General features: G+C 61.3%; 102 protein-coding genes and 2 pseudogenes. 46 read left to right on the top strand and 58 right to left on the bottom strand.

Annotated elements, in window-relative coordinates:
* On the top strand, window positions 1–515 hold a 515-nt coding region (locus D0T11_RS02190; RefSeq protein ID WP_119654149.1), incomplete at its 5' end, for an IS630 family transposase.
* A gap of 39 nt (window positions 516–554) precedes the next feature.
* Here D0T11_RS02190 and D0T11_RS02195 read toward each other — a convergent pair.
* From D0T11_RS02195 to pfkA, 19 genes are all read right to left on the bottom strand, one after another.
* On the bottom strand, window positions 555–857 hold the full coding sequence (locus D0T11_RS02195; protein WP_119654150.1) for a hypothetical protein: 303 nt from the start codon (window positions 855–857) through the stop codon (window positions 555–557).
* Window positions 858–1737: 880 nt separating this feature from the next.
* The gene (locus tag D0T11_RS02205) at window positions 1738–2154 is read right to left on the bottom strand and encodes a hypothetical protein (RefSeq protein WP_119654152.1); all 417 of its coding nucleotides are present in this window, start codon (window positions 2152–2154) and stop codon (window positions 1738–1740) included.
* A gap of 326 nt (window positions 2155–2480) precedes the next feature.
* Entirely contained in the window at window positions 2481–3059 is a 579-nt protein-coding gene (locus tag D0T11_RS02210; RefSeq protein ID WP_147374484.1) for a hypothetical protein, read from the bottom strand.
* 1424 nt (window positions 3060–4483) lie between these two features.
* Entirely contained in the window at window positions 4484–5002 is a 519-nt protein-coding gene (locus D0T11_RS21955) for a hypothetical protein (protein WP_147374485.1), read from the bottom strand.
* Window positions 5003–5549: 547 nt separating this feature from the next.
* Entirely contained in the window at window positions 5550–5981 is a 432-nt protein-coding gene (locus D0T11_RS21960) for a hypothetical protein (protein ID WP_147374486.1), read from the bottom strand.
* Between the two features lie 296 nt (window positions 5982–6277).
* Window positions 6278–6760 carry a hypothetical protein gene (locus D0T11_RS21965; RefSeq protein ID WP_147374487.1) on the bottom strand — a complete coding sequence of 161 codons (483 nt, stop codon included), beginning with the start codon at window positions 6758–6760 and terminating at the stop codon, window positions 6278–6280.
* On the bottom strand, window positions 6757–7617 hold the full coding sequence (locus tag D0T11_RS21970) for a hypothetical protein (protein ID WP_147374488.1): 861 nt from the start codon (window positions 7615–7617) through the stop codon (window positions 6757–6759). Before D0T11_RS21970 ends, D0T11_RS21965 begins: the two co-directional genes overlap by 4 nt.
* A gap of 288 nt (window positions 7618–7905) precedes the next feature.
* A complete protein-coding gene (locus D0T11_RS21975) occupies window positions 7906–8457 on the bottom strand; it encodes a hypothetical protein (RefSeq protein WP_147374489.1) in 552 nt (183 codons plus the stop codon).
* Window positions 8458–9368: 911 nt separating this feature from the next.
* Complete coding sequence (locus tag D0T11_RS02225) at window positions 9369–9893, bottom strand: XrtX-associated membrane protein (protein ID WP_245990578.1); 525 nt, start codon at window positions 9891–9893, stop codon at window positions 9369–9371.
* Between the two features lie 3 nt (window positions 9894–9896).
* Window positions 9897–10439, bottom strand: coding sequence for an exosortase X (gene xrtX, locus D0T11_RS02230; protein WP_119654156.1), 543 nt, complete (start codon window positions 10437–10439; stop codon window positions 9897–9899).
* A 95-nt stretch (window positions 10440–10534) separates the two neighbouring features.
* Complete coding sequence (locus tag D0T11_RS02235) at window positions 10535–10750, bottom strand: PID-CTERM protein-sorting domain-containing protein (protein ID WP_119654157.1); 216 nt, start codon at window positions 10748–10750, stop codon at window positions 10535–10537.
* 88 nt (window positions 10751–10838) lie between these two features.
* Complete coding sequence (locus D0T11_RS02240; protein WP_119654158.1) at window positions 10839–17285, bottom strand: Ig-like domain-containing protein; 6447 nt, start codon at window positions 17283–17285, stop codon at window positions 10839–10841.
* Between the two features lie 61 nt (window positions 17286–17346).
* On the bottom strand, window positions 17347–18306 hold the full coding sequence (locus D0T11_RS02245) for a methionyl-tRNA formyltransferase (protein ID WP_119654159.1): 960 nt from the start codon (window positions 18304–18306) through the stop codon (window positions 17347–17349).
* Window positions 18307–18381: 75 nt separating this feature from the next.
* On the bottom strand, window positions 18382–18921 hold the full coding sequence (locus tag D0T11_RS02250) for a phage tail protein (protein ID WP_119654160.1): 540 nt from the start codon (window positions 18919–18921) through the stop codon (window positions 18382–18384).
* Between the two features lie 46 nt (window positions 18922–18967).
* Window positions 18968–19504 carry a phage tail protein gene (locus D0T11_RS02255; protein ID WP_182888209.1) on the bottom strand — a complete coding sequence of 179 codons (537 nt, stop codon included), beginning with the start codon at window positions 19502–19504 and terminating at the stop codon, window positions 18968–18970.
* Window positions 19505–19528: 24 nt separating this feature from the next.
* A complete protein-coding gene (locus D0T11_RS02260) occupies window positions 19529–20071 on the bottom strand; it encodes a phage tail protein (protein ID WP_119654162.1) in 543 nt (180 codons plus the stop codon).
* A 68-nt stretch (window positions 20072–20139) separates the two neighbouring features.
* Window positions 20140–20625, bottom strand: coding sequence for a phage tail protein (locus tag D0T11_RS23435; protein WP_317127243.1), 486 nt, complete (start codon window positions 20623–20625; stop codon window positions 20140–20142).
* Window positions 20626–21193: 568 nt separating this feature from the next.
* On the bottom strand, window positions 21194–25588 hold the full coding sequence (locus D0T11_RS02270; protein ID WP_119654164.1) for an Ig-like domain-containing protein: 4395 nt from the start codon (window positions 25586–25588) through the stop codon (window positions 21194–21196).
* 296 nt (window positions 25589–25884) lie between these two features.
* A complete protein-coding gene (gene pfkA / locus D0T11_RS02275; protein WP_119654165.1) occupies window positions 25885–26856 on the bottom strand; it encodes a 6-phosphofructokinase in 972 nt (323 codons plus the stop codon).
* Window positions 26857–27121: 265 nt separating this feature from the next.
* On the opposite strand from pfkA, the gene D0T11_RS02280 reads away from it, so the two are divergent.
* Complete coding sequence (locus D0T11_RS02280) at window positions 27122–27550, top strand: tellurite resistance TerB family protein (RefSeq protein WP_119654166.1); 429 nt, start codon at window positions 27122–27124, stop codon at window positions 27548–27550.
* Between the two features lie 89 nt (window positions 27551–27639).
* On the opposite strand, the gene D0T11_RS02285 is transcribed toward D0T11_RS02280, so the two are convergent.
* The 4 genes from D0T11_RS02285 to D0T11_RS02300 form a co-directional block, all read right to left on the bottom strand.
* Window positions 27640–28824, bottom strand: a complete 1185-nt coding sequence (locus D0T11_RS02285) for an aspartate aminotransferase family protein (protein WP_119654167.1) — start codon at window positions 28822–28824, stop codon at window positions 27640–27642.
* A gap of 179 nt (window positions 28825–29003) precedes the next feature.
* Window positions 29004–29489, bottom strand: coding sequence for a hypothetical protein (locus tag D0T11_RS02290; RefSeq protein ID WP_119654168.1), 486 nt, complete (start codon window positions 29487–29489; stop codon window positions 29004–29006).
* 59 nt (window positions 29490–29548) lie between these two features.
* Entirely contained in the window at window positions 29549–30007 is a 459-nt protein-coding gene (locus D0T11_RS02295) for a hypothetical protein (protein WP_119654169.1), read from the bottom strand.
* Between the two features lie 141 nt (window positions 30008–30148).
* Window positions 30149–30685: an RNA polymerase sigma factor gene (locus D0T11_RS02300; protein WP_119654170.1), complete on the bottom strand. Its 537-nt coding sequence runs from the start codon at window positions 30683–30685 to the stop codon at window positions 30149–30151.
* Between the two features lie 266 nt (window positions 30686–30951).
* Here D0T11_RS02300 and D0T11_RS02305 point away from each other — a divergent pair, with 266 nt between their 5' ends.
* Window positions 30952–31602: a zinc ribbon domain-containing protein gene (locus tag D0T11_RS02305; protein ID WP_119654171.1), complete on the top strand. Its 651-nt coding sequence runs from the start codon at window positions 30952–30954 to the stop codon at window positions 31600–31602.
* A gap of 7 nt (window positions 31603–31609) precedes the next feature.
* Here the strand turns inward: D0T11_RS02305 and D0T11_RS02310 are convergent, their stop codons facing one another.
* Window positions 31610–32362, bottom strand: coding sequence for a DUF481 domain-containing protein (locus D0T11_RS02310; protein WP_119654172.1), 753 nt, complete (start codon window positions 32360–32362; stop codon window positions 31610–31612).
* Between the two features lie 251 nt (window positions 32363–32613).
* Between D0T11_RS02310 and D0T11_RS02315 the strand changes: the two genes are divergently transcribed.
* The 8 genes from D0T11_RS02315 to D0T11_RS02340 all read left to right on the top strand — a co-directional run bounded on the left by D0T11_RS02315 (window position 32614) and on the right by D0T11_RS02340 (window position 40519).
* Window positions 32614–34548 carry a mechanosensitive ion channel family protein gene (locus D0T11_RS02315; RefSeq protein ID WP_119654173.1) on the top strand — a complete coding sequence of 645 codons (1935 nt, stop codon included), beginning with the start codon at window positions 32614–32616 and terminating at the stop codon, window positions 34546–34548.
* A 250-nt stretch (window positions 34549–34798) separates the two neighbouring features.
* Window positions 34799–36208 (top strand): chloride channel protein, encoded by a 1410-nt coding sequence (locus tag D0T11_RS02320; protein ID WP_119654174.1) that lies wholly within the window; start codon window positions 34799–34801, stop codon window positions 36206–36208.
* A gap of 58 nt (window positions 36209–36266) precedes the next feature.
* Entirely contained in the window at window positions 36267–36623 is a 357-nt protein-coding gene (locus D0T11_RS02325; RefSeq protein ID WP_119654175.1) for a single-stranded DNA-binding protein, read from the top strand.
* The gene (locus D0T11_RS02330; protein WP_119654176.1) at window positions 36620–37705 is read left to right on the top strand and encodes a tyrosine-type recombinase/integrase; all 1086 of its coding nucleotides are present in this window, start codon (window positions 36620–36622) and stop codon (window positions 37703–37705) included. Before D0T11_RS02325 ends, D0T11_RS02330 begins: the two co-directional genes overlap by 4 nt.
* 138 nt (window positions 37706–37843) lie before the next feature.
* Complete coding sequence (locus D0T11_RS02335; RefSeq protein ID WP_245990579.1) at window positions 37844–38677, top strand: hypothetical protein; 834 nt, start codon at window positions 37844–37846, stop codon at window positions 38675–38677.
* A 241-nt stretch (window positions 38678–38918) separates the two neighbouring features.
* On the top strand, window positions 38919–39383 hold the full coding sequence (locus D0T11_RS21980; RefSeq protein WP_147374490.1) for a DUF6367 family protein: 465 nt from the start codon (window positions 38919–38921) through the stop codon (window positions 39381–39383).
* Window positions 39383–39730 (top strand): hypothetical protein, encoded by a 348-nt coding sequence (locus D0T11_RS21985; RefSeq protein WP_147374491.1) that lies wholly within the window; start codon window positions 39383–39385, stop codon window positions 39728–39730. Before D0T11_RS21980 ends, D0T11_RS21985 begins: the two co-directional genes overlap by 1 nt.
* A 351-nt stretch (window positions 39731–40081) precedes the next feature.
* Window positions 40082–40519: an ankyrin repeat domain-containing protein gene (locus tag D0T11_RS02340; RefSeq protein ID WP_119654178.1), complete on the top strand. Its 438-nt coding sequence runs from the start codon at window positions 40082–40084 to the stop codon at window positions 40517–40519.
* Between the two features lie 293 nt (window positions 40520–40812).
* Here D0T11_RS02340 and D0T11_RS23510 read toward each other — a convergent pair.
* The 8 genes and pseudogenes from D0T11_RS23510 to D0T11_RS23005 form a co-directional block, all read right to left on the bottom strand.
* Window positions 40813–41010, bottom strand: a pseudogene (locus tag D0T11_RS23510) (transketolase family protein); the annotation flags it as partial.
* A gap of 4 nt (window positions 41011–41014) precedes the next feature.
* Window positions 41015–41296: a type II toxin-antitoxin system RelE/ParE family toxin gene (locus tag D0T11_RS02350; protein WP_317127245.1), complete on the bottom strand. Its 282-nt coding sequence runs from the start codon at window positions 41294–41296 to the stop codon at window positions 41015–41017.
* Between the two features lie 40 nt (window positions 41297–41336).
* Window positions 41337–41579 (bottom strand): hypothetical protein, encoded by a 243-nt coding sequence (locus D0T11_RS02355; protein WP_119654180.1) that lies wholly within the window; start codon window positions 41577–41579, stop codon window positions 41337–41339.
* 68 nt (window positions 41580–41647) lie between these two features.
* Entirely contained in the window at window positions 41648–42607 is a 960-nt protein-coding gene (locus tag D0T11_RS02360; protein WP_119654181.1) for a transketolase family protein, read from the bottom strand.
* Between the two features lie 248 nt (window positions 42608–42855).
* Window positions 42856–44292 carry a vWA domain-containing protein gene (locus tag D0T11_RS02365; RefSeq protein ID WP_119654182.1) on the bottom strand — a complete coding sequence of 479 codons (1437 nt, stop codon included), beginning with the start codon at window positions 44290–44292 and terminating at the stop codon, window positions 42856–42858.
* Window positions 44293–44406: 114 nt separating this feature from the next.
* Window positions 44407–45297 carry a transketolase gene (locus D0T11_RS02370; protein ID WP_119654183.1) on the bottom strand — a complete coding sequence of 297 codons (891 nt, stop codon included), beginning with the start codon at window positions 45295–45297 and terminating at the stop codon, window positions 44407–44409.
* A 255-nt stretch (window positions 45298–45552) separates the two neighbouring features.
* Window positions 45553–46002, bottom strand: coding sequence for a thioredoxin-dependent thiol peroxidase (gene bcp, locus D0T11_RS23000; RefSeq protein WP_245990588.1), 450 nt, complete (start codon window positions 46000–46002; stop codon window positions 45553–45555).
* A gap of 171 nt (window positions 46003–46173) precedes the next feature.
* Window positions 46174–46719 (bottom strand): annotated as a pseudogene (locus D0T11_RS23005) (lipocalin family protein); the annotation flags it as partial.
* 395 nt (window positions 46720–47114) lie between these two features.
* Between D0T11_RS23005 and D0T11_RS02380 the strand changes: the two are divergent.
* From D0T11_RS02380 to D0T11_RS02395, 4 genes are all read left to right on the top strand, one after another.
* Window positions 47115–47840, top strand: coding sequence for a hypothetical protein (locus D0T11_RS02380; RefSeq protein WP_147374492.1), 726 nt, complete (start codon window positions 47115–47117; stop codon window positions 47838–47840).
* Between the two features lie 156 nt (window positions 47841–47996).
* Window positions 47997–48659, top strand: a complete 663-nt coding sequence (locus D0T11_RS02385) for a hypothetical protein (RefSeq protein WP_119654186.1) — start codon at window positions 47997–47999, stop codon at window positions 48657–48659.
* A complete protein-coding gene (locus D0T11_RS02390) occupies window positions 48638–49483 on the top strand; it encodes a sensor histidine kinase (protein ID WP_119654187.1) in 846 nt (281 codons plus the stop codon). Before D0T11_RS02385 ends, D0T11_RS02390 begins: the two co-directional genes overlap by 22 nt.
* Window positions 49484–49487: 4 nt before the next feature.
* A complete protein-coding gene (locus tag D0T11_RS02395) occupies window positions 49488–50159 on the top strand; it encodes a response regulator transcription factor (RefSeq protein WP_119654188.1) in 672 nt (223 codons plus the stop codon).
* Between the two features lie 114 nt (window positions 50160–50273).
* On the opposite strand, the gene D0T11_RS02400 is transcribed toward D0T11_RS02395, so the two are convergent.
* Both D0T11_RS02400 and D0T11_RS02405 read right to left on the bottom strand, forming a co-directional pair.
* Entirely contained in the window at window positions 50274–52304 is a 2031-nt protein-coding gene (locus D0T11_RS02400) for a M23 family metallopeptidase (RefSeq protein WP_119654189.1), read from the bottom strand.
* Window positions 52305–52380: 76 nt separating this feature from the next.
* Window positions 52381–52995 (bottom strand): fumarylacetoacetate hydrolase family protein, encoded by a 615-nt coding sequence (locus tag D0T11_RS02405; protein ID WP_119654190.1) that lies wholly within the window; start codon window positions 52993–52995, stop codon window positions 52381–52383.
* A 354-nt stretch (window positions 52996–53349) separates the two neighbouring features.
* Between D0T11_RS02405 and D0T11_RS02410 the strand changes: the two genes are divergently transcribed.
* Window positions 53350–54144 carry a M48 family metallopeptidase gene (locus D0T11_RS02410; RefSeq protein WP_119654191.1) on the top strand — a complete coding sequence of 265 codons (795 nt, stop codon included), beginning with the start codon at window positions 53350–53352 and terminating at the stop codon, window positions 54142–54144.
* Between the two features lie 51 nt (window positions 54145–54195).
* A complete protein-coding gene (locus D0T11_RS02415) occupies window positions 54196–54741 on the top strand; it encodes a hypothetical protein (RefSeq protein WP_147374493.1) in 546 nt (181 codons plus the stop codon).
* Window positions 54742–55170: 429 nt separating this feature from the next.
* Here the strand turns inward: D0T11_RS02415 and D0T11_RS02420 are convergent, their stop codons facing one another.
* The 3 genes from D0T11_RS02420 to topA form a co-directional block, all read right to left on the bottom strand.
* A complete protein-coding gene (locus D0T11_RS02420; RefSeq protein WP_119654193.1) occupies window positions 55171–55866 on the bottom strand; it encodes an SIR2 family NAD-dependent protein deacylase in 696 nt (231 codons plus the stop codon).
* A 156-nt stretch (window positions 55867–56022) separates the two neighbouring features.
* Window positions 56023–56928, bottom strand: coding sequence for a DUF4846 domain-containing protein (locus D0T11_RS02425; protein ID WP_220473693.1), 906 nt, complete (start codon window positions 56926–56928; stop codon window positions 56023–56025).
* A gap of 130 nt (window positions 56929–57058) precedes the next feature.
* The gene (gene topA, locus D0T11_RS02430) at window positions 57059–59563 is read right to left on the bottom strand and encodes a type I DNA topoisomerase (RefSeq protein ID WP_119654194.1); all 2505 of its coding nucleotides are present in this window, start codon (window positions 59561–59563) and stop codon (window positions 57059–57061) included.
* A gap of 332 nt (window positions 59564–59895) precedes the next feature.
* On the opposite strand from topA, the gene D0T11_RS02435 reads away from it, so the two are divergent.
* From D0T11_RS02435 to D0T11_RS02470, 8 genes are all read left to right on the top strand, one after another.
* Window positions 59896–64242: a HAMP domain-containing protein gene (locus tag D0T11_RS02435; protein ID WP_182888210.1), complete on the top strand. Its 4347-nt coding sequence runs from the start codon at window positions 59896–59898 to the stop codon at window positions 64240–64242.
* 67 nt (window positions 64243–64309) lie between these two features.
* On the top strand, window positions 64310–64837 hold the full coding sequence (locus D0T11_RS02440; RefSeq protein WP_119654195.1) for a chemotaxis protein CheW: 528 nt from the start codon (window positions 64310–64312) through the stop codon (window positions 64835–64837).
* 51 nt (window positions 64838–64888) lie between these two features.
* Window positions 64889–65272: a response regulator gene (locus D0T11_RS02445; RefSeq protein ID WP_119654196.1), complete on the top strand. Its 384-nt coding sequence runs from the start codon at window positions 64889–64891 to the stop codon at window positions 65270–65272.
* Window positions 65273–65326: 54 nt separating this feature from the next.
* Window positions 65327–66397, top strand: a complete 1071-nt coding sequence (locus D0T11_RS02450; RefSeq protein ID WP_147374494.1) for a chemotaxis protein CheB — start codon at window positions 65327–65329, stop codon at window positions 66395–66397.
* Window positions 66394–68028: a chemotaxis protein CheA gene (locus D0T11_RS02455; protein WP_119654198.1), complete on the top strand. Its 1635-nt coding sequence runs from the start codon at window positions 66394–66396 to the stop codon at window positions 68026–68028. Before D0T11_RS02450 ends, D0T11_RS02455 begins: the two co-directional genes overlap by 4 nt.
* A gap of 58 nt (window positions 68029–68086) precedes the next feature.
* Window positions 68087–68725 carry a chemotaxis protein CheC gene (locus D0T11_RS02460; protein WP_245990581.1) on the top strand — a complete coding sequence of 213 codons (639 nt, stop codon included), beginning with the start codon at window positions 68087–68089 and terminating at the stop codon, window positions 68723–68725.
* 141 nt (window positions 68726–68866) lie between these two features.
* On the top strand, window positions 68867–69958 hold the full coding sequence (locus D0T11_RS02465) for an agmatinase family protein (protein ID WP_119654199.1): 1092 nt from the start codon (window positions 68867–68869) through the stop codon (window positions 69956–69958).
* Window positions 69959–70192: 234 nt separating this feature from the next.
* Window positions 70193–70528 carry a phage holin family protein gene (locus D0T11_RS02470; protein ID WP_119654200.1) on the top strand — a complete coding sequence of 112 codons (336 nt, stop codon included), beginning with the start codon at window positions 70193–70195 and terminating at the stop codon, window positions 70526–70528.
* Window positions 70529–70793: 265 nt separating this feature from the next.
* Here D0T11_RS02470 and D0T11_RS02475 read toward each other — a convergent pair whose 3' ends face one another.
* The 4 genes from D0T11_RS02475 to D0T11_RS02490 all read right to left on the bottom strand — a co-directional run bounded on the left by D0T11_RS02475 (window position 70794) and on the right by D0T11_RS02490 (window position 76654).
* On the bottom strand, window positions 70794–71708 hold the full coding sequence (locus D0T11_RS02475) for a DUF4349 domain-containing protein (protein WP_119654201.1): 915 nt from the start codon (window positions 71706–71708) through the stop codon (window positions 70794–70796).
* A gap of 238 nt (window positions 71709–71946) precedes the next feature.
* Complete coding sequence (gene murA, locus D0T11_RS02480) at window positions 71947–73251, bottom strand: UDP-N-acetylglucosamine 1-carboxyvinyltransferase (RefSeq protein WP_119654202.1); 1305 nt, start codon at window positions 73249–73251, stop codon at window positions 71947–71949.
* Between the two features lie 229 nt (window positions 73252–73480).
* Entirely contained in the window at window positions 73481–74224 is a 744-nt protein-coding gene (locus D0T11_RS02485; protein ID WP_119654203.1) for a DUF4290 domain-containing protein, read from the bottom strand.
* A 168-nt stretch (window positions 74225–74392) separates the two neighbouring features.
* The gene (locus tag D0T11_RS02490) at window positions 74393–76654 is read right to left on the bottom strand and encodes an ATP-dependent helicase (protein WP_119654204.1); all 2262 of its coding nucleotides are present in this window, start codon (window positions 76652–76654) and stop codon (window positions 74393–74395) included.
* A gap of 200 nt (window positions 76655–76854) precedes the next feature.
* Here D0T11_RS02490 and D0T11_RS02495 point away from each other — a divergent pair, with 200 nt between their 5' ends.
* Entirely contained in the window at window positions 76855–77994 is a 1140-nt protein-coding gene (locus D0T11_RS02495) for a glycosyltransferase family 4 protein (RefSeq protein ID WP_182888211.1), read from the top strand.
* Between the two features lie 124 nt (window positions 77995–78118).
* A complete protein-coding gene (locus D0T11_RS02500) occupies window positions 78119–78691 on the top strand; it encodes a DUF3109 family protein (protein ID WP_119654206.1) in 573 nt (190 codons plus the stop codon).
* On the opposite strand, the gene D0T11_RS02505 is transcribed toward D0T11_RS02500, so the two are convergent.
* The 13 genes from D0T11_RS02505 to D0T11_RS02565 form a co-directional block, all read right to left on the bottom strand.
* A complete protein-coding gene (locus D0T11_RS02505; RefSeq protein ID WP_119654207.1) occupies window positions 78688–79311 on the bottom strand; it encodes a Uma2 family endonuclease in 624 nt (207 codons plus the stop codon). The genes D0T11_RS02500 and D0T11_RS02505 overlap by 4 nt on opposite strands.
* 168 nt (window positions 79312–79479) lie before the next feature.
* Window positions 79480–81300, bottom strand: a complete 1821-nt coding sequence (locus tag D0T11_RS02510) for an alpha-amylase domain-containing protein (protein ID WP_119654208.1) — start codon at window positions 81298–81300, stop codon at window positions 79480–79482.
* A 128-nt stretch (window positions 81301–81428) separates the two neighbouring features.
* Window positions 81429–82922 carry an alpha-amylase gene (locus D0T11_RS02515; protein ID WP_119654209.1) on the bottom strand — a complete coding sequence of 498 codons (1494 nt, stop codon included), beginning with the start codon at window positions 82920–82922 and terminating at the stop codon, window positions 81429–81431.
* 319 nt (window positions 82923–83241) lie between these two features.
* Window positions 83242–84588 (bottom strand): acetyl-CoA carboxylase biotin carboxylase subunit, encoded by a 1347-nt coding sequence (accC, locus tag D0T11_RS02520; RefSeq protein ID WP_119654210.1) that lies wholly within the window; start codon window positions 84586–84588, stop codon window positions 83242–83244.
* 108 nt (window positions 84589–84696) lie between these two features.
* Window positions 84697–85173 carry an acetyl-CoA carboxylase biotin carboxyl carrier protein gene (gene accB / locus D0T11_RS02525; protein ID WP_119654211.1) on the bottom strand — a complete coding sequence of 159 codons (477 nt, stop codon included), beginning with the start codon at window positions 85171–85173 and terminating at the stop codon, window positions 84697–84699.
* Window positions 85174–85200: 27 nt separating this feature from the next.
* A complete protein-coding gene (gene efp, locus D0T11_RS02530; RefSeq protein WP_119654212.1) occupies window positions 85201–85764 on the bottom strand; it encodes an elongation factor P in 564 nt (187 codons plus the stop codon).
* A gap of 130 nt (window positions 85765–85894) precedes the next feature.
* Window positions 85895–86908, bottom strand: coding sequence for a beta-ketoacyl-ACP synthase III (locus tag D0T11_RS02535; protein WP_119654213.1), 1014 nt, complete (start codon window positions 86906–86908; stop codon window positions 85895–85897).
* A gap of 73 nt (window positions 86909–86981) precedes the next feature.
* Window positions 86982–87923 (bottom strand): phosphate acyltransferase PlsX, encoded by a 942-nt coding sequence (gene plsX, locus D0T11_RS02540; RefSeq protein ID WP_119654214.1) that lies wholly within the window; start codon window positions 87921–87923, stop codon window positions 86982–86984.
* 121 nt (window positions 87924–88044) lie between these two features.
* Entirely contained in the window at window positions 88045–88269 is a 225-nt protein-coding gene (gene rpmF, locus D0T11_RS02545) for a 50S ribosomal protein L32 (protein WP_119654215.1), read from the bottom strand.
* A gap of 55 nt (window positions 88270–88324) precedes the next feature.
* Window positions 88325–88870 (bottom strand): YceD family protein, encoded by a 546-nt coding sequence (locus D0T11_RS02550; RefSeq protein WP_245990582.1) that lies wholly within the window; start codon window positions 88868–88870, stop codon window positions 88325–88327.
* Window positions 88871–88924: 54 nt separating this feature from the next.
* Window positions 88925–89293 (bottom strand): helix-turn-helix domain-containing protein, encoded by a 369-nt coding sequence (locus D0T11_RS02555; protein WP_119654217.1) that lies wholly within the window; start codon window positions 89291–89293, stop codon window positions 88925–88927.
* Window positions 89294–89522: 229 nt separating this feature from the next.
* On the bottom strand, window positions 89523–90584 hold the full coding sequence (gene pdxA, locus D0T11_RS02560; protein WP_119654218.1) for a 4-hydroxythreonine-4-phosphate dehydrogenase PdxA: 1062 nt from the start codon (window positions 90582–90584) through the stop codon (window positions 89523–89525).
* Between the two features lie 186 nt (window positions 90585–90770).
* Window positions 90771–92222 carry a leucyl aminopeptidase family protein gene (locus D0T11_RS02565; protein ID WP_119654219.1) on the bottom strand — a complete coding sequence of 484 codons (1452 nt, stop codon included), beginning with the start codon at window positions 92220–92222 and terminating at the stop codon, window positions 90771–90773.
* Between the two features lie 408 nt (window positions 92223–92630).
* On the opposite strand from D0T11_RS02565, the gene rsmA reads away from it, so the two are divergent.
* The 5 genes from rsmA to D0T11_RS22415 all read left to right on the top strand — a co-directional run bounded on the left by rsmA (window position 92631) and on the right by D0T11_RS22415 (window position 96497).
* Window positions 92631–93419: a 16S rRNA (adenine(1518)-N(6)/adenine(1519)-N(6))-dimethyltransferase RsmA gene (gene rsmA, locus D0T11_RS02575; RefSeq protein WP_119654221.1), complete on the top strand. Its 789-nt coding sequence runs from the start codon at window positions 92631–92633 to the stop codon at window positions 93417–93419.
* 134 nt (window positions 93420–93553) lie between these two features.
* Window positions 93554–94495: an NAD(P)-dependent oxidoreductase gene (locus D0T11_RS02580; protein WP_119654222.1), complete on the top strand. Its 942-nt coding sequence runs from the start codon at window positions 93554–93556 to the stop codon at window positions 94493–94495.
* Between the two features lie 236 nt (window positions 94496–94731).
* A complete protein-coding gene (greA, locus tag D0T11_RS02585; protein WP_119654223.1) occupies window positions 94732–95205 on the top strand; it encodes a transcription elongation factor GreA in 474 nt (157 codons plus the stop codon).
* A gap of 149 nt (window positions 95206–95354) precedes the next feature.
* Window positions 95355–96263 carry a nuclease A inhibitor family protein gene (locus D0T11_RS23440; protein ID WP_182888212.1) on the top strand — a complete coding sequence of 303 codons (909 nt, stop codon included), beginning with the start codon at window positions 95355–95357 and terminating at the stop codon, window positions 96261–96263.
* Window positions 96264–96338: 75 nt separating this feature from the next.
* Entirely contained in the window at window positions 96339–96497 is a 159-nt protein-coding gene (locus D0T11_RS22415; protein WP_182888213.1) for a hypothetical protein, read from the top strand.
* A gap of 48 nt (window positions 96498–96545) precedes the next feature.
* Here the strand turns inward: D0T11_RS22415 and D0T11_RS02595 are convergent, their stop codons facing one another.
* Window positions 96546–97634 carry an AI-2E family transporter gene (locus tag D0T11_RS02595; RefSeq protein ID WP_119654224.1) on the bottom strand — a complete coding sequence of 363 codons (1089 nt, stop codon included), beginning with the start codon at window positions 97632–97634 and terminating at the stop codon, window positions 96546–96548.
* A gap of 146 nt (window positions 97635–97780) precedes the next feature.
* Window positions 97781–99223, bottom strand: a complete 1443-nt coding sequence (locus D0T11_RS02600) for a DNA/RNA non-specific endonuclease (protein WP_119654225.1) — start codon at window positions 99221–99223, stop codon at window positions 97781–97783.
* A 174-nt stretch (window positions 99224–99397) separates the two neighbouring features.
* Here D0T11_RS02600 and D0T11_RS02605 point away from each other — a divergent pair, with 174 nt between their 5' ends.
* From D0T11_RS02605 to D0T11_RS02630, 6 genes are all read left to right on the top strand, one after another.
* The gene (locus tag D0T11_RS02605; protein ID WP_119654226.1) at window positions 99398–99826 is read left to right on the top strand and encodes a hypothetical protein; all 429 of its coding nucleotides are present in this window, start codon (window positions 99398–99400) and stop codon (window positions 99824–99826) included.
* Window positions 99827–99870: 44 nt separating this feature from the next.
* On the top strand, window positions 99871–100884 hold the full coding sequence (locus tag D0T11_RS02610; RefSeq protein ID WP_119654227.1) for an endonuclease/exonuclease/phosphatase family protein: 1014 nt from the start codon (window positions 99871–99873) through the stop codon (window positions 100882–100884).
* A 176-nt stretch (window positions 100885–101060) separates the two neighbouring features.
* Window positions 101061–101510 (top strand): hypothetical protein, encoded by a 450-nt coding sequence (locus tag D0T11_RS02615; RefSeq protein ID WP_119654228.1) that lies wholly within the window; start codon window positions 101061–101063, stop codon window positions 101508–101510.
* Between the two features lie 121 nt (window positions 101511–101631).
* On the top strand, window positions 101632–103419 hold the full coding sequence (locus D0T11_RS02620; RefSeq protein ID WP_119654229.1) for a DUF885 domain-containing protein: 1788 nt from the start codon (window positions 101632–101634) through the stop codon (window positions 103417–103419).
* Between the two features lie 123 nt (window positions 103420–103542).
* The gene (locus D0T11_RS02625) at window positions 103543–103884 is read left to right on the top strand and encodes a thioredoxin family protein (protein ID WP_119654230.1); all 342 of its coding nucleotides are present in this window, start codon (window positions 103543–103545) and stop codon (window positions 103882–103884) included.
* A 69-nt stretch (window positions 103885–103953) separates the two neighbouring features.
* Entirely contained in the window at window positions 103954–104727 is a 774-nt protein-coding gene (locus D0T11_RS02630; protein WP_119654231.1) for a YdcF family protein, read from the top strand.
* A 112-nt stretch (window positions 104728–104839) separates the two neighbouring features.
* Here the strand turns inward: D0T11_RS02630 and D0T11_RS02635 are convergent, their stop codons facing one another.
* Entirely contained in the window at window positions 104840–106204 is a 1365-nt protein-coding gene (locus tag D0T11_RS02635; protein WP_119654232.1) for an NAD-dependent succinate-semialdehyde dehydrogenase, read from the bottom strand.
* A 313-nt stretch (window positions 106205–106517) separates the two neighbouring features.
* Here D0T11_RS02635 and D0T11_RS02640 point away from each other — a divergent pair, with 313 nt between their 5' ends.
* The 8 genes from D0T11_RS02640 (at window position 106518) to D0T11_RS02675 (ending at window position 112470) form a co-directional block, all read left to right on the top strand.
* The gene (locus D0T11_RS02640; protein ID WP_245990583.1) at window positions 106518–107075 is read left to right on the top strand and encodes an RNA polymerase sigma factor; all 558 of its coding nucleotides are present in this window, start codon (window positions 106518–106520) and stop codon (window positions 107073–107075) included.
* A gap of 2 nt (window positions 107076–107077) precedes the next feature.
* The gene (locus D0T11_RS02645; RefSeq protein ID WP_182888214.1) at window positions 107078–107965 is read left to right on the top strand and encodes an anti-sigma factor; all 888 of its coding nucleotides are present in this window, start codon (window positions 107078–107080) and stop codon (window positions 107963–107965) included.
* A gap of 127 nt (window positions 107966–108092) precedes the next feature.
* Window positions 108093–108635 carry a heme NO-binding domain-containing protein gene (locus D0T11_RS02650; protein ID WP_119654235.1) on the top strand — a complete coding sequence of 181 codons (543 nt, stop codon included), beginning with the start codon at window positions 108093–108095 and terminating at the stop codon, window positions 108633–108635.
* Between the two features lie 56 nt (window positions 108636–108691).
* Window positions 108692–109024 carry an arsenosugar biosynthesis-associated peroxidase-like protein gene (locus D0T11_RS02655; protein ID WP_119654236.1) on the top strand — a complete coding sequence of 111 codons (333 nt, stop codon included), beginning with the start codon at window positions 108692–108694 and terminating at the stop codon, window positions 109022–109024.
* Window positions 109025–109148: 124 nt separating this feature from the next.
* The gene (arsS, locus tag D0T11_RS02660; protein WP_119654357.1) at window positions 109149–110198 is read left to right on the top strand and encodes an arsenosugar biosynthesis radical SAM (seleno)protein ArsS; all 1050 of its coding nucleotides are present in this window, start codon (window positions 109149–109151) and stop codon (window positions 110196–110198) included.
* A 26-nt stretch (window positions 110199–110224) separates the two neighbouring features.
* Window positions 110225–110800 (top strand): rhodanese-like domain-containing protein, encoded by a 576-nt coding sequence (locus D0T11_RS02665; RefSeq protein ID WP_119654237.1) that lies wholly within the window; start codon window positions 110225–110227, stop codon window positions 110798–110800.
* A gap of 139 nt (window positions 110801–110939) precedes the next feature.
* Entirely contained in the window at window positions 110940–111545 is a 606-nt protein-coding gene (locus D0T11_RS02670) for a TIGR04282 family arsenosugar biosynthesis glycosyltransferase (protein WP_262681672.1), read from the top strand.
* Between the two features lie 28 nt (window positions 111546–111573).
* Entirely contained in the window at window positions 111574–112470 is an 897-nt protein-coding gene (locus tag D0T11_RS02675) for a hypothetical protein (RefSeq protein ID WP_119654239.1), read from the top strand.
* A 13-nt stretch (window positions 112471–112483) separates the two neighbouring features.
* On the opposite strand, the gene D0T11_RS02680 is transcribed toward D0T11_RS02675, so the two are convergent.
* On the bottom strand, window positions 112484–113854 hold the full coding sequence (locus D0T11_RS02680; RefSeq protein ID WP_119654240.1) for a glycosyltransferase 87 family protein: 1371 nt from the start codon (window positions 113852–113854) through the stop codon (window positions 112484–112486).
* Between the last annotated feature and the right edge of the window lie 131 nt (window positions 113855–113985).

Consider the following 113985-nt stretch of genomic DNA (forward strand, 5'->3'; position numbering starts at 1 on the left):
GACCCCGGCGCGAGAGCAGCACCTATGTGCGCCAGGGCACGGCCTGCCTGCTGGCCGCTTTCGAGCCCGGCACGGGCCAGCGCCTGGTCGAGGTCTCGGCCCGGCGCACCGGGGCCGACTACTGCCGCTTTCTGCAACGCCTGGCGGCGGCCTACCCCCAGGCCGCGAAAATCGTGCTGGTGCAGGACAACCTCAACACCCATACGGATGCCGTGTTTTACCAGCACCTGCCCGCTCAAGAGGCCCGCGCCCTGGCCGCGCGCTTCGAACTGCATTACACGCCCAAAAATGCCTCCTGGCTCAACATGGTCGAACTCGAACTCTCGGCCATCGCCCGCCAGTGCCTGCGCCAGCGCATTCCTACCCAAGAAGAACTCACCGCCCACGTCGCCGCTTGCGTGGCCGAACGCAATGCGGCCCGGGCCACGGTCAAATGGCAATTCACGCTGGAAAAAGCCCGCGTCAAACTCGACCGCCACTACCAGAAGATTAGGGCAACTAACTTGCCTGACTAAGCACTAGCTCACTTATTAGTCCGCTGTGTTAATTCGCGCTCATCCGAGGTAAAACACTTGCTCGCTTCCCATTACCCTGCGAACCTCGTGCGCGGTGGCCGCATTGCCGTTCTCGCGAGCGATTTGAAGGGCGAACGGAACATACCCCGCCTTGACGTTTCCAACGGTCGCATTCACGACCATCATGTATTCTTCCCCTTGCGGGTCCACCAGCAGGTAATCGTAGTAATCGTCTTCGGGGGTAACGTTGCTCATGCCCACGTTATAGCACCGGAAAGCCGATCCGAACCAGAACAGATGGTCGTCTGGGAAGTCAAGTAGCTTTGTTAGGGAGGTGGCCATAATCGAAGGGCTAAGGTAATTAGGGCGAGGACTTGAAAACGCTCCTTTCAGCAAACGAAGCGCGTTTATCTTGCCACCGTTTTTATGAGCTAACCGTCACCGAGCGATTATGGGTTTGTACTATCCATTGACCAACTTGCCGTTAACAGACGTGCTAAAAAAGAGCAAGCAGAAACCAAATACTATTGTCAGGTAAATGGCACCCAACTTACGCTCTCCCCGCACCAGGTAGAAGATGCCTAGTACAATATTGAGCAGAAAGCCGATCGTAATCACAATGAAGATGGCCCCTAAGACAGCGAGGCCCGACCCCGATTGAGCTCCGATGAAAGGATAAGTAAAGAGTAGCAATCCTCCATTCAGCAGAAAGGGAATATAGTATTTCATCAACAGGGACTTGAATGGGGATTGCTAAGGGAAGTACGTTATAACTGTTAACAATATTGCTCCTTTCACTAAACGATCAGTAGCAGCTCGTCACTAAGTGCTAGGTGCCTACTGCATGGTCGGGAAAGTTTAAGAAACCCGTCTACGATTCAAAGTTTACGAAACTCGAAAATGAGATGAGTTTCGTAAACTCAAACCCAAGTGCTTTCCTGGGCCTGGGCGAACAGGATTTTGGGAGCCGCATGACCTCAAAGGCTGGGAATGCTTAAAGTAATTTTATCCCCCCGCTGCTATAAGAAGGCCCACCTGCCCCTGGTGACGGCTCTCGTGTTGCCCGGGGCCGCCATATACCACGCTTGCGCTCCTAGCGGCCGGGCCGGAGCCTGCCCGGTGCGGGCCGGTGCGGGGCTCGGCGCAGGGGCGCCGCCAAAAAAAGGCCCCCTCCGCCCCCGGCACTGGGAGCGAAGGGGGCACCGGATACCTAAAGCGGGGCTTAGGCGGGCAGCGTGGCCCGGTGGGCGGCTACCCCGGCCCTGGCAGCCGTGAGCGTGGCTACCTGGTCGGCCACCTGCTGGGCATCAACCGCGGCCAGGAAGCGCCGCACGCCGCCCTGCTGGCGGGTGCGCTTGTCGAGTTTGGTGCGCTGGGCTCGCAGCAGGGCCAAATCATCGGTGGTGGCTTCGCGCAGCTCGGCGGCAATGCCGGTGGCGGCGAGCAGGTTTTCGGCGGCGGCAATGCGGCCGTCGAGGCTGGCGAGCTGGGCACTGGCACTGGCCTGGGCCCGGTCGCCGCGCTCGTCGGCCAGGTCCAGGGTAGCATCGCGGGTACTGAAGGTTTTGAGCTCGAAGTCGAGTTCGGCCGTGGCCGTGTCGCAGTCGGCCCGGGTGATAAGGATGGTGTAATCGATCATAGCGAAAAGAAAATAAGAAAGGAAAGATGAGCCGGCACCCCGCAGGCCAGGAGGAGAGGGCCCTCCCCGCGCCGGTTACCTGCTTCAACGTAGCGGGTGGGCGGTTTAGTATCTGCTGCTATGCAGTAGCCGTTGAAGTATTCGTTTTTCGTTGCTCGTTTTTCGTTTTTCGGGGCTGCTTCACTTTCAGCAACCAATCAGCCCCGAAAAACGAGTAACGAGCAACGAAAAACGACCTGCCACCGCAGATACCAGAAGCGACCTGCGTAACAGCAGGTAGGATGTGGAGCAAACGTGAGCGGGGGAGGGCAGGAACTGCCGCCGCCTCACGCTGGCCCCAGCGCCGCCGCCTCGGTGGCCAGGCCCGCGAGGCGGGCGCGGAGCAAGGCGGCGCGGGTGGCCTCGGCGGGCGGGCGGGGGCGGGCGCGGCGGCTCAGCCAGTCCTGCCGCCAGGTTTCGCGGGCGGCGGCTTCGGCCGGGGTGCTGCCGGGCAGCGGGGGCGGGCTGGTGGCACGTAGGGCCGGCAGGGCCGCGGCCCAATGGGTAGCGGCCCGGCCGTTGGCTTCCAGCGAAGCCAGCTCGGCGGCCAGGCGCTGGGCCTGGACCAAGCATTGGCGGCGGCGAAAAGCCAGTGCGGCAGCATCGGCCAGCGCCGGATCGGGGGCTGGAGCCGGGGCGTCGGCCAGTGCTGGGTCGGGAGCTGGAGCCGGGGCGATGGGCAAGTGGTGGGTGAGGGGCAGCAAGGTGGGCACCAGGGCCAGCGGAAAGCGGCGGCGGCCCGCCTCCACGGCCTGCACCAGTGCCGCACTAACGCCCAGGTAAAGGGCCAGCTCGGCCTGCCCGAGGCCAAACCAGGCGCGCACGGCGGCCACTATATGCGAAGAAGGAGCAGCACGACGGGGCATGGGCAGCGGGTAAAATAGGTGTCAGGTATTACGCAAAATGCAGAAATACCTGACACTTTTTTGCCCGGCACTGTCAGGTATTTTTAGTTTCCGGGAAATACCTGACACACCAACCGCCACTCAGGGCGGTTCGGGCTCTAAGGCCTTGACTAGGACCAGTTCTGCCGTAGTTTATTTCATCCCATCACTCCGCTGGCCGGTTGGTAAGAGCATCAGGCCGCCGTCGCTATCCATCGGCTATGGCTACGCAGGTGGATGGCGACAACGCTTCTTCCAGGTAGCGGGCCGTTTGGAACCCAAATACTCCCGTGCGTCTGCGTCTGCGCCAACCCCGACCAGATTTAACGGGCGAATTATGCGTGAACGTGAGTCGGTACCGCTGACCGCTACCAAGTCGTCGGGCTGGCCTTGTTGGTTACCAAATTTGAACGCCACCACACTGCTGGGCTCGGCCCCTACGGCATAGGAGGCACCGGGAACCCGGAAGGCAATCGGCCCGGTAGGTTGCTGCCGGTATACCTGCACCGTGTTCAGCCCCCGCTCACTGACGGCGAAGTCCGGGCGGTTATCGCGGTCAAAATCGGCGATGGTCAGGTTGCTGTGGTTTGCGCCGGGTGGCAACTAGACCACAGTACCCGCCGCAAAACGGGAGAGAAGGCTTACTGGGCCAGCGTGATACCAGTAAGCAAGAGCAGGCAGAAGAAGTAAGCGTGGTGTTTCATGGGGTAGAGGTGTTAGTTTGTATAGCCAGCAAGTTAGAAAAAGTGATCGGCTCTTGAAAATAAGCTGTAATTGAGCAAGCAGTGGGAACGTGAGTTGCGAAAATAATCAGAATAACTACGAGCCTACAGTAAACCACTATCATTTATAACCCCTTAATAATACTTAAAATAAATTTTAAGTATTATTAAGGGGTTATTCAATATTTTAATATACCAATAAGCCAAAAAAATAAAAGGCAATAAGTAAAAAAAACAAAAAAACTATAGAATAATTTGTCGCACTATTCCTGTTATTCCATTCTTCTGTAATATCAATTATTTTATTATCATTATAATAAATTCCGTTTAAATATCCAATTATACCAATTGCAAATAATATAAATATATTAAAGTATGTTTTATAATTGTTATTAAAATAACATATAGATAAAAAAATGCAAATAGTTTTTATACAGAGTGAAGAGAGCAGTAGGCCTTGCATTACAGTTAATAAACTATGAGCGTGCCTTCTAGTTCCTTTATTGGTTTTTCCTATTAGAAAAACATACACAGTATTGAAAATGATCATCATCAGAGCTTTAAATTTGTTGTTATTTGGGAATCGATGCCACTTTTAATTCGACTTGTAAGACTAGTTCCAAAAATCAGAGACGTTTTTAAATCAGCGGCACCGTACAATAATCCGAATACCGGAAAGGTAATCTACGCGCGCAATATACCTGCCTCATATATATTGCCTGCTGTTATTTTTCTATCATTAAATATATTTAAAAAAGTATATAATTTAAAAAGAGGTGCGGCAATCGTAGTAAATTTTTCGAACCCGAATGCTGTACTGGGCTTAATCTGAATTTGCCCTAATGCGGCAGTATACGTTCTGATAAAAGGGACTAATGCTGTGTTTAGTCTACCCGAAGATTTACCTAATGCTGCTGCCCTTTCTATTTCGTGTGCGAAGTAACCAGTAAAGAGGCCGTGGCTTCCAACAGCATCCCCTGTCCTATCTAGTATGCTTTTATCCGGAGTGTTCATGAATGCAGCTAAGAAAGTCCTTCGATCGAAGGATATACTGCCCATCTCAAAACCAAATCCGTTAGCAGAAGCGCTTTTACGGCTGACACTTTTTTGCTCGACTGAGGTAGTTTGTGAGTAGTAGGCCCAGTCATAACTGGGACTATATGCCACTTGCCAATGCGATACCTGCACGGATGTCATCATCATGCGCCCCCCCAATGTAGGCACCGCCACCACCTAAGCCATTACCTCCGCCACCGTAAAAGCCAGACCCCCAGTCGTTGACGGGTGAGCCCCCGTAGCCCCGCTTTGCGCCGCCCATGCCCCCAAAGCCGCCGCCGCTGCTATTGTCATAGTTTCCCATGCCGCCGCCGTTGTTCGGGGCCTCGTAACGGTCCCCGTTGGGGTCGTTGAAGCTGACCGGGTCGCCGATGGCAAACTGATGCGCGGTCAAAATCGGCGATGGTCAGGTCGCTGGGGTTTGCGCCGGGGGGCAACTGGACCACGGTACCCGCCGCAAAGCGGGGGGTAAAGGACCGTTGGGCCAGCGTGGCACCGGGAAGCAAGAACAGGCAGAAGAAGTAAGCGTGTTTCATGGGGCAGGGATGTTAGTTGATATAGCCAGCAATTTAGGGTAATTACAGCTGCTTCGGGAATGATGACACCACACCACACCACAGCGGCGCGGACGACAAGACGCGAATATGCGTCTCTATATACCTCTCGCGAAACTGCTGTATTACAAGTCGTACTGTCAATTTTTGCCAATTTTTTCTTTCTTGTATCTATTTAAATACAGAGCAGAATCTAAATCTGCAACAATTTTATTAAATTCTCTGCTGTTATAGTGTCTCATGCATGCTGCAAACATGAATTTTCTGTCATTTTCATTTGCATTTGAAATATAATTTCTTGTATATGTTAAAAAAAAGTCTAAGGCATCTTGAGAATAATTACTCAGCAAATCAAAATATAATGCCGAACTATAATCGTCATATTGTGATTTACTTCCTGCACAATTGCATAGAAACAAAGATCTAAGAACATTCCTGTTTGCATGTTTTGAAGTGATCAATACTTCAGGACTCAAAGAATGTTTGCGATCTACTTTTATTCTTTCTATGTTCTGTGCGTGACTGTTAGTGAAAACAATCGATGCCATTAGGAATACAAACTTCTTTTTCATTTTAAAATCCAAATTCCCGCTTTTGATGCACTTTCAATGTAGTTGTGTATTTGACCATCAAGGAAACCACAAGATGACGATGAATCACCTTTCATAATGTAATTACTTATTTTAATTGTTGCATGCCCTGTAAATGTAGGCTTTTCATCAGAATCAGTGATCATTATGTATAATTCTTTAGAGATGCATATTTCTGATAGGTATCCCCTGTCGTCTATGCCTTTAAAAAAACGGATTTTTCAACAACTATATTTTGTCTTGCTCAAATTACCTAAATGAACATGATTCCCAAGAACCTATTTACATCTAAAGCAGTCAGAATTCGAAAATATGTATCCCTTATTAACACTCATTGATTTATCGCAAATGACTACTTTCCAGACCAAAGGGTCATACAATCTGGTGTAATCATTTGAATTTTTCAAATATTTTAATGAATAATCATTCACCGCTTTTATTTCTGGTTTACCTATATAAGGACTTGCCTCATTGTAAAAAAGAACCATGTAATTACCTATCAGAGCATACTCAGACGGATATTTCTTGTTAATATAGGGGTTTTCAGTTGTGTTTTCGATATAAAATACTTTTCGATTGGAGCAACCGCTATACTTGATTGTCACCGCTATTTTGTCTTTATTTGGCTCGCATGCCTTTATGTAGTCGGTGATTATCGCAGCAAGTTGAGTGTCTATACGAACAGCTGATTCATGCCCTTGCTCAGTGCAAGAGTTTGAAATAAAGAGCAAAATAAAAAATAAAATGTTCGAGTGTTTCATTTCTTTTCCAAAAGTGAAGTATGGCCATCAGGTTTTATCAAATCGAAAGTATATCCTGTAACTTCAAAACGTTGGCTTCTATCAGGAATTAGAAGGTATTCAAATTGCGTCATAGTATAACTTGGAAGCCCGAGCCATTCTGAAAAATTATAATCTGCATCGGAAGGGCGAATAGAGTTGTCATGAGTATGTATATAGCCTAACGCTGTATACTGATTTCCATGCAAAGTAGTAATGCTTCTTCTGTCGCGTACACTCAATGCACTTCCTATAAAGGTTTCAGAACTTCTATTGTCATTACCAGCCCATGGCATAATTAATACCCCTTTTACGTTGGTTCTATTATTGACGGCTAAATAAGCTGCGATTTCTGCGTTTCTATCTCTTTTTGATAAATATAACATGACTTCATATGCTTCACTTTCTCTGCTGGCAGGAAAGAAATAAAACTGAGTATTCTGAAATCCCTTCTTTTTATTAACCTCCCATTCCACCCACGATAATTCTACCGTGTATGGATCACCATCTATTCCCTTGACTTTATTAACAACTGTCCAAATTTTCGTGACTAATACAAGGTTCCAAGATTTAGAAAGCTGACTTCCAATATTGCTGCCACCACCCGCATTCATCACAGTACCTAAGAGCCCTGGTCCCCCACCATAAAAGCCAGAACCCCAGTCGTTGACGGGCGAGCCCCCGTAGCCCCGGTTTGCGCCGCCCATGCCCCCGAAGCCGCCGCCGCTGCTATTGTCATAGTTCCCCATGCCGCCGCCGTTGTTCGGAGCCTCGTAACGGTCCCCGTTGGGGTCGTTGAAGTTGACCGGGTCGCCGATGGCAAACTGATGCGCGGTCAAAATCGGCGATGGTCAGGTTGCTGTGGTTTGCGCCGGGGGGCAACTAGACCACGGTACCCATCGCAAAGCGGGGAGAGAAGGCTTGCTGGGCCAGCGTGACACCGGGAAGCAATAGCAGGCAGCAGAGGTAAGCGTGTTTCATGGGGTAGGGATGTTAGTTGATATAGCCAGCAGAGCGGCTTCGGGAACGATAACATAACAGCAGCGCGGGTGACAAGATGTGGATATACGTCTCTACATCGGACTGTACAAATCGCTCGCGAAACTGCTATATTACAATTCGTATTGTCAGGGTTTCCCCCAACTTGATTTTTGTCTATTTAAATGCAAAGCAGAATCTAAATTCGCAACAATTTTATTGAATTCTCTGCTGTTGTAGTGTCTCATGCACTCAGCAAACGTAAATTCTTTATTGGTTTCGTTTATTTTTAAAGCATAACTGTGTGAATAATTTTCAAAAAAATCCAAAGCGTATTGAGAATAATTGCTTAACGATTCGAAGTATAATGCAGAACTACTATCATCACTTTCTGAATTTACTTTTACACAATTGCATAGAAAATACGATTTAAGAACGTTTCTATTTGCGCGTTTTGAAGTGTCTAATATTCTAGGATTGAAAGAATATCTGCGATCTACTTTCAATTTTTCTGTCTTCTGTACTTGACAAGCAGTGAAAATAATCAATGCCGTTAGCAGTGATAAAATATTTTTCATTTTAAAATTCGGCGATGGTACCATGAGGAATAATTTAAGCCTTGGCGCAAAAGTAACCGTAGTATCTGGCTGCTTCAGCCCGACCGCTTTTTGCGGTCCGATCGGTTCGGCAATCAGCAGCACCGGGCCAACGACACGCGAAAAGCGCTCTGACCCGAACAGGCGCTTTCTGATGCACTACTGCTTCGGTTGGCGTTAGCCGGCGGTTGTGCTCGTCCATGATGAGTTGAATGCGGATCTGATGCATCTTCTCGCACCAACTGAACGAGCAGGACTTGCCCACCAATATAGCGAACCCCTGGCGCAACGTACAGTTGATGGCCGCCATGCTACTCATCTGGCCTCTGCCTTTGGGGCTGGGCCGGTGGGCGGTGGGTGCCAACACGCCCCGGTAGGCCTGCCACTTATCTATGTAGTACCACGTGCCCGTGGGGTAGTGCGTGGGGTAGTGCGTGCCGCAGGCGCTGGGCCGTAGCCCGGCTTCGGTCGGCCAGCACCCAGGCCACGATGCGGCGGCTGGCCCGCTCGACGGCCAGCCACCGCCACCCTTTGCTTGCGCAACTCGGCACTGGCGCACTTGCCGCTCGCCAACGTTGGCCGAAGCATCGCACCAGGCTTACGACTCACCTGACCTCTACGCCCCCGCTGGCAGCGGGTGAAATTAGTGTCAGGTATTACGCAAAATGCAAAAATACCTGACACTTTTTTGCCCGCCAGTGTCAGATATTTTTAGTTTCCGGGAAATACCTGACACGTCAACCGCCACTCAGGGCGGTTCGGGTTCCCCTGCTCCGGCAAGTGCCAGAGGTGCCCCCACTGTTGTAGCTGGCTGGCCCGGCCGGCTTCTGTTACCCGACGCGTCTTTGCTGTTCCGCTTAACCTTCACGAAATACCACTATCAAGTCCTGACAGCTGACAGGGGAAATGCAAGAGCGGTGTCGCGGGTTGCGGCGGCTCAAGCCGAAACAACCCGCGACACCGCTCCTCATCCAACCCTATGGATTTTCAGGCCCTAGCGGTTTGGTGGCTGGCGCTCAAACCGGCCCGCGTAAATTACTGGCTGCCCCCGATTTCGGGTAGCGGACGGTTGCTGCGGAGCGCCGCAGCCGCAGCAGCCCGTAGAACAGCACCCAGGCCAAGGGGGAGCTGAGCAGGTCCAGCAACCGATGGCCCTGCTCGGTGGCCAGCGGCAGACCGGCCCGCTGGCCCAGCAGCAGTAGCCCCACACTCAGCCCCAGGCCCCCGGCGTAGCCCAAAGCCACAAACCGGGTACCCTGGCCCCGCAGCACCAAGTGCAGCAGCAGGATACTCAGCAGCACGTACAGCAGGCGGTAGGCAAGGCCCACAACCAGCCCGTGGGTGCTGAGCGAACCGCTCGCGGGTCCGGCGGCGGAAACCCCAAAGGCGTGCTGCACCGCCTGCCAGCCGGTGGTCAGGCCCGCGAAAGCCAGTTCCTGAAACTGGCCCAGGCAGAATAAGAACAGAGCCAGGCTGACCAACAACAGCCATTGCAGCCAGGACCGGTGGGCAGTGCGCTGCCGCTCGGAATGATCCAGCATGTGCTAGGCGCTGACGGCGGGGCGTACCCAGCGGGCCCACAGTACCAGAATGGCCCCGTAGGCCACGAAGGTGAAGGTGTAGTGGTGGTTGAACTCCACGGTGTGGTACCAGTACGTGTGGTTGAGGGCCAGCACGGCGATACGCAGCACGTTGAGCAGGTAAATGGTGGCAATGCCCAGGGGAATGAACCACAGCCGGCGGCGGCCGTTGCCCGGGTACGAGAGCACGAAGCCGGCAAACAGGGCGTAGAGCACCAGCCCGTTGCAGGGGTTGCCCACAATCACGGCCGCCTGGTCGTACATGGTTACGATGGTGGGAACGTCGGCCTGGGTGCCGGCCGCAAAGCCCGTCAGGCGCAGCAAGCCGGCCGAGGTGGCGGCCAGGTTCACCGAGAGGGCATCATCAAGCCGGCCGTCAAGCGCCAGCCCGTGCTCGTAGCCCAGCACCCAGGCGACGTACATCAGGGCCGCCAGCAGCAAAAACCGCTGCTGGGGATGGGCGTGCAGCCAGGCCCAGCCGGAACGAATAAGAGAAGTAGCGGACATAAGGAAGCGAAATAGAGAACCCCGGTAACGCACCGGGCCGCTGTAGTTAGCAGCGGCCCGGGCAAGTTAAGAAAAGTAGCTGGGACCCGCGTCTTTTAAGAACGGGCACTGCGCCGGGCGCGCAGGCGCCTGAGGCCGTACGCCACGCCCCCGGCCAGCAGCAGCGAAGCGCCCCCATCCAGGGGGACGGCCGTGGGGTCGGTGGGGTCCGGAACCGGCCCGCCCGAGCCGGGACCCTGGGCCAGGGCGGCGGAAGCGGGCAGGAGCAGCGTCAGGGCCAGTAACAGAAAGGGTTTCAGGAGTTGTTTCATGGTCAGATTAAGTCAGAAATCAAGTGAGGGCAATAGCCGCGCAGCAGGCAGGCGGGCCGGGGTGGCCCGCCTACCTGCTGCGTTAGGCTTACTCCACCACTACCCGCTTGGTAATTGTGGTGGCCCCGGCGCGCACGCGCAACACGTACACGCCCGTGGGCAGGTCCTGCACATTGAGCGTGGCCTGGGCACCGGTGGCGGGCAGCGCCAGCGTGAAGTCACGCAGGGACTGGCCCAGCACCGAGTAGAGCGTTACCCGGGCCTGGGAAGTGCCACTGATGGCCGGCAGCTTCAGCGTGAAGCTGGCGTGGGCCGGGTTGGGGTACACGCTCACGTCGGCGGCCGTCAGGCCCGTTTTGGTGGCAAGCGGCCCCAGCGGAGCGAAGCGCAGGCTGAAGCGGTTGGTGAGCAGGGCCGCGTTGCTGGCCGTGAACGAGTAGCTGGCCTGCTGTCCGAGGTTGACTTGCTGACCGGTTACGGCATCGTGCAGGTACACGCCCGTGGCGGCCAGGTTGAGCAGGGCGGCGGCCTGCAACGTGTAGGTGCCCGTGGTGGGCACGCCTACCGCCAGCGCGACCACGGTAGCCGTGGTGGTGGGCGGCAGGCCGTTCACGGCCAGCTGAAGCCCGGCGGCTTCACTACTCAGGTTCAGGCCCGTGGAGTTGGGCAGCTTCTCGGCGTCAAACCTGGCATCGAAACCGGCCGTGGCGCCTTGCTCAAAATACACGAACGTGGGCTCGTGGGTGCCCCGGGCATCCACCAGGTCCAGCTGCACCATCGGCCGCGAGTCGGCCGCAGCGCGGTTGAAGCTCGGGTTCTGGTAAGTGGTCGAGCGCCAGGCATTCTGGAAGCTGAAGCTGGGCACGTTCTGGCTCACGCGCAGGAAGAAGCCCTGCATCGAGCCGATGAGGCCGCCGGGCAGCGTGCCGAACCCGTTCTGGTAGAACTGGTAGGTGCCGGTGTACTGGTCGGCCGACTGGTAGACGTAGATGGCATCCTGCACGCCCGTGGGCAGGCCGGTGCGGGCCACGTTCCAGTCGAGCGGGGCGGGGTAGGGGTTGCCCAGCAGCTGCCAGCCGGCGTTTTGCTCGGGGCCGCGCGAGAGCGCGCCCACGGGCACGGTGCCGGTGTTGAGCGTGCCGGTGAGGGCGACTTTCTCGCTGGCGGCGATGTTGACGGTGTAGCCCCGGCCGGGGTTGAGCGCGTCACTCAGCGTAGCGGGGGAGAAGTAGCCCTGCTCGAAGGCGCGGGTGGTGGCGCTGGCGCCGGTCAGGCGGGCCTCGTCGTAGCCGAACACGGTGGGGAAGGGCACTACGGCCCCCGGGTTGGGCGCGTTGTTGTAGGCGGGGTTAACGACGGGCGCGAAGCCGCTGGTGGCCAGGTCGCTGACGCGGGTGGCCTGCACGGGCGAGGCGTAGTGGCGGTAGCCCAGGCCGTTGTTCAGGCTCGGGTCGATATAGCGCTGCACGGTGGCATTGCCCACGACGATTCCGCCGCTGTTGACGAGCAGGGCCGTTGTGGCCGCGTTCGATTCGAGGGTGAGCGGGTTGCCGTTGGTGGTCAGGTTGCCGGTGAGCGTGAGCAGGCGCTGCACGGAAGAGCCGGCGGCGGTGCTCAGCTGCGCGCCGTTGGCCTGAGCGGTCAGGTTCCAGAAGCGGGTGCTGCTGCTGCCCAGCAGGCGGGCCTGGGCGCTGGTGCCCAGCACCACGGTGCCACCGGTGGGCTGGAAGGAGCCGTTGTTGGTCAGGTCGGCGCGCACGTCGAGCGTGCCGCCGGTCTGGGTCAGGGTCGTGCCGCTGTTCAGGGTCAGGCTGCGCACCTGGGCCGTACCGGCGCTAACCTGTGGGTAGCGGGGCGTGCCGTTGGCAATGGTGGCATCGAGCGTGGTCGTGGGCACGCCGGCCGTCCAGTTGCCGGCCGTGAACCAGTCGGTGCTAACCGCGCCCGTCCAGGTCGTGACCGTAACAACGACAGGGGCGTTGTACTGAATGCTGAACTGGGGGGCGGCGGTGTTGCCGTTGCCGGCCGCGTCCTGGGCCACGTTGGCGGCCACATCCACCGTCACCGCGCCGTTGGCGGCGGGCGTCACGGTGAAGTTGTAGGTCGTGCCACTCCCGCTAAAGCTGCTCAGCGTACCATTACTCACCGTTACGTCGCCGGCCACGAAGCCCGTCACAGATTCCGAGAACACCACCTGTACCGGAATGGGGGAGGTGCTGGTCGGGCTGGATGCCGTGGAGCTGAGCGCTACCGAAGGCGGGATCGAGTCGATGCTGAAGGTCACAATGGCCGAGTTGGCACTCACGGGTTGACTGCCCGCCTGGGCCGTGGCGTACACCGTGTGGCTGCCCTGCGAAAGGGCCGAGGGCTGGATCAGGGTAAAAGTGCCGCTGCTCGTGGTGGCGGTAGAGCCAATGCTCGTGCCATCTACATACACGGTTACCGTGGTGCCGGGCACCGCCGAACCCCGGTAAGTGGGGGTAGTGGTTACAAGCCGGCTGTTGTTGCTTGGTACGGTTACCGACGGCGTGGCCGTTGCGGGCTGACTCGAAATGGTCACCGAGTAGGCGCGCGCGCCGGAGTAGGGGCCGGGAGCCGGGCTGGCATCGGTAGCCGTGAGGGTGAAGTTGAACGCGTTGTTGGCCGAGGGCGTGCCCGAAAGCGTGCCGTTGGCTGCCAGCGTCAGGCCCGTGGGCAGCGCGCCGGCCGTAACGGCGAAGCTGTAAGGAGCCGTGCCGCCCGAGGCCGTGATAGTCTGGCTGTAGGCCGTGCCCACAGTGCCGTTGGGCAGCGTGGCCGGGGCCAGGGCAAGGGCCGGAGCCGAGTAGGTGATCGAGAAGGTTGGGGAAGCCACGTTATCGTTGCCGGCCGCGTCCAGGGCCACGCTGGAGGCTACGCTCACCGTCACTGTGCCGGCGGCGGTCGGCGTCACGTTAAACGTGTAGATCGTGCCCGAGCCTGCAAAGGCGGAAAGTGTCCCGTTGCCCACCGTCACGTCGGCGGCCACGAAGCCGGTTACGCTCTCCGAGAAGGTTACCGTTATGGGGATGGGTGAGCTGCTGGTGGGGCTGCCGGCCGAGCTGGTGATGGCTACCGTAGGGCGCACCGTATCAACCAGGAAGTTAACCGAACCCGAGCTAGCACTCACGGCTGAGCCGTTGGTCTGGGCCGTGGCCCGCACCGTGTGGGAGCCCTGGCTCAGGGCCGTGGGCTGGCTCAGGGCCCAGTTGCCGCTGGCCGTGGCCGTAGTCGTGCCGATGGCTGTGTCGTCCACGTACACCGTTACGGTGCTGGCGGCCGGGGCCGTGCCCACGTACGTAGGCGTGGTCGTGGCCCGATAACTACCGTTGGTTGGGTCCGTTATCACCGGGGCGGCCGTGACGGCCTGGCTGTAGGTGATGGCGTACTGAGTGGCGGCGGTGTTGCCGTTGCCGGCTCCGTCCTGGGCCACGTTGGCGGCCACGTTCACCGTCACCGCGCCGTTGGCGGCGGGCGTCACGTTAAACGTGTAGGCCGTGCCCGAGCCCGCAAAGCCGGAAAGCGTGCCATTGCCCACCGTTACATCACCGGATACAAAGCCGGTCACGGTTTCGGAGAAGGTCACGGTATACGCGAACGTAGCGTTGCTGCTGCCGCTGCCGTTGGCGGCCGTGGTCGAGCTGATGGCCACCGTGGGCGGCACCGAGTCTACGGTGAACGTGTTGGTATTGGAGCTGGCGCTCTGGGCGGAACCGCTGGTCTGGGCCGTGGCCCGCACCGTGTGGCTACCCTGGCTTAGGGCCGTGGGCTGGCTCAGGCTGAAGGTGCCGGCACCGGTGGCCGTGGTTGTGCCAATGCTGGAGCCATCGATGAGTACCGTCACGGTGCTGCCGGCCACGGCCGTGCCTTGGTAGGTGGGCGTAGTCGTGGTGCTGAAGCTGCCGTTGGCCGGCGTGGTTACTACCGGGGCGGCGGTTACCGCCTGGGCGTTAATGAGCACCGTGTAAGCACGCGCACCGCTGTAAGGACCCGCGCCCGTCGAGGCATCGGTGGCCGTGATGATGAAGTTGAAGGTGCCGCTGGCCGTGGGCGTGCCCGCAAGCGTGCCGCTGGCCGTTAGCGTGAGGCCCGTCGGCAGTGCGCCGGCCGTGAGGGCGTAGGTGTACGGAGCCGTGCCCCCCGAGGCCGTGATGCTCTGGCTATAAGCCGCCGCGACGGTGCCGCTCGGCAACGTCGCCGGAGCCACTGCAATGGTGGGCGCGGCAATAGTGAGCGAATAGGCGCGCGCCCCGCTATAAGGGCCGTTGCCGGTTGAAGCATCGGTGGCCGTAATGGTGAAGCTGAAGGTGCCGCCGGCCGTGGGCGTACCCGCCAGGGTACCGTTGGCCGCCAGCGTCAGGCCCGTGGGTAGGGTCCCGGCCGTGAGGGCGTAGGTATAGGGAGCGGTGCCGCCCGAGGCCGAGATGGTCTGGCTGTAGGCCACCGCCACGGTGCCGTTGGGCAACGTGGCCGGGGCCACCGTAATGGTGGGCGCGGTGGTGGTGAAGCTCACCGGATTACCGTAACTGGTGCCGATGCTGTTGATGGCGTAGGCCCGCACTGTATACTGCGTACTGGGAGTCAGGCCGGTTATCGTCGCCGAGAAGGCGCCCGTACCCGTGCCGTTAGCTGCTTTCATCTCGGCGGTGGTAGGCGTGCCCGTGCCCACCACGTAGACCACGCCGCGCTCCGTCACGGTGGCCCCGCCGTCGGCCGTTACGTTGCCGCCCAGCACGGCGCTGGTCGTCGTTACGCTGGTGGCAACGGCCGTCGTTACGGTCGGAGCTGCCAGCAGCGTGCCGGTGACGCGGATGTAGTCGAGCACGACCTCTTCAAAGGCATCGTTTTTCAGTTCCACCCGGAAATCCAGGGGGGTGCCCGTCAGGGTTGCCGGTAGGGTAAAGTCCACGTCCTGCAAGGCGTTACCCAGCGTGGTGCTCCCCATCACCAGGTTACCGGAAGCGTTGCCGGCAAATGTGCCGAACAGTACCCAGGTGCCCGCGTTGCCGTTGAGCCGGTAGTAGAACTTTACGTAGTCGTCGGTTTCAAACGTTCCGGTGCTGGCCCCCAGGCGCAGCTTGAAGTGCAGGTCTTTGTAGTTGGTCGCATCTACCGGGGCCAGAATCAGCTCCCCGATTCGGCGCGGGTCGGGGTTATTCCCGTTGGAAACGCCTTCGGCGTAGAGGTAGGTAGTCCCGTTGAAATTCGTGTAGGAAGTGGAGGAGTAGCCGTTGGCAGGTGTTGCGCCCGTGGTACGGCCGTAGCCGAGGGCCATGGTGGAGCTAAAGCTGTTGGTCGAGTAGCGGGCGCTTTCCCCGTCGGTTTCAAAGTCTTCGGTGTAGGGCAGCGCCGCCGCCGCGTTCAGGGTGCTGGTCACCAGGATATTGCGCGCCTGTACCGGGCTGTTGGAAGTGCCGTTGGCCCCCGTAAACTGGATAATCCGGGTGGCGGTGGTCGGGTTGGTGGTGTTGGAGTTGCGGTACGTGACCGAGCGTAGGGCCTGCTGGTATTGGGCGGCCGTGCCGGTGCCGGTCAACGTCAGCGTGCCGTTGGTGCTCGTTGAGCCGCCGCTGCCCACGATGGAGCCGACGGGCGTAAAGCTGAGCACGTCCTGCCCGGTCACGAAACCCGACTGAATCTGAATGGTGGCCCCCGTAATGGTTCCGCTGACGGTAAGCGTGTTCGTCACCTGCGTGGCCGGGTCACCTTCCAGGTAGTTGATGTCAGTGGTTTCGATGTTGGCCAGGGTGGGCGCGGTTGGCCCGCCCAAAGTACCCGTCACGGTAATATCGTCGAAAGCAAGTTCTTCCGTAGCCCCGCGCTGGTCGAGCACCACGCGCACCTGCAGGCTGGTGCCCGTGACCGGGATATTGAATAAAAAGGCCTGCATACTATTGGTCAGTACCGGGGCACTCGCATCGTCCCACGACATCTCGTTCAGCGGGACCGACGTATCCTGGCGCATTTGACCGTCGCCATTCGTCATCGGGTTGTCGCCCACAAACAAGCCCACGGTGGTCCAGGCGCCGCCGTTCATGGCGTATTCGATCCGAATCTTGTCGTCGTTTTCGAACATGGGGCCGGCGTTGACGTTCGTGTTGCCCGGCCCGCGCGCGTTAGCCAGCTTCACGCCCACTTTCAGGGCCGTGTAGCCGGTCACGTTGATGGTATTGAGGGTAACGGTACCCGGGGCGCGGTCATTCGACGTGTTGTCGCCGCGTACGCCCTCGCAGGCCCAGAACGGCCCCGGCGACCCACCGATGGGAGCGGGGTTCGAGGCGGTGCCGAACGTGGTCGTCGCCCCGCGCATCACGGGGTTGGTGGTGGCCCGCTCGAAATACGAGAGGTTCGTGAAGGGAAAACCCGGCGTGCTGTTCAGGGCTGCTGAGTTCGATACGTAGCGACTGCCTTCGCCATCGGTGGTGAAGCTCTCGATTACTGACAGTTGGGCCTTGGCACCAAAGGCCATGCCCAGCGGGAGCAGCAGGAGCAATAATCGGCGTAGATTTAATCTCATGAGAAAGAGAAGTTGGTTGAGAAATCAAGTGTTTGTAATCCTAGCAAATCGGCCGGGGTGGTCAGGCTTCCAGCGGCACGGCCGCCGGCTGCTCTAGGGGAAATTCTCCCAGCACTTCCCCGGCTTGAATACCCAGCTCGACTAGCTGGGTACCGGTGAAGTAGCCTTCCTCCAGGGCCAGCATATCCAGCCGCAATAGCTGGCCGGAGCCGCAGGCCACCAGCAGGTCGGCTTCGGCCCGCACCACGGTGCCGGGCGGGGCCGCCACCGTGCCCGGCATCGGGCTGACGCCCAATAGGCGCAACGGCTGCTGGCGCAGCGTGGCCAGGGCACCGCGGTTCCAGGGGTTGGTGGCCCGCACCAGGCGGGCCAGGGCTTCGGCCGGCTCGGTCCAGTGCACGCAGATGTCGGCCAGGCCCGCGCGGGGCCAGTAGCGCGCCGCCGCGGCATCTTGCGGCGGCGGCGCGCCACTGGCGGGAGTTTGCTCCCGCAGGTAGGCCAGCAGCTGGCGGCCGGCGGCTACGGCCTGCCCGGCCAACTGGGCCCGGTGCAGACCGTGCGTGTCGTGAGGACCAATGGGTACGGGCACGGCCACCAGTATGGGGCCGGTGTCGAAGTCGGCGTCCATGCGGTGAATGGTGACGGCCCCGGCGGTTTCGCCGTTGCGAATCTGCCAGAACAGAGGCTCGGGACCCCGGTAAGCGGGCAGGGCGGCAAAGTGGACGTTAAGGAAGCCGTGGCGGGGCAGGCTGAGGACGGCCGCCGGGATGCGCCAGGGCAGCGTGAGCACCAGCACCGCGTCGGGCTGGAGCGGGGTGAGCCAGGCGGTGAGGGCTGCGCCCAGGCCCGGCTGCCGCAGGCGCACCACGGGCAGGCCGGTCGCGGCAATGGTGTAGGCCAGCTGCTCGGGCTCTTCCTGCCCGGTGGCGGGCACGCCTACCGCCACTACCACTCCCTGCGCAGCGAAGTCCTGCAACAGGGGGTAGCCCAGTAAACTGCTAATGATAACGGCCAGGCGCATAAAAGGAGAGAAAGCAGCGAAAAACGTGGGAGCCGCCGGAACGGCCGGCGGCTCCCACGCAATCGGGGGCTGATGTTAGTTGCGCGAGGGGAAGTATCCCTGAGTCGCGATGCAGTAATTCATGCCTATCACGGGCTGGCGGTTTTCGTGGGGCTGGCTGCTGCCGACGTTGCCCGTAGTACCCAGGGAGGAGGCCCCGGCCATGGTCGCGTTGGGCGCGCCGGTGCTGTACTGCGTGGCCGACCCCTGGGCCGGATACTGGCCGAAAGCGGGGTTGGGCGAGCTGGCCGCGCCGTCGGCTACCTTAACAGTGCCGGCAAACGTGTGGGTGTGCTGCGGCATTTCGTTGGGTTGCAGCGTGGCGCTTTCAATGCCTCCGATCTGGCCCCAGGCGTAGGGTTGCAGTCCCGGACCCTGCCCCGTGCCCACGGCTACCCGGCCACGCAGGTCGGGCAGGGCAAACGTTTGCACGCCGTTGCCCCCGTACGTGGTACCAAGTAGGGCAAACAGCGCCTGGTTGGTATTGATAGCCAGCGTCTGTCCGTTACACGGTAGCCAGCCTTTGGGGGTAATGCCAAAGCCCATCAGGCGGATTTCACCAATAAACGCGTCCATAAAGTGCTTGTCGATTAAAGAGTGGAAAAAGAACCAGGGGCCGAGACTACTGCTGCGAAGGGTAAATGCCTTCCGTGGCAATGATGTACTGAAGCGCCAGAGCCGGCTGGATATTGGAGTGGGGCTGGCTGCCACCCGCTGGCGTGAGGGTGCCCGTCAGCGCGTCGGCCCCCAGCGTTGAAGTGCCGGCGGTGCCGGTATAGTTGTCGCCACCCTTATCGGCGAAGTACGCCCCGACCGGTGAGGTCTGGCCGTTGGCACCCGTTACGGCTTTCACGCTGGCCTGCAAAGGGTGCTGGTGCACGGGCAGCTGCGCCGTAGTCAGCGTTACGTTTTCGGTGCCCGCGGTTTGGCCCTGCTGGTAGTTGCTGCGCCCCGGCCCCTGGCCCATGCCCACGGCCACCCGGCTTTGCAGATTGGGCAGCGCGAACGTATTCTGGCCGTCGCCGCCGTACGTGGTGCCCAGCAGGGTATAGAGAGCTTCGTTTTCCGAGATGCTGAGCAGTTGACCACTGCAAAACTGCCAACCCACGGGAGGGAATGTTCCCCCGAAAATACGGATTTCGCCTAAGTAGTTATCCATGATGCTTTGAGGAGAAAAGTGGGACTATTGGCGTTGGGGGAAAATGCCTTGCAGGGCAATGACGTAGTACATGGACAGGTAGGGCATGCGGTTTTCGTGCGCTGTGCCGCCACCTGTTACGCCGGCGGTACCGGTCACCGAGTTGGCGGCCATCACCTGAGCAGCAGCTTCTTCGCCGTACATCAAACTGGTGGCCTTCGCCAGAAAATTTCCCGCCGGGGTGTCGCTGCCGCCCGCCACGTTGTTGGTTGTCAGCGGGAGGGTACCCGCCACGGGGTGCGTATGGGCGGGCATCTGGGTGGAAAGCAGCGTAACTGTTTCGGTGCCCGCCATTGTGCCCTGCGGGTAGCTGCTCAGGCCCGGACCCTGGCCGCTGTGCAAGGCGGCCCGGCTTTGCAGGTTGGGCAGCGCGAAGGTCGTGCGGCCGTCGCCCCCGTACGTGACACCGAGCAGGGAGAACAGGGCAGTATTCTGCTGGATGGACAGCAAACTGCCGTTGCACAGTGCCCAGCCCCGGGGGGCGAAGTTGAAGCCAACAAGGCGGATTTCCCCTAAAATCGGTTCCATAAATAAGGAGTGTGAGGGTGGAAAAGCAGCTGTAGCAGCGCGCTAAAGCCAGAGAGAGCAGGAGACGGCTAAGCGCGGCGAGCCGAACGGCGTAGGTGGTGGTGGCGCAGGCGTAGCGCGGTGCCGGCGGCCACCGCCGCATCTGGCCGGACCTGAATGGCAATTTGGCTGCCCGACTGGAGCAGGACCGCTAGCGTCTCGCGCACGTCGGGCAGGGCAAACGTGGTCAGGCCATTGCCGCCGTAGCAGGTGCCCAGCGCCGCAAACAAAGCCGGGTACTGGAGCGTGGACAACTCGCGCCCGTCGCACAGCACCCACCCCCGGGGTAGCACCGGCCCCGCCAGCATCCGCACAGTGCCAGGCGATGATTCCTCGTTTAGGGTAGCCGTCGGCGCTGGCGAACCGGCGGCCGAAGCGGGATTCGCCAGCAGCGTAAGGGGCGACGCAAGCAGACTGGTACCCATCAGGGCGCCCAACCCCTTCAGCCAATGGCGGCGGGAGGCTAAGCGGGAGTGAAACAGGGGACCAGGTTGCAGAGTAGAAATTTTTTCCATGCAGGAGGGCTGGGGATGAGGTGTGGTGAAGAGGTGAGCGAGGCAAAAGGGAACAGCAGGATACGGAAGCCGCCCGGGCCGGGCAACCCAGGACGCACGCGGCCGGCCGGCCACGGCAAGTGGCCTGGGACAACTGCTGCAGGAAGTGGGAAAGAAGGTGGCGGCAAACGCCACCTTCAGACGGTTTTAAAGGTACATTATTTATTCTCTCACAAGCAGATATGCTTGCGTGTGGACGCGCGCTGCCGAATGGCCGGAAGCAAAAAAGGGTACCCGATTACAGCAATAGACAGGCAGGGTGTCTGCCAAATTCAGCATCACAAAATAAGCCAGTTTACCGGCCGGATGATAGGGTATAAATACCTGTTTTTCGAAGCGCGTACCTACCATTTGCCCGGGGCAGCGGCTCGGGCCGGTCGGAGCCCCAGGGAAGTAAAGCGGAAACGTCGGGAAACGCGTTTCCCGGCGAACCGGCATAAGTCGTGCAGAGCAGCAGGAAGGAAACTGCGGAAACCGGGCCTGAGCGGCGGCGGGTTTTGTTATCAAACACCCGCCGCCGCCCGGGCGCTTATTCCACCACCAGGCGCTGGGTCACGGTCTGGCCGTTCACCACCACGCGCACCAGGTACAGTCCCTTAGGTATTCCGGCCACGCTGAACGTGGTTTCGGCCGTGGGCAGGGCCACGGTGCGCACTACCTGACCCACGGCGTTGAGCAGCGTGGCCGAAGCCGGGCCGCCCACCGGCCGCGCAATGGTGAGCTGGGCGTGGGCCGGGTTGGGGTAGGCTCGCACCTGGGGTGCCAAGGCCGGACTGCCGGCCGCCAGCACGGCGTTGGGGCGCACATGCAGCTCGAAGCGGCCGGCCACGCGGCGGGCGTCGGCCCGGAAGGCATACCCCGCGGCGGGCAGCTGGCGCAGGTTGTAACGGGTTCCGCTTAGGTTGTCGACGAGTTCCACGAGCGTACTGGCCGGCACGTTGGCCAGGCTGGGGGCCGCCAGGGCGTAGGAGCCGGGAGCGGGCACGTCGGCCGTCAGGGGCACCGCTACCGCAGTGCCGGTGAGTTCGGGCAAGCCATTTACGGCCAGTGCCTGACCCGTAGCGGCCACCGAAACCAGGTTCAGCCCGGTGGTGTTGGGTAGCTTATCGGCATCAAAGCGCGGGTCGAAGCCGGCCGTGGCCCCGGCCTCAAAATAAACGAACGTGGGCTCATGAGTGCCCTGGGCCGTTATCAGATCCAGCTGCACCGAAGGCCGGGTATCGGCGGCCGGGCGGCTGAAGGCCGGGTTCTGGTAGCTGGTGGCGCGCCAGCTGTTCTGGAAGCTGAACGCGGGCACGGGCTGGCTCACGCGCACGAAGAAGCTCTGCATGGAGGCAATCAGCCCGCCGGGCAGCGAGCCGACTCCGTTCTGGTAGAACTGGTAAGTACCCGTGTACTGGCTATCGGACTGGAACACGTACACCACATCCTGCACGCCGGTGGGCAAGCTGGTACGGACCAGATTCCAGTCGAGCGGGGCGGGGTAGGGGTTGCCCAGCAAGTGCCAGCCTACATCGGCCCCGACCCCGCGCGTGAGGAAGCCCACCGGCACGGCACCATTCTGGAGCGTGCCAGTCAGGGCCACCGTTTCGGGGGCGGCAATGTTCACCAGGTAGCCCCGGCCCGCTACCAGGTGGTCGGTGAGGGCGGCGGGGGAGAAGTAGCCCCGCTCGAAAGGCGGTATGGCCGGATTGGCTCCGTACAGGCGGTCCTGATTGTAGCCCAGCACCGTGGGCAGCGGCAGCACCGAGTCGGGCCGGGCGGCCGTGTTGTAGGCCGGGTTGACGACGGGCGTGAAACCGGCCGTGGCCAGCTCGCCGACGGTGGCAGCCTGTACGGGGGAACTGAAGAACCGGTAGCCCAGTCCGGGGTTCCGGCCCGGGTCGAGGTAGCGCTGCACGGTCGTGGGGCCGACTACGGCGGCGCTGCCGTTGTTGATGACCATGGCCGTGGCCGTGGCCGAGGAGCGGAGCGTGAACGGCTGGCCGTTGGTAGCCAGGCGGCCGTTGAGCGTGAGCAGGCGCTGGAGGGCGGCCGTACCCGTGAGGGCCGCCCGGTTGGCTCCTACAGTCAGGTTCCAGAAAACCGTGGAGCCGGGTCCGCCCAGGCGCTGGCGCCGGCTGCCGGTCAGGGCCACCAGCCCCCCGGTGGCACTGAAGGTTCCGGCGTTGCGGAACGCTTCGAGCAGCTCCAGCGTGCCGCCCGTTTGGGTCAGGGCGGCCCCGCTGGCCAGCGTGAGGCTGCGGGCGCCGGCCGTGCCGCCGCCCAGTACGGGGTAGCGCGCGGCTCCGGCCGGAATGGTTACCTCGAAGTTCGTAGTGGGCACGCCCCCGGTCCAGTTGCCGGCCGCGAACCAGTCGGTGGAAACGGCACCCGTCCAGGTCGTTGCGGGGGCCGTGTAGGCAAATCCGAATCGGGCAGTGGCCCGGTTGCCGCCGCCGGCCGGATTCTGCGCCCCGTTGGCGGGCACCCGCACGGTTACCGGGCCGGTAATAGTGGGCGTGAGGCGGAACGTGTAGGTAGCACCCGTGCCCGTGAAGTCTGAAACAGTACCGTTGGTGACCACTACATCGGCGGCCGTGAAGCCCAGAACCGCCTCGGAAAAGGTAACGGTGAAGGTTAGGGGCGAAGTGCTGGTAGTACCGCCGTTGACCACCCCAACCGACTGGATGACCGGCAGTGGCCCCGCCGTCTGGTAAACACCGAAGTAAGCCGTTGCTTTCGAGCCGTCGCCAACGCGCGTGAACTGCCCTCCGGCGTACACGTTAGCGCGGCCATCAGACGCCAGGGCGGACACGGCTCCGTTCAGGCCCGTGCCCGGGGGGCTCCAGCTCGTACCATCCCATCTGGCAATATAGTTGACCAGCACCCCGCCCGCCCGCAGGAACAGCCCGCCCACGTACACGCGGCCGTTGCCGTCCACGGCCAGGGCCTTGGCGTCGCCATCCAGGCCCGCGCCCAGGGCGCTCCAGCTCGTGCCGTCCCACTTGGCAACGTGGTTGACCGGCGTGCTTCCGGCCCGGGTGAAGACGCCGCCGGCGTACACGTTGCCGCTGCCATCCACGGCCAGGGCATCTACATAACTGTTGAGGCCCGAACTCAGGGCGTTCCAGCGCGTACCGTCCCACTTGGCAATGTGGTTAGCCAGCGTGCCCCCGGCCTGGGTGAAGACGCCCCCGGCGTACACATTACCGCTGCCATCTGCGGCCAGGGTGCTAACGAGGTAGTCCATTCCCGTGCCCAGGCCACTCCAGCTCGTGCCGTTCCACTTGGCTACGCGGTTGGCCGCTGCGCCCCCGGCCTGGGTGAAGTAGCCGGCGGCGTACAGGTTGCCGCCCCCATCTACGGTCAGGGCCAGAACGGTGCTGCTTACTCCCACGCCCAGCGTGCTCCAGGCCGTGCCGTTCCACTTGGCTACGCGGTTGGCCGCTGCGCCCCCGGCCTGGGTGAATTCGCCGCCGGCGTACAGGTTGCCGCTGCCGTCCACGGCCAGGGCATACACGGCGTTGTTGAGGCCCGCGCCCAGGGCGCTCCAGCGCGTGCCGTCCCACTTGGCTATGCGGTTGGCCCCCGTGCCGCCGGCCGTGAGGAAAGTGCCGGCGGCGTACACGTTGCCGCTGCCATCCACGGCCAGGGCGCTAACCAGGTTGTCCATTCCCGCGCCCAGCACGCTCCAGCGGGTGCCGTCCCAGCTGCTCACGCGGTCGGAGGCCCTGCTGCCGGCTCCCGTGAAGTTGCCGTTGGCGTAGAGCCGGCCGCTGCCGTCCACGGCCAGGGCCCCCACACTGGTGCTGCTGGAGCCCGCGCCCAGCGTACTCCAGCCCGTGCCCCGCCACTTGGCCAGGCAGTTGGCGGCCGCGCCCCCGGCCGTCGTGAACCCCCCTCCCACGTACACGTTGCCGCTCTCATCCACGGCCAGCTCGTTCACGTCGCCGTTCACCCCGCTTCCCAGGGCGTTCCAGGTGCTGCCGTTCCACTTGGCCAGGCGGCTGGCCGACACCGAGCCGGCGAAAGTGAAGCCCCCCCCCGCGTACAGGGTGCCGTTGCCGTCCACCACCAGCGCATTTACCGCTTTATTAACGCCCGCGCCCAGGGGGCTCCAGCGCGTGCCGTTCCACTGGGCTACGTAGCTGACGTTTATGCCGCCGGCCGACGTGAATTCGCCCCCCGCGTACAGGGTGCCGCTTTCATCCGCAGCCAGCGCGTACACGTAGGCGTTCATGCCCACGCCCATACCACTCCAGGCCGTGCCATCCCACTTCGCCACGCGGTTAGCCCCCACCGTGCCGGCCGTCGTGAATTTGCCGCCGGCGTACAGGTTGCCCCCAGCATCCACCGTCAGGGTAAACACGTCGTCGTTTACCCCCGCGCCCAGGGGGCTCCAGCGCGTGCCATCCCACCGGGCCACGCGGTTGGCGGCCGCGCCCCCGGCCGTTGTAAAGCGCCCACCGGCGTACACGTGGTCGTTATCATCCACGGCCAGGGCGAGAACGGTGCCGCCCAGGCCCGCACCCAGCGGACTCCAGCGCGTGCCGTCCCACTGGGCAATGTAGCTGACGAGCGTGCCCCCGGCGTAGGTGAAGAACCCGCCGGCGTACACGATGCCCTCCCCATCCACGGCCAGGGCCGTAATGCTGCCATCCATGCCCGGAAAGTCGAAGCCGTCCTGCCAGTTTTCGTCATCCGCGCCAGTCGGGCGAAATACCGGCCCTCCCGTTTGCGCACTGCGGGTCATCTGGTAGCCGGTGGTCGAGAAAGAGCCCCGCGCTCCGGGGCGCAACGTGCCGTTGGGGTTGAGCATTTGCCCCACTGAAGGGGCCTGCGCCCAGCCCAGCGCGGGTAGCAACAACAGCAGCGCCAAGGTCAGGCGGACCAGTAATCCGCACCTGCGGGCTACCAAACTATCGGGAAGAAGTAGAGGCATAGGACCGATAACGAAAAGCAGGAGGAAAAGGTGCGCCCCGGCCCGGCAAATTGCCAAACACTTTTGCGGCAGTGGCTAACGTGGTGCCCCCGGGTGTTGGCACAACCATTGCCCCCGGGCATGTGCTGCACGCGGCCCCGCGCAAGGTGGGGCCGCGCAACGGCCTTCGGCGGATAGAAAAGAGAAACTATGGTACCAGCAGGAGGGCCTGCTACGGCGCTACGCGGGCATCCCGGGTAACGCTATAGCAGGCCCTCCGCAACTCAGGGTACCAGGTAGCAGGTCGTGGGTACTGGCTACACGCTCAGGATTTCCACCATGCGCATGAAGCTCTGGTTGATGAGCTTCTTTTTGTGGATGGTGTCGGTGAAGGGCGTGTACACCAGCTTGCGGTCCACGATGCCGGCCATCACGTTGCGCATCCCGTTCATGAGGCCTTCCACGGCGGCAATACCGATCTGGGAAGCCAGCATCCGGTCGGCGGCCGAAGGAGCCCCGCCGCGCTGGATATGGCCGATGATGGTCACGCGGGTGTCGAGCTGCGGAATGGCGGCCTTCACCTGCTTGGCTACGGCGTGGGCGTTGCCTTCCTCGTCGCCCTCGGCCACTACCACCAGAAACGACGTTTTGGAGCGGTTCCAGCCGGCCTTGAGCACGTCAATCACCGCTTCGGTGGACATCTGGGTTTCCGGAATCATCACGATTTCGGCCCCGCCGCCAATGGCGCAGGGAATGGCGATGTAGCCCGAGTCGCGGCCCATCACCTCCACAAAAAAGCACCGGTCGTGGGAGTCGGCCGTGTCGCGGATTTTGTCGATGGCCTCCAGGGCCGTGTTCACGGCCGTATCGTAGCCTATTGTGTAGTCGGTGCCGTAGAGGTCGTTGTCGATGGTGCCGGGCGCGCCTACGGTCGGGATGCCGAACTCCTGCTCGAAGATGGTGGCCCCGGTGAAGGTGCCGTTGCCGCCAATGGCCACCAGCCCGTCGATGCCGTGGTTCACCAGCTGGTCGAAGGCCAGCTGCCGGCCCTCGCGGGTCTGAAACTTCTGGCTGCGGGCCGATTTGAGGATGGTGCCGCCCTTCTGAATGGTATTGGAAACGGAGGCCGAATCGAGCTTTACGAACTCCCCTTTAATCATGCCGCTGTAGCCGCGCATGATGCCATATACTTCAATTCCGTGATACACGGCCGTGCGCACTACGGCCCGAATGCAGGCGTTCATGCCGGGCGCGTCGCCTCCACTGGTGAAAACTGCAATGCGTTTCATCGTCAAACTCTTCCGTAACTCAAAAAAAACCGGCAAAAGCCGGACCGGGCAAAGGTGGCAAATATGCGGGGAAAGTAGCGGGTCGGGGCCGCGAAAAGATAAAACAGGGCCATCGAAACGGCTGTTTTCCGGCCGCTTGCGTATCCGGGCTATTGCGACTTGTCGCTTAAACGCCTAACTTAACTGAATTTCGAATCTGTTTGGCCCCCTCCCGGGACCCACCCGGGCCCGTTCTCACGCCCCATCTGCCTAATTGCCTGCCCCTATGTTTGGTTTTTTTGAAAACGAGCAAACCAGAAAAGTAAAGAGCCACATCATGAACCTGGCTGCCCTGGCGAAGGCCGATGGGCACATTGATGAGCGGGAAATGAACTTCATTGTGGCGGTGGGGCGCAAAAACGGCATGCGCTCCGGCGAAGTACGCTCCATTGTGGGCAATGCCAGCAACGTGCACATGGTGCTGCCCGACAACGATTCGGAACGGTTCGACCAGATTTTCGACCTCGTGGATATGATGCTGGCCGACGGCATCGTGGACGACACCGAAATGAGTTTCTGCGTGGATATGGCCCAGAAGCTCGGCTTCCGCCAGGACGTGGTGAGCGTGCTGGTGCTCAAAATTTCCCAGGGCGTAAAAGACGGCCTGCCCCGCGACCATATCAAAGCCGACGCGCTGGGTTTGGTGAAGAATTAAAAAGTAAAGGTGACGCATTAAAAATGCTCACTGAACAGCCCTTACGGTGCAGTAAGGCTGTTCAGTGAGTATTTTTAATGCGTCACCTTTTAATTTTTAATTGCTCGTAAGAGCCCCGCGCAGGCTTCGTCGATTTCGGCTTCGGTGATGGTGAGGGGCGGGGCAATGCGCAGGGAGTTGTCGCAGAACAGGAACCAGTCGGTGAGCAGGTGCTGCTCCCAGAGGGCACGGTCGATGATGGGCTTGAGCACCTCGAACGAGTCGAACTCCACGGCCATCAGCAGCCCGCAGTGGCGCACCGCCCGGATGGCCGGGTGCACCAGCTGCCGCCGGAACCGCGCGGCCTTGGCGGCCACCCCGGCCAGCAGGTTTTCATCCTGAATAACGCGCAGCGTGGCCAAGGAAGCCGCGCACGACACCGGGTGGCCCCCAAACGTGGTACAGTGGCCCAGAATCGGGTCGGTTTTGAAGCCGGCCATGATGTGCTGGGGCGCGATGAATGCCCCGATGGGCATGCCGCCGCCCATGCCCTTGGCCGTGAGCAGAATATCGGGCGCGATGCCGAACTGCTCGAAAGCCCAGAACGTGCCCGTACGCCCGAAGCCGCACTGAATTTCGTCCAGAATCAGCAGGGCGCCCACCTCGGTGCAGCGCTGGCGCAGGGCCGGCAGGTAGCCGGGCACGGGCACCCGCACGCCCGCCTCGCCCTGCACCGTTTCGATAACCACGGCGGCGGTGTGCTCATCAATGAGCTGCAAATCCTCGAAGTTGTTGTGGCGGAAGTGGTGGACGTCGGGCAACAGGGGCCGGAAGGCGTTCTTGAATCCCTCGGAACCGGTAATGCTCAGGGCGCCGTGGGTGGAGCCGTGGTAGGCGTTGAGGCAGCTCAGCAGTTTGGTGCGGCCGGTGTGGCGCTTGGCCAGCTTGAGGGCTCCTTCCACGGCCTCGGTGCCGGAGTTGGTGAAGTACACGTTGTCGAGGTGGGCGGGCAGGGTGGCGGTGAGGGCCTGGGCCAGTTGGGCGGGTGGGGCCTGCACCAGTTCGCCGTACACCATCAGGTGCAGGTACTTATCGAGCTGGTCCTGGATGGCGCGCAGCACCTGGGGGTGGCGGTGGCCCACGTTGCTCACCCCGATGCCGGCAATCAAATCGAGGTAGCGCTGGCCGTCGGGGCCGTACATGTACACGCCCTCGGCCCGCTCAATTTCCAGCAGCAGCGGAAAATCGGAGGTCTGGGCCTGGTGGCGGAGGAAAAGCTGGCGGGGGGTGAGCATCGGAAGCGGTACTAAATGGCGCAGCCGCCGGCCTCCCGGGCCGGGGCATACGCGCAGGTAACAGTTGGGGCGCGCAAAGGTACGGCGGCCGGCAGGTTTGGCGGCCCGGAAAAACAAAAACGGCTGCCGAAGCAGCCGTTTGCCGGATATAGCAAGAACCGGGTAGCCGATTGTGGGGGCTAATCGTCCGGCCCGTCGGCGGCGCCGGCGTTCATGCCGGGGCGGCCGGCCACGCGCTTGAGTACTTCGCGGGTGAACTGGCGCTCGGCCAGAAACAGCCGGCCCACCTGCCGCACGGTAATCACGCGCTGAAACTTGTCGAAGTAGTCTTTTTCCAGCGTTATTTCCTGCTGACGCAGGCCAAAAGACTGATTGATGTTGTCGCGCAGCTGCTGGTCGGAGAGGCCGTCGGCATCGGCGGGGCGGAGCTGGCGGAGGCGGCGGTTCAGGTCGCGGCGCTTGGCCGTGAACTCGTTGTAGAGGGGCCAGAACTTCTGGGCCTGATCGGGGGTGAGGGCAATTTTCTCGGTCAGGTAGGCAATGCGGGCGTTTTCGAGCTGGCTCAGCCGTTCTTGGCGCTGGTCCCCGCGCTGGGCGTGGGCTCCGGCCAGCGGCAGCACGGCCAGCAGGCACAGGAGCGAGAGAGTACGGAGTAGATGGTTCATGGGGTGGTAGTTAGCGGGTGGTGCCGGGGTAAAGATAATTCCGGCGGCCAAGGGGAAAGTTAGAGGTACGTTTCCTCGGAGGGTTGCAGGTCCAGCAGGTCCTGAAGCTCGTCGGGGGAGGCGTGGAGGTAGGTTTCGGCGGGCGTACTCCGGGCTGTGCCGGGCAATTCGGCCAAATCGGTGAGGCTGATGCGCTGGTCGCTGGCCAGCAGGTACTGCATGAGCTCCTGCTGGGGCACCCGGGCCAGCGCGGCCCCGGCAACCGGCCCGGCGGGTCCGGCCGGATTCAGCAAAAACGAAGCCGCGAAGCCCCCCAGCACCACTACCGAAGCCAACGCCGTGCGCAACGGGGCCGACAGGGCCGCCAGCCAGCCCCAGGCCGGAGCCGCCGGCGCAGGAGCGGCCGGCACGCGCTGCATCACCCGCATCGGGAGCTGCTCGAAATAACGGTCCGGGGGCGGAGCCAGCGGGGGCTGGGGCCGCCGCCGGTGTTCATCCAGACGGAAAGGAGTATTCATGGCAGTTGGAGTCAGAAGGGGTACTGGGGTTTAATGAATCACAGATGTTGCAGATGTTGCAGATAACGCAGATTCGTTCTGGTTGTCGCTTCCTGTATACTATCAGCCAGAACGAATCTGCGTTATCTGCGACATCCGCGATTATGCGTTCATCTGGGCTTCAATTTTCTTGGCGGCGTGGTGATAGGACGCTTTCAGGGCGCCCACGCTGGTGCCGGTTACTTCCGACATCTGTTCGTAGGGCATCTCGTCGTAGTAGCGCAGGTTGAACACCAGCCGCTGCTTGTCGGGCAGCGTGAGAATGGCCTTTTGCAGTTTCAGCTCGATTTCGTCGCCGGCCAGGCTTTCGTCGGCTTCCAGGTTGGCCGTCAGCTCGGCCGTGAGGTCGGTGAGGGGCAGCAGGAATTTGCGGCGCTTGCTCTTGAGCAGGCTCAGGCACTCGTTGGTGGCAATGCGGTAGATCCAGGTGTAGAGGGCGGCATCCTGGCGGAAGTTTTCCAGGTGCTTCCACACCTTGATGAACACGTCCTGGGTCAGGTCGTCGGCGTCGTCGTGGTTGACGACCATTTTGCGCACGTGCCAGTACACCTGGCGCTGGTACTTGCGCACGAGCTGGTTGAAGGCCACATTGCGGGAGGCCGGGTCACGGAATTTGGCAAGGATTTCCTGGTCTTCCAAAGGGCGCAGGCAGGGCGGGTGAGGGAGCGGGGGTAGCGGCGGGTTGGAGGCGGTCGGCGGGTAAGGGTTTAATCCGCATCCGCGAAAATATTCATCTTTGGGCGATGCCGGCCGTTCAGGATTTGCTGTTCAGCTGTTCCCCGTGGTATCCGGGACCCTCCGTAAGCCATGGGGTGGGTTGCGGAAAGCCGTCACGCGCCACTCTGCCACGTGGGTTGTAACAGGAAAGGAATACTTTTAGCCCAGTTAACCAACTGCCCGCCGCTATGAGCAATATGATTCAGTTCGTGGCCAACCACGACGACCTGTCCACCGACAAGGGTTTTCAGTTCAAGTTCTACTGCGACAAATGCCGCAACGGGCATATGTCGCGCTTCCAGCCCAACTCCATCGGTATTGCGGGGGAGCTGATGCGGGCCGCCGGCAGCCTGTTCGGGGGGCACTTCTACGACGCCGGCACGGCTGCCTACCACGTGCAGCGGGCCATCGGGGGCAAGGCCCACGATGGGGCCCTGGAGGCGGCCGTGGCGGCGGGCAAAACCTACTTCAAACAGTGTACCCGCTGCGGCCACTGGGTATGCCCCGATGTGTGCTGGAACCACTCGGCCGGTCTCTGCGAAGACTGCGCCCCCGACGAGCACGAGGAGCTGGCCGCCCAGCAGCGTCAGGCGGCCCGGGAGCAGATTCAAACCAAAACCCGGGAGCACGACTACACCCAGAACCTCGATTTTCTGGGCCGGGCTGCGGTAGTCCCGTGCGCCCAGTGCCAGCACAAGCTGGCCCCGGGCCAGAAGTTCTGTCCCGAGTGCGGCACGGCCAGTGCGGCGGCCGCGCCCAAAGACACGTTCTGCGCCGACTGCGGGGCACCACAGCAAACCCCGCAACGGTTCTGCCCCGACTGCGGAGCGAAGCAGTAAACGTCCGCTACCGCTTGGTGGCGTAAGAAAAGCCTACCGTGAGGTTGGTGTTGCCGGGTACTTTGCCTTCGCTGAACTGGCTCTCGTAGGTGTAGTTGTAGGAGAAGCTCACGGCCAACGCGTTGGTGAGCTTGAGGGCGGCCGTAGACACGTTGCTGAAGCGGTAGTTGCCGAAGTTGGCCAACGAGGGCTGGTAGAACGTGGTGGAGCCGAAGGTGAGAATGCGGAACGTGTAGGCCACTTTCAGGCGCACCGAGTTGCGGGCCGTGACCACGGTGCGGCCGTCGAGGAAGTTGGTTTGCTCCCGAATCACGAGGTTGCTCACCGATACTTCCCGGCCCAGCGTATCGGAGTAGAAGGCCCAGCCGGGGCCGCCGCCCACCTGTCCCCGCCGCGTGATGCCACGCAGGTTGCTCTGCTCGTAGCCGCCCAGCGCGTAGGCTCGGAACCGGCCCTGGTAGTAGTAGGGCGTGGCATGGAGCAGCAGCTCCCGCTCGCGCAGGCGCCCATCCTGGCGGCCGTAGGCAAAGTTCAGGTTCAGGGGCAGGCCCAAGTGCTGTCCCCGGGTAAAGGTGAGGCTTTGGGTGGTAGCCAGCAGCGTGCGGTTCACGCCGCCCTGGCTGTAGGCCCCCGTGAGCTGGCCGCTGTACACGATGCGCGTGGTATCGGGCTGTTGCTGGTTCTGGGCGTGGGCCGCCGGAAGCAGCCGCAACAGGAGCAGCCCGCCGGCTGCCAGGGAGAAGAAATAGCTTGAAACCATAGGGAGCTGCTGAGTCGGGCCGGGGCGACTTGGGCAAGCCCTTCAAGTACACGCCCATACGTGACTCCACCGCGCCGGAACCGGGGCCAAAGATAGGCCCTACAGGCTTGAGTGGCCCGTAGCGGCCGGCTTGGCGGGTGAGCCGCCCCGGCGTAAAGGCCGCGCGACTCGGCTGATTTTACGTATACTTACTCCCTTAATTGGTGCCGCAACTGCTCGTATCGGCTGTCGGGCCGCTACCTTCTTCGTGTATGACTTTTCGTTTGGCGTGGCCCGTGCTGGTGCTCTGGCTGGGGATGCTGGTTCCGGCACTGGCCCAGGTGATTCCGCCACCCATGAAGCAGGCCCCCCGCCCCGCCAGCCCCGGAGTGGTGCTGCCCGGCCCGGCTACCCCCAAAGACTCGGCCCGCTCCCAAGGCCTGGTGACCGATACCGAAACCCTGCGCCGCATCGACTCGCTGCGGCGGGCCAACTCCGGCCGCCTCGAACAGATTCAGACCGAGCTGCTGACCCTCAAAAACAGCTCGACCGACAAGCGCCGCGAGCGGGATCTTATCACCGAAATCATGGCTTTGCGCCAGGTCGATTCGCTGCGCCAGGCCCGTGCCCGCCAGTACATCGATTCGCTCAAGCAGTATGCCAAGGGCTTTCCGGTGGCTCCCCACGGCGATACGCTGTTCTACGTGTACACCAAGCTGGGGCCGTTTTCGCCCCGGGAGCGGGCCCAGCTCACGGAGGATAAGATCAAGCGCCTGCAAGAGGGCGTGTTCTTCAGCCCCGATTCGCTGCTGATTTACCCGTCGGAGCAAACCACCGACCTGATGTACGGCCAGCAGGTGCTGCAAAGCATCAACCAGAACGACGCGCTCTGGCAGAACGTGTCGCGCGACTCGCTGGCCCGCGCCCACCGCGCCCGGATTATCGCGGCCGTGGTGGCCTACAAGGATGCCAATAGCCTCAAGAGCATTGCCAAGGAAATCGGCCTGACGCTGCTGGTGCTCATCGTACTTTACTTCACGGTGAAGTACGTTATCAAGCTGTTTCGTTGGGTCCGGCTCAAGCTGAGGGCCAAGGAAGGCACCTGGTTCAGGGGCATTAAGTTCGGCAACTACGAGTTTTTCAATGAGCAGCGCCAGCTGAGCACCGTGCTGCTGCTGGCTACGGTTCTTCAATGGATTGTGGTGCTGCTGACCATTTATCTGGTGCTGCCCATCGTGTTCAGCATCTTCCCCGGCACCCAGGGCATTGCCGACACGCTGCTGGGCTACGTGTTCAACCCGCTCAAGAAAATTGGGCTGGCGTTCTGGAATTACCTGCCCAACCTGTTCACCATTGCCGTTATCGTGGCGGTGTTCCGCTACGTGCTGAAGGCTATATATTCCATCAAGGAAGAAATCCGGGAGGGCAACATGGCCATTGAGGGCTTCTACGCCGACTGGGCCAACCCCACCTACCAAATTGTGCGGGTGCTGGTGTTTGCCTTCGCCCTGGTCGTGATTTTTCCCTACCTGCCCGGCTCCGATTCGCCGGTGTTTCAGGGCGTATCGGTGTTTCTGGGCTTTCTGTTCACGTTCGGCTCGGCCGGCTCGCTCTCCAACATCGTGGCCGGACTGGTGCTGACGTATATGCGGGCCTACAAAATTGGCGACCGGGTGAGAATCGGGGATGTGACGGGCGACATCGTGGAAAAAACGCTGCTCGTGACCCGCATCCGGACCGTCAAGAACGAGGAAATTACTATTCCCAACTCCTCGGTGATGAGCTCCTACACCACCAACTTCTCCACTGCCGCCCCCACGCTGGGGCTGGTGCTGCACACCACCGTCACCATCGGCTACGACGTGCCCTGGAAGCAGGTGCACCAGTTGCTGCTGGAGGCTGCCCGGGCCAGCGAGTTCGTGCTGGCCGAGCCCCAGCCCTTCGTGCTCCAAACCAGCCTCGACGACTACTACGTGGCCTATCAGCTCAATGCCTACACCCGCGAGGCCGGCAAACAGTCCCTCATCTACTCGCTCCTGCACCAGAACATCCAGGACAAATTCAACGAGGCCGGGGTCGAAATTATGTCGCCCCACTTCCGGGCCGTGCGCGACGGCAGCTCGGTAAACCTGCCGGCCCAGTACCTGCCCAAAGACTACCAAGCCCCCAAGTTCCGGGTCGAGAACTCGGACGAGCCCAAAGGGTAAGGGCCGGGGGCACGGGCACTGTTATGCTGCGCTCCGCTCAGGCTGACGATACTGTGGGTAAAGCCCCCGGCAACCCGGTTCCCGGCCCAGAAAACCCAAAAAATCATCTGATGCTCACTGGAAAAGCCTGACCTTTGCGGCCGGTCCGGCGCAGTTGTCGGGCCTGGGGGGGAGCTGCGGAAGTTGACCGGATGGCTGTTTCTCCCACCTTACCAGACAGATACGCCCGGCCGGCACCCAGTAAACAGGCATGATGAAATTGGTGAATAAGATCAGGAGGCAGCTCAAACAGCGGTATGATGCCATTGATAATATTCACTTCAAGCGCGACCTGCTCAACGCGCTGCCTTTCTGGTTCGGGGCCCTGATAACGGGCCTGGTAGCCGTGCTCTACGCCAAGCTCTTTGCCTGGGCCGAGGCCGGTACCCGCTACGTCTACCACCACTCGCCCGAGTCGAAGTGGGCCTTTCTGCTGCTCACGCCGCTGTGCTTTCTCATCGGCTGGTATCTGGTGAACCGCTTTGCGCCGTTTGCCCGGGGCAGCGGCATCCCGCAGGTAACGGCCGCCATCGACCTCTCCAACCCCCGCCACAACTACAAGGTTGTGCGGCTGCTGAGCGTGCGGGTGATACTCGTTAAGGTCGTATCGAGTCTGTTCGTGATTCTGGGTGGGGGTGTGATTGGCCGCGAGGGGCCGACGATCCAGATTTCGGCCGCCATCTTCAAGCAGGTCAACCGGCTGCTGCCCGCCTGGTATCCCAAAATATCCAAGCGCAACATGATAATCACCGGGGCCGCCGCCGGCCTGGCCTCGGCTTTCAACACGCCGCTGGGCGGTATCGTGTTTGCCATTGAGGAGCTGACCAAAACCCACCTCAACTTCTTTAAATCGGCCCTGCTCACCGGCGTTATCATTGCCGGCCTCACGGCCCTCAACCTGCTTGGGCCCTACCTGTACCTGGGCTATCCGCGCCTCGACAACATCCCGATCTGGATTATTTTCGTGGTGATGCTGGTGGCCCTCATTACCGGTTTCGCGGCCAGCGGCATGGGCGAGGCCATCCTGTTCATTCTGCGCCGCAAGCAGCAGCTCACGTCGGCCGCCGAGAAGATGGTGTACCCGCTGCTCTGCGGGCTGGCCATTGCCCTGCTGGCCGTGCTGGTGGATGAGCGCATGTTCGGCTCGGGCAAGGAAATCATGTTCGAAACCCTGTTCACCGACCACAAGCACGTGGAATGGTACGTGCCGATTCTGCGCATCATCGGCCCCATTCTCTCGTTTTCAACGGGCGTGGCGGGTGGTATTTTCGCGCCCGCGCTCAGTGCCGGGGCCAGCATCGGGGCCGTGGTAGCGGGCTGGATGTACCTCACCGACACGGCTACCAATCTGCTGGTGCTCTGCGGCATGGTGGGCTTCCTGACCGGCGTCACGCGCAGCCCCTTCACCTCGTCTATCCTGGTGATTGAGATGACCAACAGCCACAACATCATCTTCTACCTGATGCTCACGGCGCTGCTGGCCAACCTGGTGTCCAACCTCGTCAACCGCCACTCCTTCTACGACCAGCTCAAAACCCAGTACATCCAGGAAATCCACCGCGACGAGGTGCTGGAAGCTACCCTGGAGGAAGAGGCTGCAAAGAAAGGGAAAGGGGAATGAGGAGAAGTGCGTAAATGGGGTATATTGCTGACAGTCTGACTCGTTAGCGTGCACATCCATGCGTGGTCTCAACAAAGTAACCCTGATTGGTAACCTGGGCAAAGACCCGGAAATTAACGTGCTGGAAGGCAACGTGGCCGTGGCGAAGTTTTCGCTGGCTACCTCCGAAAGCTTCCGCGACAAGAGCGGCCAGCTCCACACGAGCACCGACTGGCATAGTATTGTGCTCTGGCGCGGTCTGGCCGAGCTGGCCCAGGCCTATCTGCGCCGGGGCAGCCTGGTATACGTGGAAGGCAAACTCAAAACCCGTTACTACGACGATGCGGCCGGGGTGCGCCACTACGTAACGGAGGTAGTGGGAGAGCAGGTGTTGATGTTGGATAAAAAAACCGGCGAGGTGCCGCCCGCCTCATGAACGTGGCCGTGTCGTTGCGCCTGAACGCGGCCCGCACTGGGTTTCAGGTATTCTTTCCTTATTCGGATGTCACCTTACGGACGGCTTTGTTAGCCGCCGGGGTGGGGTACGAAGCCGCTGCCCGGGGCTACGTGCTGCCGGCTACGTCCGAAGCCGTGGCCCCGTTGCGGCAGGTGTGCCAGCGCCTGAACGTACCGCTGCATGTGCCCGTGGTGCCGGCACTGGCCACTGAGCCGCCGCCGCCTACTGCGCACGAGGTGCTGCTGTCGCGCTACTGCCAGTTTATTGCCCTGAAGCGTTATAGCCCCCAAACCCTGAAAAATTATCGGGGAGCTTTTCAGCTGTTTCTTACCCACCACGCCCCGCGCCTGCCGCTGGAACTCAGCAAGCAGGATGTACTTGACTACCTGGCCGGGCGCGTGGCAGCCGGTATATCAGAGGCTTACCAGAACCTGCTGATCAATGCCATCAAGTTCTACTACGAGCAGCTGGAAGGCCAGCCGCGCCAGTATTATGAGGTGCCCCGGCCCAAGCGCCCGCTCCAAAACCCGAAGCTGCTGGCCAAAGAAGAAGTAAAGGCGCTGCTGCAAGGCACCCATAACCTGAAGCACCGCGCCATGCTCATGCTGGCCTATGGCCTGGGGCTGCGCCTAAGCGAAGTGCTGGCCCTAACGCCGGCCGATATTGACGCGAAGCGCATGGCGCTGTACGTGCGGGGTGGGAAGGGCAAAAAAGACCGCAACCTGCCCTTGCCCGAAATACTCTTGCTGCTGCTGCGGGAGCAGTTCCGGCAGTTTCGGCCTACCACCTTTCTTTTCGAAGGCGCGCAGCCGGGAGAGCCTTACAGTGCCCGCAGCCTGCAGCAAGTAGTGAAGCAGGCCGCCGAGCGTGCTGCCATTCGGCGGCCCATCTCGCTGCATATGCTGCGCCACTCCTACGCTACCCATCTGCTGGAAGGTGGTACCGACATTCGGATGATTCAGGATCTGCTGGGCCATGCCAGCATCAAAACCACCGAGATTTACACCCACGTTGCCCAACGAACCCGCATTGCTTCACCACTCGATGAACTGGGCTTATAGAAGGCTGAGTAGCGTAATCCCACCCCAATTCGGTAGAATTACGCTACTCAGTAGCGTACTATCGATGGATTGTCGCTACTTGCAGTGTCGCGGAGTAGCGGCAACCCAAATGTTATCGGCAAGCTTAAATCGACAACTATGGGACATTGGAAAGAAGTAGCAATGGAAATGCAAGAGCAAGAAAGTGACAGACATTTGGCTGACCTACTTGGCATTACTTATGACGAGTTAACAGAACTTGATTATGAAATTGAGACTGACCAAAGTCGTGACGGACTTGTTTATAATTATCGGATAGAGTTTGATATAGACAATTCACCAAAAGATATTCTAAGTAAAATCAAAAACCTTGAAGATGGTTGTAGAGTTTATTTTCAACCTTGGGACTTTGACGAAGAATATGATTATGACGAACAATATGACGCTATAACTGAAAACAAAGACTATTTACAAAAATTCAAAGATGAAATTGCAAATTTAGAAGCTTTAAATTCTCTAAAAATTCCTGATGAAGTACTTAAAGCAATTCTTCATAGACAACTTTTTATAAGCGTTATTGGAACAATGGAAACTTTTCTTGCAGACGCATTTATTAACTTGACAAATGACAACGAAGAATTTTTAAAAAACTTTATTGAGACACATCCTGAATTTAAAAAAAGAAAATTTGAATTACGTGAAGTATTTGAAGAATATAGTAAAATAAAAGAGACAGCAAAAAAAGTAATGCTTGACACCATTTATCATAATCTACCATCAGTAAGCCAAATGTTCGCTGACACATTTAAAATTGAATTTCCAAGTATAAAAAATGTTTACGAATACGTCTTAAAAAGACACGACTTAGTTCATAGAAACGGAAAAACTAAAGAAGGAGAAACCGTGGTTACAGACGAAAATGCAATTACTGAACTCATTAGTAAAGTGACAGTTTTTACAAATGACATTGCGACCAAACTCAACATTACGTGACAAGCCAGCCGATAACATTGGGTTTGGCAATAGCAGGGCTGACCTGCATATCATCAGCTTTTGTACTACTATCATCAGTAGTTCGGGCTGAAATTTCTTTACTCAACTTTTTGTTCTTAATTTCATCTTTAGTAATTCTATTGGGCTGCGGTTACGGGCGGACAATTATAAAATTCCCTGCCATCGCCAAGCCCCGTCCGTTAGCGGCTATTGGTCGAAACATCTCACTAACACAAAATTTATGATAGAAACATTTGACGAGTTTACTAATTCATATCATATTATCGTTCTTTTCGACAAATCCGAAAGAGAGAATTTAGACTATTTGGTAGAAGGGATTTGGACTTCATCAGGAGAGAAAGATTATTGGCAAAGGCTTGACAAGCCTAAGTTTGATTTTGAACAGCTACACGTTCATATTGCACGTCAAAAACATATCAATACAAAAAGCAAACAAGTTACTTGGAATGTTGATGGTACAAGACACGACAAAAAAACTTTCAATCAGAATTTTAATGGATTGGAAAAAGCAAAAGAAATTGCGAGAAACGCTTTAGGTTTAAATTCTGACGCCATTTTAGAGTTTATCGAACATCAAGGAGTTGGACAATTACTGCTTGAAACAGTTGAATATCTTCCAGCGGAAACTTCCGTTTTTGTTTTCAAGCTCATTAGTAAAACTAAAAAACAAATTTTGCATAGTTAATGGAAAAGACAAATCAATATAGTAGCGGCGTACGCAACATACTTACCCGAGCAAGACAATATAATCACGACATTGGTGATTATATGGAGCATTATATAAATGAAAGGTTTGCATTTACGGTTCGACTTTCCAATGGACGTATTGAACTTCCAATGGAAATGGCACAAGACCAAGAAGTAATGCCATCGAGTATTTCAGAGGACAGGATTAAAACTATTGCCTCACGTTTTCAAAGTAATAATCCAAAGCCTGTTGTAATTCCTGAACCAGTTTTACAGACAATAACTGATTTGCCAAAACCACTAACTTTTTGGCAAAGACTTTTGAAAGTACTTGGACTAAAATAACAACAGCCGCTAACATTAGGTTTTGTGCAAGTGGGGCTTGACGTTGTAATCTTCAGCATCAGTTCTTTGCTGTACTTCAGTTCGGGCTTGACGGAATTCTATTGGGCTTTTGCAGGTTATCTTATACATTTGTTTTTCAATCAGCAGCGGTTATGGGAAGACGGAATTCTATTTCCCCACCTGCACAAAGCCTTGCTCGTTGGTAGCAATTTTTGACGAGCCGTTTTAGCAACAATTAGCGGCAGACAAAACGCATTAAAAAATAAAATAGCTAACAAAACTTCAAATAAATTCCAATTATCTTGTTGAACATTTTACAAATAATAATTTCCTGAAAGCGTTAGATACTAAATGGAGAAATATCAAATACATAAAGCTGCATTAGAATCTGACTATGAGTACGCTCAAAAACTGGTTAAATTAAAAGTTGACTTGAATGAACTAGATACTTTTGGATACACCGCTTTACATTGGGCAGTTTTTAGAGGCGACATTGACTTTGTAAAAATACTTCTTGAAGCAGGTGCAAATCCCAATATATTATCAGAAGACGGTGTAACACCAAAATGGAGAGCGAAAGATTTCTACTTAACTGACATAGACAAGTTATTAGATAGCTTTGGTGGAAAAGTGCTAACTAATGAAGAATTTGACAGAACTTCATTTTCAGTTTTTAATGGCATTATTGGACAAACTCTTCCACAAGAGGATTCAGATAAAGGTGGAAATGAAGACAAGAAAATAGCTACTAAAAAAAGATGGTGGAAGTTTTGGAGAGTCTATGAATGAGGACAATAAAACTGCTACCAACAAAAGTATTGCTGCAAGCAGGGCTTGACGTTGAAACAATGGGCTGCAGATCACTATCAGCAGCGGTCCCAGCGGACGGAATTCTGTTGGGCATTTAGTTGTTATCTTGTACTTTAGTTTTTCAATCGGCTTCAGTTCCGGGGCTTGACCAGCAATGAATCCCCTGCCTGCAGCAATACTCGTCCGTTGTCGTCGTACGGATTGAAAATAAAAAAGCGCCCGCAACTTTACGTTGCGGGCGCTTTTTGCTGGTTTACGAAGTAGCTGGAAGCCTACTTCGCCTTTCGCGCCATTACCTTCTCCACGGCGGCCACGATGGCCGTTTCGTTGAGGCCGTATTTCTCCATGAGCTGGTCGGCCGTGCCGGATTCGCCGAACGAGTCGTAGACGGCTACCATTTCCAGGGGCAGGGGCTCCTCGCGGGCCAGCAGCTGGGTGATGGAGTCGCCGAGGCCGGTTGGGGTGCGGTGCTATTCACTCATCGGTAAGCAGACCCAGCAATGCCAGTACCTGCTGGTCGCTGAGGCTACTTTGCTCCGACTTGTCGTAGATGGCGAGCAGGTAAACGGTTTCGTTGATTACCCGCACGTAGGTGATGACGCGGGCCCCGCCGCGCTTGCCGGTGCCTTTGCTGGCAATAGCCAGCCGGATTTTGTAGCAACCGTGGCCGATGCCGGTGCCAGTCTGTGGGCTATCCTTCAGTTCTTCCAGCAGGGTAGCATATTCCTTGACTAGCGACGGGAATTTTTTCGCCAATCGGCGTAGTTGCCGGTCGAAAAGGGGAATGGTGCTGGTTTCAAACGCCATCTTTCTGGTCTGCCAGAAGCTCCTTCAGCAACTCATCCGCCGGTCGGCCCACTTTCTCGCCCCGCTTGATCCGGGCCAACTCGCGGCCCGCCTCCCGCAGGCTTTCCATTAGGCGTAAATCGGCCGCCGTGGGAGTCTTACTCGGCGACTTTACCTTCACGCGCTTGATGCCACGCACCAGTTCCAGCACGCGGGCCACATCTTTGTCGGGCACTTCCAGCACAATTTCCATGAGCTTGCTTAGTTCAGTTTCTTGAAGATACGCAACATCTTGACTGGACCGGAAGTGCCCGGCAAAGCCTACTTGGTCTTGCGGGCCATTACCTTCTCCACGGCGGCTACGATGGCCGTTTCGTTGAGGCCGTATTTCTCCATGAGCTGGTCGGGCGTGCCCGATTCGCCGAACGAGTCGTTGACGGCCACCATTTCCAGGGGCAAGGGCTCCTCGCGGGCCAGCAGCTGGGCGATGGAGTCGCCGAGGCCACCGTTCATCTGGTGCTCCTCGGCCGTTACCACGCAGCGCGTTTTGCGGGCCGATTCCAAAATCATCCGGGCATCGAGGGGCTTGATGGTGTGGATGTTGATGATTTCGGCATTGATGCCTTTGTCGGCCAGCAGCTTACCGGCCAGAATAGCCTTCCACACCAGGTGGCCGGTAGCGAAGATGCTCACGTCGGCACCCTCATTGAGCAACACGCCCTTGCCGATTTCGAACTGCTGGTCGGCGGGGGTGAAGTTGGGCACTACCGGGCGGCCGAAGCGCAGGTACACGGGGCCCTCGTAGTCGGCAATGGCCAGCGTGGCGGCTTTGGTCTGGTTGTAGTCGCAGGGGTTGATAACGCACATGTGGGGCAGCATCTTCATCAGCCCGATGTCTTCGAGAATCTGGTGGGTGGCGCCGTCCTCGCCCAGGGTGAGGCCGGCGTGGGAGGCGCAGATTTTCACGTTTTTGCCCGAGTAAGCAATGCTCTGCCGAATCTGGTCGTAGACGCGGCCGGTGCTGAAGTTGGCGAACGTGCCGGTAAACGGAATTTTGCCGCCAATGGTGAGGCCGGCCGCCAGGCCCATCATGTTGGCCTCGGCAATGCCCACCTGGAAGAACCGCTCGGGGAAGTCCTTCACGAAGGCGTCCATTTTAAGCGAGCCAATGAGGTCGGCGCAGAGGGCCACCACGTTGGGGTTGGTTTTGCCCAGCTCGTGCAGGCCGGCACCAAAGCCTGAGCGGGTATCCTTCGATTCGGTGTAGGGAAAGTCTTTCATTTTATGGGATGTTGGGGACGTAGGGTCTGAGGGACTGGGATTATTCTTATCTGAAAGAGCGGGTAAAAGTACGTGTCATGCTGAGCGCAGCCGGAGGCGAAGTCGAAGCATCTCTACCGCAGTAGTAATTTCTCTTTGACTAGCATTGCAACGAAGCGGTAGAGATGCTTCGACTTCGCTCCGTCCCTGGCTTGATGCGCCACATGCTCAGCATGACGTTCTGTTTACTGATGTTTTTCCTCGCCACTTCATCTTCCGAACAAGCTAACCGAGCTGGTCTGGCCGGGTCGGATGGTGAAGGTGCGTACATCGGTGAAGCGGCTGCCGGTGGCGGTGGCCGTGCGGAACACGAGGCGGTAGGCTCCCGGCTGCATCGGCAGGTTAATTTTGGAGCTGCCGCCCTCGGGCAGGTTGTACACCCAGGTCTGGGAATCGTCCTGGTTGAGGCGGTAGATGCTGCCGTAGCCCCTGTAGTCCGACACGATGTTGAGGATGCCGGGCGCTTCGTAGGTCACGGCCGTTTCCTGGCCCTGCTTTATACTGATGCGCCGCACCTGCCGGGGCAAAGTCAGCAGCTCCACTTCGTAGTTGCCGGCCAGCAGCTTCTGCCGCGCCCCGAAGGGCAGGGCTACCACCGTGGCCGGGTTGCCGGCGGCCCGCACCACCGCCTGCACCCGCCCGTAGGGGTTGGGCGAAACGGCGGGGTTTTGCAGGTTCAGCGTGCCCTGGGGCGTTTGGTAGGTAAGCACGTTGGCCTTGCCCGGCCGGATGGGCAGGTTAGCCTGGCGCACCGGCGGCACGGTGTTAATCACCAGATCATAGCTCTGGAGGGCATCAATGTCGAGGGCGTCGGGCTGGCCTTTGGCGTCGCGGTAGTGCACGTAGTTGTACTCCGGCTGGTCCGTGACGTTGTTGAGAAAGGTCAGGTTGACATTCGATTCCAGGGGGCGGCCCCGCTCGTCGGTCAGGTTCACGGCCACGGTGGTTTTGGCCAGCGTCTGGGCCACTACGTCGTTGAGGATGGTGCGGAAGGTGCGCACGTCGGCCGCGTTGTAGTAGGTGCCCAGGCATTCCAGCTGCCGGCCAAACTCGCGCTCGGCCCCAATCCCAATCACGAAGGGCTTGAGAAATACCCGCTTCCGCTGCAGGGCCAGCGAAGTCGCGCACGGGTCGCCCTTACACGATTCGAGGCCGTCGGTAATCAGAATCAGCACGTTGCGGGCCGATTTATCGGCCGGAAAATCCTGGGCCGATTGCAGCAGCGAGTACGTGATGGGCGTGTTGCCCCGGGGCTCGATGGTGTTGAGCTTGGCCTTGATGGCCCCCGCGTTTTTGGGCGCGAAGGGCACTTCCAGCCGCGAGTCCTCGCAGTTGTTCTCGGCCTTGTCGTGCTGGTGGCCGTAGGCCCGCAGCGCCAGCTCCAGGTGGGGGTAGGCGTTGAGGGAGTCGGCCATTTTGGCCAGCAGTTGCTTGGCCACCTCCATCCGCGGCCGGCCTTCCCAGGGCGCCTGCATCGAGCCCGAGGCATCGAGCAGAAACAGGATGCGGGTGGTTTTGGGCTGGGTGGCGGGCGTGGCGTTCTGGGCATGGCAGTTCCCGGGTAGCAACGCTACCAGCAACAAGCCCAGAAATGCCAGCCACTGCCGCATGTTTGGATGAGAAGTCAGATAGTAAGAGAACGTCATGCTGAGCGGAGTCGAAGCATCTCTACCGCCATGCTAATTCCACCTGATTGCAACGAGGCGGTAGAGGTGCTTCGACTCCGCTGCGCTCAGCATGACGTTCTCTTACCGCTGTGATTAGTAGTCCGACGCCTTTTCCACTTCCAGCTGCTTGAGGGCGGTGGCCAGCTGCTCGTCGTTCGGCGCCACGCCGTGCCACTTGTGGGAGCCCATCATGAAGTCGACGCCGAAGCCCATCTGGGTATCCATGAGCACCATCACGGGCACGCCCTGGCCGAGCAGGCCCTGGCCTTCCTTGATGGTGGCGAGCAGGGTTTCAAACTGGTTACCGTCGGTTTCGAGCACGCGCCAGCCGAAGGCCTCGAACTTGGCGCGCAGGTCGCCGAGGCCGCCGATTTTGTCGGTGGGGCCGTCAATCTGCTGGCCGTTGCGGTCGACGAAAGCCATCAGGTTATCCACTTTGTGGTGGGGGGCGTAGAGGGCCGCTTCCCAGATCTGGCCTTCTTCCAGCTCGCCGTCGCCCATGAGCACGAACACCGTGCTTTGGTCGCCGTTGAGCTTTTTGGCCTGGGCTGCGCCGGTAGCCACGCTCAAGCCCTGGCCGAGCGAGCCGGAGGCAATGCGGATGCCGGGCAAATGCTCGTGCGTGGCAGGGTGGCCCTGGAGGCGCGAGTTCAGCTTGCGGAACGTAGCCAGCTCGCTTACCGGGAAGTAGCCCGAGCGGGCCAGCACCGAGTAGAACACCGGCGAAATGTGGCCGTTCGAGAGGAAGAACAGATCCTGGCCGATACCATTCATGTCGAACGGCTCGGGCGTGTGCTGCATCACCTTAAAGTAGAGCGACACGAGCAGCTCGGTGCAGCCCAGAGAGCCGCCGGGGTGGCCCGAGTTCACGGCGTGCACCATGCGCACGATGTCGCGGCGCACCTGGGTGGCAATCTGCTGCAATTCGGCTACCGATTTGGTGGCTTCGGGGGCGTGGGTTTCGGAGGCGGTCGACTGGGCCATGCGGTAGGTTAGGAGTTTGGTAGGATGACAAAGGTAAGCACCCCTTTTTTGGAGCTGCCAGTTAATATAGGCTTCATGAAGTAGGGTGCGGGGCTTGTCGCCGCCCGCCGTTGAACGACTCGTACGGCCACTGTTCAATGGCGGGCGGCGACAAGCCCCGCACCCTACTTTGCTTTGCGCAGGGTATAGCTATCGGCTGACAGCTAAAAACAGGGTGTAAAAAAGCCCCGCCGGAAGGCGGGGCTCCTGAAGCCCTTACAGCAGCTGAGCCGCGTGGTTCTTGGTATCGACTTTGGTGATGAGCTTCTCGATTTTTCCCGTCTCATCAATCAGAAACGTGTAGCGCATGGTGCCCATGTACTTGCGGCCGTACATGGATTTCTCCTGCCACACGCCATAGTCCTGCACCAGCTTTTTTTCCTCATCCACGAGCAGGGGGAAGGGGAGCTCGTGCTGGGCGATGAATTTCTGGTGGGATTTGGCCGAATCGATGCTCACGCCCAGCACCTTAATGCCGGCCGCCAGCAGCTGCTGGTAATGGTCGCGCAGGTCGCAGGCCTGGGCCGTGCAGCCGCTGGTGCTGTCCTTGGGGTAGAAGTAGAGCGCTACTTTGCGGCCCTGGTAATCGGAAAGGCGGTGGAGGGTGCCGTTCTGGTCGGGCGCTGCGAAGGCCGGAGCCTGCTCGCCTGCTTGGGGTACTGCCATGCCCCGAAGGTAAGGTGAAATGGTGAGGTGGGAAAATGAGGAGGTAACCGAAATAGCAAGACCGTCATTCCGAGCGCAGTCGAGGAATCTCGCGTGCTGACGTTGTAATGGTAACCAGCTAGTTTCGCGTGCTGATGCTACTATGGCAACCTGACTCGGCTGCGGCGTATAAATCAGCTGCTCCACCGGGAAGCCCAGCTCCCGGCCGCGGGCTACCAGCTGGTCGCGGAGGGCGCGCTCCATGTGAGGGGTACGGCTCAGAATCCAGAGGTTTTTGCGGCCCGGCTCGCCCACCAGGGCATGGCGGTAGCCGGCGTGGTCGAGGGCCAGAATCCAGTAGTTGCCCTCGAAGGGCCAGAAAAACTGCACCTTGAGGCGGGCGTTGCTGGCGTCGAGGGCGCGGGCGGTGGCCCGGGCCGTGGTGGCGGGGCCGCCGAGGCGGCCCTGGTGGCAGGTGTTGAGCACGCTCACCCGGCCATCGGGGCGCAGTGTGTACTCGGCCGTTACGTGCTGGCAGCCTTTCTCGAAGCGGGTGGGCAGGCGGGCCACCTCGTACCAGAGGCCGGCGTAGCGGTGCAAGTCCACGTGGGCCACGGTGGGCAGCTCGGCCTGCATGCTGCGGCGGGCGTAGGCGTAGGCCGCTACGCCGGTGGTAACCACGGCGGCGGCGGCGGCCAGCAGCACCGGCTGGCGGCGTTTGAGCAGATTGTTGGGCATGGGAAGGAGGGAAATAAGGGTGCCGAAAAAATAGCCGGTCCTACTGCTTACGGGCGGGTGGTGCAGGCAGGCTGGCCCGGTACCCGCGTTGCGGGGCAAACCAGGTAGAAATACGGGGCAGCGCGAAAAGGGTATTTCTACGCTAAGAGCGGCCCGCCCAATAGGCGTGCTTTGCCCAGGTATTCCTCGTGGCCCAACCGGCAGCAAGCTGCCGGAATAGCCGGCTTAGTTGGCCGACCAGCGCTGCGGCGCAGCTTGCCCGGCGGCGGTGCCCCTGTTGCGGGTAGGCGGCCTCAATAGTTTGGGGTACCTTGGGCCAGGGAGTTACCTCCCGCTCATTGCTTGCCTCCCGCGCGCTTCCCCATCATCACATTCACCTTACTTGCCTTATTGCCATGAACGAATTGTCTGGGTTGGAAACCATTTCACAGGAAGAGTTTGACCGGTATGCGGCCAAATGGCTGCACGTGCTGACCAAGCGCAGCTCCGGCGACCTGCAACAGTGCTTCCTGGGCGCCAACGAGGTGCGGATGCCCTACGTGAGTTTCCCGATTGAGCATATCGGGTGGCTGATATCGACGGTGGGAAGCCACCATATTGAGGCGCGTTTTCTGGTGATGAGCGACGGGAATGATCAGAAAGACCGCTTCGTGCTGGCCCTGTACGCGGTGGACGCGCGCGGCATCCGGATTTCGGCCTACTACCTGGCCAAACCCCCGAAGCCGGCCCAGCTGGGCGCAGACAACGCGGCCGATATGAATACAGTGGCCGAGCAGGTGCCCCATTATATGGTGAAAAAGTGGCTGGAATACTGGAACGAGGCCGGCGAGCTCACGCCCGAAATGTTCGTCAACAGCTACGGTTTGCTCCAGGGCTACACCTTCTCGGTGGATGATTTCATGAAACCGCTGTTCAACTCCCAGCCTTTCGGGGCCCAGGAGCTGCGGGTGGGTTTAGGCCTGCACAAGTACTTCTCGGCCCTGCATTACTCGAAGCCCACCTACACGTTCGGGCTGGTGCTGCGCCTCTACAAACCCGCCACGCCGGGCGAGGCGGGCGCAGTAGAAACCAGCAGTGAGCCCTTCTACGATATGTCGACGCCCTGCCCTCCCGGTTTCTAAAGTGCCGGCTAGTCGTCTGCTCGTACTCCTTCGCGTTCGGCCCGCTGCTCCCTTTGGTGGGAGGAGTGTGCCGAACGTGCTGGTTGCGGCCCCGTGCTGCACCCGCCGCCCGGCTCATCAGTCCTGCTGCTAGAAAAACGCCTATTGCTTAGTTGAATGGATACATTCGTGCATCTGCCCCTCCAGCAGATTTTGATGCGCCTGACCCTGGTGCCGGTATTCGCGGCCAGCATTATCGGGCTGGTTCACTTTCGCCACCTGCCCGCCAACCTGCGCTACCTGGCGGCGGGCGTGGCCTTTTTCCTGCTGCCGATGGGCGTCCTCGGGCTGGTGCTGCTGCTGTTGCAGCGCAACAACCTGTTTTTGATGCCCATTTACACGGTAGGGGAGCTGCTGATCCTCGGGCTGGTCTACCAGGCTACTATGCAGTCCCGGTTGTTCACGCGCCTCATGCTGGCCCTGATTATCGGCTTTATCGGCTACCTCGTGCTCGATAGTATGGGGGTGCAGGCCCTGACCCGGTTCCGGCCGGGCCAGCAGGTGATCCAGAGCGTGCTGATTCTGCTCATGGTGGGGTTCTACTTCCGCCGCCTGCTGCACGAGCTGCAGGTGCGCCGCCTGTGGCAGGAGCCCATGTTCTGGGTGTCGGCGGGCCTGTGCATCTACTTTCTGGGCTACCTCCAGATTGCCTTGTTCAGCAACTACCTGCTGCGCTATTCCCGGCAGCTGAACATGAACATCTGGGCCGTGCATTCCCTGCTGTTTATCGTCTTGTACCTCTGTTACTGCCGGGCATTATGGGCTCCCCCGAAGAGGTAACCTTTGGTCAGCTGCTCTACGGGGGCATTGCCTTTATGCTGCTGGCGGGCGGCGGGCTGCTCGCATTTCTGATGGTGTACCAGAAGCGCCTGTTGCAGCAGCAGCTGCGCCTGCGTACCGTGGAGGCCGCCCATCAGCAGGAGCTGCTGCTGGCCCAGCAGGAGCTGTTGGTGGCCGTAATTGCCGCCCAGGAAGGCGAGCGGGAGTACATTGGGCAGGAGCTGCACGACGGAATCGGCTCCACCTTATCCACGGCCAAGCTGCTGCTTTACCGGCTGGGCAAGAACCCGTCGCCGGAGGAGTTCACCCGGCTGCTGGCCCTGATTCAGGAGGTGATGACCAACGCCGTGCAGGAGGTGCGCGGTATTTCGCACAGCCTCTACCCGGCCGTGCTGGCCCGGTTCGGGCTGGCCGAAGCCATTCAGCACCTGACGGACGTGTGCAACGAAACCGGCAAAGTGCCCATCACCCTCACGCTGGGCTACTACCAATCCCTGGACCTGGCCCGGGAGCTGGCCCTCTACCGCATCTGCCAGGAACTGGTAGCCAATGCCCTCCGGCACGCCCGGGGCGCTACCCGCCTGGCCGTGCGCCTGGGGCAGGAGGGCACCGTGCTGAGGCTGGAAGTGGAGGATGATGGCTGCGGATTCCGCCCGCCGCCGCCGCTGCCGTCCGCTGGCGGCTCGCCCGCTTCGTTTGGCAACGGTCTGCGTAATATTGCCGTGCGGGTCCGGATGCTGCACGCGTGCATGCACCACGGCCCTGAGACGGGTCCCGGAACCCGCATCACCATCGAACTGAGTGTCGCCGCCCCCCACCCGTAACGCCATGACTGCTGCTGCTACCCCCGCCATTCGCCTTGCCGTGCTCGATGACCATCCGCTGTTCCGGCAGGGGCTGCGGCATATCTTGCAGGACCTGCCCGGGGTAGCCAGCGTAACCGAAGCGGGCGAGTTTGCCGATCTGCTGGCCCAGTGCCGCGAGCAGGTCCCCGATATTTTGCTGCTCGATTTGCAGATGCCCAACGTCGATGGCCTGGCCGCCGCCGAGCTGCTGCTGGCGGAGTTTCCGGAGCTGAAGATTATCGTGCTCTCGATGTTTTCGGCCGATAAGTTTGTGACCCAGATGATGAAGCTGGGAGCCCGCAGCTACCTGCCCAAGGATGCCACCCAGGACGAGCTGGCCGACGCCATTACGGAAGTGCTGGCTACCGGCTACCACTTCACCCCCCGGATTTCGCGGGCCCTGATGCGCAACGCCCAGCGCCCCACGCCCCCGCCGGTCATGGAAATTTCGGCCATGACGCAGTTTACGCCCCGCGAGCAGGAGGTGCTGCGCTTTATCTGCGAGGGCCTCACGGCCAGCAAAATTGCCGACGAGCTCTGCATCAGCCGCCGTACCGTGGAAGGCCACTGGCAGAAGCTGCTGGAAAAAACGGGCGCCTCCAACGTGGCCGGCCTGGTCATCTTCGCCGCCAAGCACGGCTTTATTGAACTGTAGGCCCGGCCTCCCCCATACCAGCTGCTGATGCTGTGGGTAGTGGCCGGTTAGACCGAAAGCGCCCCTCCTTGACCAAGGAGGGGCGCTGACTTTTCGTGCCGATGCGGTCGAAGACTACAGCACCACCTGAATCACCTTCTCGTTGCCGGCCTGGTCGGTGAGGCGCAGGGTGGCGGGGCCGCGCAGGGTTGGCCCCAGGGTGTCGTCGCGCTCGGTGAAGAGGGTGGCGTTTTTGTGCTCGTAGCGCAGCAGGCGGAACTGGCCGTTGATTTCGAGCTGGTAGCTGGCCAGGCCCGAGAGGTCGTCGCCTACCTTAAACACCACGCCGCCTGCGCCCTTGCTCAGCAGGCGGCCCGAGGGCGGCACGACGTCGGTGAGCAGGCGGAACTGGCCGAACGTTTTAATGTTGGCCGTAATGCTGGTGCCGTCCTCGTTCCACTTGCCGCCCACGTAGCCCCGGCCACCCTTGGCCGTTACGCTGTAAATGGCCGTGCGGCGCAGGTCCGTAACCGGCGTTTCGGGTCGCAGCGTGAGGGCCAGCGACTCGTAGAGCGGGGTGCGGGGCAGGTGCACCGTCCAGAGGCCCTGCTGGTAGCTGGTTTGCAGGTAGAGCGTGTCGAAGAGCGTTTTCGGCCCGAAGCCCAGGCTCAGGTTGGCCGTGGCAAAGCCGAACTCCCGGCCCGAAGGAATCAGGGCCTCGCGGCTGAAGCGCTGGCGGAGGCGGCCGAAGCGGATGGAGTCGGGGCGGCCGGCGCGCAGGTCGTAGAGGTACACGTTCTGGCTCTGGTCGGTGTAGCTGGGGCGCAGCGTGAGGTGGCGGTTGCCGCGCACCAGCGTTACGTGGCCGCCCACGGCCGCTGTGTCGGGGTCGGGGGCGGTTATCACCAGCAGGTTGCGGCTCACGTCGTAGCGCAGGGCGGGCGCTTTTACGGCCGCCGAGCGGGTTTTGAAGTAGGCCGCTTGCTCGCCCCGCAGCACGAAGCGCAGGGGCGTGGTATTGCCGTAGGAGTCGCTCAGGCGCACTTCCACGTTGTACACCTGGCCGGGCTCCACCCGCAGCTTGCCTTTTTCGGGGCCGGTGGTGTACATGCTCAGGTCGGTGCCGTCGTCGAGAAACAGCTTTTCCAGCTGCCGGCCCTGCATGGCCCGCCACTCGTAGTCTACGTGGCGGTTGATCTGGCGCGAACCCTCGGGAAAAGGAATATCGTCCACGACGTGCTGGTAGAGCGGCCGGTTGTTTACCAGTACCTCCACCCGCTGAAACCCGTTCTTGTTCCACACCTGATCAAACCGGTCGAATCCCTGCACCAGCAGGCCCACCGTGCCGGCCGCGCCAATGGTATCGGCCCAGGCGTAGCTGCCGTCGGCCAGCGGGGCCTTGGGCACGAAGGTACTCTTGCCGAAGCGTCCTTCCACCCGCGACTCAATCCCGAGCGCTTCCACGGCAAACGCCTGCACCACGGGGGCCACGTGGTCCTGAATTTCGGGGAAGCCACCCCACTGCAAGGGGTTGAGCTGGTGGTCCTGGGCGGTGCGCACTTCCCAGTGCACGTGCGGGCCTACCGAGCCGCCGGTGTTGCCCGACAGCGCCACCACCTCGCCGCGCTTCACGGGAAACTGTTGGGGCTCAAAAAACAGCTCCAGCTCGTAGGATTTTTTGGCGTACTGGCGGCGGCGCAGCTCCTCGGCGGCGGCCCCCTTGAAGTGGTTCAGGTGGCCGTACACGGTGGTCAGGCCGTTGGGGTGGGTGATGTAGAGCACGTTGCCGTAGCCGAAGCTGCTCTGCTTGAGGCGCGAAATGTAGCCGTCGGCCGAGGCGTGCACCGGCAGATCCACCCGGCCGTCGGTCTTGATATCGAGGCCGCCGTGGAAGTGGTTGGGGCGCAGCTCGCCCATGCTGCCGGCCAGGAAGTTCTGCTGGCCCGGCTTGATCGGAAACAGAAAATAGCCCGGGGCCACGACCGGAATAGAGGAGGCCTTAGTGGGTCCGGGGGGCACATCTTCGGGGGCGGCCCCCGGCGTTTGCTCCACCGTGGGGGCCGCCTGCTGGCTCTGGCAGGCGGAGGGCTGCAAGCCCATCAGCAGCAAAAACGGCCACGCCACGCCCAACAGGCGGCGCGGCCGGGTAATCAGAAAATCAAACATGCAGGAAAAATTTGAGAGGCCAGCGGCCAGTCAACGACGTCAACCGGCCGCATAGTGCTCACGGCTTAGGGTCCGTTTACTTCACGGCCAGGTCCAACAACTTCTCCTCGCCGATAAAGCCCGTGAGCTGGTCGCCGACTGTGACCGGCCCTACGCCGCTGGGCGTGCCGGTGAAAATCAGGTCGCCCATTTTGAGGGTAATGAAGCGGGAGATGTAGCTGATGATTTTGTTGAAATTATGCAGCATCAGGCCCGAATTGCCCTGCTGGCGCACCTCGCCGTTCACGGCCAGGCGGAAGTCGATGTTATTCAGGTCGGCAAAACCATGTACTGGCTTGAACTCCTGGGAGATGGGAGCCGAGCCGTCGAAGCCCTTGGCCAGCTCCCAGGGCAGGCCCTTGCTCTTGAGCTGGCTTTGCAGGTCGCGGGCCGTAAAATCAATGCCCAGTCCGATGGCGTCGAAGTAGGAGGGAGCGAACTTCTCCTCGATGTTCTTGCCGTTTTTGCACACGCGCAGCACCAGCTCAATCTCGTGGTGGATGTCCTGGGAGAAATCGGGCATAAAAAACGGCTGGTTGCGCTGGAGCAGGGCCGTATCGGGTTTGGCGAAAATGACCGGGTCGGTGGGCGTTTCGTTCTGGAGTTCGGCAATATGCTCCGCGTAGTTGCGGCCGATGCAAAGGATTTTCATAGTGGGAGTCTTAGCGTCTTGGGGGCTTGGAATGCTGGGGTCATCTTTTGTCAGGCGACGCGGGGCGAACAACGTTATCCGTGCCCTCACCAAACCGCTTGGCAATACAGCAGGGGCTACAACGTCCCTCGCCCGGCACGGCCCGACAGCGCTTGCCTCATTCATCCCGTACCCGTTCCCCAAAAGTAGGGGTAATTCGTGGGCCGCCGGCACGAAAACCACCGGCTTTTCGGGCGGCGGGGGCACAAAGCAAACATTTTGCCCGTCTGCCGACGTATAGGCAACCAGCAGAGCACAACCGTTGCCCGCCGGCTCCGGGCGCTTTTGCGATTTCCTCTCCTCAGTTTTCTTCCCATGCTCAAGAAATTCATGTTGGCCGGTAGCCTGTTCGTGGCCGCCGCCTGCTCCACGGTTCCCATCACCGGCCGCCGTCAGCTCAGCCTCGTCTCGGATACCGAAATGAACCAGATGGCCGCGCAGGAGTACCAGAAAGTGCTGGCCGGCAGCCAGGTCGTGAACAGCGGCAACCAGGCCGCCATGGTCAAGCGCGTGGGTCAGCGGGTGCAGCAGGCCGTGGAAACCTATTTCCGCCAGCAGAACCAGTCGGCCCAGCTCGAAGGCTACGCCTGGGAGTTCAACCTGATTCAGGATAAGCAGGAGAATGCCTGGGCCATGCCCGGGGGCAAAACGGCCGTCTATACCGGTATCCTGCCCATTACCCAGGACGAAAACGGCCTGGCCGTAGTGATGGGCCACGAAATTGCCCACGCTGTGGCCCGCCATAGCTCCGAGCGCATGAGCCAGCAGATGGCCGCCCAGGGGCTGGGCGGCGTACTGTCGACGGCCGTAGGGCAGAACCCGACGGGAACCCAGGGCGCGTTTTTGCAGGCCGTAGGTCTGGGCTCCTCGCTGGGCCTGCTCAAGTACGGCCGCAGCCAGGAGTCGGAAGCCGACCACCTGGGCCTCATCTTTATGGCCATGGCCGGCTACAACCCCGACGGCGCAGTGGACTTCTGGCAGCGGATGGATGCGCGGGAAAATCAGGCCTCCCCGCCTGAGTTTCTCTCCACTCACCCCTCCAACGGCACGCGTATTGCCAGCATTCAGCGCGAGCTGCCCGAGGCTCGCAAATACTACAAGGCCCGCTAAGTGGGAGGCTTCTCTTTATATTGGATGATGAACCGGTTCTCGCGTTTTATTTTGGCTCCCCTCGCGGGTGGCGCTCTAGTGCTGGGCGGGCTGACTGCCTGCGAAACGACCAAGCGGGGTTTCCCGGAAGTCAGCTCGCCCACCAACGACCCGGACGCGCTGAACCGGCGGCAGCTGGAAGCCACCAGCACCCAGGTGGCCGACGTAACGGACGGAAAAGTGCGCTACCTGGTGCCCAAGGACCAGCTGGCCGGAGCCTTCACCCGGCAGTTTGGTGATGGCACGTCCATCAACAAAACCATTATCCGCAAAGTCCAGGAAACGCCCAAAGACAAGCCCGTGTACTACATGGTGGGCATGGGCCTGCGCAACGGCATGTTCCGGGCCATGGCCCTGCCCCTGCAAACCTCGTCCGACAACAGCCTCTACCTGAACTCCAACGCCCCGCGCTACATCATCACCAGCGTGGGCTGCACGTTCTGCTTTTTTAACTTCGAGCGCAACGAAATCGTGGGCACTTCCTGCGAGGAAAACACCGGCGGCAGCCGCTGCGACCTGCGCGTGGAGACCAACAACGCTTTCTTCCCCCGCCGCTAGCAATGCTCAGCCGCAAATGGATTCTGCGCCTCTCGCTCACGGCCCTGGCCCTGCTCATCACCACCGATAAGCGCCGGCCCAAACCGGGGCCGGCTCCGCAGAAGCAACCACAGTAGCGCCAGCGGCAGTCCGTAGCCCCCGCTGCACTACCACGAATCGGGCTACGGACTGAAGTCCGTGCCACCACCAGCAAGGCCTGCCAATCGGCGGGCCTTTTCTGTATTCACGGCAGTAGCCACCAGGTATGAGTTGGCAGCTGAATTACCGGCAGTTGGTGGTGAGTGCGGTGGGGCGGCAGGTGCCGGATCGTACGGCCGGGCAATGCCGTCCGGGGCTTGCTGCTGGGGCTGCGTTGATCAGTGGTCTGACTAATCGACGGTCTGATTAATCGGTGGGCTCCAGACGGGCGGCCGGGCGGGCCAGCAACCGCTAACGCGCCCGTAACGCCCGCAATTCCGCCGCTACCCGGGGCACGCCGGTGGTGGCGGGTTCGGTGATGAAGTGCAGGCGGGAGCGGCTGGCAAGCGGGGGCCGGCCGGGGTCGATGATATAAACGGGGGTGGCACGGGGCACGTAATCGACGAGGCCGGCGGCCGGGTACACCTGCAACGACGTCCCGATAACCAGCAGCACGTCGGCGGTAGCAGCTTCGCGCATGGCCTGCTCCATCAGGGGCACGGCCTCCCCGAACCACACAATGTTGGGCCGCAGCTGATGCCCCCGTTCGCATAGTTCGCCCAACTCGATCCGGTCCGAGCTCATCGGGTACACCAGGCTCTCGTAGCGGCTGCTGCGGCTTTCCAGCAGTTTGCCGTGCAGGTGCAGCACCCGCGAGGAGCCGGCCCGCTCGTGCAAATCGTCCACATTCTGGGTGATGACGACGACTTCGAACTGGTCTTCCAGCGCCGCCAGGGCACGGTGGCCGGCGTTGGGCCGGGCGGCCCGGGCGGCAGCCCGGCGCTGATTGTAAAAGTCAAGCACCAGGGCCGGGTCTTTGGCCCAGCCCTCGGGCGTGGCTACGTCCTCAATGCGGTGGTTTTCCCAGAGCCCATCCGAGGCCCGGAATGTGGCCAGCCCGCTTTCCGCCGAAATGCCTGCTCCGGTCAGGGCTACTATTTTTTTCATGGGAAGGTAGGATAGAGCGTCGCTTCGCCCCGGTTAATATTAAAAGGCAAAGCTACTCAGGCCCTGTTGTTCCAATGAAGGAAGAATTGGGGGGCAAGCTGGTGAAAATTCTTGTCTAACGGGCTGCCCCGGATGCCTGTTTTGTCGGGATGAGGGTTACTCGAACCGGCCGAGCTCAGTGCTGCGAAACGTCCATTCCGGGGTTGAGACGCGGTCTGCGGCGGGGTCGAGGTAGAACCAGGCGCCGAGGCCGGTTTCATCCCAGACGTTCTGGAGCACGTGCATCTGCTGGGCGGGCATGTAGCTCTGGGCCAGCAGGGCCACCCGGCGGCCGGTGCGGGGCTGGGTGGCCACATCGAGCACCAGCACGGCGTGGCCCGGCGAGCCGCCCCGAATCAGCACGTCGCCGGGTTGCACCCGGGCCAGGGGCGTGGGCTGGAGTTCCTTGCTCAAGGAGAGGGTACCGGCGTAGGTGAAAATTTGGTCGAGGTAGCGGCGGAGACTGGCGTGGGTGGGGGCCTCGGCGGGCCGGGGTGTGGGCCGTACGTCGTTGCCCGTTACCCGGAAGCCGGTGCCGGAATACCAGGCCCGAAACCCGATGTCGTCGCCGCTGGTGAGGTGGAAGTGGACCTGATCGGGGTTCTGGCTGAACAGGTACTCGGCCCGGAGCCGGATTACGGCATCGGCGCACTGTTGCAGGTCGCGGCTGCCCACATCGAGGTCGAGCACGGCGGCGTGCACATCCTGGCGGTCTTTGGGCTGGCCGTTGTAGAGCGTTACGGGTGTGCCGGCCGGCAGCAGTGGCAGAAACCGCAGCCACTGCCCGAACGAGCCCTCCGCCACAGCCACCCGCTGGTAGCCGGCAGGCGGCGCGAACCGGGCCGCCACCGTCTGGGCCGGCAGGTAGCGGCCCTTCGGTAGCCAGGCGTAGCGGCTGGGGGCCGGCGCGGAAGTAACGGCCGGGGCTTGGAGCGGCGGGGTTGCGGGCCATTCGGCGGTGGCGGGCGCTTCGGCGCAGCACAACAAAGCGGGCAGCAGCAGCAGCAGCATAGTGTGGTTCATAAACAGTACAGTCAGGCGAGCGTATGGTAAGCGCACAACGCAAGAATGCGCCGGATATTTCAAGAAGCCGCAAACATAAAAAAAGCTCCGACTCTGGCAGTCGGAGCTTTTCAAAAGAATGGGAAGCCGGTTACGGTTTGGCTTTGCCGGTGGCTTTCTTGGCCGTGGTGCCAGCTGCCTTTTTCGCCGGGGCCTTCTTGGCGGCGGGTTTCTTCGCCGGGGCCTTCTTGGCCGCCGTTTTTTTGGCCGGCGTATCTGATTTTTCCGGGGCTTCGGGAGCAGCTTTCTTGCCGAAGCGGCCCCCACGGGCGGGTTTGTCGGGAGTGGCCTCGGCCAGTTCCAGGCAGCGCTCCAGGGTCAGCTCGGTCGGCTCCTCACCCTTCGGAATCTTCACGTTCTTCTTGCCCGCCACAATGTAGGGGCCAAAACGGCCGTTGAGCACCTGAATGTCGGCATTCTCGGGGAACGACTTGATGAGCCGCTCGGCGTCGGCCTTGCGCTTGGCCTCAATCAGCTCAATGCCTTCCTGGGCCGTGATGACGTGCGGATCCTGCTCCTTTTTAAGGGAGTAGAACTTGCTTTCGTGACGGATATAAGGCCCGAAACGACCCAGCGCGGCGGTCATGTCCTTGTCCTCGAACTGGCCCACGATGCGCGGCAGCTTGAACAGATCCAGTGCCTCTTCCAGGGTGATGTTCTCAATGAACTGCCCCTTGCGGAGGCTGGCATACACGGGTTTCTCTTCCTCGGGGGCGCCTTCCAGGGGCTCAATCTGCACGTAGGGGCCGTAGCGGCCGAGGCGGGCGGTGAGCTTCTGGCCAGTTTCGGGGTGCAGCCCGATTTCGCGGGTGCTGCCCAGCGTGCTGCGCTCAATGTCCTGGCCCAGCTCCACGGTTTTGTGGAAAGGGGCATAGAAGCCGGTCAGCATATCGGTCCAGTTGTCGAGGCCGTCGGCAATGCGGTCGAACTCGTCTTCTACCTTGGCCGTGAACTGGAAGTCTACGATGGTCGGGAAGTGCTCCACCAGAAAATCGTTCACCACCATGGCTGTATCGGTGGGGAAGAGCTTGGCTTTTTCGGCCCCGTAGGTTTCGCTTTTGAGCTCGGTTTCTACCTGGCTGCCGTTGAGCGTGAGCACGTAAAAATTGCGCTCTTTGCCCTCCCGGGTGTCTTTTTCCACGTAGCCGCGCTTCTGAATCGTGCTGATGGTGGGAGCGTAGGTTGAGGGCCGGCCGATGCCCATTTCCTCCAGCTTCTTCACCAGTGATGCTTCGGTGAAACGGGCCGGTGGCGAGGCGAACCGCTGGGTGGCGCGCAGCAGCTGCAAGGGCAACAGCTGGCCCACACTCAGGGGCGGCAGCCCCCGCGAAAACGACGATTCGGCCGCTTCGTCCTGGTCCTCATCGTCGTCGTCCTTGCTTTCGGTATATGCTTTCAGAAAGCCCTCAAACGTGATAACCTCACCACTGGCCGTGAGCGTTACTCCCGGCTGGGTGCTGATGCCAATGGTAGCCACGGTGCGCTCAACCACCGCATCGGCCATCTGCGAGGCCATGGCCCGCTTGCGGATCAAATCGTAGAGGCGCTGTTCCTGGGAGTCGGAGCCGGCTTTGAGCAAAGTGAAATCGGTGGGGCGGATGGCCTCGTGGGCCTCCTGGGCCGAGGCCGACTTGGTTTTGAAGTGGCGGGTGTGGGCGTATTCCGCGCCATAAGCGGCCGTAATAGCGTCCTTGGCGGCGGCAATGGCATCCTCCGACAGGTTCAGCGAGTCGGTCCGCATGTAGCTGATGCGGCCGGCTTCGTAGAGTTTCTGGGCCACACTCATCGTCTGGGCCACCGAGAAGCCCAGTTTGCGCGAGGCTTCCTGCTGGAGCGTGGAGGTGGTAAAGGGCGGCGCGGGGCTGCGCTTGCCGGGCTTCTTCTCCAGGTTTCCAATGCGGTAATCGGCCCCTACGCAGCGGGCCAGGAAGGCTTCGGCCTCTTCGTGGGTCTTGTAGCGGATAGGCAGTTCGGCTTCCAGCACCGCCCCGCGGCCGGCATCGAAGCGGGCTACAATGCGGTAGGCCGAGGTGGTGGTGAAGCTATTGATTTCCCGCTCCCGCTCCACTACCAGGCGCACGGCCACGCTCTGCACGCGGCCGGCCGAAAGGCCGGCTTTTACTTTTTTCCAGAGCACCGGGCTCAGCTCGAAACCCACCAGCCGGTCGAGCACGCGCCGGGCCTGCTGGGCGTTTACCAGGTTCAGATCAATTTCCCGGGGGCTTTCGATGGCCTTGAGAATGGCGCTCTTGGTGATTTCGCGGAACACGATGCGGCGCGTTTTGCCCCCGCCGGTCAGGTTCAGCGTTTCCGACAGGTGCCAGCTGATGGCTTCGCCCTCGCGGTCATCGTCACTGGCCAGCCACACCACTTCGGCTTCTTTGGCGAGTTTCTTCAGCTGATTGATTATCTCCCGCTTATCGGGCGAAACGACGTAAGTAGGCTTGAAACCGTTGGCAACATCAATGGCATTATTATCCTTGGGCAGGTCGCGGACGTGGCCGAATGAGGACCGCACCACGAAGTCCTTGCCGAGGTAGCCTTCAATGGTTTTGGCCTTGGCAGGTGATTCGACGATGACTAAATTTTTGACCATAGGGGTGGGGGGACGCTAAGCAGGTTTCAATAGGAAACGGGCGGGGCAGCGCAAAAGTTGAATTTTGCCGCAAAGATGCTGGAATAATCCGGCCTTATAACAGCAAGGTTAGCAGATAGTCGGCAAACTCCTCTGCCAGATAAGAGCAGCAGCTGCCTGCGGACCGGTCAAGCCGTTCATTTCCGGGTAGTTATTCTTTTTTAACAGGATTTGTGCCTGCATAGCGGCCAAATGGGCAGTTCTGCTACCTTTGTCAGTCCTGGAACTCCACTCCCGGAAGTTCCATTCGTGCACTGCCTTCCCTGCGCGGGCTTCGCCACCCTTACTCGTTTATGGCTTCAGCAAAGACGCCCAAAACCACCCGTCCGGCCTCGGCTGCTCCGGTGGCCACCGCCCCCACTGCTTCCGCTTCGACTGCCGCCGCTGCTACCAGCAGTGCCGCCAGCCCCAGCACTGCTTCGCGCCTCAACCGGGCCAGCGGCAACCACACCCGCAAAAGCGGGACGGTGAATACCGGCCGGGCCAGCACCCAGGATGCGGATTACATCAACGACCAGCTCAACCGGGTGCTCTATGCCCTCGATGCCTTCAAAAAAGGCGACGTATCGGTGCGGCTGACCAAGCAGAACGACGACATCTTCGCCGAAATTGCCGAGGCCTACAACTCCATGGTGGACATGATTGCGGGCGTGGGGGGCGAGGTGTCGCGCATTTCGAAGGTGGCCGGGGTGGAAGGCAACCTGAAAGCCCGGGCCTCGGGCGAGAATGCCGCCGGTTTCTGGCGCGACATGATCAACAACATCAACGGCCTGGTCGACAGTATTGCCGTGCCGGTGCTGGAGGTGGGCAAAGTGCTCAAGAATATCAGCAAAGGAAACCTGGACGAAACGTTCCAGATTCCGGTGTCGGGCGACTTCAAGGTGATGGCCGAAACCATCAACAAGACCATTGACAACCTCAACCTGTTTGCCGGCGAAGTAACCCGGGTGGCCCAGGAAGTAGGTACGGAGGGCAAGCTGGGCGGGCAGGCGAGTGTGCCCAACGTGGCCGGTATCTGGAAGGACCTGACCGACAACGTGAACTATATGGCCAGCAACCTGACGAGTCAGGTGCGCGACATTGCCAACGTGGCCACGGCCGTTGCCAAGGGCGATTTGAGCCAGAAGATTACCGTGGACGTGAAGGGCGAGCTGCTGCAACTCAAGCAGAACCTGAACCAGATGGTGGACTCGCTCAACCTGTTTGCCGGCGAAGTAACCCGGGTGGCCCAGGAAGTGGGTACGGAGGGCAAGCTGGGTGGGCAGGCGAGTGTGCCCAACGTGGCCGGTATCTGGAAGGACCTGACCGACAACGTGAACTACATGGCCAGCAACCTGACGAGCCAGGTGCGCGATATTGCCAACGTGGCTACGGCCGTTGCCAAGGGCGATTTGAGCCAGAAGATTACCGTGGACGTGAAGGGCGAGCTGCTGCAACTCAAGCAGAACCTGAACCAGATGGTGGACTCGCTCAACCTGTTTGCGGGCGAAGTAACCCGGGTGGCCCTGGAAGTGGGTACGGAGGGCAAGCTGGGCGGGCAGGCGAGTGTGCCCAACGTGGCCGGCGTGTGGAAGGACCTGACCGACAACGTGAACTACATGGCCAGCAACCTGACGAGTCAGGTGCGCGACATTGCCAACGTGGCTACGGCCGTGGCCAAGGGCGATTTGAGCCAGAAGATTACCGTGGACGTGAAAGGGGAACTGCTGGATCTGAAGCAGAACCTGAACCAGATGGTGGACTCGCTCAACCTGTTTGCGGGCGAAGTAACCCGCGTGGCGCTGGAAGTGGGTACGGAGGGCAAGCTGGGCGGGCAGGCGAGTGTGCCCAACGTGGCCGGCGTGTGGAAGGACCTGACCGACAACGTGAACAACATGGCCAGCAACCTGACGAGTCAGGTGCGCGATATTGCCAGCGTGGCTACGGCCGTTGCCAAGGGCGATTTGAGCCAGAAGATGACCGTGAACGTGAAGGGCGAAATCCTGGAGCTCAAGGACATCCTCAACCAGATGGTGGACTCGCTCAACATCTTCGGCGACGAAGTAACCCGGGTGGCCCGCGAAGTGGGTACGGAGGGCCGCCTCGGCGGTCAGGCCTCGGTACCCCGGGTGGGCGGCACCTGGAAGGAGCTGACCGACAACGTGAACACGATGGCCTCGAACCTGACGAGCCAGGTGCGCGATATTGCCAGTGTGGCTACGGCCGTCGCCAAGGGCGACCTGACCCAGAAGATGACGGTGGATGTGAAAGGCGAGATTCTCGACCTCAAAAACATCCTCAACCAGATGGTGGACTCGCTCAACATCTTCGCCGGCGAAGTAACCCGGGTGGCCCGCGAAGTGGGCACGGAAGGTATTCTGGGCGGCCAGGCCAATGTGCCGAGCGTGTCGGGCACCTGGAAAGACCTCACGGACAACGTAAACACAATGGCCTCCAACCTGACGAGTCAGGTGCGCGACATTGCTAACGTGGCCACGGCCGTAGCCAAAGGCGACCTGAGTCAGAAAGTATCCGTTGACGTGAAAGGCGAGCTATTCCAGCTCAAGGAAAACCTCAACCAGATGGTGGACTCGCTCAACACCTTCGGCGACGAAGTAACCCGGGTGGCCCGCGAAGTGGGCACCGAAGGCCGCCTCGGCGGCCAGGCCGTGGTACCCAACGTGCGCGGTACCTGGAAGGACCTGACCGACAACGTGAACTTCATGGCCGCCTCGCTCACCAGCCAGGTGCGCGACATTGCCAACGTAACCTCCGCCGTAGCCCGCGGCGACCTGAGCCAGAAGGTGTCTGTGGACGTGAAGGGCGAACTGCTCGACCTCAAGGACAATATCAACCAGATGGTGGACTCGCTCAACGTGTTTGCCGGCGAGGTAACCCGGGTGGCCCAGGAAGTGGGCACCGAAGGCCGCCTTGGCGGCCAGGCCAACGTGCCCAACGTGAGCGGGGTGTGGAAGGACCTGACGGATAATGTGAACACGATGGCCGCCAACCTCACCACCCAGGTGCGGGGGCTGGTGAAAGTGGTAACCGCCGTTTCGCAGGGCGACCTGACCCAGAAGCTCACCCTTGATGCCCAGGGCGAAGTGGCCGAGCTGGCCGAAACCATCAACCGGATGGTGGACGACCTCAACCGCCTGGCCGTGGAAGTAAGCCGGGTAGCCAAGGTGGCCGGCGTCGATGGCAAGCTCACCGAGCGGGCCACCGTAACCGACGTATCGGGCTCCTGGAAGGAATTGGTGGACACGCTCAACGCCCTCATCGAATCCATTGCCTCGCCGGTGCTCGAAGTGAGCCGGGTAGTACGGGCCATTTCGGAAGGTGACCTGCAACAGCAGGTGGAAATTGAAACCACCGGCGACATCCGGGCCATGGCCGATGCGCTGAACATCGCCGTCGACAACCTCAACGAGCTGCTGGGCGAAATCAACGAGTCGTCGCAGATTGTGGGTGAGTCGTCGGAGGAGATGGTGGTGAAAGGCCAGGAGATGAGCCGGGTAACGGTGGACGTGGCCCTGGCCATGCAGCAAATGGCCGAAGGAGCCCAGAATCAGGCCCTCAAGACCGATCAGGCCTTCAAGCTGATTGAGGAAATCATGCAGGCCACCAAGGAAACCGCCGGCAAGGCCGATGTGGGCATCAAGGCGGCTATCCTGGGCGAACAGACCTCCCAGCTCGGCCTCAAAACGGTGGCCGAAGTAGTGAAGAACATGGAGGAAATCAGCAGCGCCGCCGCCCAGACCTCCAAAACCATCGAAGTACTGAGCACCCGTTCGGGCGAAATCAGCAAGTCGCTGGGCGTGATTACCGACATTGCTTCCCAGACCAACCTGCTGGCCCTGAACGCCGCCATTGAGGCCGCCCGGGCCGGGGAAGCTGGTCGGGGTTTCGCGGTAGTAGCCGAAGAAATCCGCAAACTGGCCGAGGGCTCCCGCAAATCGGCCAGCGAAATTGCTACGCTGGTAGAAGATGTGCGCAAGGACACTACCTCCGCCGCCACCGCCATCAGCACCATGGAAGGCCGGGTACTGAAAGGCAAGAACGCCACCTTCGAGGCCAGCTCGGCCTTCAAGAACATTGCCACCAGCTCGGGCGAAACCCTGCGCACCAGCCGCGACATTCTCACGGCCACCGAAATTCAGAAAACGAGTATCGGCGACGTGGTCAAATACGTGGAGGAAGTGGTGGCCATTGCCGAGCAGACGGCCTCCGGCACCCAGCAGGTAGCCAGCACAGCCAAGCAGCTCTCCACCAGCATGCAGGAGCTGACCACCAGCAGCCAGAACCTGACCAACATTGCCGACGACCTGCAGCTGGGCCTCTCGGCCTTCCAGCTCATGGAAGACCTCGAACCCGAGCCCGAACCCGAGCCCATCCGCCGCCGCCTGACGCGCCGCGCTACGCCGGCCCCGGCAGCCAAGGCCGAGCCGGCCGAAGCCGCCAAACCAGCCGCGTCTACCGCTCGTCAGGCCGCCGGCAAAGCCCGCCGAACAGTTCGCCAGCCAGCAGCGGCGCCCGCCCCGGCAAGCAACCCGGAGAAGGCGGCCGTCAAGCGTTCGGGCCGCAAAACGCCCCCTGCGGCCAAAACGCCCGAGCCAAGTACTACCGGTAAGAGCAAAGCCGCCAAAGGCAAAACCAAGTAATCTTCCTTCGTTCCCGAATACGGACCGGCCTTCGGGCGGGCCGCCGTAGCGCACTCGTATGACAGGCATGCCTGAATCTGAAAAAATAGCCAAACAGGACCCCATTATCCAGCTGATTGTTTTTCGGCTGGGGCAGGAGGAGTACGGCATCCGGATTGAGCAGGTGAAGGAGGTGACCATCACGCCCGATATTGCCCGGATGCCCAAAACACCTGCCTTCGTGAAGGGCATCGCCAATCTGCGCGGCGACATTATTGCCGTCATCGACCTGGAAGAACGCTTCAACCTGCGCGCGGCCGATCAGCCCATGCCAGCCGTGTCCTATACCATGGCCATTGAGGCCAAGGAATACACGATCGGCATTATGGTGCGGGAAGTGCCGCAGCCGCTCTCAATTGCTCAGTCGGTTATTGAGAAAGCCCCCGAATTCATTCAGGATGTGAACATTCACGACAAATACATTGAGGGCATCGCGAAAATCGGCCCCCGTATTATCGTGGTGCTCGACATGCTGAAACTGCTCACGCCGACCGAAATCATGCAGTTGCAGACAAAAGCAACATCTTCCGCTGCCGACAGCCGTACAAAGTCCTAATCTGTTGGTACTGTCCAGCTACATCACTTCATTCTGCTTTTTGCACTCCTCATGAAAAACCGCATCCTCATCGTCGACGACTCTTTCTACATGCGTACGATGCTTAAGAATATGCTCACCGATGCCGGCTATGAAGTAGTTGGCGAAGCCGCCAACGGCCAGCAGGCCCTGGAAATGGCTACCGCTACCCGCCCTGACCTGATTACGCTGGACGTGATTCTGCCCGACAACACGGGCCTCGACGTGCTCAAAGGCATCCGCCAGGAACAGCCCGACGTGAAGGTGGTGATGTGCTCCGCCGTGGGCCAGGAAGTAATTGTGAGCGAGGCACTGGAAAGCGGCGCAACGGCCTATATCGTAAAGCCTTTCTCCGAGGAAAAGGTGCTCGAAATCGTTGGTTCGGCCCTGCAAGACGCCTCCTCCGACCAAGCGTAGCCGTTCGCTCCCCGGACTCCGGCGGCCCGCTTCACCTCGCGTTTTATCCTACCCGTGCCTTCAATTTCTCCCGCTCTTACCTTTCTGCTCGGTAACCTGCCCGCTCCGGTGCGGGCCATCCTGAGCCGGCTCCCGCGCACCGATTCCTCCCTGGAATTGGTGGGCCCGGCCGCCGGCACAGCGGAACTGCCCGTGCTGGCCCGCCGCCTGCGTCCCGGGGTAGTAGTGGTGAGCGAGGATCAGCTGCTGGGGCTGGAGCAGTTGCACCGGCAGTATCCGGTGCCCGTGCTACTCTACAGCACCAGCCCGCCTCTGCCGGGCATGCTGCGCCAGGTGAAAAGCCTGGGCGTGTACGGCTACCTGCCGCCGGCCCCAACCGGCGGTCCGGAGTTGTGGGAATGGTGCCGGCAAGCCAAAGCCAAACTGGCGGCGGCCCGGCCCGAGCCCAGCATAAACGTGCCGGTTCGCAGCCTGACGGTACCACTGCCCCCGCGGGGCATCGTGGTTATCGGAGGCTCGACGGGGGGCGCGCCGGCGGTGGAGAGAATCCTGACGATGTTGCCGGCCAACTTCCCCTGGGCCGTGCTCGTGGCCGTGCATCTGCCCGTGCACTTCACCGGCTCGCTGGTCGACCGGTTGCGGCGGGCAACGACGTTGCCGGTGGCCGCGGCAAGCAGTGGTGCCCGCCTTGAGGCGGGCCGCGTGCTGGTGGCCCCGGGCGGCCACAACCTGGTGGTGCGCCCGGTAGCGGAAGGACCCTGGCTGGGCTGGCAGACTGACTTCGCAAGTGGGGCCAGCCTCGACGTACCGTCAGTTGATATGCTGATGGAGTCGGTAGCCCGGCTGGCGGGCCGCCAGGTAGTGGGGGTGGTGCTGACGGGGCTGGGCCAGGATGGCACGGCCGGAGCCCGCGCCATCCGGCAGCTGGGGGGTACCGTTGTGGTGCAGAACGAGGCATCCTCGGTTGTCTTCAGTATGCCCAAATCAGTGATTCAGGCCGGCCATGCCAGTGCTGTACTACCCCTTGCCGATGTGGCCGAGTATTTGGTGCGCCATGTGCAACGGCCTGTCCCGTTGGTAGCCGCTACCGTTTTTTCCCGCTTTTCAAAGGCCCTGGCACAATGAAATCGCGGGAGCAGGAGTATCGGGAGATTTTTATGGCTGAGGCGTTGGAGTATTACAACGCCATGAGCCGCCATATCAGCGAGCTGGAGCGCGACCCGGCCGATTCGGAAGCCCTGCGGGAGCTGTTCCGGCTCATGCACAACCTCAAATCGAACGCCCGGGCGATGGGCTACAACCCCATCGGGGAAGTGGCTCACCATATGGAAACCATTTTTGGCCTGATCCGGGATAAGGAGAAAACCTTTACCGGCAGCGTGGTGCCCGTGCTGTTTAGTGGCATCGATACCATTGGTGAGATGATCCGGGCCGTGGGCGAGAACGAGGAACTGCCCGCGGTCAACCGCCTCATGGACAACCTCGATCGGCTGGTGAAGGGCGAGGAACCCAACCTGGAGGACGAGGAGCAGGACGACGACGAAGACGTCAGCCGCAAGCTCGAACTCTCGGACCTGGTATACATCCAGGTGCGCAAGCTCGACCACCTGATGAACCTGGTAGGGGAGCTGATCATAGACCGGGACCGGATTCTGACCCTGAGCAAGGAAATCGGTAATCCGGCCCTGGCCACGGCCGCCGCTCACCTCGCGCGCATTGCCGATGAGCTCCAGTACAGCGTGATGGATGCCCGCCTGGTAGGGGTGGGCTCCTTGTTCAGCAAGTTTCCGCGCGTGGTGCGCGACGTGGCCACGACCGAGCAGAAGGACGTAGAACTGACCATGACCGGGGAGGATATTCAGATTGACCGCAACATCCTCCAGATTATCACCGACGCCCTGCTCCACCTCGTGCGCAACGCCATCGGTCACGGCCTCGAAACGCCGGCCGAACGGGTGGCAGCCGGCAAGCCGGCCCAGGGCCACCTGACTTTATCGGCCCAGGCCGAGCGCGACGACGTGCTGGTGCAGGTGAAGGATGATGGCCGGGGCATCAATGTGGCCAGCGTGCGCCGCAAGGCCGTGGAGCGCGGCCTGGTGAGTGCGCAGGGCGCGGCCGGCCTCAACGACGACGCGGTGCGGGCCTTCCTATTTGAGCCCGGCTTTTCGATGGCCAAGGAGGTGACTGAAATATCGGGCCGGGGCGTAGGCCTTGATGTGGTGAAGCTGGCCATCGACTCGCTCGGCGGGCAGCTGCGCGTGGCCTCAGTGCTGGGGGAAGGAACCACCTTTACGCTGGTGCTGCCTACTTCCATCGCCGTGAAGGGTGCCCTGCTCTTCGAGCTGGAAAACCGCAACTACGCCATTCCCCTCATGCACACCGACTCGGTGGTGTCGTTGCTGCCCGAGAGCTTCAACGTGGTGGGCGGCCTGCTGATGACCCGGATTCAGGACGAGAATGTGCCCGTCGTGTCCTTGCGCCGCCTGCTGCACAACGGCGACGGTCCGCTGTCTCCCGCCCAGAAAACCGACCTGACGGGTCGGCAGGATATCATCATCGTGAACTACAACAACCGGCGGCTCGGCCTGATCGTCGACCGCTTTTTGCGCCAGCAGGATATCGTGGTGAAACCCATGAGTAAACCGCTGGATACCATTGATTTGTTTGGTGGCGTGACGCTGCTGGGCAGCGGGCAGGTATGCCTGGTGCTCGACGTGCCCGCGCTGACCCGGCTGTTTTTAGCCAAACGGCCCTAACTTTCGTATCGCTGACCCTGGCTGCGGCTTTAGTCGTTTGCCCTTTCAACTGACTCGTATGGATTTGCACATGACGGAACTGGAGCGGGATATCATCCGCGAAATCCTGAATATCGGGCTGGCTCGCGCCGCCGATTCATTCGCGGTTATCGCCCAGGAGAAGGTGCTGCTGGAGGTGCCTAATCTGGATATTGTATCGGGGCAAAACGTGCTGGAAAAAGTGCGCGACCTGCAAACCGGACACGTGGTCATTCAGTCCGATATCCGGGGCGATTTTAACGGAACCACCCTGTTGTTCTTCTCCGGCCAGCACGTGCAGCGCCTCTCGCGGGTGTGCCTGCGCATGAGCACCTCCGATTCCATCGACATTGATGAAATGCAGGAGTCGCTGCTGCTGGAAATCAGCAACATCATCACCGGCGCTCTGGTCACGCAGTTGGCCAACATCCTGAAGGCCCAGATTTACGGGGCCCCGCCCGTGCACCCGAGCGGCGACATGGCCGCCGCCCTCAAAAGCCTGCTCCTGGACCATCCGATGGTGCAGCCGCTCATCTTTTCGGTTATCACCCAGTTCTCCGACAAAGAGAACTCGGTGGAGCTACCGCTGATGATTTTCTTCGACCGCGAAACGTTTGAAAAGATTATTGACATCATCCGGACCTACGATTTTATGGGCGGCCAGCAACTCGGTTCGTAAGTTTGCGGCGCCTCCCTGTCGCGGGACCACTCCCGGCAGCGGCCCCCACGCCGGTAACGCTTCCTGCCCTGTCTGGGAAGGGCGTTGCGCCGGGCGCGGGGGCCGCGCCGTTTCTTCTTCACCCCTCATTTGCTCTGCTGTATGGCCGATTCCGCTGCCGCCTTCGAAAAAAAACTCGCCGAATTTGATCCGAATGCCCTCGGCGACGCCGCCGGGGGCGTGTTCGGGCTGCCCTTCACGCCCGCCGAAGCGCAGGTAGTGGTGGTGCCCGTGCCCTGGGAAGTAACCGTGTCCTACCGGGCTGGTACCGCCGAAGGCCCCGAAGCCATGCGTACCGCTTCGTTGCAGGTAGATCTTTTCGACCCCGACCTGCCCAACGCCTGGCGTATGGGCCTGGCCATGGAAGAGTCCGACGAAACCATTGCGGCCGAAAGTCAGGCGCTGCGCCCCCGGGCCGAGGGCTACATCGGCTGGCTGGAAGAAGGTGAGCCGGAAGCCGGCCAAGCCGAGCATGCCGCCGTGCCCGCCCACATCAATGAGCGCGGCCAGGCCCTGCTGGAATGGCTCAAAAAGAAAACCGGGGCCCTGCTCGATGCCGGCAAGGGCGTGATGGTGCTCGGTGGCGACCACAGCACCCCGCTGGGCTACCTGCACGCGCTGGCCGAGCGTCACGAGGAGTTCGGCATTCTCCAGATTGACGCCCACTGCGACCTGCGCCCGGCTTACGAAGGCTTCGAGTTCTCCCACGCCTCCATCATGTACAACGCCCTCAAGCTGCCCCAGGTGAAGAAGCTGGTGCAGGTGGGCATCCGCGACTACTGCCAGCAGGAAGCCGATTACATTGACCAGAGCAACGGCCGGGTAGCCCTGTTCGCCGACCGGTTCCTGCAGGCCGAAATGCTGGGGGGCAAGTCGTGGAAGAAGGAGTGCAAGAAAATCATTGCCCAGCTGCCCGCCAAGGTGTACATCAGCTTCGATATCGACGGTCTCGACCCCAAGCTGTGCCCCGGCACCGGCACGCCCGTGCCCGGCGGCCTGGAGTTCGAGCAGGCCCTCTACCTGTTGCGGATGGTAGTGCGCTCGGGCCGCACCATCATCGGCTGTGACCTGAACGAAGTAGCTCCCGGCGACACCGAGTGGAACGCCATTGTGGGCGCCCGCCTGCTCTACCACATGGCCAACTGGATGGGCGTTTCCCAGGGTTTGCTTCAAGCCAGGGCCACGGAGAAATAAGTTGTCAGTTGTCGGCCCGCAGCACGTCATCCTGGCGCAGGAAGGATCCTGTCACGTGGAAACGGGCCGTTACCACGATCGTCATTCCTGAATAGAAGGATCCTTTCTTGGTCAGGATGACGGGCTTTTATTGGTGACAGGCAACTGCCAACTGGCAACTGAAAATGGCTGAACGCGTACTGTATTCAACTCCCTGAATTCTGTACATCTCTCACCAAAACCCTCTCCTGCCTTATGGGCTTTATCCTCAAATTCATCCTTTCGGCCGTCATCACGTACCTGCTGGCCAATTTCCTGCCCGGTGCCCAGATTGGCGGTTTCGGCGACGCCATCATTCTGGTTATCGTGATGGCCATTCTGAACGCGGTAGTAAAACCCATCCTGCAAATCATTGGCCTGCCCATTACCATTCTCACATTGGGCCTGTTCCTGTTCGTAATCAACGCCCTGATTGTGATGCTGGCCAGCTACCTGCTTTCCGGTTTCGAGGTGGATGGTTTCGTCTCAGCCCTGATTTTCAGCGTGGTGCTCTCGCTGGTAACTGCCGTAGTGGATATGGTTGTCGACTAATCAACCCCTGGTTCTTCGTAGTAAAAACGCCCCGTTGGCTTGTGCCAGCGGGGCGTTTTTGGTAACCGGGAGCTTGGCTGTTACGGACTAACGGCCGCGCTGCGGGAGCGCCCGTGCCAGCAGGTCCAGCCAGCCCCAGCACTACGGGCCGCAGGAATGCCTGGGGAAAGGATAGAAAAGCCGCGCAGCTTGTGCCGGTTCGCACGCCGCCCGGGCAAGTATAACCCGCCCCGGCCGCCCATATCTGGCTTATCGACCGGTGAGCTTAGGCCTTGCGTTGGCCGGCTCGCCGCCGCCAGGCCCGCAGACTGGCTACCGCAACGGCCAGCAGCAACAGCAACGGCCATCCCGCCACAAGGCCCAGCACGAGGTGGGTGAGCAACTCCCAGCCACTGTAGAAGGATTCCAGCAAGCGGCTGCCGAAGGAAAGCAGCGGCGCATCGGGCCGGGGCTGACTCAGGAGTTGGTAGTAGGTGAACGTGATGGTGGAGTAGCCCACTTCGTCGTTGAGGCTGCGCAGGCGGCTTTGGGTAGCCTCAATTTCCTCCCGGATTTCGCCCACTTTCTGCTCAATTTCGAGCATGTCGGCTACCTTGTTGGCTTTCTTGAGCAATTCCAGATACCGCTGCTCCAGGGCCCGCTTGGAGGCCAGTCGGGCCGTTACGTCGGCGTGCTGGGCCGTCACGTCATCGGTGGTCTGTTCCCTGGATTCTAGGGTACCCAGCCGGCCCAAGCCACTCAGGATGGCCTGAAACCGGGCCGGCGCAACCCGGATTTTCATTTCGTGCCGCCATTCGTTATCCTCCCGCACCTCGGATGCAGCCTCCACGTAGGCCCCGAGAGCCTGCGTGAGGCTGTCCATGCGCTGGTTGGCCCGGGGCAGGTCGGCCACTTTTACCCGCACGGTGGCGTGGTAGATGAGCTTGCGGCTGGCCGCTGGTGCAACGGCCGAGGGCTCCGCGCTCTGGTCGGATCCTGGAGGGGGGGCAGGGGCTTCCTGCAGCGCTTTGGTGGATATGTCCTTGTCCACCGAGCTCCCATCTGCTGCGCTTTCTTCCTCTGAGCTCCCATCCATCGAGCTGCTATCTGCCGAGCTTTCTTCCACCGACATTTCTCCTTGTTTGGCCTGTCCGCAACCCAGCAATGCAACTGCCAATACCAGTTTCAACAAAATACGCATACATCAACCGTTTAGGAGAATACCCTTGGGACGACCGCCCGGCCTTGATACTCGCCGAAGAGCAAGGTAACCTCTGGCCCCAAATGAAACTGCCCGACCCCCATACATGGGCGCCGGGCAGTCAGGAAATAAGGTATTGCAGATAACGCCTATCCGAACGGAATTCATCTACGCCCAATCAGGCATCAACCCAGGCTACGTTCCACTGCTGATCCGTAACGCGGGTGAACTGCCGGTGTTAGAGCCGCCGAATCTGGGCGCCGAGGGCGGTCAGGCGCTTGTCGATGTGCTGGTAGCCACGGTCAATCTGCTCCACGTTTTCAATCACGCTACGGCCTTCGGCCGAGAGGGCGGCAATGAGCAGGGCCACGCCCGCCCGGATGTCGGGGGAGGTCATGGTGATGCCGTGGAGGCGTTTCTGGTGGTTGAGGCCGATGACGGTGGCCCGGTGCGGGTCGCAGAGAATTACCTGGGCCCCCATGTCGATGAGCTTATCGACGAAGAACAGGCGCGACTCGAACATCTTCTGGTGAATGAGCACCGTGCCCTTGGCCTGGGTGGCCACTACCAGCACAATGCTGAGCAAATCGGGCGTGAAACCGGGCCAGGTGTGGTCGGAAATCGTGAGGATGCTGCCGTCGAGGTAGGTGTCGATTTCATAGTGCTGCTGAGCCGGAATGTGGATGTCGTCGCCCTGGAATTCGAGCTTAATCCCCAGCTTGCGGAACGTGTCGGGAATCAGGCCCAGTTCGGCAATCTGGCAGTCCTTGATAGTGATTTCGGAACCCGTCATGGCCGCCAGGCCAATAAAGGAGCCGATTTCAATCATGTCGGGCAGCATGCGGTGGTCGGTGCCGCCGAGCTGCTCCACGCCTTCCACGGTGAGCAGGTTGGAGCCGATGCCGTTGATTTTCGCGCCCATGCGCACCAGCATTTTGCAGAGTTGCTGCAAATACGGCTCGCAGGCGGCGTTGTAGATGGTGGTGGTGCCCTGGGCCAGCACGGCGGCCATCACGATGTTGGCCGTACCCGTTACGGAGGCTTCGTCCAGCATCATATACGCACCGCTCAGGCCGTTTTCGGCCCTGATGCGGTAGAAATCCTTGCCTTCGAGGGTGAGCTTACCGCCCAGCTTTTCGAGGCCCAGAAAGTGCGTATCCATCGGCCGCCGGCCGATTTTGTCGCCGCCCGGCTTGGGCAGCTGGCAGCGTCCGAAGCGGGCCAGCATGGGCCCCAGAATCATGACGGAACCGCGCAACGCGCCGGCCTGGGCCACAAACTCGGGGGTATCGAGGTAGTCCAGGTTCACGCTGTCGGCCTGGAAACGGTAGGTATCGGAGGCCAGCTTGCCCACTTTCACGCCCATGTCGCGCAGCAGCTCAATGAGCTTGTTCACGTCGCGGATGTCGGGGATGTTGCTGATGGTGACCGGCTCGGCAGTGAGCAGCACGGCGCACAGAATCTGGAGGGCTTCGTTTTTCGCACCCTGGGGCACGATTTCCCCGTGCAGCGGCTTACCGCCAATTACTTCAAAAGAGGCCATATCTTAAGCTGATAGCTGTCAGCTGATAGCTGTCAGCTTGATGTTCGATACTAAATCAAATACTACGGTTACGCCGCAGTTGCGCCAGTGCCTTAGCAAATTCCTTCGGCTGCTTCCAAAAAGGTCCTTGTCAAGCGACCCGCCAAGACGGTGCATGACAGCCGCCAGATGCAGCCGAGCGCTGAAAAAACTACTAGCTGACAGCAGCGACAGCTAGTAGCTCAACAAATTACTGCGGGGGCTGCTGGGGCTCCTGGCGGTTTTTGCGCCCGCCGCCGCGCCGCTGTTTGTCGCGGCGGTTGCCGCCGTTGTTGCCACCGCCACCGTTGCTGCCCCGGCGGTTACCACCGCTGCTCTCGCGCTCCTGCCGGGGCTGGGCCACGATGAAAGGCGCGGGCCGGCCGCCGCCGGTGTTAGTAGCCGCAAATTCGAACAGGTTCTGGGCGTCCACCTGGTCGGGGTCGAGGGTGAGCGCGCCGCCGGAGAGCTCCTTGAGGTGCTTGAGAATCGTGACGTCCTTGGCGTTTTCCTTGTTGTGGGAGCGGTAGAGGAACTTCATGGTCCGCCCGATGATGACGGTGGCCTGTTCCCGCTCGGCGGGGTCTTCCAGGGTTAGGGCCTGGGCCACGAGCTGCTCTACGGCCTGGCCATACGCCCGGAATTTGGGGCCTTTAGCGGGGTAAGGAATGCGCTGGGGCGGGGCCAGGTTTACCTGGGCCACCAGCGGGAAGGGCGCGTCCACGTCCAGCTCGCCATCGGCCATTTCAAACACGTGGTTCCAGACTTTGGCCTGGCTATCGGGCTGGTCGCGCAGGGCGGGCTGGAGGCGGAAGATGAGCTGCACAATCTGCTGGGCCCGGCGGGTGCGCTCGGCGCGGTCCTCGATGCCGGCCAGCTGCTGCACGAGGATAAACGTGCTCTGGCCGTATTCGCGCTGGAGCAGCTCGTGTTTATGAAGGGAAGGTAGGGTCATGAAAATGGTATTCGGGAGGTCAAATATACGCCAAACCTTGCCCCGTTGACGCTGCGTTTTGTACAGAAGCCAACGGGGCAAGACTGGGAAGCCGGCCAGTGGCCGGCCAAGGCTACGGGCCGGCTTCCTGAATTAACGCAAAAGCGCACAACTAAGCCGAAAACCGGCCTAATGCACCCGCAGCTTAGCGAAGCTCAGCAGCAGCGTTTTCTCACCCACTTCCTCGAACTGAATAATGGCTTTGGTGGAGCCCTGCACGGTTTCGAGGCTGGTGACTTTGCCAAACCCGAACTTGGGGTGCTCCACGCGCTGACCGGTTTGCAGGTTGCTCGTGTCGGAGGGCGTAAAGTCGGCGGGGGCCACGTATTTGGTGGCGGCCGTTTTGCGGGGCGGGGGCGGAATCAGGTTCGAGCGGCGCTCAAACACGTGGCCGAAGGGCGACTCGCCCGGGCCGGCGCGGTCGGGACCGGGGCCGGCCGAGAACTTGAAGTCGACGTACTTGGGGTCGATTTCGTCCAGGAAACGGCTTTTCTCGCAGCTGCGCAGGTTACCCCACTGGTAGCGGGAAGTGGCGTAGCTCAGGGTGAGCTTCTTCTCGGCCCGGGTGATGGCCACGTAGAACAGGCGGCGCTCCTCCTCCAAATCGGCGCGGGAGGTAATCATCATCTGGCTCGGGAACAGGTTTTCCTCCATGCCCACGATGTAAACGTTGCGGAATTCCAGACCCTTGGCCGAGTGAATGGTCATCATGGTGACCTGCTCACCCTCGGCCTGGGCGTCCTTGAGGTCCGAGTCGGTTACCAAGGCAATGTCCTGCAGAAAAGCCCCGAGGCTCTTTTCCTCGCGCTCCGGGTCCTCCACGAAGGCCTTGATGCCGTTGAGCAGCTCCTGGATGTTCTCGTAGCGGCTCAGGCCCTCGATGCTCTTGTCGGCGTAGAGCTCCTCCACCATGCCCGAATTTTTGGCAATGAACTTGGCGGCCTCAAACGCGTCGTCTTTGGCCGCCGCCGCGGTGTAGGCCTTGATTTTCTCCGCGAAATCCACAATCGGGTTGGCCGTGCGGGTGGGCAGGAACTGGTCGGCATTGCTGACGACCTCCCAGATGGTGTGGTTGCTTTCCTCGGCCGAGGCAATGAGCTTGCCCAGCGTGGTGTCGCCGATGCCGCGCTTGGGGTAGTTGATGACCCGGCGCAGGGCCTGCTCGTCGTTGGGGTTCACCGTGAGGCGTAGGTAAGCCACCAAGTCCTTGATTTCCTTGCGCTGGTAAAAGCTCAGGCCGCCCACAATCTTGTACTTGATGTTGAGCTTGCGCAAGGATTCCTCCATGGCCCGGCTCTGGGCGTTGGTGCGGTAGAGGATGGCAAAATCATCGTACGACAAGTGCTGGTTCATCTTGTCCTCGTAGATGCTCTGGGCCACCAGCTTGCCTTCCTCGTTATCGGACGACGCCTTGAATACCTCAATCAGCGGGCCTTCCTCGTTGTCGGAAAACACGTCTTTGCGCAGCTGGGCCTGGTTGTTTTTGATAACCGAGTTGGCCGCCTTCACAATGGTTTGGGTGGAGCGGTAATTTTGCTCCAGCTTGAACACCTGTAGCTCCGGGTAGTCCTTCTCGAAGTTGAGGATGTTCTGGATATCGGCGCCCCGGAAGGCGTAGATGCTCTGGGCGTCGTCGCCGACCACGCAGATGTTACGCTCCTTGGCCGCCAGCTTGCGGGCAATCAGGTATTGGGAGTAGTTGGTGTCCTGGTACTCGTCCACCATCACGTACCGGAAAATATGCTGGTACTTGTTCAGCACGTCGGGGTGGTCCTTGAACAGCACGTTGGTCTGGTAGAGCAAATCGTCGAAGTCCATGGCCCCGGCCTTGAAGCAGCGGTTGGCGTACTGCTGGTAAATCACGCCCAGCTTGGGCCGCAGCGCCGCCTCGTCGTCCTGCTTGATAACCGGATCATTGAGGTACTGCTGCACCGAAATGAGCTTGTTTTTGGCCCCCGAAATCCGGCCCAGCACCATATTGGGCTTGTAGAGCTTGTCGTCGAGCTCCAGCTCCTTGAGAATCTGCCCGATGAGCGTTTTGGAGTCCTGGGTATCGTAAATGGTGAAGGAGCGGGGGTAGCCGATTTTATCGGCCTCGGAGCGTAGGATGCGGGCGAAAATACTGTGGAACGTGCCCATCCACAGGTTTTTAGCCTCCGGGCCGACCACCTTTTCAATCCGGGCGCGCATTTCCTTGGCGGCCTTGTTGGTGAAGGTGAGGGCCAGGATATTGAACGGGTTGACCTGCTGTTCGAGCAGGTTGGCGATGCGGTAGGTGAGCACCCGGGTTTTGCCCGAGCCGGCGCCCGCGATAATCATGCAGGGGCCGTCGATTTGCATCACGGCGGCGGCCTGCGAGGGGTTCAGTAACGAATGATAATCGAGTCCCATGGGAAGTAGTCAGCAGCGGAAACTAAGCCGGTTGGCTTCTTAGCAAAGGTAAGGCTTTCGGGTGGGGGATGGAAGGGGGAATGAGTTTGTGGCGTAGCATTTCCCGCAGAGGGCGTAGTGGTTGCGCAGTGCCGTTCTTGAACCGCACTGCGCAACTACTGCGCCCTCTGCGAGAAATGGTGGCCGCGTATCTTCGCCCCATGAACAAGCAAAGCCCGTTTCCGCTGTCCATTTTGTGCCTCTCCGAGAGCTGGGGCGGACTGGAGCTGAACACGGCCCGGTTCGCGGGCTGGATGCGGGCGCGGGGCTGGCCGGTGCAGGTGATAACCCGGGCCGGCTCGCCGCTGGCCGCCCGCGCCGCCGAGCTGGGCGCCACCGTGGTAGCGCTCGACAACCGCTGGAAAGCCCTTGATGTGCCCGCCGCCGGCCGCTTAGCCGGGCTGCTGCGCGGGTTCGGCACGGGGGCGTTGCTCATCAGCCGCAACGGCGACCTGGGCCTGGCCGTGCTCTGTAAGCGGCTGTTTCTGCCGAAGCTACCACTCATTTACCAGCAGCACATGCAGCTGGGACTGGCTAAGCGCGGCCTCGTGCATACGCTGCGCTACCGGGCCCTGGCGGCTTGGCTGGCCCCGCTGCCCGGCCTGGCCCGGCAGGTACTCGAAAAGACCCGCCTGCCCGCCGACCGTCTCCACGTGGTGCCCCTGGGCGTGGAGCTGGAGAAATTCGCCGATGAGCAGCTGACCACTGCCGAAGCCCGCCGCCAATTAAACCTGACGCTGCCCCCCGAAACCGTACTGCTGGGCCTCATTGGCCGCCTGGATGATGGCAAGGGCCAGGATTTTGTGGTGGAGGCCTTGGCCGGGCTGCGGCGGCAGTTTCCGCAGTTGCACCTGCTGCTGGTAGGGGAGCCCACCCGCAACGAGGGCACCGCCTACGCCGACGCCCTGCACGCCCGCATCCGGGCGCTGAACCTGACGGACGTAGTGCACCTGCGCGGCTTCACGCCCCAGCCCGAAGTGGCCTACCGGGCCCTCGATATTTCCATCACGGCCTCCACCAACGAAACCTACGGTATGGTGACCATTGAAGCCCTGGCCGCCGCCCGCCCCGTGCTGGGCGCGGCGGCCGGAGGCACCCGCGAGCTACTCGCCGACAACCGGACCGGGCTGTTGTTCACGCTGCGCGATGAGGATTCGTTTGGGGCGGCCGTGGCGCGGTTGCTCCGGGAGCCTGGCCTGCGGGAGCGGTTGGGCCGGGAAGGGCAGCGGGAGGCGCTGGCTACCTACTCCCACCACCGCCAATGCGAGCTGACCGAGGAAATTCTGCGGGCCGTAGTTTGATTGGGGTATCTTTGCGGACATTATTGCCCGCAGAAGGCGCGGTGTTTTCGCAGCGGACGCCGTGTCGTTCCGGAGCAACACGGCGTCCGCTGCGAAAACACCGCGCCCTCTGCGGGAACTCCTTATGATTCAGATTCAAAATACCCTGATTTCCGACGACGTTCGGGACAACTTCTTCGTCTGCAACCTCGACGCCTGCAAGGGTGCCTGCTGCGTGGAGGGCGACCTGGGCGCGCCCCTGGAACCCGAGGAGTTGGACATCCTCAACCAGGAATACGAGAACATCAAGCCCTTCCTCACTGAAGCCGGCCGCCAGGCCATCGAGCAGCAGGGGCGCTACATTAAGGACTGGGAGGGCGACTTCAGTACCACCACCATCAACGACCGGGAGTGCGCCTACGCTTTGTATGATGAGCGCGGCATCCTCAAGTGCGGCATCGAGCAGGCCTACCTGGCCGGGTCCACCAGCTTCAAAAAGCCCATCAGCTGCCACTTGTACCCCATCCGCATCACGAAGTACGACGGCTTCGAGGCCCTGAACTACGACCGGTGGAGTATCTGCTCGCCCGCCTGCTCCTTCGGGGCCAACCTGGGCGTGCGCGTCTACCAGTTCCTGAAGGAACCCCTGATCCGCAAGTACGGGGAAGGCTGGTACGGGGAGCTGGTGGCGGAGATTGAGGGGGATAATCCGAACTAATCCGGTAGCCGCAGCAAGGCCGATCCTTCTTCCGGCCCGGTTTCCACGTCTTCGTAAATAGCCGTTACCGTCAACTCAACCTGAAGCGCCGTTAAGGGTACTGTGTGCTCTGGCTCTCGCACTGAAGTCAGCAGCCAGGTGCCGCCCTCGGTGCGGGTGTAGCACTCCACCAGCCGCCGCCGTTGCGAGACCAGCACGTAATGCTGGAGTGAGGACACCAGTTGATACTGCTGAAATTTCCAGCCCCGGTCGCGGGCCTCGGTAGAAGCTGACAGTACCTCGATAATGAGCACCGGCCTGTACACGGTGCGCGGGTCGTTGTCCGTTGGGTCGCAACCCACTACCACATCAGGGTAGTTGTAGTGCTGGTTTTCATCCACGGCCATCCGCACATTTTCGGCAAAAACCGAGCAGCCCCGGCCCTTCAAACTTCTTCGTAAGGCGGCCACGCAATTTTGAATCAGTAGGTTGTGGCGCTTGGTGCCACCGGCCCGGCTGGTGAGCGTATCGAGCGGGAAAATCTCGCCGTGGTAAAACTCATACCGGACATCGGACGCCTCTTCCAGCGCAAGGTATTCTTCCACGGTATAGCGGCGGGTGTCGTGGGGTTGCGTGGGCATGGCTCGCAGAAAGAATGTTCAGATAAGTAAAGATACTGCTGTTCGGTTGCCGAGGCATTTGCTTCATTCGAACGAAAGCCATTGGTACCCAGCCGCCAGAGCCGTTGAGAAACGAAAAAGAAGGCCGACCTACTGGCCGGCCTTCTCTCAAAAATCAAGCACAACTGACTAATTCTGCCACGTATCGGTGCGGGTGGCGGTGGCGCCGCTGGGCGTGAAGGCGCGGTTGGCCCCGCCTTCCCAGAGCACGTTACCGGCCGCGTCCTTGCGGAGGTACTTGTACTGCACGGCCGTGCCGCTGGTCAGGTTCACGGTGCCGCTCCATTTGGGCCAGGCCGCGCCGCTGAGCTTAATGGCGCTGGCCGCGTTCCAGCTGCCGAGCTGGGCAGTGCTGCCCACTACGTACACGTCCTGGCCGCTTACGGTATTGCTGTAGGTCACGTTGAAGGTCACGGCCGTGGTGGTGCCGCCGGTAGGAGGGGGCGTGGTGGTGGTGCCGCCGGTGGGCACCCACACGGCGTAGCTGCGGGCCGGCACCGAGAACGTGGCGAAACCGTTGGCGTCGGTGGTGGTGGTGCCACTCACGTTGCCGGTCTGGTCGGTGAGGGTGGCGTTTTTGAAAGGCGTCGTGATGCCTTTGCTGCGGCTGGAGCCGCCGTCGTTCAGCAGCACCAGCAGGCCTTTGTGGGTGGCGTCGCCGGCGCGGGAGTAGGCGTACACGTCGGCGTCATTTACGCTGGTATACTCAGTGGCGGCTCCGAAGCCGTTGGCCTGCCGGATCTGGATGAGCTTCTTGATCTGGGCGCCCAGGCCGTACTCGTAGTAATCCCGGTAGAACACGCAGGGGTAGCCCTTCTCGCGGGTCAGGATGTAGGCGTAGGCCAGCATCTTGAGGTTGGAAACCGGCGAAAACAACGCGCCGCCCGTCTGGTCGGTGTCGTGGTTATCGACGAAGGAAACCGACAGCGCCCCGTTGGCTTCCGTGAAGCCGGCGAACTGGAGGCCGCGCATGTCCCAGTTGCCGTTGCCGTTGCTCATGTCGGCGAAAGTATAGTGCAAAGGCACGTCGAAGAGGCTGGTCCGGCCGCCGGTGGCACTGGCGTAGTTGTTCATGTCCGACAGATTCCGGAACCAGGCCTCGCTCACGGCAAAGCGGCCGTTGGTCTTCACGTTATCGAGCCAGCGGTTCACATAGGCCGTCTGGATGTGCTTGGTGGCATCGAGGCGGTAACCATCCAGGTTGAGCTTGGTGGTAATCCAGTTGCCCCAGTTGATGGTTTCGTTGGCGTTATTGATGTCGTTGTACCGGATTTCGGAGCCCAGCAGGTTGTCGTAGGCGTCGTTGTTGGCGTAGGGCTGAAAATCGTAGGCGGCCCACTGGTACCAGCCGTTGTTGGGGGCCTGCTGGGTGGCCGAGAAGTTGTACCAGTGCCACTGGTAGTTGCTGTAGGTATTGTTGCGGCCGGGGTAGGTGAAGCTGGTGTACACGTTGTACTGGTTGTTGGCCAGCTCCTGGTTGTCGGCGAAGGTGAGGTGGTTCATCACCATATCCTCGTACACCTGAATGCCCTGGCCGTGCAGCGCCCCAATGGCCGACTGCAACTGCCCGATGGTGCCGTAACGGGTAGCCACGCTGCCCTTCTGGTTGAATTCGCCCAAGTCGTAGCGGTCATACACGCCGTAGCCCACGTCAAATTTGCTGCCGCCCTTGTAAGCCGGCGGCAGCCACATGGCCGTGATGCCGGCCGCTTTCAGCTCGGTGGCCTTGGCGCCCAGGTTCTGCCACCAGGTGCCGGCGGCGGTGGTTACGGGCACGTCCCAGTAGAAGCCCTGCATCATCACGCCGTTGGCTACGGTGGCGTTCTGGGCGGTGGAAGCCAGCGGAGCCGGCGTGCTGATTGGCTGGAGGTTCTCCTTACTGCAAGATGACAGCAACGAGCCCGCCGCCAGCAGCCCCGCCAGGGAGGCCGCCGCGAAAACGTTTTTCATAGAAAGGGGGAATTGGGTTGTGGAAGAGCCCTGGACCAGCGCAGTCCGGAACCGTAGAAAAGGCCGAGCACCCGGCCAGTGGCCCACCGGGCCGCCACCCGGGTGCTAAGCGGAAGCGAGGGGAGAGTTTAGTTCGGGACCCAGACCGAGTAGGAGCGGGCCGGCACCGGGAAGTTGGCGTAGCCGTTGGCGTCGGTGGTGATGGTGCCGCCGTAGTTGCCGGTTTTGTCGGTGAGGGTTTTGCTCTTGAAGGGCGACGTGATGCCCTTACTGCGGCTGGAGCCGCCGTCGTTGAGCACCAGCAGCAGGCCCTTGTGGGTGGCGTCGCCGGCGCGGGAGTAGGCGTAGTAGTCGGCGTCGTCTACGCTGGTGTACTCGTAGGAAGCGCCGTAGGCGTTGGCCTTGCGGATGCCCATCAGGGTTTTGATGGCGGTGCCGAGGTTGTAGTTGTAGTAGTCCTTGTAGAACACGCAGGGGTAGCCCTTTTCCCGGGTCAGGATGTAGGCGTAGGCCAGCATCTTGAGGTTGACCACCGGCGAGTTCAGCCCGCCGCCCACCTGGTCGGTGTCGTGGTTATCGACGAAGGAAACCGAGAGTGTGGGGTTCGACTCGGTGAAGCCCGCGAACTGCAGCCCGCGCATGTCCCAGCTGCCGTTGCCGTTGCTCATGTCCACGAAGGTGTAGTGCAGGGGCACGTCGAAGAGGCTGGTGCGGCCGCCGGTGGCGCTGGCGTAATTCTTCAGGTCCTGGAGGTTGCGGAACCAGGCCTCGCTCACGGCAAACCGGCCGTTGGTTTTCACCGCGTCCAGCCAACTGTTTACAAACGAGGTTTGCATGTGCTTGGTGGCGTCGAGGCGGTAGCCATCCAGGTTGAGCTTGGTGGTAATCCAGTTGCCCCAGTTCTTGGTTTCGGTGGCGTTGCTGGCGTCAGCGTAGCGGATTTCGGAGCCCAGCAGGTTGTCGTAGGCGTCGTTGTTGGCGTAGGGCTGGAAGTCCCAGGCGTTCCACTGGTACCAGCCGTTATTGGGGGCCTGCTGGGTGCCGTTGAAGTTGTAGTAGTGCCACTTGTAGGAGCTGTACGTATTGCCCCGGCCCGGGTAATTGAAGGCCGTGTACACGTTGTAGTTGGTGCCGCCCACGTTGAACTGCTCCTGGGCATCGGCCGAGGTCAGGTGGTTCATCACCATGTCCTCGTACACCTGAATGCCCTTGCCGTGCAGGGCCGTAACGCAGGTTTGCAGCTGGGCCAGGGTGCCGTAGCGGGTGGCCACGGTGCCCTTCTGGTTGAATTCGCCCAGGTCGTAACGGTCGTACACGCCGTAGCCCACGTCGTTCTTGCTGCCGCCCTTGTAGGCCGGCGGGAGCCACACGGCCGTGAAGCCGGCGGTTTGGAATTCGGTGGCCCGGGAGCCCAGTACCTGCCACCAGGTGCCCTGGGTGTTCGTGATGGGCACATCCCAGTAGAAACCCTGCAGCATCACGCCATTCGCTACGGTGGCATCCTGAGTGCTCGGGGCGGCCTGGGGAGCCGCTGCCGGGGCGGCCGTTTCTTTGGTGCAGGCCGACAATAAGGAGCCGGCCGCCAGTAGCCCCATAAGGGCCGCTGCCGATTTTGTAGACATAAAAGTGGGTGTTTTGGTTGGTGGGAATAGAACAATGCAAGTATAAAGTAGGAAAGTGGGAAATGTGCAATAGTATTCGGGTTGATATAAAATAAATAGTGAGTGCTTACTTACGGTTAATTACCTGTTTTATGGCTCCTAATGATGCTTCATTAACGCTTTTCAGTATAATTTACAAAGATTGAGTTATCGATAATGTTATATTTGCATCAACTGGTGCTGGGTTGACTGCGTGGTTTTTGGTCGCAGGCAGCCCGTAAAACGACAAAGGGCTGACCCGTGAGAGTCAGCCCTTTGGCAATGGTGGAAGCGCGGAAGCCTACAGTTCCGAAAAATCAAACGAAGTTTCCAGGAACTTGGTCGTGAAGTCGCCCTCTTTGAACTGGGCGTTGTCCATGAGCTTGAGGTGGAACGGAATGGTCGTTTTCACGCCCTCCACCACAAACTCGCTCAGCGCCCGCTTCATTTTCACGATGCACTCCTCCCGGGTCTGGGCCACGGTGATGAGCTTGGCAATCATGGAATCGTAGTTGGGCGGAATCTGGTAGCCCGCGTACACGTGCGTATCCACGCGCACGCCGTGGCCGCCGGGAATGTGCAGCACCGTGATTTTGCCCGGCGAAGGGCGGAACCCGTTGGCCGGGTCCTCGGCGTTGATGCGGCACTCCATGGCGTGCATCTGGGGGTAGTAGTTGTCGCCCGAAATCGGGATGCCGGCCGCTACCTTGATCTGCTCCTTGATGAGGTCGTAGTTGATGACTTCCTCCGTCACAGGATGCTCCACCTGAATGCGGGTGTTCATCTCCATGAAGTAGAAGTCCCGGTTTTTGTCTACCAGGAATTCGATGGTGCCCACGCCCTCGTAGCCGATGGATGATGCTCCGGCAATGGCTGCGCGGCCCATTTTCTCGCGCAGCTCATCGGTCATGAAAGGCGAAGGCGCTTCTTCCACCAGTTTCTGGTGGCGGCGCTGAATGGAGCAGTCGCGCTCCGAGAGGTGGCAGACGTGGCCGTACTGGTCGCCGCATACCTGAATCTCGATGTGGCGGGGCTCCTCCACAAATTTCTCCAGGTACATGCCGTCGTTGCCGAAGGCTGCCTTGGACTCGGTGCGGGCGTCGTTCCAGGCTTTCTCAAACTCGTCATCGGAGTTGATGATGCGCATGCCGCGCCCGCCGCCGCCGGCCGTAGCCTTCAGAATAACGGGGTACTTGATTTTGGCAGCAATTTTCTTGCCCTGCTCCACCGACTCCAACAACCCTACCGAGCCGGGCACTACCGGCACGCCAGCCTCAATCATGGTGGCTTTGGCCGAGGCCTTGTCGCCCATGCGGTTAATCATATCGGGCGAGGCGCCGATAAACTTGATGCCGTTTTCCTGACATACGCGCGAAAATTCGGCGTTTTCACTCAGGAAGCCATAGCCGGGATGAATCGCGTCGGCGTTGGTGATTTCGGCGGCGGCAATCAGCGTGGGGATGCTCAGGTAGCTCTTGGCCGAAGCCGCCGGCCCGATGCACACGGCCTCATCGGCGAAGCGCACGTGCAGGCTTTCCTTATCGGCAGTGGAGTAGACGGCCACCGTCTTGATGCCCATTTCCTTGCAGGTCCGAATCACGCGCAGCGCAATTTCGCCCCGGTTGGCAATCAGTATTTTTTTGAACACAGCTTCTGGGGAATTATGAATTAAGAATTAAGAATTATGCAGTATGGTTCGGACGAGTCAGGCTATCAGCGCGGCCAATTCATACTTCATAATTTATAATTCATAATTCTAGAGTGGTTCAATCAGGAACAATGGCTGATCATACTCGACGGGCGTCGCGTTTTCGACCAGGGCCTTCATCACGCGGCCCGATTGCTCGGCCTCGATTTCGTTGAATAGTTTCATGGCCTCAATGATGCAGATCACCTGCCCTTTCTCCACCGTATCGCCCACCTGCACGAACACCGGCGTCTCGGGGCTGCTGCTGCGGTAAAACGTGCCAATCATCGGCGACTTGAGCGGTACGAGGGTGCTGGCGGCTGGCTCGGCGGGCGCTGGCGCAGCGGCTTCCGGAGCGGCCGGAGCTGCAACCGGGGCAGCAGCGGGCGCCGGCGCGGCGGCGGGCGCTGCCGACATCGTTACCTGGGGCTTATAGCTGGCGTCACGTTGCACGGAGATCTTAAACTCATCCGTCTCGATGTTGACTTTGTTCAAACCGGACTTCGCGATGAAGTCGATGAGGTCTTGTAGTTCTTTGGCTTTCATGTGGTGGGGGAAGGCGTGGCAGGCTGCTTATTTAACGCGCTCGACGTAGCTGTAGTCGCTGGTTTTGATTCGGATCTTGGTGTCGGTATCAACGAATAGCGGCACCTGAATGCGCGCGCCCGTTTCCACGGTAGCGGGCTTGAGCGTGTTGGTGGCGGTGTCGCCCTTCAGGCCGGGCTCGGTGTAGGTCACCATCAGCTCCACGGTGGTCGGCAGCTCGGCCGTGAGGGGCAGCTCGGTTTCGGCGTGGAAGAGGATGCTCACCTCCTGGCCTTCCTTCATCAGGTCGGCAAAGGGCACCATCTCCTCATTAATCACCACCTGCTCGAAAGTAGCGTTGTCCATGAAGGTGTAGCCGTAATCGTCCTTGAACAGGTACTGGTGGGGGCGTTGCTCCACCCGGGCCGTTTCCACCTTCACGCCCGCGTTGAACGTGTTGTCGATGGTACGACCGGTTTTGATGTTGCGCATCTTGGTGCGCACGAAGGCCGGGCCTTTGCCGGGCTTCACGTGCTGGAATTCGGTGATGACGTGCAGCTCGTTGTTGTAATTCAGCACGAGCCCGTTGCGAAAATCTGCGGTGGTGGCCATGAGGTGGGAAGAGGAAATGAGTCAGTCACAACCAGGGAGTAAGGCGAAGCGGCCGTGCGGCGGGCGTCTTGTTCCCTGATTAAAGCGAGAGTGCAAGTATAGGTGGTTTTCCGGTTTTGCGCCGTGCGGACTACTGCGCGGCCGTGGCGGGCCGGGGGTCGTAGGCCCATTTGAGGTAGAGCGAACCCCAGGTGAAGCCCCCACCAAAGGCGGCAATAATCAGGTTGTCGCCTTTGCGCAGCTGGTGCTCGTAATCGGAGAGGCAGAGCGGAATGGTGCCGTTGGTGGTGTTGCCGTAGCGGTGAATGTTGAGCATCACCTTCTCGGGGCCAATGCCTACGCGGTGGGCGGTGGCATCAATAATGCGCTTGTTGGCCTGGTGGGGCACCAGCCAGTCGATGGTATCGGCGTTGAGGCCGTTGCGCTCGGCCACCTGGGCGGCCACGTCGGCCATGTTTTTCACCGCAAACTTGAACACGGCCGCGCCTTCCTGGTACACGTAGTGCTCCCGGCGGGCCACGGTTTCGGCCGAGGGCGGGCGGCGCGAGCCGCCGGCTTTCTGGTGCAGGTACTGCTCCCCGTTACCGTCGGAGTGCAGTTCCTGGTCGAGCAGGCCCAGGCCCTCGTGGTTGGGTTCGAGCAGGACTGCGCCGGCCCCGTCGCCGAAAATGATGCAGGTGGAGCGGTCGGTGTAGTCGATGATACTCGACATCTTATCGGCACCCACCACAATTACCTTTTTGCAGGTGCCGCTGGCAATGAACTGGGAGCCAGTGGCCAGCGCGTACATAAAGCCCGAGCAGGCCGCCTGCATATCGAAGCTAAAGGCCTTGGTGGCCCCCACGGCCGCCGAAATGATGTTGGCCGTGGCCGGAAATACCAGGTCGGGCGTGGTGGTGGCGCAGATAATCAGGTCAATGTCGGCGGCGGCCACGCCGGTTTTGGCCAGCAGGTTCTCCACCGCCTTGATGCCCATCACGGAAGTGCCCTGGTCGTCGCCTTTCAGAATGTGCCGCTCCTTGATTCCGGTGCGGCTCATGATCCATTCGTCGGTCGTGTCCACCAGGGTTTCGAGCTCCTGGTTGGTCAGTACATAGTCGGGCACGTACGAGCCCACCCCGGAAATGGCAGCGGTAATCTTCATTAGAGGAGAGAAGAGGGCGGAAGGCGCGGCACGGAAAAAGCCCGACCCCGTAGGACCGGACTCACCGCCGCGTTCAGGACTTAAAGGTGGATTTTATCTGGTCGGCAATGCCGGAGCTGGCCATTTGGTAGCCTTGCAGCAGCATGTTGCAGATGGCGGTGGGCGTACTCACCCCGTGCCCGATAATGGCGTTATCGTTGATGCCCAGAATGGGCGACCCGCCGATGGACTCGTAATTGAAATGGTCAAAAAACGGGTCGTGCATGTTTTTTTCGGCCATGATGTCGTACACCGATTCGGCCATTTTCAGCAGTACGTTGCCCGTAAACCCGTCGCAGACCACTACGTCGGCTTTATCGTTGAACAGGTCGCGGCCCTCGATATTGCCGATGAAGTGGATATGAGGGTTCACCTTCAGCAGCTGGTGGGCGGCCTGGGTAATGGCCGTGCCCTTGCCTTCTTCCTCGCCCAGGTTCATCAGGCCTACTTTGGGCTGCGCGATACCCAGCACGTAGTGCGCGTACAAAGAGCCCAGCTCGCCGAATTGCTCCAGCATTTCGGGCTTGCATTCGGCGTTAGCCCCCACGTCGAGCATGATGCCCATACCCCCGTGGAGCTTGGGCACAAAGTTGGCAATGGCCGGGCGCATAACGCCGGGCACTGCCTTCACGCTGAACATAGCCCCCACGAGCATGGCCCCGGTGTTGCCGGCCGAGCAGAAGGCCTCGACCTCGCCGGTGGCCAGCAGGCGGTAGCCCACGGCAATGCTGGAATCCTGCTTCTGTTGGTAAGCCTTGGCCGGATGCTCGCCCATCTCAATGATCTGGGAAGCGGGCACCAGGGTGAGGTTCTCGGCGGCCGCTCCGTGGGCCTCGAGCAGGGGGCGCACGGCGTTTTCCTGGCCGATGAGCACTATCTGAGCCTTGCCGGCCAGCAATTGGGCGGCCAGCACGGCCCCATCGACGGCGGCTTGAGGAGCAAAATCACCCCCCATTGCGTCCAGGGCTATCTTCATGAAAGAAAAGTCAAGAGGTCAGAATTGATTTAAGCTGTTAGCTGGTAGCTAATGGCTGTTAGCTTTCGTTGTGAAAAAGCTAACAGCCATCAGCTACCAGCTAACAGCTTAACCCTGGCGGCTATTCGTCGTCGCTGTCGAGCGGGGCGGCGGCGGCAACGGGGGCATAGTCCTTGATGGCTACTTTACCATTCAGGTACAGGTCGCCGTCTACCACGTAGGCCTTGTGGCGCAGGTGCAGCTCGCCGGTGTTGGCGCACAGCGTTACGGCTTTGGGGGTCAGCTTGTAGTGGCTACGACGCTTGTCGCGGGTAGCGGAGGAGGTCCGGCGTTTAGGATGTGCCATGGGTCAAAAAAAGTAAAAGGGAAACGTTAAAAAGGCAAAAGGCCGGCGGTGGCCGTTAGTTCAGGTTGCGCAGCGCGTTCCAGCGTGGGTCGGAGTCATCCTCGTCGTCGTCAGGGTTCTCGCCGCGGGTTGTGAAGATGAGCTTGGTTTTGGCGTCGGGTTCGTCGTCGGGCTCGTTCTGGAAGCGTGGGTGCAGTTTTTTCATCGGCAGGGCCAGCCCGATAAAGTCGAACAGGTGCTGAGCCAGCGGCAGCGTCTGGGTGTCGGGCGTAATTTGCAGCACGTTGTCGTCGAGCTCCTTTTGCTCGTCGCCGAAGCGCACAAGCAGCTGCTCCTGGGTATCAATTTCCTGGTCGTAATCGTCGAGGCTCCGGTCGCACACCTGGCGCACGGTGCCCTTCAGGTCGAAATTAACCGTAATCAGGCGCTCGGTTTTAATCAGCGTCACGTCGGCATGCACCTGGCCATCGGGAATAAGCTCCTGGTCGAATTGCTCGAAGAAGGCCCGGTCGAGGTCGAACGCAAAGTGGTGCGTTTTATCGGCCAGCCGGGCGATGTTGATGTTGTAGGGCGAATCCTTCTTCACGGGAGGTAGTTGCAAGGGGGCAAAAGTAGGCACTTTTACCCGGTATCGAAAAGGCGAAGGGCAGTAGCGTCAGGCGTTCTTAAGAATAAAATCCGACGGAATGCCCAGCCGCTCGTACAGGCGCTTGGCCAGATCGAGCGTCACGCGGCGCTTGCCACTCAGGATCTGGGAGAGGCGGCCGGCGGGTACTTCGAGCAGCTCGGCCAGTTCCTTCTGCTTGAGGCGCATCTGCTGGCGTTTGAGCTCGATCATCTCGGCCAGCGAGGTAGGCAGGTTCGGAATTGGCAGCAGCCCTAGCTTGCCTTCGTAGATGTCGAGGGCCGCAATCAGCTCCCGGAACTCGGTTTCCAGCGCCACGTTGCCCTCCACACCGGCCGCGGCCAGCGCATCGAGGCGGCGCAGGGCAGTACGGTAGTCGAGGGGCGTTTGGAGGAGCATAGTTCGTGTGAGCTGTTAGCCATTAGCTTTTAGCTGCTAGCGACGGGCAAGCAAAACGCCGGAGCCTAGTGGTTCCGGCGTTTCTGCTGCAAAGGTAAAACTCAATTCCGAATCTGCAAACAAACTTTCATTATTGAAAAGAAAGTTTCGAAAATGTATGCAGAGGCGAGAAGTCAGAGCATTATTCAGAGCACAGCTCTGAATAATGCTCTGACTTCTCGCCTCTCATTTACTCCCTTCTCCCCCGGTCGCGGGGGGCGGGGCCGGGGATGAGGGGCTTGATTTCGGCTTCGGCCTGGCGGTAACGCACCAGCTCGCAGGCCAGGTAAAGGGCTTCGCGGAAGGAGGTTTCGTCGGCTTTAAACTGGCCGGCAATGCCGTAGGCAGTGCCGTGGTCGGGGGAGGTGCGCACAACGGGCAGGCCAGCCGTGTAGTTGACGCCGCGCTCGAAGGCCAGGGTTTTGAACGGAATCAATCCCTGATCGTGGTAGAGCGAGAGCGTAGCGTCGAACTGCTGGTACTGGCCGGTGCCGAAGTAGCCGTCGGCGGGGTAGGGGCCATAGGTGAGGTGGCCGCTCTGCTGCAACTGCTGGAGCACGGGCGACACCACGGCGGCTTCCTCGGTGCCGAGCAGACCGTTTTCGCCAGCGTGGGGGTTAAGGCCCAGCACGGCAATCTTAGGCTTCTCAATGCCGAAATCGTTCTTGAGTGACGCCAGCAGAATGCGCAACTTGGCCAGCAGCAGCTCCTTGGTGAGGCGGGCGGGCACATCCTTGAGCGGAATGTGGCCCGTGACGGTGGCCACCCGCAACTCGTCGGCCACGAGCAGCATCAGGCTTTCCTTGGCCCCGAAGAAGCTGGTCAGGAATTCGGTGTGGCCGGGGAAGCGGAAGTCGTCGGCCTGGGTGTTTTCCTTGCTGATGGGGGCCGTCACGAGGCCGTCGAGCAGGCCGGCCTTGAGGTCGCGGGCGGCAGCGAGCAGGCTCTGGCGGGCCGCCGCGCCGCTGGCCGCGCTGGGCTGGCCGGGCGTGAGCTGCACGTCGTCGTCGCCTTCCCAGCAGCTCACGGCGTTGTGCTTGCCGGGGGCAATATCGGCCGCCTCGCGCACCTGCCGGAACCGCAACGGCTCCAGGTCGGGGTCGGCGGGGAAATCGTCGAAGAGCACGGCGGCCGTGCCGTACACCACGGGCGTGCAGAACTTGAGCAGGCGTGGATCAAGGAAGGTTTTATAGATGACCTCGGGGCCGATACCGGCCAGGTCACCGACGGAAATGCCAATACGTGGGAGCATTCTTTTGTTAGTGCTTAGTGCTTAGGCTGTTTGAGCGTTTCGGTGCTGCGTCGCACCCCACCCCCCGGCCCCCGGCCCCCTCCCCTCCGGGAGAGGGGGAGCCTGACGCGAGTTCAAAACAAATCGTTGAACGCACCCCCTCTCCCGGAGGGGAGGGGGCCGGGGGGTGGGGTGAATGCAAGAACCTTACGCCCGGTTCTTCAGAAACTCATACGTCATGCGCACGGCCGTGCCGGTGCCGCCTTTGCCGCGGTAGGAGTCGGGGGCAGTGAGGAAGGCGGGGCCGGCAATATCGAAGTGCACCCAGGGGTAGCCTTCAGCGTAGCGCTCCAGGAACTTACCGGCCGAAATGGCGCCGGCTTCGGCCTTGCCCAGGTTGGTCATGTCGGCAATGGGGCTCTTGATGTGGTCGGCGTACTCGTCCCAGAGCGGAAACTCGACCAGCCGCTCGTGGGTGGTGTGGCCGGCCTTCTTCAGGTCGGCCATGACCTGCTCGTCGGCGGTGCCCATGTACACGATGCCCTCGATGCCGATGGCGCGGGCCGCCGAGCCGGTGAGCGTGGCGTAGTCCATGACCAGCTCGGGGTCGTACTTTTTGGCGAAGGCCAGCGCATCGGCCAGAATCAGGCGGCCTTCGGCGTCGGTGTTGAGCACTTCCACGGTCAGGCCGCTGTACATCGTAATCACGTCGCCGGGAGCCAGGGCGGGGCCGCCGGGGCGGTTGTCGGTGGCCGGCACCAGCCCGATAACGTGCAGGGGCACCTTGTTTTTGGCCAGGGCCGTGAGCACGCCCACTACCACGGCCGAGCCGCCCATATCGCACTTCATCAGGTCCATGCTGTTGGGCGTGGGCTTGAGGCTGAGCCCGCCGGTATCGAACACCACCCCCTTACCTACCAGCACGATGGGCTTGGCGTTGGTAGCGCCTTCGGGCTTGTACTCCATAATGGTGAAGGTGGGCGGCTCGGGGCTGCCCTGGTTGACGGCCAGCAAGCCACCCATGCGCAGGGCCTCAATGCGTACCAGATCCAGGATTTCCACGTCGAAGCCGGCTGCGTCGCCGGCCTGCTCGAACTGCTGGGCCAGCTGGGTGGCATTCAGGTGGCTGTAGGGCATATTCACCAGGTCGCGGGCCAGGTACACGCCCTGGAGGATGCCGTCGAGCTCGGCCACTTTCTCGGCCGACAACTCGGGGCCGACCAGCGTGAGGCGTTCGAGCACCGGCGATTTCTTCGATTTCTCGTCGGTTTTGTAGCCCTCGAACTGGTAGGCCGTCAGGGCCAGGCCCTCGGCCAAAGCCAGCGAACCGCCGGCCGGGGTGAGGTTGCAAATGAATAGTTCCTCTACTTTATCGGCCTTGAGGCGGGCGTGGAGCTGGTGGCCGGCCTTGCGCAAGGCCTCGCAGCCCAGAGCCGCCGTTTTCTTGTCCTCGGCCACCACGTAGTAGTGGTGGTGGGAGTACTGGTTCACGGCCACGAACTTCTCGTCGGCGGCCAGCTGGGCAGCCACGTACTGGCGGGCGGCCTCGGGCAAATCGGCGGCGGCCGTTACGGGCAGCTCCCGGGTGCCGCTGGGCAGAATGAAAACGGTGCTGGCCGTGGCGGGAAAATCGGCGGCGTAGGCGAGGGATAGGGGCATGGGAAGATGTTGAGCTGTTAGCTTTTAGCTGTTAGCTTTTAGCTGTTGGCTATTAGCTTTTGGTTTGATTAATAAGAGTTTGCTCTGGAAGTCAGGGACGTTTGCTGACGTGCAGGGGCGGCAAAGCCAGGCGGAACAGGAATTGAGCGGGCCCGGCAGAAACGGCCGGCATCGGCGTATCTTTGACCGTGAAGGTAGGAAGTTTGGAAGTTTAGGAGTTGAGAAGTTAGAAAGTGATGGTCGTGGAGGGAACGTCATGCAGAGCGCCGCGAAGTATCTCGCGGTCGGTCGTTACGTTCCCGGCCAGCAGCTGTACGCGAGATGCTTCGCAGCGCTCTGCATGACGCTCATCTTCGCCCTTACAGCCTAACTTTCTAACTTCTCAACTTAGAAACTTCTCAACTGAAAATGGATTCCGTTAAAGCCAAAAAGCACCTCGGTCAGCACTTTCTCAACGACCCCAACATTGCCCGCAACATCGTGGAGGCCCTGCGCCTACCCGATGAGGTAAAGCACGTGCTCGAAATCGGGCCGGGCATGGGTGTGCTGACCCAAACGCTGCTGCTGCACCCGGAGTACGAAACGGCCGTAGTGGAAATCGACCGCGACTCGGTAACCTACCTGCAGAAGCACTACCCGGCCCTCGAAGACCGGATTTACTCCCAGGACTTCCTGAAAATGGACCTGACGGCGCTCTACGGCGAGCAACCGCTAAGCATCATCGGCAACTTCCCTTACAACATCAGCACCCAGATTTACTTCCAGATTCTGGCCCACCGCCAGCAGGTACGCGAAAGCGTGGGCATGCTGCAAAAGGAAGTAGCCGACCGCCTGGCCACCGGCCCCGGCTCAAAAACCTACGGCATTCTGAGCGTGCTGCTCCAGGCCTTTTACACCATCGAATACCTGTTCACGGTGCCCCCGCACGTGTTCAGCCCGCCGCCCAAGGTGCAGTCGGCCGTCATCCGCCTCACCCGCAACGATACCAAGCAGTTGGCCTGCGACGAAAAACTGTTCTTCCGCGTCGTGAAACAAGCTTTCCAGACCCGCCGCAAAACCCTGCGCAACGCCCTCAAGCCCTTCGGCATGCCCCCCGAAACCACCACGGATGCCATCTTCGACCTCCGCGCCGAGCAGCTCAGCGTGGCCGATTTCGTGGGCCTGACGAACCGGGTGGCCGAGAACAAGAGCGAGTAGACTGTCAGCACGCCGTAGGGGCGGGGCTTGTCCCCGCCCGCCGTATGCATCGTTATACGATTACCGTTGAAACAGCGTGCTGCATAACGTGGCCTGCTCATGGCCCCATTAACTCTCAACTCTCAACCACTAAAATGTCCCTCTGCCTCGTCATCGACGACATGCACCCCAGCCTGCCCGCCTACCTGGAGCCGCTGGGCGTTACGCTGCACTACCGGCCCGGTTTAACGGCCGCCGAGGTGCCCGCCGCCCTGGCTGCCCACCCCTACGAGGGGCTGGTGGTGCGCTCCAAGCTGCGCGTGACGCGGGAGTTGCTGGCCCACGGCCCGCACCTGCGCTACGTGTGCCGGGCGGGGGCCGGGGTCGATAATGTTGATGAAACGGCCCTGTCCGAGGCGGGCGTAACGCTGCTCAACGCCCCCGAGGGCAACCGCGACGCGGTGGGCGAGTACGCCGTGGGCCTGCTGCTGGCCTTGTTGCGGCACCTGCCGCGGGCCGATGCCGAGGTGCGGGCCGGGCAGTGGCACCGCGAGGCCAACCGGGGCGAGGAAATCGGCGGAAAAACCATCGGGCTGCTGGGCTACGGGCACATGGGCCGGGCGTTTGCCCGCCGCCTCAGCGCCTTCGGCTGCACCGTGCTGGCCCACGACGCCGACCCCGCCTGCCCGCCCGACGACTACGCCACGCTGGTGCCTCTGGCTGAACTCCAGGCCCGGGCCGAGGTGCTGAGTTTGCACATTCCCTACTCGGCGGCCAACCACCAGTTCGTGAACGAAGACTTCCTGGCCGGTTTTGCCAACGCCATCTGGCTGCTGAACACGGCCCGCGGCGAAGTGCTCGACCACGCCGCGCTGGTGAGCCGCCTGCGCACCGGCCAGGTGCGTGGCGCGGCCCTCGACGTGCTCGAAAACGAGAAGCTTCTGACCCTCAACCCCGACCAGCAAACCCGTTTCGACTACCTGCGCGCGGCCCCCAACGTGGTGCTCGCGCCCCATATTGGTGGCTGGACAGTTCAGAGCTACGAGCGCATCAACGCGGTGCTGGCCCGCAAGCTGGGCGGGTTTCTGGGGCAGTAAAGCAGTAAATTGTCCTTCCGACGAAGGAAGAATCCGGGTAAATAGTTGAAAGATGTTATTCGACGATTTACCCCAGATTCCTGCTTCGTCGGAAGGACAGTTCCGCCGTCCGGCCATTCCGCATGCAACCGACCCGTTTTCCCGCCGCGTTTCGTATATTTGCCTAAACCTACGAGGGGAGAACGGCCAGCGACGCTGGCCGTTCTCCTTGTTTTTTGAGCTTACATCACCTTCCCATGTCTACCATCAACTACTATACTCCCGAAGGCCTTCAGAAGCTGAAAGATGAGCTTCAGGACCTCAAAATCCGGGGCCGGGCCAAGGCCGCCGAGGACCTGCGCGAAGCCCGGGACAAGGGCGACCTGAGCGAAAACGCGGAGTACGACGCCGCCAAGGACGCCCAGGGCCTGCTGGAGTTGAAAATCTCGAAGCTGGAGGAAGTGATGGGCAACGCCCGCCTGCTCGACGAATCGAACCTGGACCTGACCAAGGTGCTCATCATGAGCAAGGTGAAACTCAAGAACCTGAAGAATAACATGGTGCTCGACTACACCCTCGTCGCCGAGGAGGAAGCCAACCTGGCCGCCGGCAAAATCTCCGTCAAGTCGCCCATCGGCAAAGGCCTGCTGGGCAAATCGGCCGGCGACACGGCCGAAATCACGGTGCCCGCCGGCAAGCTCCAGTTCCAGATCCTGGAAATCAGCCGCTAGCTTCTTGTTAGAAGTAAAAAAGAAGAGGTGAGACCCAAATGGGCCTCACCTCTTCTTTTTTGCGCGAAGTTCGTAGACTTGCTACTCAGCATAATCTCACCATTGTGCTGAGTCCCGTCCCGTTTCTCACTTCTCACTTCCAATAAAGTATGCCTTCCATTTTCTCCCGCATTGTTTCGGGTGAGCTGCCCGCTCACAAGGTTGCCGAAGACGAGCACCACTTGGCCTTCCTCGATATTACGCCGCTTGTGGAAGGGCACACGCTCGTGATTCCGAAGCGCGAAGTCGATTATATCTTTGATTTGCCTCCGAGTGAGCTGGCGGCCTTGCACCTGTTTGCCCAGCGCGTGGCCCGAGGCGTGAAGGCGGCCGTGCCCTGTAAGCGCGTGGGCGTGGCCGTAATCGGGCTCGAAGTGCCCCACGCCCACATCCACCTGATTCCGATGAACAAGGTGGCCGATATGAACTTCGCCAACCCCAAGATTAAGGTGGATGAGCGGCGGATGAACGAGTTGGCCGCCGCCATCGGGGCGCAGGTGCCTACCGTGGTACCCGGCACGCCCGAACTGCCCGACGACCCCCGCGACACGAAAGGCGGCCGCGAAACCGTGGAAGCCTCCGAGCCCGAAGCGCAGGCCCCGCAGGGTGCTGATAATGCCGCCGCCGATAACCCGGCCCTGGCCCCCATCCGGGAGATGACCAAGGGCCTGATGTTCATCAGCGAGTCGGATGCGGCGCTGGAGCCGGTGAGCTTCGCGGCCCCGGCCGGCGGCCTCACCGACGACGCCCTCGGCCAGCTGGCGGGGGTGCCGGCCGGTACGCCCGTGGAAAAGCAGGAGCTGACCTACTTCCTGCGCAACCACACCGCCGACCAGGGCGTGCTGGGCGACCCGGCGCTGGCCAACCGCTACAAAGGGCTGCAAATGTACCTCAAGCAGGAGCTGAGCGGCACCCAGGTCTACCGCTTCGGCAGCGGCCCCCAAATTCCGGTGCTGGTGCTGGGCGAGGGCGAAGGCGGCCGGCTGCTGGGCTTCAAAACGGTACTCACCGAAACCTAAGCCGCAGTCCGTTGCCCGCTGAATCAGCCCGCTCCGGTTTCGGAGCGGGCTTTTTGCTGAATTTGCACCTTCCTCATGGAACGTCCCTGCCTTTACCTCGATATCGACGACGTGCTGCTCACCAACCGCTACCCAGCGCCGCCCTCTGGAAACGGATCGGCTGCGGCTCCTGCTGGAGCGGTTGAGCTCCTGAAAAAGGCGTGTCATTCCGACGAAGGAAAAATTGGGAAATAACCGTTCGATAAGTCTCTCCAGATTCCTCCTTCGTCGGCATGACATGCCCTATGCCGGCGGTAATGGGGGCGGTAGTGGCGTTGCCTCCTCCGCGGCTTCGCGGCGGCCCAGCAGGGTGCGGCGGCGGGTGCGGTTTTCGCGCTCGAACACCGTTATCAGCACGATGAAGTAGGAGAGCAGCAGCGGCCCCATCACGAGGCCCAGAATGCCGAAGATTTCGACCCCTAGCACCACCCCGGCCAGTGTAATGAGCGGGTGGATGTCGCCCATGCGGCGGGCCAGCACGATGCGCAGCAGATTATCGATGTTGATGATGACGATGGTGCCCACCAGCAGAATACCCACGCCCTCGCCGGTGTGGCCCTGGGTGAGCTTGAGAATGGCCGCCGGTCCCCACACCAGGGGCGTGCCCAGCACCGGAATAAAGGCCGTGAAGAAGGAAAGCGTACCCCAGAACCAGGCGTCGGCTACCCCGAAAATCTGGAGGGTGAGGGCCGTGAGCAGGGCCTGCACCAGGGCAATGAGGGCCTGACCGAGTACGTTGGCGTTCACCGTGTTGCGCAGCGCGTCGCCCAGCTCACGCAGGGTGCTGCTGCGGAAGGGCAGGTAGCGGCGCAGACCCCGCAGAAACGCCTCTTCCTCCATGTACATGAAGTAGAGCGTGAACAGCATCAGCCCGATAATGACGGTGAAGTGCAACAGCCCGCTGGCCAGCGACGGAATGCGCGTACTCAGCCAGCTCACCACCTGCTGCACCAGGTCACGCACGTTGTTTTCCGTGGTGAACTGGTAGCCCGTTTTCTGCTCAATGGTGTGCAGCACCACCATAATCTGGCTGGTATCCTGGGCGTAGAGGCGGATGCGGTTGACGAGCATGAACACCAGGGCCGTGAAGGGCAGAATTATCACTACGAAGGCGAACAGCAGCAGCCCGCCCGTAACCAGCTGCCGGCTCCAGCGGCGGCGGTGCACGAGGGCCGTAAACCAGGGCCGCAGCACCACGTAGAGCACGCCCGCGCCCAGAAACGCCGTGATGTAGCTGCCCAGCCCCACCAGAATCAGTACCGAGAGGCCCACCAGGCACAGAATCAGCAGCACGTACTGTTGGCGGGGCGTGTAGATGTTCTCGGAAGCCATAGGCAATAGGAAGAGTCGGGAAGTGGAAAGTTAGGAAGGTGGGCAGTTACAAAGTAGGATGATTAATTAGTCTGGCGGTCGAGATGCTTCGCCTGCGGCTCCGCTTTGCTCAGCATGACACCTCTTTTCCAACCACCAGCCAACCCCTACCGCACCGGCCCGGTATCCACCTGGGCTTCCAGCTTATCCTGCACCGCCGGGGGCAGGGCCGAGAGCAGGTCGAGGCCGGTGGCGGCTTCCAGGGCGTCGAGGCTGACGCGGTAGCGGCTCCAGTCGGGGCTTACCTGCTGGTCGTTGGGTGTGTCGATGGCGATGAGGCGGGCCTGGCCGGCGGCAATGCGGCGCAGGTCGTCGGGGCCTTCGGGCAGCACTACGAGTACTTTCCAGATGCGGGCCGGCACCGTCACGCGGCCCTCATCCAGGGTGGTTTTGAAGCCCGCCGTGCCGGTGCCGCCCTGGCCGTAGCTGCCCATGATGACGTAGATTTCCTGGCCCCGGCGCACCTGGGCGCGCGCCCACTCCTCCAGGTTGCCCCAGGTGCGCTGGTTGTTGGCCCCCGCCTGCGGAATCATGTTGGTCATCAGAAAGGTGGCCGAGTTGTCGTCCAGCGTCAGGCTGCGGTCGGCGCTGGGGCAGTTGTGGCCCCGGTCGAAGCCCGAGCCGGAGTAGGAGCGGGGCGTGACCTGGTAGAACTGCCGGGGCAGGGCGGGGTCGGGGCGGAAGTCGTCCTGGCGCGGGGCCGCGCCCAGCCAGGCCGCACTCAGGTGCCAGCTCACCCAGGTAGGCGTGCCACGGCGCGCGTTATAGCCCACGGCGTACTGGGGCCGCGTGAGCAGGTAGTTGTTGGGCGTGCTCAGCGAAGCCGTGGCCCCGCTGGGGTTGCCCAGGGCCAGGTTAGCATCTTGTTGGGAACCGGCCGGCACTCCGGCCGTTCGGGGGCTCGGGCTGGGGAGGGGCGTCTGGGCGGGGAAATCGGGCGCGCTGCCGGCTACGGCGGTGCCAGCAGCGGTTTCCAGCGTTACGTCATCGAGGTTGAGGCGGCCGGGGCCGGTATCGGTCTTGCGGATTTCCAGGCGCAGGCCCCGGGCGCTGCCCCCCTCGAAGGTGGCAACCGCCAGGCGCGGCCCCTGGGTGCGCACGGCCGCCCCGATGCGGCGGTAATTGCGGCCCTGGTCCTGGCTGCCCCACAGCTCCCAGGTGCTGGCCGCGTCCTGGCCGTAGGCGGCGCTGCTGATGCGGATGCGCTGCACGCCGGCCGGAGCATCGAAGTTCATGGTGAGCCGGCCCCCGGCCCGCAGGCGGGCGGCGTGGGCACCGTTCTTATGGTCCTGGTCGGAGCTGCCGATGAGGGCTTCCGTGAGGCGCCAAGAGCCCGAGCCCAGCGTTTCGTCGGCGGCGGCGTAGCTGCCCTTGCCGGCCGTTTCAAAGGTTTCAAGCAAGGTGGCGGCCACCAGACTAGCTGATGGGCCGGCCGATTCTACGGGAATGGCGGGCGGCCCGGTGGGAGCACCGGGAAGACGGGTTTCGGAGGCCGGCGAAGAGCAGGCCGTCAGCAGCAGGGGCAACAGGGCGGAGAGCAGGCGAATCATGCCACCAATATACCCGGCCGCCACCGAACGGCTGTTTTTTCGGCGGCAAACCAGGCCATTCGGCCGCTAACGAGCCCCGTTTCGGCGGCCGCGGCGGTCGGGCCGGCCGGTCGGGCGCAACCCTGGGTGGAGCGGTTACGCTATATTCACACCTGCCAATCCTGTCTTTTTGCCGTGAATTCTTCCCTTCTGCGCTCCGAGGAGCTGAGTATTGACTATCGTTCCGACCTTGGTGTACTCATTGTACGCTGGCTGACGGATGCATCGGCGGCCGAGCTGCGCCAGCACTATGCCGCCCTGCTCACTGCCGCCCAGCAGGTGGGCTGCACCCACTGGCTGCTGGACGTACGTCGCCGCCTCACGCCCCACCCTGAACACACGCAGTGGGCGGCCAGCGAATGGATGCCCACTGCGCTGAGCGCGCTGGGTCCTCAAACAGTGTACATAGCCTGTCTGCTGGCTCCGTTGCGGGCCGTGCAGTTCAGCCCCGACGAGGCCATCAACAACGCCATTGCTGAGCAGCTGGAAGCCGCCCGCCGCGCCTATCACTTCGAAACCTTCACCGACGAGGGCGAGGCTATCCGCTGGCTCCGGCACTTTTAACCCTTCTGGCTCCGCCGCCCGGGGCCATCGTTTTTCTGTTCATTATGCTCCGCCTGCAAGCTTTCCTGCTTTATCTGCTTTTGCTGATTAGTGTCCTGGCCCTGGTGGGCACGCTGCTCTCGTTGCTGGCCGCTGAGGTCTGGTGGCTGCAAGTGCTGGATTTTTTGCGCTTCCAGTTTGTAGCCGCGCAGCTGCTGGTACTGGCCGGGCTGGGCCTGCTGCTGTGGTGGGGGCGGCGCCAGCACCAGCCGGTTCGCCGCTGGGTGCTGGTTACGGCCCTGCTGGGACTGGCCATCCAGTTCTACTTCCTGCTGCCCTACGCCCCGCTGGCCCCGCGCCCCGTGGCCGATGCCACTGCTGCCCAGGCCGCCGATACCAGCGCCCGCCTGCGCCTGCTGGAAATCAACGTGCTCCAGAAAAACCGCCGCGCCGATCTGGTGCTGGCCCAGGTGCGCGCCCAGCGGCCCGACGTGGTGCTGGCCCTCGAAACCGACCAGTGGTGGGCCGAGGCCCTGCGCCCGCTGCGCCACGACTACCCCTATGTCGTGGAGCTGCCCCGGTCCAATACCTACGGCATGGTGCTCTACTCGCGCCTGCCGCTGCTCAACCCCGAAAGCCGCAACCTCCAGCAGCCCAACGTGCCGGCCATCCTCACGGGCGTGCGTCTGCCCAACGGCCGGGCCGTGCGCCTGTTCGCGGTGCATCCCACGCCCCCCGTCCCCGATAACCACCCCACCAGCCTGGGCATGCAGGACGTGGCGCTGGTGAAAGTGGGCCAGCTCGTGCAGCAGCAGCCCGGTCCGGCCCTGGTGCTGGGCGACTTCAACGACGTGTCGTGGTCGTTCACAACGCGCATGTTTGAGGCCAGCGGGCAGCTGCGCAACGTGCGTCTGGGCCGGGGTTTGTTCAACACCTTCAATGCCACCATTCTTCCCCTGCGCTGGCCCCTCGACCACCTGTTCGTGACCCGGGAGTTTAAGGTGGTAACGCTCGAACGCCTGCCCGGTGTCGGCTCCGACCACTTCCCGCTGCTGGCCGAACTGGTGCTGGTGGAGTAGGGCGGAAGGGCGGTTAGCACAGAAAGCGGTCAGGCGGCCTTACAGGCATCGGGGGTTGATTGTCCGCACGCCTCAGGCCGCCGCGCTTTCGGCTAAGGAGAGGCGCGGGGCACGTTGGCGGAATTTTTGCACGGGGCCGCCGGAACTATTCCGGTTTCCCTAGCTCCCAGATTATTATGAAAAAACTACTGCTGCTGGCGGCCCTGGCCCTGGCCGGCCCCCGCACTTTTGCCCAGCTTCCTGCGCTGCACGCCCAACCCGATAAGCAGGACGATACCATCGTGCTCACCTTGCCCGATGAGGGGCGGGCGGCCTGGCAGCGGGCCGCCGGCGTGCTGGCCGCCCGGGGCTATACTTTCCGCTACTCCGATGCCGACCTGCTCACGCTCAGTACCGACTACATCATTCTGGAAAGAATGGGTCCTATCGGGGTGTTTGTGCGGGTAGAGGGCCACCAGCTGCTGGTGCGGTGCCGGTACCTGAACAGCGCCGACGACTCCATCAGTAAGGCACAGGCCGTGCGCATGGGCGGACTGTTGGGCACCAGCCGCGAGTGGCCGGAGCTGGTGGCCATTGCCCGGGAGCTGGGTGGCACGGCGGCCTACTACAACTCGGGGGCCTACTGAGCCGACGCGGCGCGCGCGCAGGCATGTTGGGCCGGGGCATCGCGGGTACGGGCCAGAACCGCGCAACGCCCCGGCCCAACTTCCGTCCTTGGCCCGTACCTTGCCCGCCTAACTCCCCGCTATGCCCCACCGCTACCTGCTCCCCGCCGCCGCTCTGCTGGCCGGTACCCTCGCCCTGTCCGCCTGCGATTCGGGCTCGAAACCCACTTCCGGCACGGCCGAAACGCTCGACGCGGATTTCGACGCCTATAAAAAGCGCTTCATCGACTCGCTCTGGTACTACAACCCCGAGTGGGCCAGCGGCGCAGGCTACCACCGCTACGATTCGCTGCTGGTGGTGCCCTCGGCCGGCCGCCGCCAAACCGAAGCCGCCGCCCGAACCCGCCGCCGCAAGGAGCTGTTCACCTACCCCGTCGGCCAGCTCTCGGTCAATAACCAGACGGATTACCGGCTCATGGAAAATTACCTGGAGTCGGCCCGGTTCTACACCGATTCGCTGCGCGACTGGCAGTGGAACCCGGCCAACTACAACGTGGGTGGGTCGGTGGCCGAAATCCTGAACGGCCGCTACCACCCCCTCGACCGCCGCCTGCGCGCCATCAGCAGCAAACTTATTCAAGTGGCCGACTACTACGAGGCGGCCAAGCAGAACCTGGAGCGCCCCACCCGCGAGCACACTAACCTGGCCATCCGCCAGACCCAGGGCGGGCTGGCCGTGTTCGGCCCGGCCCTGCTCGACTCGGTAGCCAAATCGGGCCTGACGGCGGCCGAGCAGCAGGAACTGCGGGGCCGCATTGCCACCACCCGCCTCACCATGGAAGGCTACCTGCGCTTCCTGCAAACCGATGTGCTGCCGGCCGGCAACTTTCGCTCCTTCCGCATTGGCCCGGAGCTGTTCAACCGCAAGTTCGCCCTCGACATCCAGAGCCGCTACCCGGCCGGCGAAGTATACCGCAAGGCCCTGGCCCACAAGCAGGAGCTGCTGCGCGATATGAAGCAGCGCGCCGCCCGGCTCTACCCCCAGTACTACCCCAGCCAGCTCCGCCCCGCCGACTCGCTGGCCGTGGTGCAGGCCGTAATTCAGGCTCTGTCGCGGCAGCACGCCACACCGGCCGGCTTCGTGCCGGCCGTGCGCGACCAGATGCCCACGCTCGTGCGCTGGGTTGATGAGCACCAGCTCCTGACCCAGGACCCCACCAAGCCGCTGGTGGTGCGCGAAACCCCGCTCTACATGCGCGGCAGCGGGGCCGGAGCCAGCGTGTCGGCCCCGGGACCTTATGATACGGGAGCCGATACCTACTACAACGTGGAGCCCCTCGACGGGCAGTCGGCTGCCCAGGCCGAGAGCTACCTGCGCGAGTACAACACCTACACGCTGCAAATTCTCAACATCCACGAAGCCATTCCGGGCCACTACACCCAGCTGGTGTACGCCAACCGCAGCCCCTCGCTCATTAAGTCCATCTTCGGCAACGGGGCCATGATTGAGGGCTGGGCCGTGTACGCCGAGCGCATGATGCTGGAAAGCGGCTACGGCGGCAACACCGACGAATTCTGGCTGGCCTGGGACAAGTGGAATATGCGCGTAACGCTCAATGCCATCCTCGACCACGAAGTGCAGGCTGGCACCATCACCGAGGAAGCCGCCGTGCGGATGCTGCGCCAGGAGGGGTTCCAGGAGGAAGCCGAGGCCCGCAACAAGTGGCTGCGCGCCACCCTGAGCCAGGTACAGCTCAGCAGCTACTTCACCGGCTACACCGAAATCTATGACCTGCGCCAGGAGCTCAAGCAGCGGCAGGAAGCAAAATTCGACCTCAAGGCTTTCCACGAGCAGTTCCTGAGCTACGGCAGCGCCCCGGTAAAGTACATCCGCCAGATGATGCTCAAGGACGCTGCCCCCGCCGGCTAACTCCCGGCATCGGGCCGGCCCGTACGGCCCCGAAAAACTGTGCCCGCCGGAATCTTTCGGGGCCTACTTCTTGTCTGTCTGGCACCACCAGCTGGTGCCTGTTCTCTTGTACTTATTTACGGCATGAAAGTCATTGACACGAATGATGAGGGTCTGCGGACGCTCATTCACGATTATCCCCGGGTGCTGGCCAAGTTTACGTCGGAAAACTGCCCGGTCTGTGACTTGCTCGCCCCCGCCTTCGAAAAGTATTCGGTGGAGTCAGCTTACCAGAACACCGTGTTTCTGCGCCTCGACGTGGACGAAAACCCGGTGGCCCGCAAGCTGATGGATACCCAGATAGCTCCCTTCTTCGTGGCCTACTGCCGGGGCCGCCTCACCGAGTGCGACACGCTGCGCACCGAGGCCGGCGTGGAGCAGATGCTGCACAACCTGCAAACCTGCCCCGAGTCCGGCGGGCAGTAGCTTCGCTTCGTTCCGGCGCTGAAATGCCCCCAACGCTGCGTCAGGAAATCCTGCCGTAGTTTTGGGGGCATGTTTTTTATCCTCTCCAAGCTGCTCGATTTTCTGCTGTCGCCGGCCCTGTGGCTGGTAGGCCTGCTGGGGCTGGGCCTGCTGGTGCGCAATGCCCGCTGGCGGCCCCGGCTGCTGTGGGGCGCCCTGGGGTTGCTGCTGGTGCTCACCAACCCGATGCTGGTAAACGAGGCGCTGCTGGCCTGGGAGCGGCCGCCGGTGCGGCTCCGCCAACTACTGCCCCACGCCGACGCGGGCATTCTGCTCACCGGCATCACCGAGGCCCGCAAGTTGCCCCACGACCGGGTGTACGTGCAGCAGAGCGCCGACCGGCTCCTGCACACGCTCTGGCTCTACCGCGCCGGCCGCATCCGCCGGGTGATTATCTCGGGCGGCTCGGGCGCGCTGCATCCGCCGCCGGGTACTCGCTCCGAAGCCCGGGAGCTGCATACGCTGCTACGCCTGGCCGGCGTGCCCGACTCGGTGATTCTGGTGGAGGAGCGCAGCCGCAATACCCGCGAAAATGCCCGCTTCACCCAGCAGCTGCTGGCCCGGCATCCCCGTATCCGCAGCACGGTGCTGGTTACCTCGGCCTTTCACATGCGCCGGGCCGAGGGTTGCTTCAGGCAAGCCGGACTGCGCCCCGCCACTTTTCCGGCCGGCTACTATTCCGTCAACCGCCGCGCCCTACCCGCCTTTGGGCTCATGCCCGCCGAGGAACCCCTGCGCCTATGGGGTATCCTGCTCCACGAAATGGCCGGCTACGCGGTTTATAAGCTGCTGGGGTATTTGTGAGTGAGTGAGTGAGTGAGTGAGTGAGTGAGTGAGTGAGTGAGTGAGTGAGTGAGTGAGTGAGTGAGTGAGTACGGCAGGTAGCAAGGACGACCGTCATTCAGCACCTCAACTCCTACGCTATCCAGACCGACTTCTGGTTGACGAACTCGCGGATGCCCAGGTAGGAAAGCTCCCGGCCGTAGCCCGACTTCTTGATGCCCCCGAACGGCATCTGGGGCGACGACTTGACGAGGCTGTTCACGAACACCGCGCCGGCTTCCACCCGGCGGGCCAGTTGCTCGCCCCGTTCCAGGTCGCGGGTCCAGACGGAGCCGCCCAGGCCGAAGCGGGAGTCATTGGCTATACGCACGGCGTCGTCGGCATCCTTGGCTTCGAGCACAATGGCCACGGGACCGAAGAACTCCTCGGCGTAAGCCCGCTGGCCGGGCTTAACGTGGCTCAGAATAACGGGGCGGAACAAGGCCGTGCCGGGCTGGCTCTGGCCGCCGTGCAGCTCCACTTTCGCACCCTGCTTCACCGAATCCGCCACCTGTTCGGTCAGCTCGTCGGCCAGGTCGGGGCGGGCCAGGGGGCCGTAGTCGGTGGTTGGTACCAGGGGGTCGCCGGGGCGCAGGGCCAGCAGATGGGTCTTGAGTTGCGCGATAAACTCCTTGATAACGGGCTTCTCCACGATAAAGCGCTTGGCCGCGATGCAGCTCTGGCCCGAGTTAATCATGCGGGCCTGGGCGGCCGTTTTGGCGGCCCGCTCCAGGTCGGCGTCGGCCAGCACGATGAAGGCATCGGAACCGCCCAGCTCCAGCACCGTTTTCTTGATCTGGCGGCCGGCGGTGGCGGCCACGGCCGCCCCGGCCGGCTCCGAGCCGGTGAGCGTTACGGCCCGCACCCGGTCGTCCTCAATGAGCTTCTCTACCAGATCGGAGCCGATGAGCAGAGTGCGGAAGGTGGCGGGTGGAAACCCGGCATCGTGAAAGATTTTTTCCAGGGCCAGGGCGCACTGGGGCACATTGGAAGCGTGCTTGAGCAACCCCACGTTGCCCGCCATCAGGGCCGGGGCCGCGAAACGCACTACCTGCCAGAACGGAAAGTTCCAGGGCATCACGGCCAGCACCACGCCAAGGGGTTCGTAGGCAATGAAGCTGCTGCGGGCCTCGGTTGCAATTTGCTCATCGGCCAGAAATCCGGCAGCGTGCTCGGCGTAGTAGTCGCAGCACAGGGCGCACTTGAGGGCTTCGGCGCGGCCGTCGGCCAGGGGTTTGCCCATTTCCACGGCCATCAGGCGGGCCAATGCGTCGGCCCGTTCGCGCAGCAGCCCGGCGGCCCGGCGCATCAGGCGCGCCCGGTGCTCGAAGGTGGTCGTGCGCCAGTCGGCAAACGCCCGGTGGGTCTGGCCCAGAATCCGCTCGGTTTTGGGCCAGCTGAAGGCGCGGAACCGCCGCTCGGTGCGGCCAGTGTACGGGTTGATTGATTCAATGGGCATGGCTAGAGGGAAAACAAGGAGGGTGGGAGAGAAGCTCGGCAGTAGTGGTGGTAACCGGCGGGGTGCCCGTTTGGTTGGCCCCGTTGCCGCGCCCCGCCCGTTGCTACGGGGCAGTTGCCTATCATTGCTGCCCCGGAGCCGATACGCCAGGGCCTGTAACCTCCTGCCCGGCGGGGGCGTAGCAGTGACCAATGCGGCGCAGAGGCGGAACTTTTAGCCCTTCGCGTGCCGAAATAAAGCTTTATCGTGTACTTTCGTCTCATCCGCGGGATTGTGTTGTGCTACGCCATCCCGTTTCCCTTAGTTGCTGCCCGTGTCTGCTTCTACCCCCGAGTCAGTTGCCCTTGAAAACGAAGTTCTGCTCGTGCAACGCCTGCGCGACCGGGACGAAGGGGCCATGACCATCTTCTACGACAAATATTCGGCGGCCCTCTACGGTGTGATTCTGCGCATTGTCAAGAAAGAGGAAACCGCCGAAGACGTTTTACAGGAGGCGATGGTCAAAATCTGGCACGCCTTTCCCTCCTACGACGCCAGTAAAGGGCGCCTGTTTACGTGGGTAATGAATGTGAGCCGAAATTTAGCCATCGACAAAATCCGGTCCCGACAGTACCGCGTATCTAGTCGCACGCAGCCCATTGAAGAAAGTGCCGCGCTGCGCCAGGCCGCCGAACCCTCGTTCCGGCCCGAGCACATTGGCTTGCAGGAAATGACGCGCCAGCTGAATCCGGATCAGCGGCAAATCGTGGACTTGCTTTATTTCGGCGGATTTACGCAAAGCGAAGTGGCTGAAGAACTAAACCTCCCCCTGGGCACCGTCAAGACCCGTGCCCGGGCCGCAATCAAAGTCCTCTCTAAACTGATTCGGTAATCGTGGATACTCAGGAATACATCGAATCTGGCATCCTTGAAGAGTACGCTCTGGGCGTACTCAGCGAGGTCGAGCGCGCCAACGTTGAGCGCATCGCACGGGAACACTTGGTTATCAACCAGGAGTTGAAAGACATCATTGCGGGCCTGGACGGCTATGCCCAGGCCCACGCCCTGCCCCCGCCGCCCGCCCTGCGGGAGCGGGTGCTTGAGGCCTGGCAACAGGCTGCCCGCGAAATGGCCCCTCCGCAAAAGGCCGCCGCAACGGCCGCCGAGGCCCTGCCGCGCATGGTGGCTTCTTCCGCCCCAATGCCCGAGGCCGCCGCCCCCCGCGAAGCCGTGGTCCGGCAGATGCCGGCCGCCGCCAACGCGGGCCGGCGCTGGATGATAGCCGCCTCCGTGGCCCTGCTGCTGCTGAGTGCCCTGGGCAACTACCTGCTCTATAGCCGCCTGAAAGAAACGGAGGCCAACCTCCAGGTTGCCCAGACGGAGCAGTCGCGCTATGCGGCCACCCAGAAAGCGGCCCTCAACGAGCGGGACCAGCAACTGGCCGTACTCCGCAACGAGGCCTTCCAGCCCGTTGACCTGAAAGGCACGCCCAAAGCCCCCGACGCCCTGGCCCGCGTGTACTACAATGCCCGCACCAAGGCCGTGTATGTGGACGTGCGCAACCTGCCCGCCCTGCCCGAGGGCAAGCAATATCAGCTCTGGGCCCTCGATAACGGCCAGCCGGTAGATGCCGGGATGCTGGCCAATGCTACCGCCGCCGGCGACAGCATCCAGCAGATGAAGAACATTGCCAGCGCCCAGGCCTTCGCCCTGACGGTGGAAGATATTGGCGGGGTGGTTTCGCCCACCATGAGCACGCTCACCGTGGTTGGCAATATCTAACTCAAGCAAAAGCTGAGAAGTAGAAGTTAAGAATTGGGTTCTGATATTGTGGTCCGGTCTGTAGAGATGAACCCGCAACGTCAGAACCGAATTTCTACCTTCTACTTCTTCGTTTTCAGCTACCCCCATGCACGGCACTATTTTCACCCTGCTCAAGCGCTACGTTCAGACCCAGTACGACCACAGTACCTGGATTCAGCTACTGGAAAACGCGGACCTGACGGCCGCCGACTTCGACCATAAGCACGTGTACCCCGACGAGCACTTGTACCGGCTAGTGGGCGAAGCGGCCACCATGACGGGCCTTTCGGCCGATGAGCTGCACGAAAAGTTTGGCGAGTACCTGGTGCCCGACCTCATGTACATGTACCAGAAACTGCTCCGGCCCGAGTGGACCACGCTGGACATGCTTGAGCACACGGAATCCACGATGCACAAGCAGGTGCGCCAGGAAAACGCCGGCAATACCCCGCCCGTGCTGCACGTAACCCGGATTTCGCCGGACGAGCTGTTTATCGACTATGTATCGGCACGGCGCATGAGCGCGCTGGCAGTCGGCATCGTGCGGGGCGTGGCCCGGTATTACGATGAGGCTGAGAGCATCGAAGTGGAGCCTACCACCAGCGAAAACGGCGAGCAGGTGCGCATCCGGGTGCGGCGCATTCGCTGACAAGTGCCCGAAAATTCGTTGTTTACCGCGTCATTCCTCTTTTAGCTCTCCCTCCCATGAACACGTACTACAATCCGGCCGATCTGGCCAAGTTTGGTAACATCACCCAGTGGCAGCCCGAAATGGGGAATAAGTTCTTCGCCTACTACGCTGAGGTGTTCAAGGACGGTGCCCTGTCGGAGCGGGAGAAAGCGCTGATTGCCCTGGCCGTGGCCCACGCCGTGCAGTGCCCCTACTGCATCGATGCCTACACGACCGACTCGCTCCAGAAAGGGGCCGATGAAGCCCAGATGATGGAAGCCGTGCACGTAGCGGCGGCCATCAAGGGCGGGGCCGCCCTGGTCCACGGGGTGCAGATGATGAACAAGGCCAAGGAGCTGACGATGTAAAAGCAAGGTGGGTACTATGAGAAATGTACTGGAGGCGGCAAGCTGAGGTAGTGGTTTTTCATCAGCATATATCCCCGCTCCGTTTCCCGCATTCTTCTCGTTTGCCACATCCCGCCCATTTATGATCAAGTCTCTCCAGGCCCGCCATGCCCCTCTGGCCGATACCGGATATCAGCTGACGGTGCTTACGGAAGCAGAGGCGGCCGGTGCCCGGTTGCCGGCCTTCGCCGAAAAGCTGCGCGAAACGGGCCTGCTGCCCCTGCGCCCGACCCGGCTCCAGATCATGCAGATCAACGTGGGCCGCATGTGCAACCAGGTGTGCAAGCACTGCCACGTAGATGCCGGACCCGACCGCACCGAAATTATGACCCGCGCCACCATGCAGCTCTGTCTGGACGCGCTGGCCCGGACCGATATCGAGCTGGTGGACCTGACGGGGGGGGCTCCCGAAATGAACCCCGACTTCCGGTGGCTGGTGGAGCAGATTTCGGCCCTGGGCCTCCGCACCATCGTGCGCTGCAACCTCACCATCATCGTGGCCAACAAGAAATACCACGACCTGCCCGAGTTCTTTGCCCGGCACAACGTGGAGGTGGTATCGTCGCTGCCCCACTTTTCGGCCGGCCGCACCGATGCCCAGCGCGGCGACGGGGTATTTGAGAAGTCGATCCGGGCCCTGAAAATGCTGAATGCCGTGGGCTACGGGCAACAAGGAACGGGCCTCACCCTGGACCTGGTCTATAACCCTTCGGGGGCCTTTATGCCGGGTGCCCAGCAGAGCCTGGAGCGCGAGTTCAAGCAGCGGCTGGGCCGGGAGCACGGCATCGTTTTCAATAGCCTGCTCACCATCACCAACCTGCCCGTGAGCCGGTTTCTGGATTATCTGCTGGAAAGTGGCAACTACGAAAGCTACATGCAGCAGCTGGTGGCCGCCTACAACCCCGTGGCGGCCGCCAACGTGATGTGCCGCACCACGCTCAGCATCGGCTGGGACGGGCAGCTCTACGACTGCGACTTCAACCAGCAGCTCGACCTGCTGGTGGCGGGCAATGCCCCCAAACACATCGGCGACTTCGACGAAGCCCGGCTCCAGGACCGCGCCATCGTGGTCAATCAGCACTGCTACGGCTGCACGGCCGGGGCGGGTTCCAGCTGCGGGGGCGCGACTACGTAACCCCCCGCCATCTTTTCCCCTTTCTCATGGCTGCTTCCTGGCTCAAATCTTCCCGGCTTCGCGTCCGCACCCTGGCCCTGCTGGCTCTGGTGCCGGCTTCGCTGGCCGCCTGCGGCCAGCAGCCGGAGCGGGCCAGATCCGGCGCCGCCACTCCCGATATGACCGCTTACGACCGGATGCTGGGCGTGCTCTACAAGCATACCGTGCCCGTAGTGCAGCCCGCCGAGTTGGCCGCCGCCCTGCAAAAAAAGCCCCAGAGCGTACTGCTGCTCGATACCCGCACCCCCGAGGAATACCAGGTGAGCCACCTGCGGGACGCGCGCTTCGTCGACTACGACCACTACCAGCAGCTCGACCTGAGCGCCATTGCGCGCACCCGGCCGGTGGTGGTGTACTGCACCGTGGGGGCGCGCAGCGAACAGGTGGGCGCCTGGTTGCGCCAGCAGGGCTTCCGGGACGTGCGCAACCTCTACGGCGGCATTTTCCAGTGGATGAACGACGGCCAGCCAGTCGTAAACGCCCAGGGTCCGACCACCAACGTTCACCCATACTCCATTCTGTGGCGGCCCTGGCTGAAAACCGGCAACCCGGTGTATAAGTGAAATGGTGAGGTGGTGAGTTTGATGTGCTGAACCCCTAGCTGCGCCAATTGCGCCATTAGGGGTTCAGCACATCAAACTCACCCCCTTACCATTTCACCACCTCATCATTTCACCCCCTCACCTTCTGGAAACGCTTATCATTTTTGCCCGCCACCCGGAGCTGGGCCGCGTGAAAACCCGGCTGGCGGCCGGCATCGGCAACGAGGCCGCCCTGGTTGTGTACCGCCGGCTGCTGGCCCATACCCGGGCCGTGGTGGCCCCGTTGGCCGCGCACAAAACCGTGTGGCTGGTCGGCGAGGGTTCGGAAACGGCCGCCGACTGGGCCGGCTTCGAGCAGCGGCCCCAGCCCACCGGCGACCTGGGCGAAAAGATGCAGGCCGCCTTCGCCCACGATTTTGCCCGGCCGGCTCAAGCCGCCGTAATTATCGGTACCGACTGCCCGGGGCTCACCACGGCGCATCTTACCGAGGCCTACGCCGCCCTGCGCACCCATGATCTGGTACTGGGGCCAGCGGTTGATGGTGGGTATTACCTGCTGGGTACGCGCGCGCTGCACGCCAGCTTGTTCGAGCACAAACCCTGGAGCACGGCCACCGTCCGGGCCGAAACCCTGGCCGACGCGGCCCGCCTGGGACTACGGGTGCATTTGCTGCCGGAATTGCAGGACGTGGACACGGCCGCCGACCTGCGCGCCTGGCACGAAGTGGCCGGCCCCAGCGCAAGCCCCGATTTGCGCGTACTTTAGCGCTTTCAGCGCTTTGTTCCCTGCCCCTATGTTTCGTGTAGTTCCGCTCGCGGCGGCCCTGGCCCTCACGGCCAGTCTGGTTTCGTGCTCCTCCGATGCGGGGCAGCAGCCTGCCACCGCCAGCGCGCCCACTCCCTCCGACAACCCCCTCACGCGCCGCGACGGCGTGTTTCAGCAGGACTGGGCCATGAACCGGCTCTGGGAAGACGGGCTGGCTGAGGTGGCCACCTACAACGCCGAGCGGGTGGTGTACGGGGGCGTGCGCCGCTTCGAGTACACGCTCATTACGGTGAAGGAGGAATTCAACCAGCAGTTCAACGTCAAAACCGACGACTACCAGCGCAAGGACTTGTTCCCGGTGATGAAGGTCAATCAGTTTTGTAGCATTGCCACCGAAAACTACCCCTACCACTACCTGACGTCGCTGTTTTTCCGCCGCGACCAGCCGGTGCAGCTGCTCAAGCTCACCACGTCGTCGCAGGAGTGGTGCGGCAACACGTTCAAAGCCATTGCCGACGACGGCCTCCAGTACCAGCAGACCTACAACTCGTACTGGGACGGGCAGGGCACGGGCCAGCGCGCCCTGCACCGCGACGTGCTGTTTGAGGATGCGCTGCCCTACACGCTGCGGGCGCTGCGCTTCGAGCAAAAACCCGAGTTCCTGGCCCGTATCTACGCCTTACAGCAAACCAGTAAGGCCTCGGCCCCGGAACTCTACGGAGCCCAGATCAAGGTAGAAGAGGGGCAGCCAACCGACACCGCCGAGCCCGCCTGGCGGGTGCGGGTACGGCTCAGCGACAAGCAGGAAAACGGCTACTGGTTTGCCAAAGCCTACCCCAACGTGCTGCTGCGCCAAACCACCTGGGACGGCCGCAACCTCTGGCTCAAGCAGGTCCGCCGCTACGCCTACTGGCCCGGAAAATAGCAGTGCCTGGTTCTTAGGGCTTCGTAGTTAGGGCTTCGTTTCGGTAATCCCTAAGCCGGCCCTGGCGGGCATCCAGCACCAGCACGACCAGCACGACCGTGTATTCCAGGGCTATCAGCGCGAGGTTTTCGGTGTAGGCCGTGGTGCGGTAGGCGGCGTAGGAGAGCCCGATCAGGCCCGACCACACCAGTGCGTAGCGGGCACGCGTGAACGTGCTCAGCAGCACTAACGGGGCCAGGTACCAGGGGTGAACAGTGGTAGCCAGCAAAAAATACAGCGTGAGCAGCAGCAGCAGCGCCCGGGGCAGGGTGGCCCAGGTGGGCCGGCGCTCGGTGAACGCGAGCAGCAACCCCCCCAGGGCCGTGAGCAGGGCCAGCGCCGGCCCGATCAGGGCAATCTGGTTGTAGCCCGTGAGCCACTGGCCGCCCGCCCGGGCCAGGTAATAAAAGCTGGCGTTGAACTCGAAATTGCGGAAGTACAAATCCAGGCTGCGGCTGATGTTGCCGAGCAGCTCCAGGCTCAGAAACGGCAGAAACAGCGCCGCCAGCCCCACGCCCAAGGCCGCCCCGAAGCCCAGTAGCCGCTGCCAGGGCAGGCGGCGCAGCAGCAGCGGCAGCACCAGCAGGGGCAGCAGCTTGGTGGCCACGGCCAGGGCCAGGGCCGCGCCGCCCGCCGCCCCCCGGCCCCGGGCCAGCAGCCAGAGCATGAGCAGCAGCAGGCCCCCTACCAGGCCCTCGAAGTGCAGGTTGCCGGTCAGCTCCACCACCACCAGCGGATTGAGCAGGTACCACAGCGCCCGCTCCCGGGGCACTCCAAACTGCCGCAGCAATGCCAGCACCAACCCGGCCGTGGCCGCTTCGCCCAGCAGCAGCAGCACCCGCAGCGCCCCCACGAAACCCCGCTCCGAGTGCGGAAACAGCCCCGCGGCCAGCCCAAATACCGCCTGATCCACGGGCGGGTACACGGAGTAGTAGTGGGGCGAATTCAGGCGGGGGTACAGGGTGGTTAGGGGGTGGTTGTTGGTTTTTGGGGGTTGGGGGGTGGCTGGGAGAAGGGCCGCTGGCTCCTGGGCCGGGGCCACCAGCTCATCGGGGCGGTAGCGGTAGGGGTTTTGGCCCTGGCTCAGCAGCAGGCCGTCCCAGCGGAAGCGGTGGTAGTCATCGGAGAAGGCGGGCAGGGCGGGCAGCCAGAGCAGGCGCAGCAGCAGGGCCGCCAGCAGCCCCTGCTTCAGGGGCAGCCCCGTTCTCAGCAGCCACCAATAGGCCCCGAACGCCACCGCCAGCAGCCCGGCCAGCTGCCCGAAGGCCGGGCGCGGCGTTGCGTAGGCCAGGAGCCCGTAAGCGGCCGCGCTCAGCAGCAGGGCAACGAAATGGGATGGCTTCATAGAAGGGAGGAAAATCCTGTGCTGTACTCTACCAAAATCAGAAAAAACCGCACAGAATTCCAAGGTTTTTTGTGCGGTTTTTTCTGATTCTGGTAAAGAACAGCACACCGTTTACGTTTGCCATCCCGGGC

Source organism: Hymenobacter rubripertinctus (genome assembly GCF_003583925.1).
Taxonomy (GTDB): domain Bacteria; phylum Bacteroidota; class Bacteroidia; order Cytophagales; family Hymenobacteraceae; genus Hymenobacter; species Hymenobacter rubripertinctus.

What these genes read in the sequence shown, in the direction of transcription:
- D0T11_RS02195 (WP_119654150.1), bottom strand. Translation starts at nt 857, where the DNA reads ATGGCCACCTCCCTAACAAAGCTACTTGACTTCCCAGACGACCATCTG.
- D0T11_RS02205 (WP_119654152.1), bottom strand. Translation starts at nt 2,154, where the DNA reads ATGATCGATTACACCATCCTTATCACCCGGGCCGACTGCGACACGGCC.
- D0T11_RS02210 (WP_147374484.1), bottom strand. Translation starts at nt 3,059, where the DNA reads ATGCCCCGTCGTGCTGCTCCTTCTTCGCATATAGTGGCCGCCGTGCGC.
- D0T11_RS21955 (WP_147374485.1), bottom strand. Translation starts at nt 5,002, where the DNA reads ATGATGATGACATCCGTGCAGGTATCGCATTGGCAAGTGGCATATAGT.
- D0T11_RS21960 (WP_147374486.1), bottom strand. Translation starts at nt 5,981, where the DNA reads ATGAAAAAGAAGTTTGTATTCCTAATGGCATCGATTGTTTTCACTAAC.
- D0T11_RS21965 (WP_147374487.1), bottom strand. Translation starts at nt 6,760, where the DNA reads ATGAAACACTCGAACATTTTATTTTTTATTTTGCTCTTTATTTCAAAC.
- D0T11_RS02225 (WP_245990578.1), bottom strand. Translation starts at nt 9,893, where the DNA reads ATGCTGGATCATTCCGAGCGGCAGCGCACTGCCCACCGGTCCTGGCTG.
- xrtX (WP_119654156.1), bottom strand. Translation starts at nt 10,439, where the DNA reads ATGTCCGCTACTTCTCTTATTCGTTCCGGCTGGGCCTGGCTGCACGCC.
- D0T11_RS02235 (WP_119654157.1), bottom strand. Translation starts at nt 10,750, where the DNA reads ATGAAACAACTCCTGAAACCCTTTCTGTTACTGGCCCTGACGCTGCTC.
- D0T11_RS02240 (WP_119654158.1), bottom strand. Translation starts at nt 17,285, where the DNA reads ATGAGATTAAATCTACGCCGATTATTGCTCCTGCTGCTCCCGCTGGGC.
- D0T11_RS02245 (WP_119654159.1), bottom strand. Translation starts at nt 18,306, where the DNA reads ATGCGCCTGGCCGTTATCATTAGCAGTTTACTGGGCTACCCCCTGTTG.
- D0T11_RS02250 (WP_119654160.1), bottom strand. Translation starts at nt 18,921, where the DNA reads ATGGACGCGTTTATTGGTGAAATCCGCCTGATGGGCTTTGGCATTACC.
- D0T11_RS02255 (WP_182888209.1), bottom strand. Translation starts at nt 19,504, where the DNA reads ATGGATAACTACTTAGGCGAAATCCGTATTTTCGGGGGAACATTCCCT.
- D0T11_RS02260 (WP_119654162.1), bottom strand. Translation starts at nt 20,071, where the DNA reads ATGGAACCGATTTTAGGGGAAATCCGCCTTGTTGGCTTCAACTTCGCC.
- D0T11_RS23435 (WP_317127243.1), bottom strand. Translation starts at nt 20,625, where the DNA reads ATGGAAAAAATTTCTACTCTGCAACCTGGTCCCCTGTTTCACTCCCGC.
- D0T11_RS02270 (WP_119654164.1), bottom strand. Translation starts at nt 25,588, where the DNA reads ATGCCTCTACTTCTTCCCGATAGTTTGGTAGCCCGCAGGTGCGGATTA.
- pfkA (WP_119654165.1), bottom strand. Translation starts at nt 26,856, where the DNA reads ATGAAACGCATTGCAGTTTTCACCAGTGGAGGCGACGCGCCCGGCATG.
- D0T11_RS02280 (WP_119654166.1), top strand. Translation starts at nt 27,122, where the DNA reads ATGTTTGGTTTTTTTGAAAACGAGCAAACCAGAAAAGTAAAGAGCCAC.
- D0T11_RS02285 (WP_119654167.1), bottom strand. Translation starts at nt 28,824, where the DNA reads ATGCTCACCCCCCGCCAGCTTTTCCTCCGCCACCAGGCCCAGACCTCC.
- D0T11_RS02290 (WP_119654168.1), bottom strand. Translation starts at nt 29,489, where the DNA reads ATGAACCATCTACTCCGTACTCTCTCGCTCCTGTGCCTGCTGGCCGTG.
- D0T11_RS02295 (WP_119654169.1), bottom strand. Translation starts at nt 30,007, where the DNA reads ATGAATACTCCTTTCCGTCTGGATGAACACCGGCGGCGGCCCCAGCCC.
- D0T11_RS02305 (WP_119654171.1), top strand. Translation starts at nt 30,952, where the DNA reads ATGAGCAATATGATTCAGTTCGTGGCCAACCACGACGACCTGTCCACC.
- D0T11_RS02310 (WP_119654172.1), bottom strand. Translation starts at nt 32,362, where the DNA reads ATGGTTTCAAGCTATTTCTTCTCCCTGGCAGCCGGCGGGCTGCTCCTG.
- D0T11_RS02315 (WP_119654173.1), top strand. Translation starts at nt 32,614, where the DNA reads ATGACTTTTCGTTTGGCGTGGCCCGTGCTGGTGCTCTGGCTGGGGATG.
- D0T11_RS02320 (WP_119654174.1), top strand. Translation starts at nt 34,799, where the DNA reads ATGATGAAATTGGTGAATAAGATCAGGAGGCAGCTCAAACAGCGGTAT.
- D0T11_RS02325 (WP_119654175.1), top strand. Translation starts at nt 36,267, where the DNA reads ATGCGTGGTCTCAACAAAGTAACCCTGATTGGTAACCTGGGCAAAGAC.
- D0T11_RS02330 (WP_119654176.1), top strand. Translation starts at nt 36,620, where the DNA reads ATGAACGTGGCCGTGTCGTTGCGCCTGAACGCGGCCCGCACTGGGTTT.
- D0T11_RS02335 (WP_245990579.1), top strand. Translation starts at nt 37,844, where the DNA reads ATGGGACATTGGAAAGAAGTAGCAATGGAAATGCAAGAGCAAGAAAGT.
- D0T11_RS21980 (WP_147374490.1), top strand. Translation starts at nt 38,919, where the DNA reads ATGATAGAAACATTTGACGAGTTTACTAATTCATATCATATTATCGTT.
- D0T11_RS21985 (WP_147374491.1), top strand. Translation starts at nt 39,383, where the DNA reads ATGGAAAAGACAAATCAATATAGTAGCGGCGTACGCAACATACTTACC.
- D0T11_RS02340 (WP_119654178.1), top strand. Translation starts at nt 40,082, where the DNA reads ATGGAGAAATATCAAATACATAAAGCTGCATTAGAATCTGACTATGAG.
- D0T11_RS02355 (WP_119654180.1), bottom strand. Translation starts at nt 41,579, where the DNA reads ATGGAAATTGTGCTGGAAGTGCCCGACAAAGATGTGGCCCGCGTGCTG.
- D0T11_RS02360 (WP_119654181.1), bottom strand. Translation starts at nt 42,607, where the DNA reads ATGAAAGACTTTCCCTACACCGAATCGAAGGATACCCGCTCAGGCTTT.
- D0T11_RS02365 (WP_119654182.1), bottom strand. Translation starts at nt 44,292, where the DNA reads ATGACGTTCTCTTACTATCTGACTTCTCATCCAAACATGCGGCAGTGG.
- D0T11_RS02370 (WP_119654183.1), bottom strand. Translation starts at nt 45,297, where the DNA reads ATGGCCCAGTCGACCGCCTCCGAAACCCACGCCCCCGAAGCCACCAAA.
- bcp (WP_245990588.1), bottom strand. Translation starts at nt 46,002, where the DNA reads ATGGCAGTACCCCAAGCAGGCGAGCAGGCTCCGGCCTTCGCAGCGCCC.
- D0T11_RS02380 (WP_147374492.1), top strand. Translation starts at nt 47,115, where the DNA reads ATGAACGAATTGTCTGGGTTGGAAACCATTTCACAGGAAGAGTTTGAC.
- D0T11_RS02385 (WP_119654186.1), top strand. Translation starts at nt 47,997, where the DNA reads ATGGATACATTCGTGCATCTGCCCCTCCAGCAGATTTTGATGCGCCTG.
- D0T11_RS02390 (WP_119654187.1), top strand. Translation starts at nt 48,638, where the DNA reads ATGGGCTCCCCCGAAGAGGTAACCTTTGGTCAGCTGCTCTACGGGGGC.
- D0T11_RS02395 (WP_119654188.1), top strand. Translation starts at nt 49,488, where the DNA reads ATGACTGCTGCTGCTACCCCCGCCATTCGCCTTGCCGTGCTCGATGAC.
- D0T11_RS02400 (WP_119654189.1), bottom strand. Translation starts at nt 52,304, where the DNA reads ATGTTTGATTTTCTGATTACCCGGCCGCGCCGCCTGTTGGGCGTGGCG.
- D0T11_RS02405 (WP_119654190.1), bottom strand. Translation starts at nt 52,995, where the DNA reads ATGAAAATCCTTTGCATCGGCCGCAACTACGCGGAGCATATTGCCGAA.
- D0T11_RS02410 (WP_119654191.1), top strand. Translation starts at nt 53,350, where the DNA reads ATGCTCAAGAAATTCATGTTGGCCGGTAGCCTGTTCGTGGCCGCCGCC.
- D0T11_RS02420 (WP_119654193.1), bottom strand. Translation starts at nt 55,866, where the DNA reads ATGAAAAAAATAGTAGCCCTGACCGGAGCAGGCATTTCGGCGGAAAGC.
- D0T11_RS02425 (WP_220473693.1), bottom strand. Translation starts at nt 56,928, where the DNA reads ATGAACCACACTATGCTGCTGCTGCTGCTGCCCGCTTTGTTGTGCTGC.
- topA (WP_119654194.1), bottom strand. Translation starts at nt 59,563, where the DNA reads ATGGTCAAAAATTTAGTCATCGTCGAATCACCTGCCAAGGCCAAAACC.
- D0T11_RS02435 (WP_182888210.1), top strand. Translation starts at nt 59,896, where the DNA reads ATGGCTTCAGCAAAGACGCCCAAAACCACCCGTCCGGCCTCGGCTGCT.
- D0T11_RS02440 (WP_119654195.1), top strand. Translation starts at nt 64,310, where the DNA reads ATGCCTGAATCTGAAAAAATAGCCAAACAGGACCCCATTATCCAGCTG.
- D0T11_RS02445 (WP_119654196.1), top strand. Translation starts at nt 64,889, where the DNA reads ATGAAAAACCGCATCCTCATCGTCGACGACTCTTTCTACATGCGTACG.
- D0T11_RS02455 (WP_119654198.1), top strand. Translation starts at nt 66,394, where the DNA reads ATGAAATCGCGGGAGCAGGAGTATCGGGAGATTTTTATGGCTGAGGCG.
- D0T11_RS02460 (WP_245990581.1), top strand. Translation starts at nt 68,087, where the DNA reads ATGGATTTGCACATGACGGAACTGGAGCGGGATATCATCCGCGAAATC.
- D0T11_RS02465 (WP_119654199.1), top strand. Translation starts at nt 68,867, where the DNA reads ATGGCCGATTCCGCTGCCGCCTTCGAAAAAAAACTCGCCGAATTTGAT.
- D0T11_RS02470 (WP_119654200.1), top strand. Translation starts at nt 70,193, where the DNA reads ATGGGCTTTATCCTCAAATTCATCCTTTCGGCCGTCATCACGTACCTG.
- D0T11_RS02475 (WP_119654201.1), bottom strand. Translation starts at nt 71,708, where the DNA reads ATGCGTATTTTGTTGAAACTGGTATTGGCAGTTGCATTGCTGGGTTGC.
- murA (WP_119654202.1), bottom strand. Translation starts at nt 73,251, where the DNA reads ATGGCCTCTTTTGAAGTAATTGGCGGTAAGCCGCTGCACGGGGAAATC.
- D0T11_RS02485 (WP_119654203.1), bottom strand. Translation starts at nt 74,224, where the DNA reads ATGACCCTACCTTCCCTTCATAAACACGAGCTGCTCCAGCGCGAATAC.
- D0T11_RS02490 (WP_119654204.1), bottom strand. Translation starts at nt 76,654, where the DNA reads ATGGGACTCGATTATCATTCGTTACTGAACCCCTCGCAGGCCGCCGCC.
- D0T11_RS02495 (WP_182888211.1), top strand. Translation starts at nt 76,855, where the DNA reads ATGAACAAGCAAAGCCCGTTTCCGCTGTCCATTTTGTGCCTCTCCGAG.
- D0T11_RS02500 (WP_119654206.1), top strand. Translation starts at nt 78,119, where the DNA reads ATGATTCAGATTCAAAATACCCTGATTTCCGACGACGTTCGGGACAAC.
- D0T11_RS02505 (WP_119654207.1), bottom strand. Translation starts at nt 79,311, where the DNA reads ATGCCCACGCAACCCCACGACACCCGCCGCTATACCGTGGAAGAATAC.
- D0T11_RS02510 (WP_119654208.1), bottom strand. Translation starts at nt 81,300, where the DNA reads ATGAAAAACGTTTTCGCGGCGGCCTCCCTGGCGGGGCTGCTGGCGGCG.
- D0T11_RS02515 (WP_119654209.1), bottom strand. Translation starts at nt 82,922, where the DNA reads ATGTCTACAAAATCGGCAGCGGCCCTTATGGGGCTACTGGCGGCCGGC.
- accB (WP_119654211.1), bottom strand. Translation starts at nt 85,173, where the DNA reads ATGAAAGCCAAAGAACTACAAGACCTCATCGACTTCATCGCGAAGTCC.
- efp (WP_119654212.1), bottom strand. Translation starts at nt 85,764, where the DNA reads ATGGCCACCACCGCAGATTTTCGCAACGGGCTCGTGCTGAATTACAAC.
- D0T11_RS02535 (WP_119654213.1), bottom strand. Translation starts at nt 86,908, where the DNA reads ATGAAGATTACCGCTGCCATTTCCGGGGTGGGCTCGTACGTGCCCGAC.
- plsX (WP_119654214.1), bottom strand. Translation starts at nt 87,923, where the DNA reads ATGAAGATAGCCCTGGACGCAATGGGGGGTGATTTTGCTCCTCAAGCC.
- rpmF (WP_119654215.1), bottom strand. Translation starts at nt 88,269, where the DNA reads ATGGCACATCCTAAACGCCGGACCTCCTCCGCTACCCGCGACAAGCGT.
- D0T11_RS02555 (WP_119654217.1), bottom strand. Translation starts at nt 89,293, where the DNA reads ATGCTCCTCCAAACGCCCCTCGACTACCGTACTGCCCTGCGCCGCCTC.
- pdxA (WP_119654218.1), bottom strand. Translation starts at nt 90,584, where the DNA reads ATGCTCCCACGTATTGGCATTTCCGTCGGTGACCTGGCCGGTATCGGC.
- D0T11_RS02565 (WP_119654219.1), bottom strand. Translation starts at nt 92,222, where the DNA reads ATGCCCCTATCCCTCGCCTACGCCGCCGATTTTCCCGCCACGGCCAGC.
- rsmA (WP_119654221.1), top strand. Translation starts at nt 92,631, where the DNA reads ATGGATTCCGTTAAAGCCAAAAAGCACCTCGGTCAGCACTTTCTCAAC.
- D0T11_RS02580 (WP_119654222.1), top strand. Translation starts at nt 93,554, where the DNA reads ATGTCCCTCTGCCTCGTCATCGACGACATGCACCCCAGCCTGCCCGCC.
- greA (WP_119654223.1), top strand. Translation starts at nt 94,732, where the DNA reads ATGTCTACCATCAACTACTATACTCCCGAAGGCCTTCAGAAGCTGAAA.
- D0T11_RS23440 (WP_182888212.1), top strand. Translation starts at nt 95,355, where the DNA reads ATGCCTTCCATTTTCTCCCGCATTGTTTCGGGTGAGCTGCCCGCTCAC.
- D0T11_RS22415 (WP_182888213.1), top strand. Translation starts at nt 96,339, where the DNA reads ATGGAACGTCCCTGCCTTTACCTCGATATCGACGACGTGCTGCTCACC.
- D0T11_RS02595 (WP_119654224.1), bottom strand. Translation starts at nt 97,634, where the DNA reads ATGGCTTCCGAGAACATCTACACGCCCCGCCAACAGTACGTGCTGCTG.
- D0T11_RS02600 (WP_119654225.1), bottom strand. Translation starts at nt 99,223, where the DNA reads ATGATTCGCCTGCTCTCCGCCCTGTTGCCCCTGCTGCTGACGGCCTGC.
- D0T11_RS02610 (WP_119654227.1), top strand. Translation starts at nt 99,871, where the DNA reads ATGCTCCGCCTGCAAGCTTTCCTGCTTTATCTGCTTTTGCTGATTAGT.
- D0T11_RS02615 (WP_119654228.1), top strand. Translation starts at nt 101,061, where the DNA reads ATGAAAAAACTACTGCTGCTGGCGGCCCTGGCCCTGGCCGGCCCCCGC.
- D0T11_RS02620 (WP_119654229.1), top strand. Translation starts at nt 101,632, where the DNA reads ATGCCCCACCGCTACCTGCTCCCCGCCGCCGCTCTGCTGGCCGGTACC.
- D0T11_RS02625 (WP_119654230.1), top strand. Translation starts at nt 103,543, where the DNA reads ATGAAAGTCATTGACACGAATGATGAGGGTCTGCGGACGCTCATTCAC.
- D0T11_RS02630 (WP_119654231.1), top strand. Translation starts at nt 103,954, where the DNA reads ATGTTTTTTATCCTCTCCAAGCTGCTCGATTTTCTGCTGTCGCCGGCC.
- D0T11_RS02635 (WP_119654232.1), bottom strand. Translation starts at nt 106,204, where the DNA reads ATGCCCATTGAATCAATCAACCCGTACACTGGCCGCACCGAGCGGCGG.
- D0T11_RS02650 (WP_119654235.1), top strand. Translation starts at nt 108,093, where the DNA reads ATGCACGGCACTATTTTCACCCTGCTCAAGCGCTACGTTCAGACCCAG.
- D0T11_RS02655 (WP_119654236.1), top strand. Translation starts at nt 108,692, where the DNA reads ATGAACACGTACTACAATCCGGCCGATCTGGCCAAGTTTGGTAACATC.
- D0T11_RS02665 (WP_119654237.1), top strand. Translation starts at nt 110,225, where the DNA reads ATGGCTGCTTCCTGGCTCAAATCTTCCCGGCTTCGCGTCCGCACCCTG.
- D0T11_RS02675 (WP_119654239.1), top strand. Translation starts at nt 111,574, where the DNA reads ATGTTTCGTGTAGTTCCGCTCGCGGCGGCCCTGGCCCTCACGGCCAGT.
- D0T11_RS02680 (WP_119654240.1), bottom strand. Translation starts at nt 113,854, where the DNA reads ATGAAGCCATCCCATTTCGTTGCCCTGCTGCTGAGCGCGGCCGCTTAC.